Source organism: Hylemonella gracilis ATCC 19624 (genome assembly GCF_000211835.1).
GTDB lineage: Bacteria > Pseudomonadota > Gammaproteobacteria > Burkholderiales > Burkholderiaceae_C > Hylemonella > Hylemonella gracilis.
Genome location: NZ_AEGR01000052.1, coordinates 57,347 through 170,492 on the forward strand (window position 1 = coordinate 57,347; position 113,146 = coordinate 170,492).

At 66.3% G+C, this 113,146-nt stretch carries 101 protein-coding genes (2 of these 101 cut by a window edge); 56 read left to right on the forward strand and 45 right to left on the reverse strand.

Features of this window, described 5'->3' with window-relative positions; all coding sequences use genetic code 11:
* A protein-coding gene (gene hyi, locus HGR_RS07195) for a hydroxypyruvate isomerase (RefSeq protein ID WP_006297514.1) crosses the window boundary here: on the reverse strand, positions 1–286 show its beginning. It extends 494 nt beyond the left edge of the window; the window shows 286 of its 780 coding nt (coding positions 1–286); the start codon lies at positions 284–286; the stop codon falls past the left edge of the window.
* A 35-nt stretch (positions 287–321) separates the two neighbouring features.
* Positions 322–2,097: a glyoxylate carboligase gene (gene gcl, locus HGR_RS07200; RefSeq protein ID WP_006297515.1), complete on the reverse strand. Its 1,776-nt coding sequence runs from the start codon at positions 2,095–2,097 to the stop codon at positions 322–324.
* A gap of 160 nt (positions 2,098–2,257) precedes the next feature.
* Between gcl and HGR_RS07205 the strand changes: the two genes are divergently transcribed.
* Entirely contained in the window at positions 2,258–3,172 is a 915-nt protein-coding gene (locus HGR_RS07205; RefSeq protein ID WP_006297516.1) for a LysR family transcriptional regulator, read from the forward strand.
* Positions 3,173–3,267: 95 nt separating this feature from the next.
* The gene (locus tag HGR_RS07210) at positions 3,268–4,698 is read left to right on the forward strand and encodes a glycerate kinase type-2 family protein (protein WP_006297517.1); all 1,431 of its coding nucleotides are present in this window, start codon (positions 3,268–3,270) and stop codon (positions 4,696–4,698) included.
* 93 nt (positions 4,699–4,791) lie between these two features.
* Here the strand turns inward: HGR_RS07210 and HGR_RS07215 are convergent, their stop codons facing one another.
* From HGR_RS07215 to HGR_RS07240, 6 genes are all read right to left on the reverse strand, one after another.
* Complete coding sequence (locus HGR_RS07215; RefSeq protein ID WP_006297518.1) at positions 4,792–5,733, reverse strand: MBL fold metallo-hydrolase; 942 nt, start codon at positions 5,731–5,733, stop codon at positions 4,792–4,794.
* A gap of 166 nt (positions 5,734–5,899) precedes the next feature.
* Entirely contained in the window at positions 5,900–6,733 is an 834-nt protein-coding gene (locus tag HGR_RS07220) for a helix-turn-helix transcriptional regulator (RefSeq protein WP_006297519.1), read from the reverse strand.
* 95 nt (positions 6,734–6,828) lie between these two features.
* Complete coding sequence (locus HGR_RS07225; RefSeq protein ID WP_039852808.1) at positions 6,829–7,269, reverse strand: acyl-CoA thioesterase; 441 nt, start codon at positions 7,267–7,269, stop codon at positions 6,829–6,831.
* Between the two features lie 215 nt (positions 7,270–7,484).
* Positions 7,485–8,489 (reverse strand): Bug family tripartite tricarboxylate transporter substrate binding protein, encoded by a 1,005-nt coding sequence (locus HGR_RS07230; RefSeq protein WP_006297521.1) that lies wholly within the window; start codon positions 8,487–8,489, stop codon positions 7,485–7,487.
* 50 nt (positions 8,490–8,539) lie between these two features.
* On the reverse strand, positions 8,540–10,156 hold the full coding sequence (locus HGR_RS07235; protein WP_006297522.1) for an indolepyruvate oxidoreductase subunit beta family protein: 1,617 nt from the start codon (positions 10,154–10,156) through the stop codon (positions 8,540–8,542).
* 124 nt (positions 10,157–10,280) lie between these two features.
* Positions 10,281–12,446, reverse strand: coding sequence for a thiamine pyrophosphate-dependent enzyme (locus HGR_RS07240; protein WP_006297523.1), 2,166 nt, complete (start codon positions 12,444–12,446; stop codon positions 10,281–10,283).
* Positions 12,447–12,574: 128 nt separating this feature from the next.
* Between HGR_RS07240 and HGR_RS07245 the strand changes: the two genes are divergently transcribed.
* On the forward strand, positions 12,575–13,480 hold the full coding sequence (locus HGR_RS07245) for a LysR family transcriptional regulator (RefSeq protein WP_006297524.1): 906 nt from the start codon (positions 12,575–12,577) through the stop codon (positions 13,478–13,480).
* A gap of 42 nt (positions 13,481–13,522) precedes the next feature.
* Here HGR_RS07245 and HGR_RS07250 read toward each other — a convergent pair whose 3' ends face one another.
* A complete protein-coding gene (locus HGR_RS07250) occupies positions 13,523–15,736 on the reverse strand; it encodes a putative bifunctional diguanylate cyclase/phosphodiesterase (protein WP_039852812.1) in 2,214 nt (737 codons plus the stop codon).
* Positions 15,737–15,869: 133 nt separating this feature from the next.
* Here HGR_RS07250 and dcd point away from each other — a divergent pair, with 133 nt between their 5' ends.
* Both dcd and HGR_RS07260 read left to right on the forward strand, forming a co-directional pair.
* Entirely contained in the window at positions 15,870–16,439 is a 570-nt protein-coding gene (dcd, locus tag HGR_RS07255; RefSeq protein ID WP_006297526.1) for a dCTP deaminase, read from the forward strand.
* Positions 16,440–16,739: 300 nt separating this feature from the next.
* A complete protein-coding gene (locus HGR_RS07260; protein ID WP_006297527.1) occupies positions 16,740–17,483 on the forward strand; it encodes an OmpW/AlkL family protein in 744 nt (247 codons plus the stop codon).
* Positions 17,484–17,580: 97 nt separating this feature from the next.
* On the opposite strand, the gene HGR_RS16810 is transcribed toward HGR_RS07260, so the two are convergent.
* Entirely contained in the window at positions 17,581–18,894 is a 1,314-nt protein-coding gene (locus HGR_RS16810; protein WP_006297528.1) for a GGDEF domain-containing protein, read from the reverse strand.
* 116 nt (positions 18,895–19,010) lie between these two features.
* Between HGR_RS16810 and HGR_RS07270 the strand changes: the two genes are divergently transcribed.
* The gene (locus HGR_RS07270) at positions 19,011–20,531 is read left to right on the forward strand and encodes a DEAD/DEAH box helicase (RefSeq protein WP_006297529.1); all 1,521 of its coding nucleotides are present in this window, start codon (positions 19,011–19,013) and stop codon (positions 20,529–20,531) included.
* Positions 20,532–20,603: 72 nt separating this feature from the next.
* Here the strand turns inward: HGR_RS07270 and HGR_RS07275 are convergent, their stop codons facing one another.
* Positions 20,604–22,004 carry an aminotransferase-like domain-containing protein gene (locus HGR_RS07275; RefSeq protein WP_006297530.1) on the reverse strand — a complete coding sequence of 467 codons (1,401 nt, stop codon included), beginning with the start codon at positions 22,002–22,004 and terminating at the stop codon, positions 20,604–20,606.
* Between the two features lie 246 nt (positions 22,005–22,250).
* Here HGR_RS07275 and HGR_RS07280 point away from each other — a divergent pair, with 246 nt between their 5' ends.
* The 3 genes from HGR_RS07280 to HGR_RS07290 all read left to right on the forward strand — a co-directional run bounded on the left by HGR_RS07280 (position 22,251) and on the right by HGR_RS07290 (position 24,784).
* Complete coding sequence (locus tag HGR_RS07280) at positions 22,251–23,234, forward strand: DMT family transporter (protein WP_006297531.1); 984 nt, start codon at positions 22,251–22,253, stop codon at positions 23,232–23,234.
* 17 nt (positions 23,235–23,251) lie between these two features.
* On the forward strand, positions 23,252–23,890 hold the full coding sequence (locus HGR_RS07285; protein ID WP_006297532.1) for a LysE family translocator: 639 nt from the start codon (positions 23,252–23,254) through the stop codon (positions 23,888–23,890).
* Positions 23,891–23,989: 99 nt separating this feature from the next.
* Positions 23,990–24,784, forward strand: a complete 795-nt coding sequence (locus HGR_RS07290; protein WP_006297533.1) for a PhzF family phenazine biosynthesis protein — start codon at positions 23,990–23,992, stop codon at positions 24,782–24,784.
* Positions 24,785–24,877: 93 nt separating this feature from the next.
* On the opposite strand, the gene HGR_RS07295 is transcribed toward HGR_RS07290, so the two are convergent.
* A complete protein-coding gene (locus tag HGR_RS07295; RefSeq protein WP_006297534.1) occupies positions 24,878–25,744 on the reverse strand; it encodes a symmetrical bis(5'-nucleosyl)-tetraphosphatase in 867 nt (288 codons plus the stop codon).
* Positions 25,745–25,856: 112 nt separating this feature from the next.
* Here HGR_RS07295 and HGR_RS07300 point away from each other — a divergent pair, with 112 nt between their 5' ends.
* The 3 genes from HGR_RS07300 to ahpF all read left to right on the forward strand — a co-directional run bounded on the left by HGR_RS07300 (position 25,857) and on the right by ahpF (position 29,833).
* Positions 25,857–27,212: a hemolysin family protein gene (locus tag HGR_RS07300; RefSeq protein WP_006297535.1), complete on the forward strand. Its 1,356-nt coding sequence runs from the start codon at positions 25,857–25,859 to the stop codon at positions 27,210–27,212.
* Positions 27,213–27,482: 270 nt separating this feature from the next.
* Positions 27,483–28,046 (forward strand): alkyl hydroperoxide reductase subunit C, encoded by a 564-nt coding sequence (ahpC, locus tag HGR_RS07305; protein ID WP_006297536.1) that lies wholly within the window; start codon positions 27,483–27,485, stop codon positions 28,044–28,046.
* Positions 28,047–28,255: 209 nt separating this feature from the next.
* On the forward strand, positions 28,256–29,833 hold the full coding sequence (ahpF, locus tag HGR_RS07310) for an alkyl hydroperoxide reductase subunit F (protein ID WP_006297537.1): 1,578 nt from the start codon (positions 28,256–28,258) through the stop codon (positions 29,831–29,833).
* 49 nt (positions 29,834–29,882) lie between these two features.
* Here ahpF and HGR_RS07315 read toward each other — a convergent pair whose 3' ends face one another.
* Positions 29,883–30,083, reverse strand: coding sequence for a hypothetical protein (locus HGR_RS07315; protein ID WP_039852822.1), 201 nt, complete (start codon positions 30,081–30,083; stop codon positions 29,883–29,885).
* A gap of 16 nt (positions 30,084–30,099) precedes the next feature.
* On the opposite strand from HGR_RS07315, the gene HGR_RS07320 reads away from it, so the two are divergent.
* Entirely contained in the window at positions 30,100–31,518 is a 1,419-nt protein-coding gene (locus HGR_RS07320) for a phosphomannomutase/phosphoglucomutase (protein WP_006297539.1), read from the forward strand.
* Between the two features lie 38 nt (positions 31,519–31,556).
* Here the strand turns inward: HGR_RS07320 and HGR_RS07325 are convergent, their stop codons facing one another.
* The 6 genes from HGR_RS07325 to HGR_RS07350 form a co-directional block, all read right to left on the reverse strand.
* Positions 31,557–32,933 carry a TolC family outer membrane protein gene (locus tag HGR_RS07325; RefSeq protein ID WP_050797412.1) on the reverse strand — a complete coding sequence of 459 codons (1,377 nt, stop codon included), beginning with the start codon at positions 32,931–32,933 and terminating at the stop codon, positions 31,557–31,559.
* A gap of 173 nt (positions 32,934–33,106) precedes the next feature.
* The gene (locus HGR_RS07330; protein WP_006297541.1) at positions 33,107–33,496 is read right to left on the reverse strand and encodes a rhodanese-like domain-containing protein; all 390 of its coding nucleotides are present in this window, start codon (positions 33,494–33,496) and stop codon (positions 33,107–33,109) included.
* A 76-nt stretch (positions 33,497–33,572) separates the two neighbouring features.
* Positions 33,573–34,253 (reverse strand): protein-L-isoaspartate O-methyltransferase family protein, encoded by a 681-nt coding sequence (locus HGR_RS07335; RefSeq protein WP_006297542.1) that lies wholly within the window; start codon positions 34,251–34,253, stop codon positions 33,573–33,575.
* A gap of 110 nt (positions 34,254–34,363) precedes the next feature.
* Positions 34,364–37,657: an efflux RND transporter permease subunit gene (locus HGR_RS07340; protein ID WP_006297543.1), complete on the reverse strand. Its 3,294-nt coding sequence runs from the start codon at positions 37,655–37,657 to the stop codon at positions 34,364–34,366.
* 48 nt (positions 37,658–37,705) lie between these two features.
* A complete protein-coding gene (locus HGR_RS07345) occupies positions 37,706–38,956 on the reverse strand; it encodes an efflux RND transporter periplasmic adaptor subunit (protein WP_006297544.1) in 1,251 nt (416 codons plus the stop codon).
* A 22-nt stretch (positions 38,957–38,978) separates the two neighbouring features.
* Positions 38,979–39,689, reverse strand: coding sequence for a TetR/AcrR family transcriptional regulator (locus HGR_RS07350; RefSeq protein WP_039852829.1), 711 nt, complete (start codon positions 39,687–39,689; stop codon positions 38,979–38,981).
* Positions 39,690–40,011: 322 nt separating this feature from the next.
* On the opposite strand from HGR_RS07350, the gene msrA reads away from it, so the two are divergent.
* The 11 genes from msrA to HGR_RS07405 all read left to right on the forward strand — a co-directional run bounded on the left by msrA (position 40,012) and on the right by HGR_RS07405 (position 55,332).
* Positions 40,012–40,587 (forward strand): peptide-methionine (S)-S-oxide reductase MsrA, encoded by a 576-nt coding sequence (gene msrA, locus HGR_RS07355; protein ID WP_006297546.1) that lies wholly within the window; start codon positions 40,012–40,014, stop codon positions 40,585–40,587.
* A gap of 39 nt (positions 40,588–40,626) precedes the next feature.
* Positions 40,627–41,013, forward strand: a complete 387-nt coding sequence (locus HGR_RS07360) for a hypothetical protein (RefSeq protein WP_039852781.1) — start codon at positions 40,627–40,629, stop codon at positions 41,011–41,013.
* 139 nt (positions 41,014–41,152) lie between these two features.
* Positions 41,153–41,764, forward strand: a complete 612-nt coding sequence (locus HGR_RS07365) for a DUF3299 domain-containing protein (RefSeq protein WP_006297548.1) — start codon at positions 41,153–41,155, stop codon at positions 41,762–41,764.
* 50 nt (positions 41,765–41,814) lie between these two features.
* Complete coding sequence (locus HGR_RS07370) at positions 41,815–42,447, forward strand: DUF3299 domain-containing protein (protein ID WP_237701387.1); 633 nt, start codon at positions 41,815–41,817, stop codon at positions 42,445–42,447.
* Between the two features lie 94 nt (positions 42,448–42,541).
* Positions 42,542–42,913: a hypothetical protein gene (locus HGR_RS16815; RefSeq protein ID WP_050797413.1), complete on the forward strand. Its 372-nt coding sequence runs from the start codon at positions 42,542–42,544 to the stop codon at positions 42,911–42,913.
* Between the two features lie 87 nt (positions 42,914–43,000).
* Complete coding sequence (locus HGR_RS07380; protein ID WP_039852782.1) at positions 43,001–45,040, forward strand: TonB-dependent receptor; 2,040 nt, start codon at positions 43,001–43,003, stop codon at positions 45,038–45,040.
* A 264-nt stretch (positions 45,041–45,304) separates the two neighbouring features.
* Complete coding sequence (locus HGR_RS07385; protein WP_006297552.1) at positions 45,305–48,580, forward strand: hypothetical protein; 3,276 nt, start codon at positions 45,305–45,307, stop codon at positions 48,578–48,580.
* Positions 48,581–48,595: 15 nt separating this feature from the next.
* On the forward strand, positions 48,596–49,156 hold the full coding sequence (locus HGR_RS07390; protein WP_039852837.1) for a DUF1318 domain-containing protein: 561 nt from the start codon (positions 48,596–48,598) through the stop codon (positions 49,154–49,156).
* The gene (locus HGR_RS07395) at positions 49,150–52,947 is read left to right on the forward strand and encodes a TolB-like translocation protein (RefSeq protein WP_006297554.1); all 3,798 of its coding nucleotides are present in this window, start codon (positions 49,150–49,152) and stop codon (positions 52,945–52,947) included. Before HGR_RS07390 ends, HGR_RS07395 begins: the two co-directional genes overlap by 7 nt.
* A 34-nt stretch (positions 52,948–52,981) precedes the next feature.
* Positions 52,982–54,313: a TAXI family TRAP transporter solute-binding subunit gene (locus HGR_RS07400; protein ID WP_006297555.1), complete on the forward strand. Its 1,332-nt coding sequence runs from the start codon at positions 52,982–52,984 to the stop codon at positions 54,311–54,313.
* Positions 54,314–54,342: 29 nt separating this feature from the next.
* Positions 54,343–55,332 (forward strand): AEC family transporter, encoded by a 990-nt coding sequence (locus tag HGR_RS07405; protein WP_006297556.1) that lies wholly within the window; start codon positions 54,343–54,345, stop codon positions 55,330–55,332.
* 20 nt (positions 55,333–55,352) lie between these two features.
* Here the strand turns inward: HGR_RS07405 and HGR_RS07410 are convergent, their stop codons facing one another.
* The 5 genes from HGR_RS07410 to HGR_RS07430 all read right to left on the reverse strand — a co-directional run bounded on the left by HGR_RS07410 (position 55,353) and on the right by HGR_RS07430 (position 58,730).
* Entirely contained in the window at positions 55,353–55,979 is a 627-nt protein-coding gene (locus HGR_RS07410; protein WP_006297557.1) for a glutathione S-transferase family protein, read from the reverse strand.
* The gene (locus tag HGR_RS07415; RefSeq protein WP_006297559.1) at positions 55,976–56,455 is read right to left on the reverse strand and encodes an SRPBCC family protein; all 480 of its coding nucleotides are present in this window, start codon (positions 56,453–56,455) and stop codon (positions 55,976–55,978) included. Before HGR_RS07415 ends, HGR_RS07410 begins: the two co-directional genes overlap by 4 nt.
* Positions 56,439–56,789 (reverse strand): ArsR/SmtB family transcription factor, encoded by a 351-nt coding sequence (locus tag HGR_RS07420; protein ID WP_006297560.1) that lies wholly within the window; start codon positions 56,787–56,789, stop codon positions 56,439–56,441. Before HGR_RS07420 ends, HGR_RS07415 begins: the two co-directional genes overlap by 17 nt.
* 367 nt (positions 56,790–57,156) lie before the next feature.
* Positions 57,157–57,825 (reverse strand): pyridoxamine 5'-phosphate oxidase, encoded by a 669-nt coding sequence (pdxH, locus tag HGR_RS07425; RefSeq protein WP_039852783.1) that lies wholly within the window; start codon positions 57,823–57,825, stop codon positions 57,157–57,159.
* A complete protein-coding gene (locus HGR_RS07430) occupies positions 57,822–58,730 on the reverse strand; it encodes a LysR substrate-binding domain-containing protein (RefSeq protein WP_006297562.1) in 909 nt (302 codons plus the stop codon). Before HGR_RS07430 ends, pdxH begins: the two co-directional genes overlap by 4 nt.
* Before the next feature lie 168 nt (positions 58,731–58,898).
* Between HGR_RS07430 and HGR_RS07435 the strand changes: the two genes are divergently transcribed.
* From HGR_RS07435 to HGR_RS07450, 4 genes are read left to right on the forward strand one after another with little or no spacing between them, the layout of a single operon-like run.
* Positions 58,899–59,360, forward strand: coding sequence for a (2Fe-2S)-binding protein (locus HGR_RS07435; RefSeq protein WP_006297563.1), 462 nt, complete (start codon positions 58,899–58,901; stop codon positions 59,358–59,360).
* A gap of 18 nt (positions 59,361–59,378) precedes the next feature.
* The gene (locus HGR_RS07440) at positions 59,379–61,679 is read left to right on the forward strand and encodes a xanthine dehydrogenase family protein molybdopterin-binding subunit (RefSeq protein WP_006297564.1); all 2,301 of its coding nucleotides are present in this window, start codon (positions 59,379–59,381) and stop codon (positions 61,677–61,679) included.
* A 39-nt stretch (positions 61,680–61,718) separates the two neighbouring features.
* Positions 61,719–62,831, forward strand: coding sequence for an XdhC family protein (locus HGR_RS07445; protein ID WP_006297565.1), 1,113 nt, complete (start codon positions 61,719–61,721; stop codon positions 62,829–62,831).
* 13 nt (positions 62,832–62,844) lie between these two features.
* The gene (locus HGR_RS07450; RefSeq protein WP_006297566.1) at positions 62,845–63,399 is read left to right on the forward strand and encodes a nucleotidyltransferase family protein; all 555 of its coding nucleotides are present in this window, start codon (positions 62,845–62,847) and stop codon (positions 63,397–63,399) included.
* Positions 63,400–63,425: 26 nt separating this feature from the next.
* On the opposite strand, the gene HGR_RS07455 is transcribed toward HGR_RS07450, so the two are convergent.
* The 4 genes from HGR_RS07455 to HGR_RS07470 all read right to left on the reverse strand — a co-directional run bounded on the left by HGR_RS07455 (position 63,426) and on the right by HGR_RS07470 (position 67,741).
* Positions 63,426–64,049 (reverse strand): gamma-glutamylcyclotransferase, encoded by a 624-nt coding sequence (locus HGR_RS07455; protein WP_006297567.1) that lies wholly within the window; start codon positions 64,047–64,049, stop codon positions 63,426–63,428.
* A 17-nt stretch (positions 64,050–64,066) separates the two neighbouring features.
* Complete coding sequence (locus HGR_RS07460) at positions 64,067–66,040, reverse strand: putative bifunctional diguanylate cyclase/phosphodiesterase (protein ID WP_006297568.1); 1,974 nt, start codon at positions 66,038–66,040, stop codon at positions 64,067–64,069.
* Between the two features lie 133 nt (positions 66,041–66,173).
* Positions 66,174–66,587 (reverse strand): lactoylglutathione lyase, encoded by a 414-nt coding sequence (gene gloA / locus HGR_RS07465; protein WP_006297569.1) that lies wholly within the window; start codon positions 66,585–66,587, stop codon positions 66,174–66,176.
* 191 nt (positions 66,588–66,778) lie between these two features.
* Positions 66,779–67,741, reverse strand: a complete 963-nt coding sequence (locus HGR_RS07470) for a LysR family transcriptional regulator (protein WP_006297570.1) — start codon at positions 67,739–67,741, stop codon at positions 66,779–66,781.
* 126 nt (positions 67,742–67,867) lie between these two features.
* On the opposite strand from HGR_RS07470, the gene HGR_RS07475 reads away from it, so the two are divergent.
* The 5 genes from HGR_RS07475 to HGR_RS07495 are packed head-to-tail and all read left to right on the forward strand — an operon-like array spanning position 67,868 to position 72,879.
* Positions 67,868–68,719: an aldo/keto reductase gene (locus HGR_RS07475; RefSeq protein WP_006297571.1), complete on the forward strand. Its 852-nt coding sequence runs from the start codon at positions 67,868–67,870 to the stop codon at positions 68,717–68,719.
* An 8-nt stretch (positions 68,720–68,727) separates the two neighbouring features.
* Entirely contained in the window at positions 68,728–70,158 is a 1,431-nt protein-coding gene (locus tag HGR_RS07480; protein ID WP_039852850.1) for an MFS transporter, read from the forward strand.
* Entirely contained in the window at positions 70,155–71,351 is a 1,197-nt protein-coding gene (locus tag HGR_RS07485) for a (R)-mandelonitrile lyase (protein ID WP_039852786.1), read from the forward strand. Before HGR_RS07480 ends, HGR_RS07485 begins: the two co-directional genes overlap by 4 nt.
* Positions 71,352–71,353: 2 nt before the next feature.
* Complete coding sequence (locus HGR_RS07490; RefSeq protein ID WP_006297574.1) at positions 71,354–72,427, forward strand: alpha/beta hydrolase; 1,074 nt, start codon at positions 71,354–71,356, stop codon at positions 72,425–72,427.
* Positions 72,424–72,879, forward strand: coding sequence for an MAPEG family protein (locus HGR_RS07495; protein WP_237701388.1), 456 nt, complete (start codon positions 72,424–72,426; stop codon positions 72,877–72,879). The genes HGR_RS07490 and HGR_RS07495 overlap by 4 nt, the downstream gene beginning before the upstream one ends.
* Positions 72,880–72,903: 24 nt before the next feature.
* Here HGR_RS07495 and fabF read toward each other — a convergent pair whose 3' ends face one another.
* Together fabF and HGR_RS07505 are read right to left on the reverse strand one after the other, a co-directional pair.
* The gene (gene fabF / locus HGR_RS07500) at positions 72,904–74,160 is read right to left on the reverse strand and encodes a beta-ketoacyl-ACP synthase II (RefSeq protein WP_006297576.1); all 1,257 of its coding nucleotides are present in this window, start codon (positions 74,158–74,160) and stop codon (positions 72,904–72,906) included.
* Between the two features lie 22 nt (positions 74,161–74,182).
* Positions 74,183–74,740 carry a PaaI family thioesterase gene (locus HGR_RS07505; protein WP_006297577.1) on the reverse strand — a complete coding sequence of 186 codons (558 nt, stop codon included), beginning with the start codon at positions 74,738–74,740 and terminating at the stop codon, positions 74,183–74,185.
* A gap of 53 nt (positions 74,741–74,793) precedes the next feature.
* Between HGR_RS07505 and HGR_RS07510 the strand changes: the two genes are divergently transcribed.
* The 14 genes from HGR_RS07510 (at position 74,794) to HGR_RS07570 (ending at position 87,861) form a co-directional block, all read left to right on the forward strand.
* Entirely contained in the window at positions 74,794–75,273 is a 480-nt protein-coding gene (locus tag HGR_RS07510) for a MarR family winged helix-turn-helix transcriptional regulator (protein WP_006297578.1), read from the forward strand.
* Positions 75,274–75,382: 109 nt separating this feature from the next.
* The gene (locus HGR_RS07515) at positions 75,383–76,693 is read left to right on the forward strand and encodes an MFS transporter (protein WP_039852789.1); all 1,311 of its coding nucleotides are present in this window, start codon (positions 75,383–75,385) and stop codon (positions 76,691–76,693) included.
* A gap of 44 nt (positions 76,694–76,737) precedes the next feature.
* Positions 76,738–76,911 (forward strand): hypothetical protein, encoded by a 174-nt coding sequence (locus tag HGR_RS17540; RefSeq protein ID WP_169312685.1) that lies wholly within the window; start codon positions 76,738–76,740, stop codon positions 76,909–76,911.
* Positions 76,912–77,033: 122 nt separating this feature from the next.
* A complete protein-coding gene (locus HGR_RS07520; RefSeq protein ID WP_039852854.1) occupies positions 77,034–77,417 on the forward strand; it encodes a cupin domain-containing protein in 384 nt (127 codons plus the stop codon).
* Between the two features lie 80 nt (positions 77,418–77,497).
* Positions 77,498–78,283, forward strand: a complete 786-nt coding sequence (locus tag HGR_RS07525) for a 2OG-Fe dioxygenase family protein (RefSeq protein WP_006297582.1) — start codon at positions 77,498–77,500, stop codon at positions 78,281–78,283.
* 159 nt (positions 78,284–78,442) lie between these two features.
* The gene (locus HGR_RS07530) at positions 78,443–79,363 is read left to right on the forward strand and encodes a TauD/TfdA dioxygenase family protein (RefSeq protein ID WP_006297583.1); all 921 of its coding nucleotides are present in this window, start codon (positions 78,443–78,445) and stop codon (positions 79,361–79,363) included.
* A gap of 32 nt (positions 79,364–79,395) precedes the next feature.
* Positions 79,396–80,418 (forward strand): ABC transporter substrate-binding protein, encoded by a 1,023-nt coding sequence (locus HGR_RS07535; RefSeq protein WP_006297584.1) that lies wholly within the window; start codon positions 79,396–79,398, stop codon positions 80,416–80,418.
* A 27-nt stretch (positions 80,419–80,445) separates the two neighbouring features.
* The gene (locus HGR_RS07540) at positions 80,446–81,297 is read left to right on the forward strand and encodes an ABC transporter ATP-binding protein (RefSeq protein ID WP_006297585.1); all 852 of its coding nucleotides are present in this window, start codon (positions 80,446–80,448) and stop codon (positions 81,295–81,297) included.
* Positions 81,294–82,187 (forward strand): ABC transporter permease, encoded by an 894-nt coding sequence (locus HGR_RS07545; RefSeq protein WP_006297586.1) that lies wholly within the window; start codon positions 81,294–81,296, stop codon positions 82,185–82,187. Before HGR_RS07540 ends, HGR_RS07545 begins: the two co-directional genes overlap by 4 nt.
* Positions 82,188–82,291: 104 nt before the next feature.
* A complete protein-coding gene (locus tag HGR_RS07550; protein WP_006297587.1) occupies positions 82,292–82,756 on the forward strand; it encodes a rhodanese-like domain-containing protein in 465 nt (154 codons plus the stop codon).
* A 22-nt stretch (positions 82,757–82,778) separates the two neighbouring features.
* On the forward strand, positions 82,779–83,732 hold the full coding sequence (gene epsC, locus HGR_RS07555; RefSeq protein WP_006297588.1) for a serine O-acetyltransferase EpsC: 954 nt from the start codon (positions 82,779–82,781) through the stop codon (positions 83,730–83,732).
* A 46-nt stretch (positions 83,733–83,778) separates the two neighbouring features.
* Positions 83,779–84,711 (forward strand): family 2A encapsulin nanocompartment shell protein, encoded by a 933-nt coding sequence (locus HGR_RS07560; RefSeq protein WP_006297589.1) that lies wholly within the window; start codon positions 83,779–83,781, stop codon positions 84,709–84,711.
* Positions 84,712–84,723: 12 nt separating this feature from the next.
* Entirely contained in the window at positions 84,724–86,793 is a 2,070-nt protein-coding gene (locus tag HGR_RS07565) for a family 2A encapsulin nanocompartment cargo protein cysteine desulfurase (protein WP_006297590.1), read from the forward strand.
* Between the two features lie 102 nt (positions 86,794–86,895).
* On the forward strand, positions 86,896–87,861 hold the full coding sequence (locus tag HGR_RS07570) for a sulfonate ABC transporter substrate-binding protein (protein ID WP_006297591.1): 966 nt from the start codon (positions 86,896–86,898) through the stop codon (positions 87,859–87,861).
* A gap of 117 nt (positions 87,862–87,978) precedes the next feature.
* Here HGR_RS07570 and mmuM read toward each other — a convergent pair whose 3' ends face one another.
* From mmuM to HGR_RS07590, 4 genes are all read right to left on the reverse strand, one after another.
* Positions 87,979–88,947, reverse strand: a complete 969-nt coding sequence (gene mmuM, locus HGR_RS07575; RefSeq protein WP_006297592.1) for a homocysteine S-methyltransferase — start codon at positions 88,945–88,947, stop codon at positions 87,979–87,981.
* 40 nt (positions 88,948–88,987) lie between these two features.
* The gene (locus tag HGR_RS07580; protein WP_006297593.1) at positions 88,988–89,689 is read right to left on the reverse strand and encodes an ABC transporter permease; all 702 of its coding nucleotides are present in this window, start codon (positions 89,687–89,689) and stop codon (positions 88,988–88,990) included.
* The gene (locus HGR_RS07585) at positions 89,686–90,366 is read right to left on the reverse strand and encodes an ABC transporter permease (protein ID WP_006297594.1); all 681 of its coding nucleotides are present in this window, start codon (positions 90,364–90,366) and stop codon (positions 89,686–89,688) included. The genes HGR_RS07580 and HGR_RS07585 overlap by 4 nt, the downstream gene beginning before the upstream one ends.
* 69 nt (positions 90,367–90,435) lie before the next feature.
* A complete protein-coding gene (locus HGR_RS07590; RefSeq protein WP_039852790.1) occupies positions 90,436–91,221 on the reverse strand; it encodes a transporter substrate-binding domain-containing protein in 786 nt (261 codons plus the stop codon).
* A 350-nt stretch (positions 91,222–91,571) separates the two neighbouring features.
* On the opposite strand from HGR_RS07590, the gene HGR_RS07595 reads away from it, so the two are divergent.
* On the forward strand, positions 91,572–92,036 hold the full coding sequence (locus HGR_RS07595; RefSeq protein ID WP_006297596.1) for an Lrp/AsnC family transcriptional regulator: 465 nt from the start codon (positions 91,572–91,574) through the stop codon (positions 92,034–92,036).
* Positions 92,037–92,246: 210 nt separating this feature from the next.
* Positions 92,247–93,242: an ABC transporter substrate-binding protein gene (locus tag HGR_RS07600; RefSeq protein ID WP_006297597.1), complete on the forward strand. Its 996-nt coding sequence runs from the start codon at positions 92,247–92,249 to the stop codon at positions 93,240–93,242.
* A gap of 17 nt (positions 93,243–93,259) precedes the next feature.
* Here HGR_RS07600 and HGR_RS07605 read toward each other — a convergent pair whose 3' ends face one another.
* On the reverse strand, positions 93,260–94,681 hold the full coding sequence (locus HGR_RS07605; RefSeq protein ID WP_006297598.1) for an esterase-like activity of phytase family protein: 1,422 nt from the start codon (positions 94,679–94,681) through the stop codon (positions 93,260–93,262).
* Positions 94,682–94,862: 181 nt separating this feature from the next.
* Here HGR_RS07605 and kynB point away from each other — a divergent pair, with 181 nt between their 5' ends.
* The 3 genes from kynB to kynA all read left to right on the forward strand — a co-directional run bounded on the left by kynB (position 94,863) and on the right by kynA (position 97,845).
* The gene (gene kynB, locus HGR_RS07610; RefSeq protein ID WP_050797415.1) at positions 94,863–95,534 is read left to right on the forward strand and encodes an arylformamidase; all 672 of its coding nucleotides are present in this window, start codon (positions 94,863–94,865) and stop codon (positions 95,532–95,534) included.
* Between the two features lie 65 nt (positions 95,535–95,599).
* The gene (gene kynU, locus HGR_RS07615; protein WP_006297600.1) at positions 95,600–96,937 is read left to right on the forward strand and encodes a kynureninase; all 1,338 of its coding nucleotides are present in this window, start codon (positions 95,600–95,602) and stop codon (positions 96,935–96,937) included.
* Between the two features lie 2 nt (positions 96,938–96,939).
* On the forward strand, positions 96,940–97,845 hold the full coding sequence (kynA, locus tag HGR_RS07620; protein ID WP_006297601.1) for a tryptophan 2,3-dioxygenase: 906 nt from the start codon (positions 96,940–96,942) through the stop codon (positions 97,843–97,845).
* Between the two features lie 187 nt (positions 97,846–98,032).
* Here the strand turns inward: kynA and HGR_RS07625 are convergent, their stop codons facing one another.
* Entirely contained in the window at positions 98,033–99,730 is a 1,698-nt protein-coding gene (locus tag HGR_RS07625; protein WP_006297602.1) for a DEAD/DEAH box helicase, read from the reverse strand.
* Between the two features lie 359 nt (positions 99,731–100,089).
* Between HGR_RS07625 and HGR_RS07630 the strand changes: the two genes are divergently transcribed.
* Entirely contained in the window at positions 100,090–101,439 is a 1,350-nt protein-coding gene (locus HGR_RS07630) for a hypothetical protein (RefSeq protein ID WP_138922442.1), read from the forward strand.
* 92 nt (positions 101,440–101,531) lie between these two features.
* On the opposite strand, the gene HGR_RS07635 is transcribed toward HGR_RS07630, so the two are convergent.
* From HGR_RS07635 to HGR_RS07670, 8 genes are all read right to left on the reverse strand, one after another.
* Positions 101,532–102,296, reverse strand: a complete 765-nt coding sequence (locus HGR_RS07635) for an amino acid ABC transporter ATP-binding protein (protein WP_006297606.1) — start codon at positions 102,294–102,296, stop codon at positions 101,532–101,534.
* Positions 102,280–102,933, reverse strand: coding sequence for an amino acid ABC transporter permease (locus HGR_RS07640; protein ID WP_006297607.1), 654 nt, complete (start codon positions 102,931–102,933; stop codon positions 102,280–102,282). The genes HGR_RS07635 and HGR_RS07640 overlap by 17 nt, the downstream gene beginning before the upstream one ends.
* Before the next feature lie 122 nt (positions 102,934–103,055).
* A complete protein-coding gene (locus tag HGR_RS07645) occupies positions 103,056–103,727 on the reverse strand; it encodes an amino acid ABC transporter permease (RefSeq protein WP_006297608.1) in 672 nt (223 codons plus the stop codon).
* 45 nt (positions 103,728–103,772) lie between these two features.
* Positions 103,773–104,549, reverse strand: coding sequence for a transporter substrate-binding domain-containing protein (locus tag HGR_RS07650; RefSeq protein WP_237701390.1), 777 nt, complete (start codon positions 104,547–104,549; stop codon positions 103,773–103,775).
* A 118-nt stretch (positions 104,550–104,667) separates the two neighbouring features.
* Positions 104,668–105,159, reverse strand: coding sequence for a nucleoside deaminase (locus HGR_RS07655; protein WP_039852792.1), 492 nt, complete (start codon positions 105,157–105,159; stop codon positions 104,668–104,670).
* A 10-nt stretch (positions 105,160–105,169) separates the two neighbouring features.
* Positions 105,170–105,940 (reverse strand): ABC transporter permease, encoded by a 771-nt coding sequence (locus HGR_RS07660; protein WP_006297611.1) that lies wholly within the window; start codon positions 105,938–105,940, stop codon positions 105,170–105,172.
* On the reverse strand, positions 105,937–106,803 hold the full coding sequence (locus HGR_RS07665) for an ABC transporter ATP-binding protein (RefSeq protein ID WP_006297612.1): 867 nt from the start codon (positions 106,801–106,803) through the stop codon (positions 105,937–105,939). Before HGR_RS07665 ends, HGR_RS07660 begins: the two co-directional genes overlap by 4 nt.
* A gap of 81 nt (positions 106,804–106,884) precedes the next feature.
* Positions 106,885–107,910, reverse strand: coding sequence for an ABC transporter substrate-binding protein (locus HGR_RS07670; protein WP_006297613.1), 1,026 nt, complete (start codon positions 107,908–107,910; stop codon positions 106,885–106,887).
* Positions 107,911–108,249: 339 nt separating this feature from the next.
* Between HGR_RS07670 and HGR_RS07675 the strand changes: the two genes are divergently transcribed.
* Complete coding sequence (locus HGR_RS07675; protein WP_006297614.1) at positions 108,250–108,876, forward strand: hypothetical protein; 627 nt, start codon at positions 108,250–108,252, stop codon at positions 108,874–108,876.
* Between the two features lie 45 nt (positions 108,877–108,921).
* Here HGR_RS07675 and HGR_RS07680 read toward each other — a convergent pair whose 3' ends face one another.
* Positions 108,922–109,800, reverse strand: coding sequence for an NAD(P)-dependent oxidoreductase (locus tag HGR_RS07680; RefSeq protein WP_006297615.1), 879 nt, complete (start codon positions 109,798–109,800; stop codon positions 108,922–108,924).
* Positions 109,801–110,031: 231 nt separating this feature from the next.
* On the opposite strand from HGR_RS07680, the gene HGR_RS07685 reads away from it, so the two are divergent.
* Complete coding sequence (locus HGR_RS07685; RefSeq protein ID WP_039852865.1) at positions 110,032–112,509, forward strand: UvrD-helicase domain-containing protein; 2,478 nt, start codon at positions 110,032–110,034, stop codon at positions 112,507–112,509.
* 32 nt (positions 112,510–112,541) lie between these two features.
* Positions 112,542–113,146: the 5' portion of a hypothetical protein gene (locus tag HGR_RS07690; RefSeq protein WP_006297617.1), read on the forward strand. It continues 100 nt past the right edge of the window; the window shows 605 of its 705 coding nt (coding positions 1–605); its start codon is at positions 112,542–112,544; the stop codon falls past the right edge of the window.

Genomic DNA, 113,146 nt, shown 5'->3' on the forward strand with positions numbered 1-113,146 from the left:
CCGTGGCGTAGGCGATGGCCTGATCGACGCCGGCGCGGAACTCCTCGACGCGGTTCGGGTGGCAGGCGATGCCACGCTCGCCGGCCTCCCAGTTGCCCGCGGGCAGGTTGTGCAGCACCTGCTTCAGACCGTTCGTCTTCAGCAGGCTGGCCAGTTCATGTTTGTCATAGGCGTAAGGAAAGAGGTATTCCACCGCCGTGAAGCCCGCCGCCTTGGCTGCCGCGAAGCGCTCCAGAAAGGGCACTTCGTTGAACAGCATGGTCAGGTTGGCCGCGAATTGAGGCATTGATCGTCTCCGTCGTTTGGGGGGGGCGCGAGGGGTCAGGCCACGGCCGCGGGTGCGTCGGCGCGCTTCTCGGCCAGGTCCTCGAACTCGATGATATTGTCGATTTCCGTGCCCATGGCGATGTTGGTCACCCGTTCCAGGATCACCTCGATCACGACCGGCACCTGGTGCTCGGCCATCAGCTGCTCGGCCTTTTGGATCGCGGGCTTGAGGTCGTCCGGGCTGTGCACGCGGATGGCCTTGCAGCCCAGGCCCTCGACCACCTTCACGTGGTCCACGCCATACCCTTGCGCCACCGGATCGCCCTGGGTGTTGATGTTCTCGAAGGCCAGCTGCACGCAGTAGTCCATCTCGAAGTTGCGCTGGGCCTGGCGGATCAGCCCCAGGTAGCTGTTGTTCACCACGATGTGGATGTAGGGCAGCTTGAACTGCGCGCCCACGGCCAGCTCCTCGATCATGAACTGGAAGTCGTAGTCGCCCGAGAGCGCCACGATCTTGCGGCCCGGGTCGGCCGCGCGCACGCCCAGCGCGGCGGGCACGGTCCAGCCCAGCGGGCCGGCCTGGCCGCAGTTGATCCAGTGGCGCGGCTTGTAGACGTGCAGGAACTGCGCGCCCGCGATCTGCGACAGACCGATGGTGCTGACGTAGCAGACGTCGCGCCCGAAGGACTCCACCATGTCCTGGTAGACGCGTTGGGGCTTCATCGGCACCTGGTTGAAGTTGGTCTTGCGGCGCAGGGTCTTCTTGCGTTCCAGGCATTCGGTGGCCCAGGCGGCGCGCTTGGGCAGCTTGCCGGCGGCCTTCCATTCACCGGCCACCTCGACGAAGAGGCGCAGCGCGGCCTTGGCGTCGGAGGCGATGCCGAAGTCGGGTGAGAACACCCGGCCGATCTGCGTGGGCTCGATGTCCACGTGCACGAACTTGCGGCCCTTGGTGTAAGTCTCCACCGAGCCGGTGTGCCGGTTGGCCCAGCGGTTGCCGATGCCCAGCACGAAGTCGCTGGCCAGCATGGTCGCGTTGCCGTAGCGGTGGCTGGTTTGCAGGCCGCACATGCCGGCCATCAGCGGGTGGTCGTCGGGGATGGTGCCCCAGCCCATCAGGGTGGGGATCACGGGGACGCCGGTCAGCTCGGCGAACTCCACCAGCAAATCAGAGGCGTCGGCGTTGATGATGCCGCCGCCCGCGACGATCAGCGGGCGCTCGGCTTCGTTGAGCATGGCCAGCGCCTTCTCGATTTGCGCTCGGGTCGCGGCGGGCTTGTAGACCGGCAGCGGAGCGTAGGTCTCGGGGTCGAACTCGATTTCGGCCATCTGCACGTCAAAGGGCAAGTCGATCAGCACCGGGCCCGGTCGGCCCGAGCGCATCAGGTGGAAGGCCTGCTGGAAGGTGCGCGGCACCTGGGCCGGTTCACGCACGGTGACGGACCACTTGGTCACGGGCTTGGAAATCGATTCGATGTCCACCGCCTGGAAGTCCTCCTTGTAGAGCCGCGCGCGTGGCGCCTGCCCGGTGATGCAGAGGATGGGAATGGAGTCCGCCTGGGCCGAGTACAGACCGGTGATCATGTCGGTCCCCGCCGGGCCGCTGGTGCCGATGCACACGCCAATGTTGCCGGGGTTGGCGCGCGTGTAGCCCTCGGCCATGTGCGAGGCGCCCTCGACGTGGCGCGCCAGGATGTGGCCGATGCTGCCCTGCTTGCGCAGCGCGGCGTAGAGCGGGTTGATGGCCGCGCCGGGCACGCCGAAGGCCTGGGTGACACCTTCTTTTTCCAACACCCAGACTGCGGCTTCGATGGCTTTCATTTTGGCCATGAGGATCTCCTATTGAACAGATGGACGCACTGTAGGAACAGACGGCCGCTTGCGGAATACCGAGGGCGCCCATAACATCTATTCCCAGGAGGAATGAGCCGGACAGGCGCGATGGGCGCGAACCGTTCTACAGTCAAGCAGCCTTAGGAATCAAGCGAAGATGGACCGATTGCATGCCATGCAGGTGTTCGTGCGGGTGGTGGAAACTGGCAGTTTCTCCAAGACCGCGCGTGAATTCGCCACCACGCAGCCCACGGTGACCAAGCTGGTCGCGGCGCTCGAGGAGAGCTTGCGCGTGCGCCTGCTCAACCGCAACACGCGCGGCATCAGCGTGACCGAATCGGGCGCGCTCTACTACGAGAAGTGCAAGAACATCGTGCGCGACGCCGAGGAGGCCGACAACAGCGTGCGCCTGCAGCAGACGCAGGCGCAAGGCCTGCTGCGCATCGGCACCTCGGTCGCGTTTGGCCGACGCGTGATCACGCCGCTGGCGCTGGATTTCATGGCCAAGCACCCGCAGGTGCAGTTGGACCTGAGCTTCGAGGACCGTTACACCGACCTCGTGGCCCAGGGCATCGACGTGGCGGTGCGCATGGGCAAGCTCGCGGATTCGACCCTGGGCGCGCGTTTCCTCACCACCAACCCTTGGGTGCTGGTGGCCTCGCCCAAGTACCTGCGCAAGCAGGGCATGCCCAAGAAGGCCAGCGAATTGAGCGAGCACCCGGCCTTGATCTACAGCAGCGTGCTGGGCGACGATGTCTGGCGCATGACCAGTCCCAAAGGCGAGGCCGTCACCGTGCCCGTGGCCGGGCGGCTGCGCTCGAACAACCTGTCCGCCGTGCTCGCCGCCGCGCGCAACGGCTACGGCATCGCGGCCATGCCGCGCTACGTGGCCAGCGAGTCGCTCAAGAGCGGACACGTGGTCGAAGTGCTGCAAGGCCATGTGCTGCCCGAGCAGGAAATCCACGCCGTGTTCCCGAGCCCGAAGCTGGTGCCCGGCAAGGTGATGGCCTTCATCGCCTACCTGCAGTCGCGCCTCGGTGACCGCTGGTGGGACGATCTGCCAAAAGCCTGATGTGCGCCTGACGTGCGCCTGAAGCCCGAGGCGCAGCACCAAACCCCTGGCCTGCCTGCCGCACAATGCGCGCCGGAGACAAGACACGAGACACCATGCACCTGAAGACCCCGAACTCGGCCGCTGCTACCGCTGCTGCCGACACCCACCTTCCCGACCCGCGCACGCAACCGCGTGAATTCCTACGCCACCTCTACCAGACCGCCGTGCGCCGCGCCTTGCCGCTGCACACCATGGCGGCGCACCTGCCGCCGCCGCCCTCACGGGCGAGTGGCGGCCGCACCATCGTGATTGGCGCGGGCAAGGCCGCGGGCGCCATGGCCCAGGCCGTGGAAGCCCTCTGGCCCGCGCACGCGGGCGTCGACGCGCCGCTCTCGGGCCTTGTTGTCACGCGCTATGGCCACACGCCGCCGCGCCCCGCGGGCTTGCCGCAGCGCATCGAGGTGGTTGAAGCCGCGCACCCCGTGCCCGATGCCGCGGGCATGGCGGCCGCGCAACGCATCTTGCAGACCGTGCAGGGCCTGACGCCGGATGACCTGGTGCTGTGCCTGATTTCCGGCGGCGGGTCCGCCTTGCTGACCCTGCCGGCCGAGGGACTGACGCTGGCCGACAAGCAACGCATCAACCGCGAGTTGCTGGCCAGCGGCGCCAACATCGGCGAGATGAACTGCGTGCGCAAGCACCTCTCGCGCATCAAGGGCGGGCGGCTGGCCGCGGCCTGCGCGCCCGCGCGCGTGGTGACCCTGACCATCAGCGACGTGCCGGGCGACGACCCGTCCGTCATCGCCAGCGGCCCCACGGTGCCCGATGCCAGCACTTGCGCTGACGCGCTATCGATTTTGCAGCGTTACCGCATCGCCTTGCCGCCTACCGTGCAGGCCGCGCTGGAGCATGGTGCTTACGAAACGCCCAAGCCCGCCGACCCGGTGTTCGAGGGACAGACGGTGCGCCTCATCGCCACGCCCAAGGAATCGCTGCAGGCCGCCGCCGACGTCGCGCGCGAGTTGGGCCGGGCGATCGGCCTGAATGCCTACGTCCTGAGCGACGAGCTGGAAGGCGAATCGCGCGAGGTGGGCAAGGTGCATGCCGCGCTGGCGCGCTTCGCGGCGCGCGAAGGCCAGCCCTTCGCGCGGCCCTGCGTCATCCTCAGCGGTGGTGAGACCACGGTGACCGTGCGGCCTCAGCCCGCCGAGGCGCCGCGCGGACCCGATGGGAACCCGCAGGCCCGCTCCGGCCGGGGCGGGCGCGCGGGTGAGTTCTGCCTGGGTCTGGCGCTGGCCTTGCAGGGACAGCCGGAGGTCTGGGGCCTGGCGGCGGACACCGATGGCATCGACGGCATCGAAGACAACGCGGGCGCCTACGTCACGCCCGACACGCTGGCGCGCGCGGCGGCGCTGGGCCTGTCCGCTGCCGCGCACCTGGATCGCAACGACAGCTACGGCTACTTCCAGGCGCTGGGTGATCTGCTGGTGACCGGCCCCACCCACACCAACGTCAACGACTTCCGCGCCTTGCTGGTGTTGTGAGCCTGCCGTGAAGGTCGGCACGCGAGCCGCGTGTCGACCTTCATTCCTACGTGCTGCACGCCGCGTCTTGCTGGACCGCGCCGCGCCGTGGTTTCAGCGGTCGCTGCGGATCGGGCCGAATTCCACCGGAACCCAGGCGTAACCTTGCGGGTCCTTGCGCACATGGCCCAGACCAGGGAAGGGCAGGTGAGCGCCGGCGATGGTCCAGCCGGACTCGCTGGCGCGTTGGAACAGCGCCTTGCGCGTGGCGATGGCCTGCTGCTGGTTCACGTCGAACTCCAGCGACACTTCCGGGTGCTGGAACTGCACCGCGTGGCTGTGCACGATGTCACCCCAGACCAACAGCTTGTGCGCGCCCGAGCTGAAGAGGTAGGAGCTGTGACCCGGCGTGTGGCCCGGTGTGCCCACCACGCTCACCCCTGGCATCAGCGTGTCACCGGCCTTGAAGCTGCGCAGGCGTCCCGCGGTCTTGTAGGGGCGGACCGCGTCCATGGCCATGCGAAAGAACGGCTGGTTGTCTTTCGGGGCCGCGTTGGCCGTTGTTTCATCCAACCAGAAGTCGATGTCCTGTTGCGCGGCCCAGAGCGTGGCCTTGGGGAAGGCCGGTTGCCCGTTCTTGTCGAGCACGCCGCAGAGGTGGTCGGGGTGCAGGTGGGTCAGCAGCACGGCGTCCACCTGCTCCGGCTGGTAGCCTGCGGCGCGGATGTTGTCCTGCACCTGGCCCAGGCTGGGGCCGAAGCAGCTCGCCGCCCCGGCATCGACCAGCACCAACTGCTCGCCGGTGTTCACCAAATAGGCGTTGACCGCGGTCTGCACGCCCTTGCTGCTGTCGATGAACATGCGCGCCAGCAGGGTCTGGATCTGGTCGGCTCGCAGACCCTTGAGCAGGGGCGTGCCCAGGTCGACGTAGCCGTCGTACAGGGCGGTGACTTCGAAGCTGCCATTGGCATGCCGGTAATAACCTGGCACCTGGATTTTCTGCGCGGGCGGCGCGGCGTGCAGGCTCAGGGTGCTCAAGGCGAGGCCGAGGGCCATCAGGCTTCGGCGCAGGAGACGGGTAGGGGTGTGCGTGTGCATGTCGGGTCTCTCGGTCTGATCTCTGTGGGGGATGACGTGACAGCGCAAATGTCAGCGAGGGCTGTCGCAGACCAGTGTAGGCAGGGGCAATGGTGCGAAGCGCTCAGAATCGCACGCGAACCGTTCAAACGCTGCCCACGCGCGACGGTTCCACCCCATAGCGTTCGGCGAAGCGCTTGCTGAAGCTGGCGGTCGAGGCATAACCGACCCGCATGGCCACCGATTTCACGGGCAGCCGCGTGCTTTGCAGCAGGGTCAGCGCCTGGGCCAGGCGCGCGCCGGTGATCAGTTCGCGCAGCGAGGTTCCCGAAGCGGCGAGTTGGCGCCGCAAGGTAGCGCCGCTGAGTCCCAGGGCCTGTTCGATGTCGGAGGAACTCCAGTCGCGCGCCGGCTCGGCCACGACCATGGCGCGGATCTGATCGGCCAGGCTGGGGGTCACCGGCGCCAGCAGGCCGCCGTGGCCCAGTGCGTGCAGGCGCAGCACCACGCCGACCATCGCGTGGCAGGCGAAGACGGTTTCTCCCTGTTGCACAGTGTCCGCCCAGTGCAAGAGCGCCATCGCCACGTCGTCCAACGCAACGCTGGCCAAGTGGCCAGGCTCGCTGGATGCCTGGCCCTGCAGCAGTTGGCGGGCAGCCTCGAGGGTCGGTGTTTCGATGCCAATGGCGATGGCCGTGTAATCCCCGCCCTGAGCGTCCGGGATGTTTTCCATGTCGAGGTTGCGTGCACCGGGCACCAACAGCATGTGGCCGGGTTGGACTTGCATCCATGCGCCGCGCTCGCGGCAGCGCTTGGTGCCTTGCAACGGAATGATCAGCGTGGGACGCACCACCTCCACGGCCTTGATGTGATGGGCGTGCACGGCGCGCAGGCACAGGCAGGGCAGGGCGCTGCCCAGGCTGCTGAGCTCTTGCAAGCGGGCCAGCAGGAGCTGACCGGGCGTGGGGGCTGCGTTCATGGCGGGTCGGGTGGCGTGGAGGCGGACAGGCCATCCAAGATAGCACGATGCCCCCATCCCCGCGTGCCCCCGATCGCCTCAGGTACGCGGGTGCGTCAACTGCACAGCGCCCGGATCTCCGCTGGGATGGGCAATGCCCGGATGCCCGCGCCATCCTCGCGCCGCGCAGCGAAGATGCGGACCTCCTCGCATTCCATGATCAGCGTCATCTCATCGCCCGTCTTGTCGGGGTTCACGCGTTCGATGCGGTAGCGCTGCACGAAGCTCTTGTCGCGCCACTCGGCCACATGCACCCGGACGTGCAGCACATCGCCATAGCTGGCCGTCTTGACGAAGCGCGCGTGGGTATCGACCAGCGGGGTGCCGATGACGCCCGTGGTTTTCTCCGTCTCGTGCCAAGGCGGCACCCCGCATTCGATGAAGAAATGACGCGATGCGGCGTCGATCCAGCGAAAGAAATTGGGGAACCAGACGATGCCCGCCGGGTCGCAATCGCCGAACTCGACGCGTTGCAGGTAGGTGATGGTTTTCGACATGATGATGTTCACCGCTCGCCGCTGGGCCGCCCCAAGGCGAGCGACGGCCCCAAATCCAAGCAAAGCGCAGGACTGACCTGTGCTTGGGGGCAGCGACCCGTGCAACGGCGGAGGGTGGGGGTCAACACCCGCTCGCCGCCGGGCCGCCCCAAGGCGAGCGACGGCCCCCTCGGGGGGCAGCGACCCGTGCAACGGCGGAGCGTGGGGGTCAACATTCAATCGCCCTTGATGCCGCGTTCGCGGATCAGCTTGCCAAAGCGTTTCGAATCTTCATCCGCCTTGGCCGAGAACTGCTTGGGCGTCATGGGCGCGGCGGCGCCGCCCACGGCGTTGATGCGTTCCTTCACGGCGGTCGTGCCTAGGATTTTGTTGATCTCGGTGTTCAGGCGCGTGACCACGGCGGCCGGCGTGCCCGCGGGCGCGTAGAAGCCGAAGTAGCTGTCGGCGTCAAAGCCCTTGAGGCCGGTGGCTTCGTCCACGGTGGGCGTGTCGGGCACGATGGCCGCGCGGTGCGGGCTGCCCACGGCCAGCAGCTTGAGCTTGCCCGACTGCACGTGCGGCAGGGCGATGCCCGGATCGAAGGAGAAGTCGATCTGGCCGGCCAGCAGGTCGTTGAGCGCCGGAGCCGCGCCCTTGTAAGGCACGTGCAGGGCGTCGGTGCCGGTCATGCTCTTGAACATCTCCCCGGCCAGGTGGGGCGAGCTGCCGTTGCCCGGCGAGCCGTAGGAGAGCTTGCCCGGGTTGGCCTTGAGGTAGGCGATGAATTCCTGGGCGTTGTTGACCGGCAGGTCCTTGCGCACCACCAGGAACACGGCCACGCGCGCGACCGAAGCCACCGGCACGATGTCCTTGGCCGGGTTGAAGGGCATCTTGTCGTAGATGTGCGGGTTCACCGACACCAGGCCGCCCGAGCTCATCAGCAGGGTGTAGCCGTCGGCTGGCGACTTGGCCACCGCGTCACCCCCAATGTTGCCGCCCGAGCCGGCACGGTTTTCCACCACCACCGGCTGGCCCAGCACGTCCTGCAGCGGTGCCGTGACCAGTCGGCCCAGGGTGTCAGCCACGCCGCCGGGCGGGAAGGTCACGATGACCTTGACCGGCTTGTTCGGGTAGGCCTGGGCGGCCACCGGCAGGGGCAGCAAACCCAGGGCCAGGCCACCGATGGCGGCGCTGGTCGCCAGCAGTGCGCGGCGCAGGGGGGAGGTGGATGTCGATGTCATGGTGTTGTCTCCTCGTTGAAAGAATCAGGGGTCGGGCACGGGCGCCTTGATCATGGGGTTTTTCTGAGCGCTGGCTTGCGCACCCAGCGGATGGGCTGGGCTTTCAAGGGCCGCGCTGGGGCGCCGTGCTGCGCCAGGGTCTTGTCCAGGGCTTGGCCGGCGTCGTCGGTCAGGGCGGCTTGACGCGCGGCGGCGATGGCGGCCGCGCGCGCCGCGTCGTCGCTGAAGTGCGAGGCCGTGGCCAGGTGGCGCACGACGTGCAACAGATTGTCCTTGCCGCGCTCGTTGGTGCTGCCATAGCCCTTGATCAGACGGCCGCACTGGGCGATCTCGAAGCCACTGGCCCAGTGCCGCGCGGTCTGCTGCGTCACGGCCCCCAGCCATTCGTCGATCAGGGCTTGCTCGGTGACGAAACGGCTGCCATGCGGGCGCAGCCACTTGAGCCGGGCCAGCAGGCGCAGCGCCAACATGCCGCCCACGGTGTGCGTGCCGATCTTGAGCGGCAGCGCCCAGGGGGTCTTGCCCGCGAGCGAGCGCCTCCTGTCCCAGGCCAGGAGGCGTTGGGCCGAGCGCTGCGGCAGCAAGGCCGCGAACTCGGGCACACCGGGCTTGAAGTGGTCGTAAAGCTTGAGCAGGTCTTCGTCCTTGGCCTTGACTTCTCCGAGCACGCGTTGCCAGCGGGTGGCGCTGCTCTTGAGGTCGGCCACGCGCACGATGTCGTCGAAGGCCATCCACAACGCCAGCCAGCGCGCCATCTCGCGCGTGACGGCCCAGCCGCGTCGGCCCTGGGGATCACTAGAGCGCTCGGCCTCCAGCACCGTGTGCAGCCGTTCGATGTAGCGCCGCGCGTAGGCGGCGTTCTGGTACTCGTGCAGGCGTGCGCAGGCCAGTGCGATGAGATCGTGCAGCGTGGCGGGAAAACGCGCCGCCACCTCGGCCGGCAGAGCTGGCAACGCCTGAGAGGCGCTTGCCGCTGACGCCGACGGGGCAGTGGGCGGGCTCAGTACCGCGTCGATGTAGTGGGCCTGCTGACGCTGCGCGTTCACGGCCTCGAAGCCCAGAGCGAAGCCGCGCAGGCTGGCTTGGGCCATGCTGCCTTCGCCGCCGATGACCTGCTCGTAATCCTCGCGCTTCATGGGCAGTAGGCCGCTGGCCGCGATGCAGCCCAGCATCACGGCGCTCACCACGGTGCCGGCCTGGCGGGTCAGCTCGGCCATGTCGATCAAGTGGTGGGCGCGGCTGTGTGCCGCGACGAGTTGCGCGAGCTGGGCGCTGTCGCGTCGGCCGTCGCCCAGCTGCATCTTTTCCATCGTGGTCAGCGTGCGCGCGGTGGAGCTGAGCACCAGGGTGCGTTCACGGCTGGCATGGCCCAGGCTGAGTTGACGCGCCGTTTCCAGCAACTCGCTGGACACCAGCGCGTCCAGGCGGCCGGGCATGGGGTAGAGGCCGAGCACGGGGCGCAGGCCGTTCAGCTCGGACTGGGGCGTGGGAAAGACCTCGAGGTAATAGGTCGTCGCGCCCGTGCGCTGAGCCACACCGGGGATGGAGGTGGCCTGCACTGGGTAGCCCGCATGGCGCGCGGTCTCGACCAGCCATTCGGTCAGCACGCCGCCGCCTTCGCCGCCGAGGGCGCAGAGCAGGAGAGAAATCGGTTGTTGGGTACTCATGGTGGGTTTTGCCGCCGGGCCGCCCCAAGGCGAGACGCGGCCCCAAATTCAAGCAAAGCGCAGGACAAGCCTGTGCTTGAGGGCAGCGCAGCACACGAAGTGGCAAGCGTGGGGGCCATGTCTTTCAGGCGGGTTGCAAAGCTTTGATGAGGGGGCGGCGCAGGGCGTTGAACAGGCGTTCATGCCAGCGCGGGTTCTGCACGACCTCGGCGCGGTAGAAGGAGGGGCAGAGCGTGGCCGCGTGCGCGTTGGCGCCGCACAGGCCGCAGCCCACGCAGCCGTCGATCACGGTGGCCACCGGGTCCACTTTCAGCGGGTCGGGGTTGTCCTTGAGCGTGAGCGTGGGGCAGCCGGACAGGCGGATGCAGGCGTGGTCGCCGTTGCACACGTCTTCGTCGACGCCGTACTTCACACGCTCGACGCGCTTGCCTTTTTTGAGCAGGCTGGCGATCCAGGGCTTGATGCGGCGCTGGCGTTCGAGCTGGCATTCGCCCTCGGCCACGATGACCTTGAGCCCGTTGAAGTCCGAGGTGAAGGCCTCGACCAGGGTCTTGCGCACCTTCTCCACCTCGTAGGTGTGCACGGTGCGCAGCCATTGCACGCCCAGGCCCTTGAGCGTGCTCTCGATGGTCTGGTTGGTGTGCACCAGACTCTGGCGCTTGTCGGAGGCCAGGGCCTTGGCCGCGTCGCCGGGGGTGGAGATGATGTCCTGGGTGCCGGTGGCCGAGGTGTAGCCGTTCTTGAAGATCAGCAGCACGGCGTCGTCGCCGTTGAACAGCGCGCTCTGCACGCCGGTCAGCAAGCCGTTGTGCCAGAAGCCCCCGTCGCCCATCACCGAGAGCACGCGCCGGTTCATCACCGGTGAGACGCCTGCGCGGCTGGCCAGTGACATGCCGTAGCCCAGGATGGAGTGACCGAATGAGAAGGGCTCGAAGGTGGCGAGCGCGTGGCAGCCAATGTCGCCGGCCACGTGCACGTCGCCCACCTGCTGCTGCGCGATCTTGAGCGCCGAGAACACGGGTCGCTCGGGGCAGCCGATGCACATGCCCGGCGGACGACCTGGCAAGGCCTGGCCGCCGTCCTTCGCGATGTCTCGGGCGATGGCGGCGCGGCGCTCGCGGTTGCCGGTCAGCCATTCGGGCACGGCCGCGGGCAGCAGCTCATTGCGGTACTGTTTCAGGAATTTTTCCAGGCCGCTGGCCATGACCTCGGCCGAGTACTCGCCCGCCATGGAGAGCATGTCCTTGCCGTGCAGCGGGGTCTTGATGTCGGCGCGGCGCAGCATCGTGGCGAGCTCTTGCTCGATGTACTCGGGCTGGCCTTCCTCGACCATCAGCACGGCGCGCTTGCCCACGCAAAACTCGGTCAGCTCCTCGGGCACCAAGGGGTAAGTGACGTTGAGCACCAGCAGCGGGATGTCGGTTTGGCCGAAGGCATCGGCCAGGCCGAACTGCTGCAGCGTGCGGATCAGGGTGTTGTACAGGCCGCCTTGAACGACGATGCCGAGGTCGGCGTGCTTGCCGGGGAACAACTCATTGAGCTGGTGCTGGCGCACGTACGCGCGCGCGGCGGGCAGGCGCTGCTCGATCTTCAACTTCTCGTGGCGGAAGGTCACGGGCGGATGCGCTAGCCGGTCGTAATTGAAGGCCGCGGGCTCTTCCATCAGCGCGCGCGTGGAGATCTTGGGGGCGCGGTTGTCGCGCGCGGCGAAGCTGCCGCGCACATGGCAGGCGCGGATGCGCAGTTCCAGGATGGCGGGCATGTTGGACGCCTCGGACAGGGCGAAGCCGTGCTCCACCGTGTCCACCATGCATTGCAGGTCGGGGCGCGGGTCCAGGAGCACCATGCCGGACTTGAGCGCGTAGGCGTGCGTGCGTTCCTGGATCACGCTGGCGCCCTCGCCGTAGTCCTCGCCAACCACGATCAGCACCCCGCCCGTGACACCCGGCGAGGCCAGGTTGGACAGCGCGTCGGCCGCCACATTGGTGCCGACGATGGACTTCCAGGTCACGGCCCCGCGCAGCGGGTAGTGGATGGAAGCGCCCAGCATGGCCGCGGCCGAGGCCTCGTTCGAGCACGCCTCGACGTGCACGCCGAGTTCGTCCATGTAGCCCTTGGCCTGCACCATCACGTCCAGCAGGTGCGACACCGGCGCGCCCTGGTAACCGCCCACGTAGGACACGCCGGACTGCAGCAGGGCCTTGGTGATGGCGAGGATGCCCTCGCCATGGAAGGTCTGGCCCTCGCCCAGCGCCAGGGACTTGATCTCCTGGCTGAATGAAACTTCCACGCGTGTCTCCTCTTGCGTTCGTTGTTCTAGGGGCTGTCTTCCAGCCACGGGGGCCTGGAGGCTGCGGCAGTGTCCCGCGCGGCTCGACATTCTTCAATAGCATCTGCGAGATATGTAATATCAACGCCATGCATATCAACGAGCTGGACCTGAACCTGCTGCGCCTGTTCGACGCCACCTACCGCCTGGGCAGCGTCAGCCGCGCGGCCGAGGCCGTGGGCCTGACCCAGCCCGCGGCCAGCCATGGCCTGGGCCGCCTGCGCCTGCTGCTGGGCGACGCGCTGTTCGAACGCCGGGCCGGCGGCGTCAAGCCCACGGCGCGGGCGGACCGGCTCGCTGGCGCGGTGCGCCAAGCCCTGGGCACCTTGGAGGCAGCGCTCAACGAAAGCGCGGCCTTTGACCCGCGCCAATCCACCCGCACTTTCCGCCTGCACATGAGTGATATGGGTGAGAGCCGCTTCCTGCCCGATCTGATCACCACGCTGCGCGAGCGCGCGCCAGGCGTGCGGGTACAGACCCTGCCCTTGCCGCGCGATCAGATCGGCGCCGCGCTGGACGAGGGGCGGATCGACTTCGCCTTCGGTTTTCTGCCCATGGTGAAGGACACGCAACGCGTGCAACTGCTGCAAGACCGCTACATCGTCATGCTGCGCGCCGGCCATCCCTTCCTGGACGTGGCACGGCGCAAGCAGGGCCCCGCCTTGCTGGACGCGCTGCGCAGCTTGGAGTTTGTCGCCGGGCGCACCCACTCCGACACGCTGCGCATCTTGCAAGGCCTGCAGCTGGAAGACCGCATCCGCCTCACGGCCGAGCATTTCATGGCCCTGCCCGCCATCGTGGGCGTGACGGACCTGGCCTTGGTGATGCCGCGCAACATCGCCCGAGGCTTCGCCGCGAACGGTTATGCGCTGATCGAGCCGCCGTTTCCGCTGCGCGACTTCACGGTCTCCTTGCACTGGAGCCGTCGCTTCGAGGCGGACCCGGCCAACCGCTGGCTGCGCGAACTGATGGTGGGCTTGTTCGCGCCGCGCTGACCGCGAAGGTGCGCGACCGCTTCACCCTTGGCGGGCGTGATGTCATCCCCCGGCGCCGACCTGTGCGCTGGAGGCTTTCCGTGATGGGGCGCCGATGCCAAAGGCCGCGGCGAAGTCCTGCGCGGCCACTGGCCGACCGAAGAGATACCCTTGTCCTTCCTCGCAGCCAGAGTCCTTCAGGCGTCGGTGCTGGGCGGCCGTTTCGATGCCCTCGGCGATGGTGTCGAGACCGAAGCCGCGTGCCATGTCGAGGATGGCACGCACCACCGACGCATCGCGTTCTGAATCGACCAGGCCCTGCACGAAACTTCGGTCGATCTTGATGCGGCTCAAGGGGTAGCTCTTGAGCAGGCTGAGCGAGGCGTAGCCGGTGCCAAAGTCGTCAAAGGCGATGCCCACGCCCAGCGCTCTCAGGCGCTGCAGCGTGTCGAGCACGAGTTCGTCGTGGTCGAGCACGATGTCTTCCGTCACTTCCAGTTCCAGCGCTTCGGGGGGCAGGCCGTGACGTCGAAGCGCCTGCGTGACCTGCGTGACCAGGTCGTCAACGCGGAACTGTGCGCCGAAGAGGTTGATCCCGATGCGGAAGTCCGGCGCACCGCTTCGGCGCCACAGCGCGGCTTGTGCGCAGGCTTCATCCAGCACCCAGAAGCCGACGACCGCCGCCAGCGGCCCGCCCGCCAATGCGGGCAGGAAGGCAGCAGGGGACAAGAGGCCGCGCTGTGGGTGCCGCCAGCGTATCAGCGCCTCCGCGCCGACCAGTGCCCCATCGCTCAGACGAATCTGGGGCTGGTAATAGAGCACGAACTCGCCTTCGTCCACCGCGCGGTGTAGCTCGATGGCGTAGAGGCGGCGCGCCATGGCTTCCATGCGCAAGGCCTGAACGAAGACGAAGGTCTGCCCGCGGCCATGGCGCTTGGCCTGGAAGAGGGCGAGGTCGGCATCGCCGATCAATTCGAGCGCCTCTTGCGCGTGCATCGGCGCGAGGGCCAGGCCGCAGCTGGCCCCTACCCGCACGTGATGGCCGTGGAGCAAGACCGGTTCCGTGATCCGCGCAATGGCCTTGCGTGCGCAGACCGACGCCGTTCCAGGGTCCGTCACGCCGGGCAAGAGCAGGGCGAATTCGTCGCCCCCGATGCGCGCGACGGTTGCCTCGGGAGGCGCGATGTGCTCGAGGCGCCTGGCGGTTTCCCGCAGCACGGCATCGCCCACCTCGTGTCCCAGGGTGTCGTTGATGTCCTTGAGGCCACCGAGGTCCATCATCAGCACCGCCGCTTTGCCGTCGCGTGCCAGCGTGTCTTCGGTGCGCCGGTAGAGCTGCGCGCGGGTCGCCAGACCCGTGAGCGCGTCGGTGTGCGATGTGTCGCCCCGTTCATCGCCCTGGCGCCGGGTTCCGCTCATGTCGTGCAGGTGCGCGTTGAGCATCAGATGCCCGTTCTCACGCCAGCAGAAAAACGACAGGCCCAGCGGGAACTCCGAGCCGTCCTTGCGCACGCCGTGGATGCCTTCGGGCACCGACAAACCATCCACCGAGCCCGCTGCCGCCACCCGCGCGATCAAGGCATGCAGGCTCGCCCGATGCTCCGCTCTGACCAAGGTCTCGAAGGGGCGGCCTGAGCCCTCGTCCACCCGGTAGCCGTGGAGAGCCGCCGCCGCATCGTTCCATGCCAGCACCACGCCGTCTTCGTTGAACCAGACGACGGCGGTGGGCGAGCGCTGGGCGTATTCCTCGAACGAGCCCTTGGCCTGTTCCGCAGACATCTCGATGCGGCGCAATTCAAGCCGGTCCGCGGCCATCTTGGCGAGTTCGCGCAGGCGGGTTTGGTCCTCCAGGGAGAAATCGTGGCGCGGCCGTTTGTCGATGATGCAAAGCGCGCCGAGGGCGTGCCCATCGGGCGAGCGCAGGGGCGCCCCTGCGTAGAAACGCAGACCGATGGACCCGGTTACCAGGGGGTTGTCGTGAAAACGAACGTCCTCGGTGGCGTCGGGCACGACCATCACCTCGTCCTGGGTGATGGCGTGCGCGCAGAAGGAGGCGTCTCGTCGCATGTCCACGTCGCCATCAACGCCGGTGCTGGCGGCGAAGAACACATGATCACTGCCGATCATGTTCACTGCGGCGACGGGCATGTTGAACATCCGCGCGGCGATCCGGACCACCGGGTCCAAGCTGGGCAGCGGGCGTTCACCACGCAAGCCGTATTTGGACAGGGCCTTGAGCCGCTCCTGTTCTGTTTCCAGTACGGGTGGGCATCTCATGACCCGCATCGTCCCCGATTGCAAGCGGCCAGCCAAGGGAGCGCCGGGAATGTAAATCCATGGCACGTGGGACCGCGAAAGCTGGCCTCCGGTCATGAGTTCTTACAATCTCACGCATTCCCGGGAAAACGACATGACCATCAAGAGTGACAAATGGATCCGCCGCATGGCCGAGCAGCACGGCATGATCGAGCCCTTCGAGCCAGGACAGGTGCGTTACGCGGCGGACGGGCACAAGATCGTGAGCTACGGCACCAGCAGCTACGGCTATGACATCCGCTGCGCGCGCGAGTTCAAGGTGTTCACCAACATCCACAGCACCGTGGTCGACCCCAAGAACTTCGACGAGAAGAGCTTCGTGGACATCGAGAGCGACGTCTGCATCATCCCGCCCAACAGCTTCGCGTTGGCGCGCACGGTGGAGTACTTCCGCATCCCGCGCAATGTGCTGACCATCTGCCTGGGCAAGAGCACCTATGCGCGTTGCGGGATCATCGTCAACGTGACCCCCTTCGAGCCCGAGTGGGAGGGGTTCGTGACACTGGAGTTCTCCAACACCACCCCCCTGCCGGCCAAGATCTACGCGGGTGAGGGGTGCGCCCAGGTGCTGTTCTTTGAAAGCGACGAGGTCTGCGAGACCAGCTACAAGGATCGGGGCGGGAAGTACCAGGGACAAAGCGGCGTGACCTTGCCCAAGACCTGAGCTGTGCGGCTGATTTTTTGAAGGCGGGGTTGAGTGTTTCCGCGTTCTGTTTCGTCCCGATGGTGGAGCGTATCGGGCGTGGGTTGTTGTCTGCAAACGGTATGGACGGCGCTTGCTCCGGCTCGAGGATGAGGTTTCTAGATGGGTTTATTGGGCCGCAAGCGAGGGAAAATCCCAGCGCTTGCTGGGCGAAAATGCAAGAGATTCAACCCTAAACTGTGCACTGGCACGCAGGAGCGATGGAGACATGCCCCGGGTGTCGTATTCGATACAACAAAGATTTTTAGGAATTGGATTGAAATGACGAGCAAGTATTCCAAGGCCGCCGCGGTGATCGGCATGGCCATTCTGGCGGGTTCGGCTTATGCACAGAAGGCCGGCGATACCACCTTGTATGTGGGTGTTGCGTATATCAAGCAAGATGTTTCCGTGGGCGATCTGACGGCTTCTGCCGCCGCTGCTTATAAGCCGACTTATCAAGGCTTTGTGAACGGCGCGAGCGCCGAGGCCAGCGACGAAACCACGGTCAAGTTCAACGTGACGCACATGGTCACCAACAACATTGCCGTTGAACTGGCCGCCGGCATTGCGCCGCGAATCCAACTTGATATTGCCACGGACGCCACGGGCAACCACAAGAACGCCGCTGAGGCGGATGTGCAGACGCCGTCCCTGTTGGCCAAGTACTTCTTCTTTACGCCTGACGTCAAGCTCCGTCCTTATGTGGGCCTGGGCGCGACCTATGTGCGCTTCACGGACGTCAAGGTGCACGATGACGGCCCCACGGGGACGATCCACAGATTGGCTGGCTATTCGGCCAGCGTGGATTCCACCTGGGCGCCGGTCTATAACGTGGGCGTGTCCTACAAGCTCAACGAACAGTGGAGCATTGGCACGTCGTTCAGCTACATACCCATCGACACCAAGATGACCTTCAAGGGCCCAGGGGCGTCCAACGCCTCCAAGGTGGATGACGTCACGACCAAGGGTGATGTCACCTTCAATTCGATGATCTACGCTGTCAACGTGGGTTACACCTTCTAAGACCAGACACGCACCGGCCTAGGCCGGTTGCGGGTGGCCCAAGAAAAAAACCTGCCGCGTCAACGGCAGGTTTTTTTCTTGGGGAGGTCGAAGTTCTTCAAAGTGCTACGGCCAGGCGGTTGCGCCCCTGATGCTTGGCGTCATACAGCGCGGCATCCGCAAACTTGATGAATCTTTCCATGTCGGTCACTGCAGCCGATGGGCTGCCAGCGCCCTGCTTGACGGACGCGTCGGACTCACGGGGGCGTGCCAACTTCCCGGGCCGTTGGCTGGCCACTCCGATGCTCAAGGTGACGATGCCTTCCGGCAGGGGCGTGGCTGCGTGCGGTATGCGTTGCGCCCGCACGGCATCCAGTATTTTCTGGGCCAGCCTCTCAGCCCCGGCGCTGTCGGTGTCGGGCAAGATCAGCGCGAACTCTTCACCGCCATAGCGGGCCGCCAAGTCACCCGGGCGCTGCGCGGAGGAGCTCAGCACGCGCGCCACGCGCTCCAGGCAGCGGTCACCTTGGGGGTGGCCGTAGTGATCGTTGTAGAGCTTGAAGTGGTCGATGTCGATCATCAACAAGGCCAGTGGTTGCCCGCGCCGCATGGCGCGAGCCCATTCGGCGGCCAAGGTTTCGTTGAACTTGCGCCGGTTCGCCAGGTCTGTCAGCGCATCGGTTTCGCTGATCCAGCGCAACTGTTCCAGGCTGTTTTCCAGCGCGGTGGAACGGCTGCGCAGCTCCGCGTTCAGCGCCGCGGTGTGCATGTTCATGAACGCCGCGAACAAGCCGACATGCGCCGCCACCATGCCCAGCACCTGCAAGGCCAGGACGTTGTAGATCAACTGCTCGAACACCAGAAAGAGTTCCGTGAAGTTTTGCGCCAGCACCACGCGGGTCACCATCAGCACGATCAGCAGCGCCCAGAAGATGATCGGGTCACGTCGGCTGCGGCCGAATTTGTCGAGTTCCTTGGCTTGATCCCGCCCGCGGGCCAGCGCGGCCAATCCGAAGGCTGCGACCAGGCCGAGCATTGCCGAATGGACCTGCACCACCCGGTCCGCGTCGGAACGGGCAAGCCACATCGCCAGGGGCTGGATCACCGTCAGAGCGAAAGGCCAGCTCCAGCGCAGGGCGTCGCGTATGCGGCCTTGCAAATCCGGCCGGCGCAGCACGGCGCATTGCCCCGCGTGCAGCAAGGCCATTCCCAGGGTGACCAGGGTCCCGCTGGCGATGATCACGGACAACGGTGCCAGCGGCGTGTGGCGTAGGTTGACGAGCAGAAAACCGAGGGCACTGACGCCGAAACCCAAGCCCCACAGCAGGAGGTGAGGCTGTTTTTCTCGGCGCCATAGCAGGTAGAGGCTGATGCCTTGCATCAGGTCGATGACGCCAAAGAAGAAATACTGCGTGTAAAGATCCAGATTCAAGAGAGGGAGCTCCCGTGCTGCGCCGCCACTGTAGCGGCGAGGCCCACTCCTGTCGATAAGTGGCGCCGACCGTGTGTTTGAGGGCGGATCGGCCTGATAGGGGATAATTGAGGGCAATGAATGACGAAATTCGTGCTGAATCCCCAGAGCTCGCATCTCCGGCCCCCAAGCGCTACGCTGACCTGACCCTGGCCGAGCCGCTCAAACGCGCCGTGGCTGACATGGGCTACGAAACCATGACGCCCATCCAGGCGCAGGCCATCCCGGTGGTGCTGGCCGGTCAGGACGTGATGGGTGCGGCTCAGACTGGCACGGGCAAGACGGCGGCTTTCTCGCTGCCCCTGCTGCAGCGCCTGCTCAAGCACGAAAACGCCTCGACATCTCCCGCGCGCCATCCCGTGCGCGCCCTGGTGCTGCTGCCCACGCGCGAGCTGGCCGACCAAGTGGCGCAACAGGTCAAGATGTACGCCAAGTACACCCATTTGCGTAGCGCGGTGGTGTTCGGCGGCATGGACATGAAGCCCCAGACCCTGGAACTGAAAAAGGGCGTGGAAGTGCTGGTGGCCACCCCCGGCCGCTTGCTCGATCACATCGAGGCCAAGAACGCGGTGCTCAACCAGGTGGAGTACGTGGTGCTGGACGAGGCGGACCGCATGCTGGACATCGGCTTTCTGCCTGACCTGCAACGCATCCTCAGCCACCTGCCCAAGCAGCGCACCACGCTCCTGTTCAGCGCGACCTTCTCGCCCGAGATCAAACGCCTGGCCTCGAGCTACCTGCAGAACCCCATCACCATCGAGGTCGCGCGTTCCAACGCCACGGCCACGACGGTGGAGCAGCATTTCTACAGCGTGGGCGAGGACGACAAGCGCCACGCCCTGCGCCAAGTGCTGCGCGACAAGAACCTCAAGCAGGCTTTCGTCTTTGTCAACAGCAAGCTGGGGTGCGCCCGGCTGGCGCGCGCGCTGGAACGTGACGGTCTCAAGACCGCGGCCCTGCACGGGGACAAGAGCCAGGACGAACGCCTCAAGGCCTTGGACGCCTTCAAGAAGGGCGAGGTCGATCTGCTGGTCTGCACCGACGTGGCCGCGCGCGGCCTGGACATCAAGGACGTGCCGGCGGTGTTCAACATCGACATCCCCTTCAATGCCGAGGACTACGTGCACCGCATCGGCCGCACGGGCCGGGCCGGGGCCCTGGGCGTCGCGGTGAGCTTTGTGTCGCCGCGCGACGTCAAGTCGGTGGCCGAGATCGAGAAGCTGATCAAGACCAAGATCGAGATCGAACCCATCGAGTTCGAGGAAGACCGCCCAGATATCCGGCGTCAGGGCCGCTTCAACGAAGGCCATCGCCTCTACGACCAGGAGGGCCGCCGTGACGACGGGCGTGGCGTGGGAGTTGAACGCCCCCGTGAACGCGTTGAGGGGAATTCGGAGCGTCGCCGCGAGTCTCGCCCAGCGCCGCGTTCGGCGCCTGCGGACCCATTCTTCGACCGCCCTTATGAAGCCACCCCCCCCTCCGAAGCGGCCGAGCCCGCTCCCTGGGAAGCGGCGGCCAAGCCGGCCATCAACCGCGGCAACCTGTCGACCAATATCCGCCCCAAGCGCAAGCTGGCGGCGCTGTTCAAGCAGTCCTGAGGCCGGACCGCGACCTCACTTTTGCCCTGGTTTGGGGCGCGTCCAGTCCTCGACCGAGGTCCGTCGCCGCCCTCATTTGAGGGCTGCCAATTCCTTCCACACCGCTTCTTCGTCCACGATGGCGACCGAGATGCGCGCCATGCGGGATGGCGCTTGAGTGGGTGAGAACAGCGAGCCGGGCGGGATCAACAAACCACGCTCGGCGGCCTCGCGCGCCAATTGCTCGCTGTCGCGTCCGCAGTCGGTCCAGATGAAGATGCCAGCCTGGGGTTCGTACGGCACGGTGTAGCCGAGTTTGAGCAAGCGTTTCAAACACCGCGTGCGCGCTTCATCGACCCTCAGTCTGACCCGCTCGACATGGCGGCGGTAGGCCCCATCGGCCAGCACGCGGTGAACCACCCGTTCGCTGAGTTCGCTGGAGGTCAGACCGCCCAGCATCTTGATGTCGCTCAGGCGCTGCACCAAGTCCTCTTTCGCGGCGAGCCAGCCCACGCGCAGGCTGGCGGCCAGCGTCTTGGCGAAACCCCCGGCCAGGATCACGCGGTTGAGACGGTCCAGCTCGGCCAAGCGCGTCAGGCTGCTGCCGCTGTTCGGGTGGAACTCGGCGTAGGTCAGGTCTTCCACGATCATGAAGTCGTGCTTCTCTGCGACGCGCAGCATGTCGTAGGCCGACCCGGCGGACAGGCCGTAACCCGTCGGATTGTGGACTGTGCTGTTGGTGATGAAGAGCTTGGGCTTGTGCTGGGCGGCGGCCTGCTCCAGCCAGGCCATGTCGGGGCCGTTGGGGCCGCGCGGCACGCCGATCACCCGGGCACCGAAGGCCGCCAGCCGACCGAAGATGACGTACCACGCCGGGTCTTCCACCAGCACGGTGTCACCGGGTTGCACCAGCAGCCGTGCCACCAGGTCCAGACCGTGGGTGACGCCGCTGGTGGTCAGCAGATGCAGGTCTGGGTGGGCTGGCACGTTCTGGGTCTGCAGCAGTGCGGCGAGCTGTTGGCGCAAGGGCGCATAGCCTTGTGGATGACCGTAGCCCAGCAGTCGGGCTTGCGCCGTGCGCCCCACGCTGCGCAGCGCGCCTGCGACCAAATCGGCGTCCAGCCAGTCGGGCGGCAAACAGCCCGCGCTCGCCGGCATGGCGCCATCGATGGGGTTGGATCCGAACAGGCTGCGCAGCATCCAGCGGGTGTCGAGTTGCGCGGGCGCGTTCGGCTTGGTCACCTTGGCGTTCTGGTCGACCAGTGGTGCCCGGCGGGCCTGCACGAAAAACCCCGCGCCGCGGCGCGACTGCACCAGGCCCTGCGCAACCAAGCGTTCATACGCCTCGACCACGGTGAAACGGCTGACGCTGGCCTGCTCGGCCATCTGGCGGATCGAGGGCAGACGGGTGCCGGGGCGCAGGCCTTGGTCCTCAATGCGGCGGGCCAGGTCCTGGCTCAGTTGGGCGACCAGGGTCGCGTCGGCCGCGTGCACAAGCTGCGAGCCCGGCGTGAAAGGGGGGGGCGAGGCCGGTCGGCCGGGGCTGGAGGTGCTGGAGGGCGGGGCAACTGTCATGGTGTTTGGACCGGGCCAGTGTCTGAGGGAAACCATCCAACTGTACCGGTACTGTATTGGTCACTGGCCCTAGAGTGACAGGCCTACCGATGACTGTCAAGGCCCTCCATGCTGACCCGTTCCCCGACGATTTCCCCATCAGGCATCGCATCGCCGCGTGCGGCGATGCCGACCCCTGCCCCTGGCGCCATCTCCTCCGCTCAGCCCCAAACGGCCGCGGCCACGCCTTGGGAAGGGTATGGCCTGGGCTTGCTGGGCGTGCTGATTTTCAGCCTCACTCTGCCCATGACGCGCGTGGTCGTCGCTGAATGGCCGCCGCTGCTGGCCGGCCTGGGGCGTGCCTTGGTGGCCGCCTTGCCCGCCGCCGTGCTGTTGGCCGTGAACTGCAGCCGTCTGCCCACGCGGTCGGAATGGCCCGGCGTGCTGGGCGCGGCGCTGGGCATAGTGATCGGCTGGCCCTTGCTCTCCACCTTGGCGCTGCAAAGTGTTTCCGCCTCGCACGGCGCGGTCTTCAACGGCCTGTTGCCGCTGTCCACGGCCCTGTTCGCAACCTGGCGCAGCGGCGAAAAGCCAGCGCGTGCGTTCTGGGGCTGGGCGGCCGTGGGCGCGGTGCTGGTCACGGGGTACGGCCTGCGGCAAGGCCAGGGGGCCTTGCAAGCGGGCGATCTGTGGCTGCTGCTGGCCGTGGTGGCGGGGGGCATGGGCTACGCCGAGGGCGCGCGGGCCGCGCGCACCCTCGGCGGCGCGCGCACGATCTGCTGGGCGCTGGTGATCAGCGCGCCGCTGATCGCCGTGCCCGTGGCCTGGATGGTCGGCGACGCGGCGGAAGCGGCGCGGGCCAGCGGCAGCGTTACCTCCAACCGCGCCTTGCTCGCCTTTGCGTGGTTGTCATTCGGTTCGATGTTCCTGGGCTTTTTTGCCTGGTACCGTGGCCTGGCCGTGGGGGGCATCGCCCGGGTGGGGCAGGTGCAGCTGCTGCAGCCCTTCCTGACGGTGATGGCCTGCGCGTTGCTGTTTGGCGAACCGGTCAGCGGCGAGACCTGGGTGTTCGCGATCGCGGTGATCGGCGTCATCGTGGGCGGGCGGCGATCCTTGCGCGGTGCGACCGCGCAACCGCAACCGCAACCGGCCGCTAGAACACAATCTTGATCACGCAAAGGAAGACCATGGACACGGTTTCGACGCACGCTCTTGCCTGGATGCAGCCCGCCCTGCTGGGGCCGCTGGCGCTGTTCACCTTCATCAGTTCCATCACGCCGGGGCCCAACAACACCATGCTGGCCGCGTCGGGGCTGAACTTCGGTCTGCGCCGCACCTGGCCCCATGTCTGGGGCGTGAACATGGGTTTCGTCGCCATGCTGGTGCTGATTGGGCTGGGCATGGGCGCGGTGTTCACGCGCTACCCCTGGCTGCATCCCTTGCTGAAATACGTGAGCGCGGCTTACCTGTTGGTCCTGGCCTGGAAGATCGCGCATGCCGCGCCGCCTTTGCATCCACAAGAGGCGGGCGGACAGGGGCAGCCCATGACGTTTTGGCAGGCGGCCCTGTTCCAATGGGTCAATCCCAAGGCCTGGGTCATGACCACGGGCATGGTGTCGGCCTATGTGCCTTCGGGCGAGGCCTTCTGGGGGCATTTGGGCCTGGCCGCACTCATCGCCATCACGGTGGGCATGCCTTGCATCATCCTCTGGGCCGCCTTTGGCAGCGCCTTGCGCCGCTGGCTGCACCGTCCGCGCATGATCCGGGCTTTCAACTGGACCATGGCCGCGCTGCTGGTGCTGTCGATCGGCTTGTCCTTGGTCTAGGGTCCAGGCCCAAGTCCCATCCAAGCCCCATCCAATGCCCACCTCATCTTCGGGTTGCACTGAACGTCACGTTGACGATCCCCAGAAAGGCCAAGCAACATGAAACTCACCCAATACGTCGTCGACGCCTTCACGTCCGAACGCTTCAAGGGCAACTCAGCCGCCGTGGTGCCTTTGCGGGACTGGCTACCGCCAGCGCTGATGCAGGCGATTGCGATGGAGAACAACCTGTCCGAGACGGCCTTCTTCGTCCAAGCGGCGGATGGCCGTTACGACATCCGCTGGTTCTCGCCTTACAAGGAAATCGACTTCTGCGGTCACGCCACCCTGGCCAGTGCCTTCGTGCTTTTCCAGTCCGGCGCGCCTTCTCCAATCACCTTCCGCGCGCCCGCGGTGGGTGAAGTGCCCGTCGTGAAACTGCCAGACGGGCGCATGGAAATGAGTTTTCCGAACCGCCGTCCCGTACCCGTGCCCGTGGCCGAGGTGCCCGCGGCCTTGCGCGACGGGCTGCCCGTGGCACCGGTCGCCGTGCTGCGCAACGCCCAGGCCTGGTTCGCGGTCTACGAGAACGAGGCCCAGGTGCGCGCCTTGCGTCCGGACTTCAAGCGGCTGGCCGAACTTGGGCCGCTGGACGTGACGGTGACCGCGCCCGGCGCGGACTGCGATTTCGTGTCGCGTTACTTCTGGCCGGCCAACGGCGGCGAGGAGGACCCGGTGACTGGCTCCATCCACGCGGGCCTCGCGCCTTACTGGGTGGACCGTTTGGCGAAGAACACGCTGGTCGCGGTGCAGCTGTCCTCTCGCACGGGCACCTTGCATTGCCGGGTCGAGGGTGAGCGGGTGCATGTTTCCGGCTCAGCCGTCCAGTTCCTGCGGGGCGAGATCGATGTCTGATGCGCGCGCCGCCGGCTAGGGCCTCTACACACCTCATTCGCACTCGGGAAATGAGTGTGAACAGGCCCTAGGCACGGGTGGATTCCGTCGCACTCAGAAAGGCTTGCGCACCGGCTCGCAGTCTTCCTGCACCAGGACGTGCGCCGTCGCGCCCGGCATGACCCGCAGCGCGCTCAGTTGCCCGCCCCAGATGCAGCCGGAGTCCAGGGCCCACAGGCGGACACGGCGCAACACGTTCTGCGGCTCGGCCAAGCCCAGGGTGGACCAGTGGCCGAAGGCGATGGTCACGTCCTCGCTGGCCGTGCGTCGCCCCGGCACCTCGAACCAGGGCAGGTAACCCGGCGGCGCGGTGTCCAATCCTTCCTTCGCATTGAACTCCATGGCGCCCTCGGGCGTGCAAAAGCGCAGGCGCGTCAAGGCGTTGACGATCACCCGCAGGCGGTCATCACCGCGCAGATCGTCTCGCCAAGCGCTCGGCTCGTTGCCATACATCTGGTGGATGAAGCCGATCCAGTCGGGGCCGGCCAGCACGTCCTGCACTTCGGCGGCCAGCGCGAGCGTTTGCGCCGTGCTCCATTGCGGCAGCACCCCGGCGTGCACCATCAGGAAGTCATGGCCCTCCAGCCTCGCGCCCAGGGCCAGGGGCTGACGGCGTACCCAATCCAGCAACGCCGCGCGGTCGGGTGCCTCAAGGACGTCGTCCACGGTGTCGCCACGGTGGGCGCGGCGCACGCCCAGCGAGACAGCGAGAAGGTGCAGGTCGTGGTTGCCCAGCAGGCAGCGCGCCGCGTCCGCGTAGCCCATGAGGCGGCGCAGCACGGCGGCCGATGAGGGGCCACGGTTGACGAGGTCACCCATCAGCCACAGGGTGTCGCGGCTGGGGGAGTAATCGACGGTGTCGAGCAGGCGGCCGAGCGCGGCATCACAGCCTTGCACGTCGCCAATCAGGTAATGGGCCATGCGGCGTTTTCGTTGCGGAATTGGAAACGGGACTGGCGCTGGATTATCCGGCCCGTCGGTGTGCGTCCGCGCAGCGCGCAAGGTGAAAAGCCCACGCGGTACAGTTCTGGGCATGGACTTTTTGCTGATTGCCTTGCTGATCGTGCTCAATGGCGCCTTCGCCATGTCGGAAATGGCCCTGGCCTCCAGCCGCCGGGCGCGCCTGATGGCCGTCGCGGAGGCAGGCGACGGCGGCGCCAAGAAGGCGCTGGAGTTGATGGACAACCCCAATCAGTTCCTGTCCACCGTTCAGATTGGCATCACCTCGATCGGCGTGCTCAACGGCATCGTGGGCGAGGCTGCCTTCAGCGATGACCTGGCGGCGCTGCTCCAAACGCTGGGTGTGAGCGAGGGTGCCTCGGGCGTCACCGCCACGGCGCTGGTCGTCACCCTGATCACGTTCCTGACCATCATCTTCGGTGAGTTGGTGCCCAAGCGCGTCGGGCAGCTCTATCCCGAGCTGGTGGCGCGCTGGGTGTCGCGGCCCATGGGCGGCTTGGCCATGGGGGCCAAGCCTTTCGTCAAGCTGCTGTCGGCCAGCACCCAGGCGGTTCTGAAGCTGTTGCGCGTGCCCGACGTCGCGCGCAGCGTGACGGAAGAGGAAATCCGCCACAGCCTGGAGGAGGGCGTGGACGCGGGCCTGATCGAGGAGCACGAGCACCAGATGGTGCGCAACGTCTTCCGCCTCGACGACCGGCCACTGATTTCCATGATGGCGCCGCGCGCTGACATTGCCTGGCTGGACGCCGGACTGAACGCGTTGCAATGCCTGGAGCAGCTCGCGCTGAGCAGCCAGACCGAGCAGGATGCCCAGCAGGGCGAGCAGGAAAGTGGCAGCGTGCATTCCTGGTACCCCGTGTGCCGCGGCTCCTTGGACGATGTCGTGGGGCAGATCAGCGTGGGGGCGCTGCTGGCCCTGGCGCGTGATCCGGCCCGTGCCCAGGATCCGGTCGAGCGCCATGCCCAATCGGCCGTTTTCGTGCCCGAAACGCTGTCCGGCATGGAACTGGTGGAGCAGTTCCGCGCCCGTTCCCTGCGCATGATGTTCGTGGTCGACGAGTACGGGGCGATCCAGGGCTTGCTCACGCCCGCCGACTTGCTGGAAGCCATCACGGGCGAACTGCAGTCGGCTCCGGTGGATGCCTGGGCCACGCAGCGCGACGATGGGTCCTGGCTGCTCGACGGCGTGATGCCAGTGGACGAGCTGAAGGCCCGCTTCGAAATCCGCGAGTTGCCGGACGAAGACCGGGGTCGTTACAACACGGTGGCTGGCCTGCTGCTGGCCGTCAGCGGACGCTTGCTCAAGACGGGTGAGCGCGTCAGTTGCGCGGGTTGGGATTTTGAGGTCGTCGATCTCGATGGCCGGCGCATCGACAAGGTGCTGGCGCGGCCTGTGCCGCTGACCACGTCTGACACCGCCACGGCCTGACGCGCGCCGTTCCTGCTCCTGGTCCGCGAACCAGTTCCCAGCCACACTTGGGCCTCGGTGGGGGCCTCGGAGCTGGTCGGGCGTCTCCCGTGTCTCCCGTGTCCGCGACAGGCTCATATAGCCTGCCTATCCCCGCAATAGATACGCCGAGCGCGTAAGTCAATCCTGGAAAGCTAAACTTTGCCCTATCGGTTTTCCCAGGGGTGTTTCCCCTGAACCGGTTGCAAAGCAAGCTAGCTTCCTTTCCACCTTTCACTACAGGAGATTTCCATGTCCCTTATCAACACCCAGGTTCCGGCGTTCAAGACCGAGGCCTTCCACAACGGCAAGTTCATCACCGTGAGCGATGCCACGCTGAAGGGCAAGTGGTCCGTGCTGATCTTCATGCCGGCCGCTTTCACCTTCAACTGCCCGACCGAAGTGGAAGACGCCGCCGACAACTACGCCGAGTTCCAGAAGCTGGGTGCCGAGGTGTACATCGTCACGACCGACACGCATTTCTCGCACAAGGTGTGGCATGAGACCTCCCCCGCCGTGGGCAAGGCCAAGTTCCCGCTGGTGGGTGACCCGACCCACACGCTGACGCGCGCCCTGGGCGTGCACATCGAGGAAGAAGGCCTGGCCCTGCGCGGTACTTTCGTGATCAATCCCGATGGCGTGATCAAGACGGCCGAAGTGCACTCCAACGAGATTGCGCGCGACGTGAAGGAAACCCTGCGCAAGCTCAAGGCCGCTCAGTACACCGCCGCGCACCCGGGCCAAGTCTGCCCCGCCAAGTGGAACGAAGGCGCCAAGACGCTGACGCCCTCGCTGGATCTGGTCGGCAAGATCTGATTTCGCCACGGGCGCGGACCGCGTGATACGCGGTCCCTGCGCAAGCAGTGCCGCGGCCGGATGGGCTGCGTATGCCTGGAATCTCCAGGAAAGCGCGGCCCATCTCACGGCGGTAGACCTCGGCGGCAGAGCGCGGTCATAGACCGGCTCGGTATTTCCAGGTTCGCACCCATCTATCTGTCACCCATCACGCTTCCCAGGAGAACCCCATGCTCGACGACGCCATGAAGTCCCAGTTGCAGGCTTACCTGACCAAGCTGCAACGCCCTATTCGCCTGATCGCATCCCTCGATGGCGGCGAGAGGTCGGCCGAACTGCGCGAGTTGCTGCAGGAGATCGCTGGCCTGTCCGACCAGGTCCGCTACGACGAGAGTGGCAACGACGCGCGCAAGCCCTCCTTCGTGATCGCGCGTGAAGGAGAAACCACGGGTGTTCGCTTCGCGGCCATTCCACTGGGCCACGAGTTCACTTCCCTGGTGCTCGCCTTGCTGTGGACCGGCGGCCATCCGCCCAAGGTCGAGCCCGAGGTGATCGAGCAGATTCGCAACCTCGAGGGTGAATTCAAGTTCGAGGTCTACATGTCCTTGACCTGCCACAACTGCCCTGACGTGGTCCAGGCCGTGAGCTTGATGAGCATCGTCAACCCACGCGTGCAAGCCACCATCGTGGACGGCGGCCTCTACCAATCCGAAGTGGACGAGCGGCAGATCATGGCCGTGCCCGCCACCTGGCTCAACGGCAAGATGTTCGCGTCCGGCCGCATGACGGTGGAGGAAATTGTCGCCAAGCTGGACGTCAAGAGCGAGCAGCGCGAAGCGGCTAAGTTGTCCGCGAAGGATCCGTATGACGTGCTGATCGTGGGCGGTGGTCCCGCGGGTGCCGCCGCGGCGGTCTACGCCGCGCGCAAGGGCATCCGAGTCGGCGTCGCGGCGGAGCGTTTCGGTGGCCAGGTCAACGACACCTTGGCGATCGAGAATTACATCTCCGTGCTGGAGACTGAAGGACCGAAGTTCGCGGCTGCGCTGGAAGCCCAGGTGCGCCACTACGAGGTGGACATCATGAACCTGCAGCGCGCCGACAAGCTGGTGCCGGCCGCGCAGCCTGGCGGGCTGACCGAGGTGCACATGGCCAATGGCGGCGTGCTCAAGGCGCGCAGTGTCATCCTGTCGACCGGCGCGCGCTGGCGCAACGTGAATGTGCCGGGCGAGCAGGAGTACAAAAACAAGGGCGTGGCCTATTGCCCGCACTGTGATGGCCCCTTGTTCAAGGGCAAGAAGGTCGCCGTGATCGGCGGCGGCAACTCGGGCGTCGAGGCCGCCATCGACCTGGCTGGCATCGTCGAGCACGTGACCCTCTTGGAGTTCGGTGATCAACTCAAGGCCGATGCCGTGCTGGTGAGCAAGCTCAAGAGTCTGCCGAATGTGCAGATCATCACGCAGGCGCAAACCACCGAGTTCTCCGGCGCGGGCGGCAAGCTCGCCGGCATGGACTACCTGGACCGGACCACGGGCGAGAAGAAGCACGTGGACGTGGAAGGCGTGTTCGTGCAGATCGGCCTGGTGCCCAACACCGAATGGCTCAAGGGCACGCTGGAGCTGTCGAAGTTCGGCGAGATCGTGGTCGATGCCAAGGGGCACACCAGCCTTCCCGGCGTGTTCGCCGCGGGCGATTGCACGACGGTGCCCTACAAGCAGATCGTGATCGCCGCCGGCGAAGGCGCGAAAGCCGCCTTGAGCGCCTTTGACCACTTGATTCGCACCCCGGCCCACGAAACCGTGACAGCCTGAAGCGTTGGCTTGCCGGACCGTCAAGGGGCTGCTTGCGCAGCCCCTTTTTTCATCGCATTTGCTGCAGTGACTGCCTTAGCGCCTGTCTCAGCGCTTGCCGACCCGCTTGGCGCTCGCTCTTGGCCGTTTTGCGGTGCGCGCCGGCCTTGCGCTTAAGCGCCGGCGACACCAAAGGGTTGCGCGGCGCGGGCAGCGTGAGGGGCTTGAGCCTGAGTGCGAGTCGGCGCTTGGCGAGTCGTGCGGAGTTCATGGTGTAATTCTTGCCCATGAAAGTTACTGCTTCGATCTTCAAGGCCTATGACATTCGCGGCGTGGTGCCGTCAACACTGGATGAATCCGTTGCCGAGAGCCTGGGGCGCGCCTTTGGACTGGCCGCGCGCGCGGAAGGGGAGGGCTGGGTCGCCGTGGGCCGGGACGGCCGACTCAGCGGCCCCGCGCTGAGTGCCGCCCTGATCCGTGGCCTGCGCACCGTGGGCATGGATGTGATCGATCTGGGCATGGTCACCACGCCCATGCTGTACTACGCGGCCAGCACGGTGTGCAAGAGCGGCATCCAGGTGACGGGCAGCCACAATCCCGCGGACTACAACGGCTTCAAGATGGTGCTGGCCGGCCGCGCGATCTATGGCGATGAAATCCAGGCTTTGCGCAAGGCGATGGAAGCGGATCAGACTCCCTTGCTCGGCGAGACCGGTGCCTTGCCCACCAAGGCCGGCAAGCTGACCAAGCTCGACATCCAGTCGTCTTACAGTGACCGCATTGTCGGCGACGTGCACCTGCACCGCCGCATGAAGATCGTCGTCGATTCCGGCAACGGCGTGGCCGGTGGCTCCGCGCCGGGCATCTTGCGCGCCCTGGGCTGCGACGTGCGCGAGCTGTACAGCACCGTCGACGGCACCTTCCCCAATCACCACCCCGACCCAAGCAAACCCGAGAATCTGCGCGACTTGGTCAAGATCCTGCGCGAGACCGATGCCGAGATCGGCCTGGCCTTCGATGGCGACGGCGACCGTCTCGGCGTCGTGACCAAGGACGGGCAGATCATCTATCCAGATCGGCAACTGATGCTCTTCGCGCGCGACGTGCTCAAGCGCGCGCCCAACAGCTTCATCCTGTTCGATGTGAAGTGCACGCAGCGTCTGGCGCCTGCCATCAAGGAAGCCGGTGGCAAGCCACTCATGTACAAGACGGGGCACTCCCTGATCAAGGCGCGCATGAAGGAGATTGACGCACCCTTGGGCGGCGAAATGAGCGGCCACGTCTTTTTCAAGGAACGCTGGTACGGTTTCGACGATGGCACCTACGCCGCCGCCCGCCTGCTGGAAATCCTGAGCCGTTCCCCCGACGCGAGCGCCGTGCTGAACGCCTTGCCGACGAGTCATTCCACTCCGGAGTTGAACGTGGCCTGCGCCGAGGGCGAGCCACACCGGATCGTGGCCGAGCTGCAGAAGAAGGCCCTGGCCAGTGGCACCTTTCCCAAGCCCGCCGAAGTCAGCACCATCGATGGCGTGCGCGTCGATTGGCCCGATGGTTTCGGCCTGGTTCGGGCTTCCAACACCACCCCGGTGCTGGTGCTGCGCTTCGAGGGACACACATCGCAGGCCCTCCAGCGCATCGAGGGCGAGATGCTCGCCCTGCTCAAGAGCGTCAAGCCGGACGCCGCCCTGGGCGCCGCCGCGCACTGAGCGGCCGCCCAAGGCACGGTGCCAGGGCTGCGCCGGACTTACTTGGACTGCGCGGGCTTGCTCGCTGGCGCGGTCGCGCTGTTCGCGAGCAGCGCGTTGATGTTCTGCAGGTCGTTGCTGTTCAGGTCACCACTGGCCTGACGCAGGCGCAGGGTTGCCAGCAGCACGTTGTAGCGGGCTTGGGACAGATCCCGCTTGGTCTGATACAGCTGACTCTGCGAGTTCAACACATCGATGTTGATGCGCACACCCACGCGGTAGCCCAGTTGGTTGGCGTCCAGCGCGCTCTGGCTCGAGGTTTCGGCCGCTTCCAGCGCCTTCACCTGGCTCAGGCCCGACAGCACGCCCAGGTAGGCCGTGCGCGCGCCCTGTGAGACCGAGCGCTCAGCGCCTTGCAGCTGGGCCTGGGCCTGGTCTTCCAAGGCCAAGGTTTCGCGCAGGCGGTTCTGCGTCGCGAATCCGGCGAACAGCGGCAGGGTCAATTGCACGCCGACGGTGGTGACATTCGCCGAATCCGTCTGGCCAGTGGAGCCGCCATTGGTGTATTTGTTGAGGCTGCGACTGGCCGTCAAATCCACCGTGGGCAAATGGCCCGAGATGGCCTTGGTGCTTTCCAGCTCGGCGTTGCGCAGTGCCACGCGGGCCTGCCGCACCGACGGGTGCTGGGCTTTGGCCAGATCGACCCAGTAGTTGATGTCTTGCGGCGCGACCGCGGGCAGCGCGACCGCGGGCGCCAGTGGCAAGGGTCGAACGTCTTGCAGGCCCACAAGCTGGTCCAGCGCCAGTTTCTTGATGCGCAGGTCATTGTCGGCCGCGATCTCCTGGGCGACCACGAGGTCGAATCGCGCCTGGGCTTCACGGGTGTCGGTGATGGTGGCCGCGCCAACTTCGAAGTTGCGTTGCGCGGCGGCCAGCTGCTCGCGCACGGCGGTCTTCTGCGCTTGCACGAAGGTGAGGCTGTCTTGCGCGCTCAGCACATCGAAGTAGGCCTGGCTGACCCGCAGGATCAGGTCCTGCTCCGAGGCCAGCCATTGGGCCTCCGCCAATTCCTCCTGCTGCGCGCCCTGACGGAAGGTCGCGAAATTGGCGGGGCGGAACAAAGGTTGGCTCAGATTGATGCTGGTGCTGCGGGTCTGGTAGTCCAGGTTGCTGCTGCCGCCACTGGACAGCTCGGCATCCTGGTCCGTGCGGTTCACGCTCGCGCTCAGGGTGACGGTCGGCAGCAGGGCGGCCTTGGCCTGATCGGCGCGTTGCTGCCCGGCCTCGTACTGAGCGCGTGCAGCCTGGTAGGTGGCGTCGTGGCCGCGCGCGGCTTGGTACAGGTCCAGCAGGCTCTGGGCCTGCGCGACGGGGGCGAACAGAGTGGCGACGGCCAGAGCCAGGGTGGCGCGCGGGAACAAGCGTTGCAGTTTCATAGGACGAAGGGGCAGAAGGTGGGCGTTTTCTCTCTCAGATGCATTCCCAGAGAGGCGGGCCAAACATATAGTAAGCAATGCTTATTATATGTCTTGCTTGCAATCTGGGGGCAAAGGTGCATGGTGCAAGAGGGCAAAGGGCAGCAAGCGCTTCGTGGCGCGGAAATCGGCGATCAGTACCGCGGAATGCTCGGGTCGCGCTGCGCGGCCCAGGCCTCGATGCCGCCGCTGATGTTCACGACGCGTTCGAAACCTTGGTGTCTCAGGTACTCGGCGACCCGTAGGCTGCGGCCCCCGTGGTGGCACAGGCAGGCGATCGGGCGCTGGGATGGACGGCCCGCCGCGTCGAGCCGATCCAGCGCGCCCGGCACGGTGTTCATGGGGATGTGCAGCAATTCATAGCCGGCATCCGCTGCGGGGCGCAGCGCGGCCAACTGCAATTCATGCGCCTCGCGGACGTCCAGCACCAGCGGGCCAGGCGCGTCCGGGCCCTGGGCCTGCGTGGCTGCTTGCGCTTGCCGCAGCCAAGTGTCGAAATCGCCAGGGTGGATGTGCTGGATCATGCCGATGCCTTCAAACGCGAGTGGGGTCAGCGCACACGGCCGGGGGCGCCGCGTGCAGTCTGGTGTGATGGAGGGGTCAGAAACTGAAACGCGCCGCTTCGGGGAAATTGCGCAGCCGTGGCGCCACCGTGTCCCACCCCTGGTTGCTGTGGTAGGTCTGGTCCTCGGCGCGCGTGATGAGGGTGGCGCGCATCGTGGGCGCGTTCGGTTCGCCCACGATCGCGAACAGCCGCCCGCCCGCGGCGAGCTGCGCCAGCAGGGCGGCGGGCACTTCGGCCACCGAACCGGCCAGCACGATCACGTCGAACGGCGCTTCGGCGGGCGCGCCCTGGCTCCCATCAGCCTGTTGAACCTGGGCGTTGGTGATCCCTGCTTTCTGCAGGTTGGCGCGGGCCAGCGCGGCCAGTTCGGCGTCGATCTCCAGCGCGATCACCTGCTTCGAGCGCTTGGCCAGCAGGGCAGCCAGATAACCGGAACCCGCGCCGACCAGCAGCACCTTGTCCTGCGGCTGGGCGGCGACATCCTGAACGATGCGTGCCTGCACGCGGGGCGCGAGCATCACGGGCGCATCTTCGCCACTCTTCAAGGGCAGTTCAGTGTCCGTGAAGGCCAGGGCTCGCAGGCCCGCGGGCACGAAGTCCTCCCGCTTGATCTCGGACAGCAGGGCGAGCACGTCCGCGTCGAGCACGTTCCAGGGGCGGATCTGCTGCTCGATCATGTTGAAGCGGGCTTTTTCGGTGTTCATGAAGGTGTTCATGGCGTCGGTTCCGTGGGAGTTGGAAGGTAAGTCGTTGGGAGGCGGTCAAAAATTTTAGTGAGTTCCTGAATCGTTGCGATATCGCAGCAATAAATCCTGTTCGTGTGCGTTCAAGGAGTCTGCTCTGGGGTGGCCTGCCTTCCATGCCAGAGCCGGCGCAGCCACTGTGCGAAGTCGTCCAGGTAGCAGTAGGCCACGGGCACGACCACCAAGGTGAGCAGCGAGGAGGTGATGATGCCGCCGATCACGGCCTGCCCCATCGGCGCGCGCTGCTCCGAGCCTTCGGACAAGGCGAAGGCCAGCGGCACCATGCCGAAGATCATGGCCAGCGTGGTCATCAGGATGGGCCGCAGCCGAACTTGTGCGGCGGTCAGCAGGGCTTGCTCGCGCGCCATGCCCGGCACCGGGCGACCCTCCGTGTCCAGCCCGCCTTCGCGGGCGCGGATGGCGAAATCCAGCAGCAGGATGGCGTTCTTGGTCACCAAGCCCATGAGCATCACGACGCCGATGATCGAGAACATGGACAGAGAGGAGCCGAACAGCATCAGCGCCAGCACCACGCCGATCAAGGTCAGTGGCAGCGAGGTCATCAGCGCCAGGGGCTGGAAGAAGCTCTTGAATTGGCTGGCCAGGATCATGTAGATGAAGATGATGGCCATGGCCAGGGCGGAGATCGCATAGCCAAAACTTTCTTCCATGTTCTTGGTGGCGCCGCCAAAACGGTAGCGGTAGCCGGGCGGGAAGCTGGTGCTTGCCAAGGCCTGGCGGATGTCGGCCGACACCTCGCCCAGCGACCGGCCATGCACATTGGCCGTGATGGTGACTTCTCGCATCAGGTCGCGCCGGTTGATCTGACTGGACCCTGTGCCTTGCACCAAGGTGGCGGCCTGGTTCAGGCGGATCACGCGCGCGCTGCCATCCGAAGCCTGGCCCAGGGCGAAGGGCAGGCGCTCCAGGTTGCCCATGTCCTCGCGTGCTTCAGGGGCCAGGCGCACGTTCACGTCGTAGGTCTGGTCGTCGCTGGCGCGCCAGTTGCCCACCGTGTTGCCGGCGACCAGGGCGCGCAGGGCGGCGGCGATCTGGTTGACGTTCAGGCCCAGGTCGGCGGCGGCTTCGCGGTTGACTTGCACGGAGATGGTCGGGCGGCCGGGCTTGGCGCTGCTGTCCAGGTCCACCAAGCCTGGAATGGGCGCGATCTTCTCCAGCACCGTCTGGGTCAGTCGCTCCAGCTCGCGCAAGTCTTGGCCCTGGAGCGAGAATTCCAGCTGCTTCTGACCGCCCACGGCGTCCATCAGGCCCACGTGCGTGACGGTGATGCCCGGCACGACGCGCAGCCGTTCGCGCAGCTGGGCGGAGATCTGGTTCACGTTACGCTGACGTTGCACCCGGTCCACGAGGCGCACGTAGATGCTGACGTAGTTCTTGCCTTGCGCATTGCCCGTGTTGAGGGTGGCGAGGGAGTAACGCACCTCCGGAAACTCCCGTTGCAGCAGGTCCTGCACCTGCCGCGCCCTGGCCTCGGTCGCCTCGATGGACGTGCCTTCGGGGGTGCGGAAATTGACCGTGGTCTCGGAGAAGTCGGCGGTGGGCACGAACTCCGAGCCCAGCAAGGGCACGAGCAGGATGCTGGCCACGAAGATGGCGAAGGCCACGATCAACGTGGTGAGCTTGTGACCCAGCGACCAGCTCAGCAGGCGCTGGTAGACCTGGGCCAGGCGGTCGGTGGCGCGGTCGAACCAGCCGGTGACCCGGCCCACCGTCCGGTCGTAGAAGTTGCGGGGCGCGAGGGGGCTCGCGCCGTGTTGGTGGATGTTCGGGTCAGGCCAGACGGACGACAGCATGGGGTCCAGCGTGAAGCTCACGAACATGGAGATCAGCACCGCCGCCACGATGGTGATGCCGAACTGGTGGAAGAACTTCCCGATGATGCCGCCCATGAAACCGATGGGCAGGAACACCGCCACGATGGACAGCGTGGTCGCCAGCACCGCGAGGCCGATTTCTTCGGTGCCCTCGAGCGCGGCCTGGTAGTGGCCCTTGCCCATCTGCACGTGGCGCACGATGTTCTCGCGCACCACGATGGCATCGTCGATCAGCAGGCCCACGCAGAGCGACAGCGCCATCAGCGTGATCATGTTGATCGTGAAACCGAAGGCCTGCATGAAAAGAAAGGTGCCGATCAGCGCGATCGGCAGCGTCAGCCCCGTGATCACGGTGGAACGCCAGGAGTTCAGGAACAGGAAGACGATCAGCACCGTGAGCATCGCGCCTTCGAACAGGGTCTGGCGCACGTTATGGACCGCAACACGGATGGGGCGCGAGCCGTCTTGAATGGGTTCCAGCCGCACGCCCGCGGGCAGCAGGCCCTGGGTCTTCAACTCGGCCACGGCCTTGGTCAGGCCGTCGATCACGGCGATGGTGTTCTCGTCCTGAGACTTCTGAACGGTCAGCAAGAGGGTGCGTTGGCCGTTGTAAAGCGCCAGGCTCTCCAGCTCCTGCGCGCCATCGCGGATGGTGGCCACTTGGCCCAGGCGCACGGGAGTGTCCACGCCGCTCGTGCCGCCCTTGCGTGCGACGATGATGCGCGCGAAATCCTCCGGGCGCTGCATGCGTGCGTCGATCTGCACCGCGATTTCGCGCGTGCTGGAGCGCACCGCGCCCAGGGGCAGTTCCTGGTTCTCGCCGCGCACCGCCTCGACGATCTGGGTGGGCGTGAGTCCGTAGGCCTCCAGCGCCTCGGGGCGCAGGTAGATGTTGATTTCGCGTTTGGTGCCGCCCACCAGGTTGACGGCGCCCACGCCGCGCACATTCTCCAGGCGCTTTTTCAGTACCTGGTCGGCCCAATTCGTGAGTTCCACCGGCGACCAACTCTGGGCCCCCGCGCTGGCCGCCGCGCCTGCCGCGCTGCCTCCCGGAGGAACGCTCACACCTTGCGACGGCCCAGCGCTGGAGTCTTGGCCCGACGCATCGCCGAGCACGGCCAGCGACCAGATGGCGCGGCTCGACGGGTCAAAGCGCAGCACGCGCGGCTCTTCCACCTCGTCACGCAGGGAGGGGCGCAGCGCGGCGACCTTCTCGCGCACGTCTTCGGCGGCCTTGCGACCGTCGACGGTGAGCTGGAACTCGATGATGACGACCGACTGGTTCTCGTAGCTGCGCGAGGTCAGGGTGTTGATGCCCGCGATCGAGTTGACGCCTTCCTCGATCTTCTTGCTCACCTCGCTCTCGACGATCTCGGGCGAAGCCCCGGGGTAAGCCGTGCTGACCACCACCACCGGGAACTCGATGTTTGGAAACTGGTCGACCTGCAGACGCTGGTACGAGAACAGGCCCAGCACCACCAGCGCCATCATCATCATGGTGGCGAACACGGGGTTCTTCAGGCTGACTCGGGTGAACCACATGGCGGGTTATGGGGTCGTTGACGGCGGGGCTTGTGGCGGCGCCAAGTTTCAGTGGCCTGGCGCGGCGGCGCCGGTCGTCGCATTGACGGGGGTGACGACCGCTTCGCGCACCGGTGTGCCTTCGCGCAGCGCGCCGACCACGCCCTGCAGCACCTTGCGCCCTTCCAGGGGGCTGCCGTCCACGGCCCGCACGGCAATCAGTTCACCTTCGTTGCCCTGGTCTGATCTGTTGGCATCGAGGCCGCGCAGGCCCAGCGTCACGCTGACGTGCCGCACTTGATCTTGGTCCAGTAGCTGCAGATAGGGTTGCGGTTTGTCATAGCGCACGGCGGATGCCGGTGCCGCCACCGCGCGCGCGGTTTCGGTGGCCAGCGCGCCCTGGGCGAACAGGCCCTGGCGCAGTCCCGCCTTGACGATGTCTTGGGAGTCCAATTTGAGATAGACCAGCACGCTGCGGCTGCCCGTCTGCGCGCTGGGGTTGATGCGCGCCACGTGCGCGGTCAGCGCCTCGGGCACGCCCTCCACCTGCAAGCGCGCCTGTTGGCCCACGCGCACGCTGACCGAATCCGCGGCGCTGATCGCGGCCTCGATTTCCATGTGCGACAGGTCGACGATCTCGACGATGCGCGCGTCGATGGCCACCCGTTCGCCAGGCTGCGTCAGCCGCTGGGCGATCTGTCCGCCCATGGGGGCACGCAGCACCGTGTCGTCCGCGCTTTTCTGGGCCACGTCGGCCGCGGCCAGCGCGGCCTGGTAGTTGGCGCGCGCGGCGTTGAGCTGGGCCAGGGAGGCGTCCAGCGCGGTCGATGAAATGAAGCCTTGCTGAACGAGCGCCTCGTTGTTCTGGTATTGGCGCAGATTGATGTCGAGCTGGGCCTTGGCCGCGTCGGCTTGCAGCCGCGCCTGACGCAGCCGCGCCGTGTACTCGGCGGGGTCGATGCGAGCGACGACTTGACCGGCCTGCACGGTATCCCCCTCACGCAGCGTGAGGTCCTGCAACTCCCCGGACACGCGGGCCTTGACCAGCGCGGAACGGACGGCCCGCAGCGTGCCCGACACGGGCAAGCTCCGTTGCAGGGTGCGTTGCCGCAGCGTCGTGTGGTCTTGCGCCTGGAGTTCGATCACCGGGCCCGCCTTGTCGGCGGCAGCCTGGGGCGGCACGGCCGGCGACGCAGGTGCGCGAGAGCGCAGCAGCATGAATGTGATCCCGCCGGCGACCAGCAGCACCAACGCACCGATCAGGAAGCGGGAGCGCCAAGCGCGCGAGGCTGCAGCAGGACGTCGTTGCAGTGGGATCATGGCGTTTGAGGAATGGGCCGGGTCAAGCGGTGCTGGCCGCTCTCATGGCGGGGGACGTCGTGGCCGTGGGCGCGCACAGCCCGTGCAGCAGGATGCGCGCCTGTTGTTCCAAGTAGCGCACGGGGTCGATGGCTTCGGTGGGTGCGGCGCAGGCGCCAAAGGAGTGCTTCCAAGACATCAGGAACAGCATGGGCGCCAGCACCGCGTAGACCGCATGCCGCATGTCAGCCGGGGCGATGAGCCGGAATTCCCCCCGGTCCACGCCGCGTTGCAAAATGCGTTGCACCAGCGAGCGGCCAGGCGCCATGACCTCGCTCTCATAGAAGGACGCGAGCTCGGGGAAGTTGGCGGCTTCGCTCATCATGAGTTTGGTGATGCCCGCCACGGGTGTGCTGCCGACCCGCTCCCACCATTCCCGCAAAGCATATTGAAGCAGCTCCGAGGTGTTGCCGGACCAGACATCGAACTCGGCATTCCATTCGGGAAAATGGCCGGCCAAGTTCTCGCGCACCACGGCCTTGAAGAGTTCTTCCTTGTTGGCGAAGTACAGGAACAGCGTGCCCTTGGACACGCCAGCGAGTTGGGCCACCTCTTCGACACGGGTCGCGGCATAGCCTTTTTCGACGAACAGCGTCAGCGCCGCGGCCAGCAACTCGCCGGGCCGGGCTTCCTTGCGCCGCGCGCGCTTGGCCGGTGTGCTCGTGTCCTCGCCGCCCTTGCGCCGTGAACTCAGCGCCGAGACAAGGGTGGCCGCCACAGGGCATGCTTTTCTGATCATCTTTTGATTTTAATGACTGGCCGGTCATTAGGCAAGTTCAAGGGCTGTTTCCACCCCCTCGACGGCGTGTGCGATTCGCCCCATCGGACAATGGCGCATTCGCTGGTGGATTCGCTGGCGCAAGCCAAGGCGCGAGTCAGGTTCATCGATAAGCCTTTTGGCGATTGGGCGAGCGTCCAGACTTCCATCATGGCAGACTCGCCCCGAACTGCCTTGCGGGCCCCCAGTCCCTCAAGTGCGTGCGCAAACCATGAAACCCTTGGCGGACCCTATACAGATGCAAGACACCCAGACTTCGGACACTCCGGTAACCGCGACCGAGACCCTGGTGCTCGGCGGTGGCTGCTTCTGGTGCACCGAGGCCATCTTCACCCGCGTGCGCGGCGTGATCGATGTCGAGAACGGCTACAGCAATGGCCATGTGAAGCAACCCAGTTACGAGGATGTGTGCACCGGCGATACCGGCCATGCCGAAGTGGTGCGCGTTGTCTACGACCCGGCCGAGATCAGCCTGCAGCAGTTGCTTGGGATTTTCTTTTCCATCCACGACCCAACCACGCTCAATCGGCAGGGCAATGACGTGGGGCCTCAATACCGCAGTGGCATCTACACGAGATCGGCCGAGCAGGCGCGCGTGGCTCGGGAAATGATCGCCGACCTCGAGCAGGGCCGCATCTTCAGCTCGCCCATCGTGACCGAGGTGCAGCCGCTGAGCAATTACTGGCCCGCCGAGGACTACCACCAGGATTACTTCGAGCACCACCCCGAACAAAGCTACTGCGCCTTTGTCGTCGGTCCCAAGGTGGAAAAGTTTCGCAAGCATTTCGTCGAATTGCTCAAGCCCGGGGCTTGACGCGCCGCCTAAAATGGCGGGGTGACGCTTGACCTTGCCGTGAACCCGCTCCAACGTCTGGGCCCTGCCTGGCGCAGGGTCTTGCTCGGGCTGGTCCTGCTGCTGCCGCTGGCGCAATGGGGCGCCGTGCTGCACGGGCTGGAACACGACGTCCAAGCGTCGGCGCATCTGACCGATTCAGCGGACCCGTTTGACCCGGCCAACCCGGCCAATGGTGCGGACTCCCATGGGCCGGACTCCTCCGCAGCGCATGCCTGCGGGACCTGCCTGGCCTATGCCTCCCTCGGCGTGTTGGGCTTGCATGGCCTGCTGGCCGCGCCCTTGATCAGCGGCCTCGCCTTTGGGCTCGCCGTGCTGGTTCCGTGCCTGATCCCACGTCTGGCCGTGGTTCGAGCACGCAACCGGGGCCCGCCCGCGTTGGGCTGAGTGCCGTTGCTCTGGGGCGAGCGAGTCCGTCTTGGCGGACGCAGTCCCCCATTCAGCCGATTCCTGCGACTCCGCCCCGCGCTGGGGGCCCGTCTCGCGCCGTGGGCTCACCGTGGCCACGCACCTTCCTCTTCAGGGCATGCTCATGAAATCCGGTGGTTTCAAATTTCTTCCCGCCTTCCTGGCGCTGGCCGTGTTGGTGCTGCTGCCCATCGCGACGCGCAAGCTGATGGGCGGGCGTGATTTCAGCGAAGACCGCCCGGCGGCCACCGCAGGACCTGCTGCAGACCCCGTGTTCCGCGAGCTTGCTTGGCGCGAGCTCGAGCCTGAGAACTGGAATCCTGAGTCGGTCCTCAAGCAGGTGCGGCAAGGCGCGCCCTCCTTGGACGACAACGATCCCCGCATGCGCGAGCGCATGCAGCTGATGACCATGCTCTGGGCCAACGCACCCACGAACGCGCGCATGGACGAGTCTTCGGTGCGGCTGTCGGGCTATGTCGTTCCCCTGGAAAAAAACGAGGAGGGCATCACGGAATTCCTGCTGGTGCCGTATTACGGCGCCTGCATCCACGTGCCGCCGCCGCCCGCCAACCAGATCGTCCGCGTCGTTGCCCGTCCCGCCGTGCGCGACCTGCGCACCATGGACCCCGTGCGGGTCAGCGGGGTGCTGCGCATCGAGCGCAACAACTCCGAGCTCGGTCACAGCGGCTATGCGATGGTGGCCGCACGCGTCGAGCCCTACACCCCCTGAGCGCCCGCTTGCGCAAGGACAAGGACAAGGACAAGGACAAGGACATGACCATGCCATTCCTTCTTGATGCCGTGCCACGGGGCTCCCTCGTGCGGTGCCTGCTGCGTCGTGCCAGGACGGCCCTGGTGCTGATGCCCTTCGTCCTTCCCTTGGTGTTGCCGGTCGTGCACGCTTACCAGGGCAATCCTCCGCCGGTCGTGCCGCCATTCCAGGGCGACTACAAGGTGACCCGCTGGGGCGAACTGGTGCCCAAGGATTGGGACCCTTACGCCTCCCTGGGCGCCTTGAATCCGCAAGGTTCAGCGGCCCTGCCGTTCAACGACGCCTCGCCCGAGGCCATGGAGTTGAATGCCAAGTTGCGCGAAGTCTGGGACCACGCCCCGACCAACCGAGCCCTCGATGGCGCGCTCACGCGTCTGCCCGGTTACGTCGTTCCCCTGGAGGAAAGCCGGCAGGGCTTGAAGGAGTTCCTGCTCGTGCCTTACTTCGGCGCCTGCATCCACACCCCGCCACCGCCCGCCAACCAAATCGTCCACGTGGTGCTGGACAAGCCCATGCAAGGCGTGCGTTCCATGGACGCGGTCTGGGTCGTGGGCACGCTCAAGACCGTGCGCCGCGGCAGTGACATGGGCGTGAGCGGCTACCAGCTGCGCGCCACGGCGCTCGCGCCCTACCAGCGCTGAACGCGGCATGCCCATGCGCCCCAGACTCCAGCACGACCTTGGCGTCACAGCGCGTGCGCGGCGCTGTGCGCGTCAATGTGCACGTGCGCGGGCGATGCCCGCCTGGGTTGCGATGCTGCTGGTACTGGCCCTGCTCTGGGCGCAGGTGCTGGGGCTGGCGCACGGGGTGCGCCATGTCCACGCGCCGCAGGCCCACGTGCAGCACAGCCCGAAGGCTGGCGACGCGCACATGGACCCTGCCCATGTCGAACCACAAAGTCTCTTGGAGCACTTGGCCGCGCCCGATGGCGAGGTCCAGGACTGCCGTCTGTATGACCAACTCGGTCATGGCGGCCCGGTCGCGGTGCCGCTCATCGCCGCGCTGACGCATGCCTCACCGCTGACACCCGCCTGGGTCGTGCTGCAGGCCTTGCAGCCCCGACCCTGCGTCGCTTTCGCGGCGCGCGCCCCGCCCACGTCTCGCTGATTCCCTCTTCTTCTTGGCCAGGCCATGCAGTCCCCGTCGGACCGCGTGGTGGCCTGTTTTTGACTTGAAAATGATCGAGACGCTTTCATGAACCGAATGTCATCTTCCCGGCCCGTGCGGCACGGGGTTTTCGCGCTGGCGCCCGTCGCCGCGCTGGTCCTGATCAGCTGCCAGGCTTGGGCGCAGGACGCCGCCACCTTGCCCTCCGTCGTGGTGACGGGCAACCCGCTGGGCACGGCCGAGCAAATCGCTCCTGCTGAACAGCTGTCGGGCACCGCATTGCTGGAGCGCGGGCAGTCCACCCTGGGCGAAACGCTCAAGGGCTTGCCCGGCGTCAGCAGCACCTGGTTCGGCCCCAATGCCAGCCGCCCGGTGATCCGCGGGCAAGACGGCGACCGCATCGCCATCCTCAACAACGGCGGCGCCAGCCTCGACCTCTCCGCGCTGAGTTATGACCATGCCGTCACCTTGGATCCGCTGTTGACCGAACGCGTCGAGGTCCTGCGCGGTCCGGGCGTGCTGCAGTACGGCGGCAGCGCCGTGGGGGGGGTGGTCAACGTGATCGACAACCGCATTCCCCGCACGGCCGAATTTGGCGAGGAGGGCGGCGTCGCGGGCCGACTCGGCGCCTACTACGCCACGGGCGGCGACGAACGCGGCGGGGTCCTCTCCTTGGACGGGGGCAACAACCGCTATGCCTTGCATGTGGACGCGATGGCGCGCAAGTCCGACGACGTGGACATTCCGGTGTCGCGTGAGTGCACGCCCGACGGCGTGACACGCAGCGCCAAGCGCATCTGCAACTCGGCCAGCGAGTCCAGCGGCGGCGCCGTGGGCGGCACCCTGTTCTTCGACCGCGGTTACCTCGGGGCCTCGGTCTCCACCTACGACAAGGACTATGGCGCCGTGGCCGAGGACGAGGTCACGATCCAGATGCGCTCCAACCGCGTGGCGCTCGAAGGTGAACTGCGCGACCTGGGGCCCGTGCTGCGCAGCGTGAAGGCCCAGTTCAGCCAGACCGATTACCAGCACACCGAGTACGAGGGCGATGAAGTCGGCACACGCTTCAAGACCGATGGCCAGGACCTGCGCCTGGAGGCGCGCCATGTGCCCGTCGATGCCTTCGGCGGCGCGCTGGACGGCGTCGTGGGCTTGCAGTTCGACCGCACCGACTTCTCGGCCGATGGGGATGAGGCCTATGCCCCCAGCAGCCGCACGCGCCAGAGCGCCATCTTTGCCTACGAGGAACTTGGCCTGGGCTGGGGCAAGCTCAGCGCGGGCGCGCGGGTGGAGTCGGTCAAGGTCGAGTCCCTCGGCGCGGACGGCAATCCGGCCTTCACCACGGGCTCGCGCAGCTTCACGCCCACCAGCTACGCCCTGGGCGCCTTGTGGAACGTGGCGACGGAGTGGAAGCTGACTTCCAACCTCTCGCTCAACGAGCGCGCGCCGCGGCACTACGAGCTGTACGCCAACGGCGAGCATGTTGCAACGAACGCGGAAGAAATTGGCGACCCGGACCTGGACCTGGAGCGTTCCGTCAACGTGGACGTGGGCACGCAATGGCAACGTGGCGCGCACAAGGCGCAGTTGCAGTTGTTCCAGCACCGCTTCAGCAACTACATCTCGCTGGAAAGCACCGATCCGGCCAGCGATCCGCCGCAGTACACCTACACCGGGCTGCGCGCGCGCTTCACCGGCCTGGAAGCGAGCGGCAATGTGCGCTTGCTGGATGAACGCAATAAGCTGGACCTGGGCCTGAGCGCCGACCGCGTGAAAGCCGAGAACACCAGCACGGGGGAACCCCTGCCGCGCATCGCGCCGATGCGCGTCGGCGCCACGCTGCGCTGGAGCCGTGCCGCCTGGAAAGCGGGCGTGGGCGTGGACCGTTACGCCGAGCAGGACCGCGTGCCCGACGGCCAGGAAACCACCGACGGCTACATGCTGTGGAACGCCTCGCTCAACTACAGCGACAAGCTCGGTGGCCTGCCCGCGCTGTGGTACGCGCGCGTGGACAACATCGGTGACGTGGAGGCGTACTCGGCCTCGTCCATCCTGACGCAGACCGCGCCGGGCAAGTCACCGTTGCCGGGACGCAGCCTCAAGGTGGGCATGCAGCTGAGCTTCTGAGCTGCGTTTCACTGCGCAGGGCAGGCCGCCGCCGTGACCGTGATGCCCACCCGGGGCGGCGGCGGCGGTCGGCCCTGCCCATGGCGTGGCCAGACCTGCGCCGCCGTCCCGCGGTCCGTTCTGCCCGCAGGGGCCTCGGGTACGATCACCGTCGTGAATCAACTGGCTCTGACTCCGCTCCCTGGGCAAGGCGGGTATCGCGCTTGCGTGCCACCCGCCACGGCGGCACTTCCCCTACGCATGCAGAGGCAAACGGAGGCTTGAATGTCCATGCCCCGATGGACCCGGGTCGTCGCTGGCGTGCTGCTGGCCTTGGTGGTGGCGGCGGTCGCGGTGTTGGCCATGGCGGCGCTGCTGTTGCGGCAGCTGGACCATCCCTGGATCAAGCCGCGCATCGTCGCGGCGGTCGAAGCGGCCTCGGGCCTGCGCGTCGACTACCAGCGGGCCAGCGCATCACTCACCTCCGGCCTGCGGCTCGAACAACTGGTCGTGTACACGCCCGCGCCCTTCAATGGCGTCGCGCCCGAACTGCTGCGCGTGGGCCGCTTGGAAGCGGATTGGTCGCTGCGTTCGCTCGCGCTCGGCCCTGCACGGGTGGCGCGCGTGGCCGTGCACGATCTGTCCCTGACCTGGGTCGCCGATGAGGCGGGTGCCAACTCGCTGTCGGCGCTCACTTCCGAGCCGTCCGAGCCGCATGCGAATAACGACGACGCCTCGAGTGGGGCGTCGCGGCAACTCGCCAACATCTTCTCCGCGCTGGCGCCAGTCGCCCAGCTGGAGGTGACCGGGGTGGTGCTCGAGCACGTGCGCGTGCGCGGTGGCGCTGTCGTGGATCGCTGGTCTTTGCGTGGACTGGCCCTGGTGGCAAGGGCCCTGCAACAGAAGAACCCGGAAGGAGCGGCAGAAGTACCGGCGAGCGGCTGGGCGCTGCAGGCGGAGATGGGGCGGCCCGATGCGCCGCTGGCCCTGACCCTGTCGCGCACCGTGCCCTCGCAGGGCGCGAGCCCCAAGCATGAGAACACCGCCCTTGCAGGGCAGGGGCCAGCGGTGGCCGAGTTGATGCTGTCGTGGGGCATCCAAGCCGATGCCGCGGGGGCCCAAACGCAGATCGGTGTGGCGGTGACACGCCAGAACTTCGATGCGCGCATCCCCGCCGCCGTGCCCTTGCTAAGCGGCGCGGCGTCTGCGAAGGTCGATGCAAGTCGGCGCGGACTGGACATCGAGCTGCACCCCACCCGATTGGCCGACAGCGCCGAGGCGCAAGCCCAGCTGTTCCTGCCCGACGATGCCCAGGCCTCGCTGGTCCTGTCGCAGGCCCGGGTCGATGCCGATTTGGCCCGGCTGCTGCGGCTCATTCCCGCCGATCTGCGCCCCCTCACACTGGAGCGCGGCATGCTGCACCTGGAGTTGGCGGGACTGACGCTGGAGCCGGGCAACCCGCAGCCTTCGGTGCTGCGCTCTCCCGCGCGTTTGCGCTTGAACGTGCAAGCCGACGCCGCCCAGGCCCAGCTGGAGGCGGACAAGGCCGGCGACACGGTGAGTTGGAAGGCTGCTATTCATGCGCCCGATCTGGCCCTGGTCCGCCCCTTCGTGTCCCCAGCCGTCCTGGCCCGTCTGCCTTGGCAGCGCATGGGCGTGGACTTGTCCTCCCAAGGCCGGGCGGAGGCGCTCTTGTCATCCGCGCCGCGCATCACCCAGCGCACCGAGCTGCGCGTGCGTCAACCGGCGTGGGACCCCGTCGTGTCGGCCCGCGAGGTGGTCGCCGTGCTGGACTCGCGAGGCGACGCCTGGCGGCATCAGGGCGAATTGCACCTCGAGGCCGAGGGCTTGCGTGTCCATGAGCAAGACGCGGGCGCGCAGCGCTACACGCTGGCGTTCGACGTGAATCGCCCCTCGTCCGCGCCCAAGGACCAGACATTCGAAGCGCGGGTGCGGCTGTCCAGCCAGGCCGGGGTGAGGCTCGCGCTCGAGGCCGCGCTGGCCTTCGATCCGCGGGCCCGTGCCCTGCGCGGCAGCGTGAAAGCGAATCTGCCCGCCCAGCCTGTGCCTGCGGCCTTGCAGGCCTGGCTGCCCGCGCAACTCGATGCCGAGCGCTTGGCGCTGGACGTGGACGCGCAGGGGGTGCTGACGGGCGTGATCACCGGCGTCGGGGACGACGGCCTGCCCCAGTTCGCCCCCGACCCCCTGGCCAGCGCGGCACTGAACGGACAGGCCATGATCGAGGCGCGCGGCATCGACTGGCAGCAAGACGGTCTGATGGTGCAGGTGCCTGCGCTGCGCTGGCACCTGGTGTCGCATGCCGCCCCCGCGGCCCTGGCGCCAGCCCAGGCGCGTCGCACGCTGACCGGGACCTTGACCATGGAACGTGCGCGCGTCACCTTGGCCGAGCGCGGCCTGATCTTGACTGGTCTCTCGGCCAGCACGGGGGCCAGCTTTGGCGCGCAGCTGGGCGATGAACCCGAGTTCTCGCTGCAGCTCAAGATCGACGCCCTGGAGCAGCAACCCGCCTTGCCTTATGCCGTGCGCGGCCTGGTCTGGCAGCTGCGCGCCCGTCGCGACGCCGAGGGCGCATTCCTCCTGCCCGAGTTCAAGCTCACGCATGCGGCCACCCGCACCAGCCTCGCGGCCCAAGGGCGGCTCGACCTCGCGCCCGGGCGGCGGCGCTTCGCGCTGCAGGGCGCCGTGTCGCAAGACGTGGCGGGCTTGAACCTGCCCGGCGTGATGGAGGGGCGTGGACGCGCCAGCGTGGATTTCGAACTGGCCTCACCCGACCTCGCCACCTTCCGCACCCAAGCCAGCTTGCGGCTGGACGGCGTGAACCTGAGCCTGCCCGCGCAGGGCATCGTGGTCGAGGGGCTCGACGGCGACATCCCCGTGTACGAAGACCTCCACGTGGCGCAAGGCCGCGTGCGGCTGCTGGACACGCTCGCGTTCAACCCCTACGCCATGCTGCGCTTCACCGACCAATCACCGCTGCTGTCGCGCGGTGGCTATGTGTCGGCCGTGAGCATCACGACGCCATTAGTCCGCATCGCGCCGCTCGCGGGCAACTTGACGGTGCGGCAGAACGTGTTCGCCATGTCCCAGCTCGAAATGGGGGTGCGCGGAGGCCGCGTCACTGGCCAGAGCCGCTTGGACTGGCGCGGGCGGGATTCCTTGCTCGAGCTGCGCGTGCGCGCCACTGGGCTGCGCTCGTCGCGTGGTGAACCGTTCGACGGCCATGCCGCCGTGGTGATCGCCGCCCGGGACCGCAGCGTGAACGGGCGCGCGGAGATCCTGCGCATTGGCAACCGCCATCTCTTGGACTTGCTGGACTTGGCCGATCCCCGCGCCACCGACCCTGCGATCAACCAAGTCCGCCTCGCCCTGGGCCTGGGCTACCCCGATCACGTCCGGTTGCGATTCGACCAAGGCTTTGGCCGGCTGCTGGTCAAACTGGGTGGCGGGGCTGAACTGGTCCGCATCGACGAGGTCCGCGGCATTCCGCTGGGGCCGCTCGTGGACCGGGCCCTGCACGCCATGCAAATTTCGACAGACTGAGCCATGACGCATTCGATGAAGTATTCCACCCTGAACCCGCTGGTCTGTGCCCTGGCCTTGACGCTCGGCGGCTGCATCAGCGCCCCCGACGTGGTGCTGGTGGACCGCGCGACGGCGCTGGAAGAGCAGGCCGCCGGTTCGTTCGAGGAGTTGGAGCTGCGCTTGGCGCGCGCGGGCATGAATCCCACGCCTGTTCCCCTCACGCCCAACCAGCTCGAAGATCTGGGCATGCAGGCGCCGCCGCTGGTGGACCGGCTGAACAAGACACCCGCTGACCGGGTGGACGAGCTGCTGCGCCGCCACTGCATTGGCGAAGGCAACGATGGCTTGCTGGCCGACACACGCCGCGATTGCAAGGCCGGGCGCATGACGGCGGAGGACACCGCGCTGGTGCAGCGCGTCAACAGCGCGCGCCAGCAGTTGTGGGCGTGGATGCGCGAGCAAAAATCACGCACCGTGCCACAGGTCAGCGCGGACGACCTCCGCATGCGCTGGCAGCGCGTGCATGCCCAGGGCGTGGTGTGCGGCGCGCTGGTGCAGGCCGCGGACGGCAGCTGGGGCGAGAAGACATGCTGAGGCGGCTCGCGCGCCGCAGTGCATCGCTTGCGCTGTGCGTGTTCGCCGCCAGCGCCGGTCTGGCGCAGGCGCAGGATGCCGGGGGCCTGCGCGAGGGCGTGCTCGAGAGCGTGCTCGAGGGGGGCGACGGTGGCGATGGTGGCGACGGTTTGCGCGTTCCCGCGCGGCTGACCGTGGGCCTGGGCGACCAGTTCCTGGGGCAATTGGCGCCCCCCGACTCCCCCCTGAGCAGCACCTTGCTCTTCGTCTCGAATCGCAGCGTCGTGACCGAGCTGTACGCGCAGGACCTGGAGCAGGGGCGCGAGCGCCGATTGTTCGACGAAGGCGCCGACGTGACCTGGCCGCGCCTCAGCCCTGACGGACGGTGGCTGCTCTACATCTCCTTCCGCCGCGAGGCGGGCGGTCAGCTGTGCGTGCGTGAGATGCCCCGCGAGAATGGCCAGGACGACGAGGTGGGGAACCGCCGTTGCCTCGGCGCCGAGGTGCTGGCTTTGCAGGCCGAGTGGAAGGACAACACGCAGATCGTGCTGCTGCACCGCACGACCATCCAGGATGACCTGCAGTTGTCGCTGGTGACTGTGGTTCCTCCGAAGGAAGGCGGGGAGGGCGCCGCGTTCCAGCTTCACCCCCTGCCGAGTCGCAATCTCAGCAGCCCCGCTGTTTCGCCCGATGGGCGCTGGCTGGTGTATGTGCCGGTGCAGCGTTCAGCCAAGCCCGTGGGGCCGGGCTTCGCGGCGCGCGCCAGTGCCCGGCTGGAAGCGTTACGCCTGGACCAGCCCGGCGCCACCCCGGTGCCGCTGCCGCTGGACTTGCCCGGGCAAAGTGGCCAACCAGCGTTCTCGCGTGATGGACGCTGGCTGTATGTCACGCAGTTCTTCACCGACTCCAACGCCGACGGCGTGATCGATGCCGATGACCGCGGCGTGCTGTTTCGCCTGCCCTTTGACAGCGGCCGTGACGACGCCGTGGAACGGGCCGTCGCCGCCAGTCCCGACCAACTCAGCAGCCAGGCGTGGAACTGCCAGTACCCGGCCCCGGCGGCCACGGTGCTGGTGGCGACCTGTGAGCGTCATGGCGCGCTGGATGTCTACCAGTTGCCGCTCGACGGTCAGGTGCCCACGGCCTGGGACCTCCCGCGCCTGCGCGCTGAACTGCGCATGGTGGACCGCAAGGAAGACGAACTCCTGCTGTACCGCCAGCGCACCCAGCGCGAGACCCAGCCCGGCCCGCGACGCTTGTTGCTGATGCGCATGGCCCGCTTGCACCTGGGCTTGGAGGACTTTGACGCCGCGGCCCACTACGCGCGCCGCATGCGCGCGGTCGACGACCCCGCCACCGCGGGCCTGGAAGCGCCGCTCCTGGCCTTGATCGAACATCGGCAGGGGCTCAAGCTGGCCGAGCAGGGGCGCACGTTGGTCGCGGCGGCGCGCATGACGCAGGCCGAGCAGCGCGTCGCGCTCGACATCGCCGCCGCGCCCAGTCCGTCATCGGGCGCCTTGCGCCGCATCGTTCGCAGCGAGTTGGCGCAAGCCGCGGGCGACTACCCCCAGGCCCGCCAAGAGTTGGAGGCTGCCACCGCGATTCTGCGGGGCGCTGTCTCGGACACCATCCCGCGCGCGCTGCTGGAAATTTGGTACGAACGCGCCGACGCGCTCTACCGCTTGCTCGGCGAGCGCGATGCCTTGGTGGAGGCGGGCCGGTGGCTGTCGCACCATCCGGCGCTCAGCGACGAAGACCGCTTCGATTACGCCCGCGCCGGCGTTCGTGCCCTCTACCGCGGACGTCCCCAGGCTGAGGCCGACGCCGTGCTGGCCGGTGCATTGGCCCAGACGAATGTGAGTGCGAATGTGAGTGCAAAGGCGAGTGGACAGGCGAAGGCAGAGCGGCAGCCCCCGTCCTCTGCAGCGCAGGCGGCGCCGCAGCTGGATTCCACGTGGATCTTTGCCTTGGAACTCGGCCGCCACATCCTGGCGCTGCGCGAGGAGCGCGTGCCCCGCGCCCAGCGCGAAGCCTTGCTGGCCTTCTATCGCCAGCAGGACGGCCTGCCCAATGCCTCATGGGTTGCGCTGCGTCGGCGCGCCCTGGTGCAAGACGCGGTGGAACGCGCCGCGGAACTGGGCGCCGACAGCGTGATTGAGCTGCTGGCCCCGGTGTATCTGGACGACACGCCAGCCGGGACTCAGGAACACCGCCAAGCCGAGCGCCTCTACAGCCGCGCGCTCATGGGCCGCGCCTACCGGCGCCTTGCCAACCAGCGCCATGACGAAGCCCGCGCCGATTTCGACAGCGTGACGCGGCGCACCGGTTCCCTGGAAGCCGCGGTCGAATCCATCAGCCTGCGCTTAAGGGCCAACGTGGATTCCGAGGTGATCGAGCAGGAAGTCACGACCACCGCGCCCGGCATGGCCGAGCCCTTGCGGCGTTTCGTCAAGGCCTACGTGCTCACACGCCAGCTGGGCCGGATCAGGGACGGGCAAGAACACGAGAAAGCCGCGGCGGCGGCATGGGCCGAACTGCGCGCCGCCTGGCCCGTCTTGAAAGACCGCCCCGAGGCGCACGCGCTGCAGGGCGCCATCAAGCACGAAGATTTTTTGCGCAACCGCGAAGCGGCTTCGGCCGAGCGCGCCAACCGCAGTTACCGGGTGGCGCTCGACCTGGAGAGAGACAACCTGCGCCACCGGGCCATGCTGCTGGGTGCCTTGGGTTTGCTGCACACCCAGGCTGGCAACTACGCCATCGCCCTGGGGTATCTGGACCAGCGTGACCAGCTGCCCTACACCGACGACGCGGCGGGTTTGGCGGTGTCGCTGGCACGCGCCCGTGCGCTGCTGCACACCGGCCGCGACGCCGATGCAGCGCAGGCGGCGGACGAGGCCTTGGCGATGGTGGATGCCGCGTCCCGGACGTCCACATCGCCCGCATCGCCCGCATCACGTTTGGCCGAGCGCTACGGCGCGCTGGTGCAAGATCGCGCCGCGCTCTACAACCTGTCGGCGGGGCGCTTTGACCGTTCCCTGGCGCTGTACGACCGCCTCCTCGCGCCCTCGGACGCCCGCGCTGAAACCTCAGCGCCCTCGCTGCCCACCCGCAACGCGCTGGTGCAGCGCCTGGCCCGCAGCGCCGCGGCGCTGGGCGCGCAGCAGCCAGTGCGGGCGCTGGTGGACCTGACGCGGCTCGAGCGTGAACTGGCCCATCCCGCGACGCCGGCCGTGTTGCCTGCACCCGGTTCGCGCGCCACGCCGACGCAGGCCTTGCGCGCGCAGCGCATCGTGGCGTCAGGGCTGCAGGCCCAGGCGCATGCGCGCTTGGGCCACTTCGAGGAGGCGGCCCTGGCGCTGGAAGAACGGCGCGGCCTGTTCGTCGCGCAGTTCAGCGAAACGGACCGCGACGAAGACCTGCGTGCGCTCATGCTGACGGAACTGCAGCTGGCCGAGAACGCGGTGGACCGCAGCGATGCGCCGAAGGTTGCACGCTGGCTGGGGCAAGCCCTGCGCCGTGCCGATGCCTTGGCGCGCCGCGCCGGCGTTCCGCTGGACGTGGGGCAGCTCAACACGCTCTGGTTCGCGGCGCAATGGCAGGAGGGGCTGGCCGGGCAGGCAGGCCGCGCTGACTCCGTACCCGCAACCGCGCGGCCCTCCCTGCCCTTCGATCTGCCGGCGCGCCTTGAACAGGCGCGCCGGGGGCTTGCTGAACGAGCCGACCGGGACGCGGTCTGGCGTGTCTGGCAGGCCTGGTTCGAGGTCTATCTCGCGCTTGGCGACAACGATCTCCGAGTGACCGGCCCGCGCTGAATCGCTGGGGCCACGGCTATACTGATTCGATCCTATGAAATTGCTCAAGCGACTGCTGACCATGGGCGGTGCCGTTCCCTTGATCGGCATGACCCTCTTGGCCTTGTTGGTGCTGGTGGTCGCCGTGCTGGGCTTCGGTTTCAGCCCCGCGCCCGGCGATACCCTCACCATCGCCGCCGGGCCAGAAGGCAGCAACTTTGCGCGGACCGCGGCGCGCTACCAGAAGATCCTGGAGCAGCAGGGCGTCAAGCTCAACATCCTGACCACCGGCGGCTCTCGCGACAACCTGCGCCGGCTGATGGACCCCCAGCAGAAGGTCGACGTGGCCTTGGTGCTGGGCGGCCAAGCTGGCGAGGCGGAGGTGGAAAAGCTGGTGTCGCTGGGCAGCGTGTCGTACCAGCCGCTGATGCTCTTCTACCACGGGCAACCGAAGAAACTGCTGTCGGAATTCAAGGGCTTGCGCCTGGACATTGGCGAGGAGGGCAGTGGCTCTCGCACGCTGGCCTTGGCGCTCCTGGCCGCCAACGGCATCAAGCCTGGCACGGATGGAGCGCAAGGGGGTGACAATACGGTGCTGGTCAACACCCCCGACCAGGACATTGCCAAGGCGCTGGTGAGCGGGCAAGTGCATGCCTTCTTCGCCATGAACGAATCCACGCCCACCGCCCTGATCCGCGAGCTGCTGCGCAGCGGCAAGGTGCACCTGTTCGATTTCGCGCAGGCCGAGGCCTACACGCGGCGCTTCTCCTACCTGAACAAGCTGACCTTGCCGCGCGGCGCCATCAACCTGGGTGAGGACATCCCTGCCACCGACGTGCGGCTGATTGGCCCCACCGTGCAACTGGTGGCGCGGGAGGGCTTGCACCCGGCCTTGTCGGACCTGTTGCTGGAGGCAGCGCGTGCCGTGCATGCACGTCCCGGCATGTATGCCAAGCCCGGCGAGTTTCCATCGCCGATCGAGCGCGAGTTCCGCATCAGCGAGGACGCGCAGCGCTACTACAGCTCGGGCCGCAACGTCCTCTACCGAACTTTCCCCTTCTGGGTGGCGAGCCTGATCGCACGGGTGGCGGCCATCCTGGTGCCGGTCCTCATCGTGCTGATCCCGGGCATGCGCGTTCTGCCCGTGGTCTACCGATGGAGCATGACCCGCCGCATCTACCGCTATTACGGCGAATTGCAGAAGCTGGAGAAGGAATGGCCAGATGCGGACACGGCGCGGCGTGCGGAATTGCTGCAGCGTTTGGACCGCATTGACGCCGCGGTGTTCAACACCCGCGTGCCCTCGGCCTTCGGCGACCTGTTCTATGACCTGCGCGGGCACATCGCCCAGGTGCGTCTGCAGTTGCAGCAGAAACCCACGGCGTGACAAACGCCGGCGCGTTCTTTCATTTATCCATGAATTCCAACGTCATCGCCGCACTGCTTCCCGTCGTGCTCCTCGTGGTCCTGGGTTATGTCGCGGGCCGCTTGCGCTGGCTGCGTCCCGAATCCGCCAAGGACCTGTCCAACCTTGTTTTCCTCGTGCTCATGCCGGCGCTGATGTTCCGCACCATGAGCAAGGTGGACATCGCGCACCTCGACCCGCTGCCGCTGCTGGGCTACTTCAGCGCCGCCTTGCTGCTCTTCGCGTTGACGCTGGCCTACCACGGCATGCACCGGCTGTCGCTGGTCAAGGGGGCCGTGCTGGGCGTGGCCGCCACCTTCAGCAACCTCGTGATGATTGGCATCGCCTTCATGAGCCTGGTCTACGGCGAAGCGGGACTGGTGGTGCTGCTGTCCATCGTCTCCGTCAACGCCCTGGTGCTGCTGACCACGGGCTCCGTCGTGCTGGAGCTGGCCGTGGCGCACGAGGCGCTTCAAGCGCCGCACCCGTCTGGGGCCGCGCCAGCGAGGCCGTCGGGTGGTCGCGTGCTGGGCCGCACGGTGGCGCAGGCGGTGAAAAAATCACTGCTGCACCCCGTGCCCATTCCCATCGTTGCGGGCTTGCTGTTTGGCCAGACCGGCTGGGTCATTCCCGAGGTGATCGACAAGCCTCTGCAATGGCTGGGCAACGCGATGGGGCCGCTGGCCCTGCTGCTGGTGGGCGTCACGTTGGCGGGTGCCCGTGCGCGTGAACACCTGCGCGGCGCCTTGGCCCTGACCTTGGTGAAGAACCTCGTGCTGCCCGCGCTGGTGGCGTGTTTTGGCCTGCTCTACGGCGTCTCGGGCCTGCCCCTGGTGGTGATGGTGGTCGCCGCCTCCTTGCCCGCGGGCGCCAATTCCTTCCTGTTCGCCCAGCGCTACAAGGTGGCGGAGGATCTGGTCACGGCCGGCATCACCGCGTCCACCTTCGCCGGGCTGTTGACGGTGCCGCTGGTGATGGCGCTGGCGGCGCGCTTGGGCTGAATCCCGGAAGCCCTCCGCAATCAACTCCGCGCCGGCGTGGTCACCGGAAAAGGTTCCCGCCACGCCGCAAGCTCATTCAGCCGTTCGTGCCAGCGTCGGATCGCGGGGAATTCCTGCAGCGGAATCCGGGCGCGCTCGGCGTAGGGCAGCGTCACGGCCACGGCGAAGTCGGCCACGCTCAAGGTTTCACCGACCAGGAAGCTGCGCGTGCGCAGATGCGCGTCAAGCACCTGCGCGCTGGTCTCGAAGAACGCGGTGGCGCTGTGCACTGCTGCCGCGTCTGGCGCGCCCAGGCCCAGCGCCGGCTTGATCAGGTACTCGAAGTACAGCGTGCCACCATGGCGCGTGAAGTGCGCCATGTCCCAACTGAGCCAGCGCAGCACCTCGATCTGCCGCGCATCGTGCGGCCAGAGGCCGGCACCGGTCAGGTCGGATAGGTGGCACATGATGGCGTTGGATTCCCACAGCGTGCCGCTGGCGTGCTGCAACACCGGCACCTTGCCATTCGGATTCAGCGCCAGGAAGTCGGGCTGTTTGTGCTCGCCCCGGGCGAGGTCGACGTGCACGAATTCCACCGGCGCCTGCATGTGTCTGGCCGCCGCGCAGGCTTTGCGCGGGTTCAGCGTTTCGGCGTAAAAGAGCTTCATGCGTCTTGCTCAGTGGCCAGCAGTTCAACCAGTTGCTCGAAGCTGCTGGTCCAGCCCTCGTTGTGGCCATCGCGCGAGGCCACGGAAGTGAAGCCGGTCTGCAGGAAATTCATCCGCGTCCTGCGTGGTCCGAGTGCCTCGAAGGTCACGGTGACCAGTGTCATGGGGCCGGGCTGGCCCTGATCGTCGAGCCAGCCGTGCGTCATGACCAGGCGTTCGGGTTCCACGATTTCCCGGTACACGCCATGCACCCAGTGGTCTTGCCCTTCGGGCGAGCGGATGCAGGCGCGGTAGGCGCCGCCCACCCGCACGTCGGAGCTGGCTTCACCGCGGGTGAAGCCGCGCGGAGCAGCCCAGCGGGCCATCTGCTCGGGGTCGGTCCAGGCGCGGAACACCAGGGCACGCGGGGCGTCGAAGATGCGCGTGAGGATGAGTTCGCTGTCGGCAGAGGTGAGGGCCTCAGTCCTTGCGTTCATGGGATTGCTCCTGCTGTTGAAGTTCATCAAGGTGGGCGGCGAGCTGGTCGAAGCTCCGTTCCCAGTAGCTGCGGTAGTGGGTCACCCAGTCGGCCGCAGCCTTCAGCGGCACCGCTTCCAGGCGGCAGGGCCGTGCCTGCTTGGCGCGCGAGCGGGTGATGAGCCCGGCGCGCTCCAGCACCTTCAGGTGCTTGGAGATGGCGGGCTGGCTCATGGCAAAGGGCTCGGCCAGTTCCGTGACGTTGGCTTCTCCGGTGGCCAGGCGGGCCAGGATCGCGCGGCGCGTCGGGTCCGCCAGGGCGGCGAAGGTGGCACTCAAGGGGTCCATGTGCATTTAAATAACCAATTGGTTTTATAACTGATTGGATTTTTAATGGGTAATGGCGCCGTGTCAAGCGTGTTGCTTGAATGGCCACTGGCGAAAAGGGGGGGCGGCTGGTCGCTGCGGGCCCGCGCGGCAAGTGACGCCCTGGCGATCGCGGGCGGATGTGGGATGTGGTGCGGCAGCTCGGTGCTGACGTTTGAAGAAGCTGATCGCGCAAGGGCAGCGAGCGCGAATTTCAACAGCCGTTCAGGGCTGCGCCGAACCGGTTCGTTCGCGTTGTGCCTGTCGAAACGCGCCCTGGCCCATCCACGGTGGGCAGAGGCTCAGCAGTCCGAACGGGGGGCCTTTTTCAGCATGTCCCTGGCTGGATTCAACCTCAGGGGGCCAGTCGCTCGCGCACCCAGTTTGTGCCTTCCAGCCGGTAGCGCAGCCTATCGTGCAGCCGGCTCGGCCGGCCCTGCCAAAACTCCCAACGGTCCGGCACCAAACGGAACCCGCCCCAATGTGGCGGGCGGGGCGGGTTCAGCAAGTATTGCGCGCCGTAACGGGCCGCGTTGGCAACGAGCACGCCGCGCCCTGCGATGACCTGGCTTTGCGGGCTGGCCCAGGCGCCGATGCGTGAGTCCAGCGGGCGGCTCTGGTAGTAGGCGTCGCTTTCTTGCGCGCTGACCTTCTCCACGCGGCCTTCGATGCGCACCACGCGTTCCAGCTCGACCCAGTGGAATTGCAGCGCCGCATAGGGGTTGCCCGCGAGTTCGCGGCCCTTACGGCTGTCGTAGTTGCTGTACCAAACGACGCCGCGTTCGTCGTAGCCTTTGATCAGCACGACCCGGGACGAGGGCCGCAGGTCGCTGCCCACGGTGGCCAGCGTCATCGCGTTGGGTTCGGGCAGCTCGGCCTGCAAGGCCTCGTTCAGCCATTGTGCGAACTGCCGCAGCGGGTCCGCGTGCGAGGCATCTTCGCTGAGTTCGGCGCGTCCGTAGGTCTTGCGCAGCGCCGCCAGTTCGGTGGCGTTCAAGGGCGTCGCGGGTGGGGTAGGGCTCATGGCGCGATTGTAGGTAGCCGCTCTCGCAGGAAGTCCAGGAACACCCGCGTCTTGACCGGCAGGTGGGCCTGCTGCGGGTGGTAGGCGTACAAGCCCGGAAATCCGGCGCTGTACTCCGGCAGCACCTCGACCAGCGCGCCCGTGCGCAGGGGCTCGGCCAAGGTCAGGTCCCAGCCCATGGCGATGCCCAGGCCCGCCACCGCCGCGTTCAGGCTGGTCTGCCAATGGGTGATGACCAGGGGGCCGCGCACCGCGTATTCGACGATGACGCCATCCACCAGAAACTCCCATTTGTAGATCGCGCCGCTGCTGCGCATGCGGTAGTTGATGCAGCGGTGCGCCGCCAGCTCGTCAGGGTGCCGCGGCGTGCCGAACTCGCGCAGGTAAGCGGGCGAGGCCACGCAGCGCATGCGGAACTCGCGTGTCAGCGGCACGGCCACCATGTCGCGTTCCAGCGATTCACCGATGCGCATGCCCAGGTCCAGGCCATCGCGCACGATGTCCACGAACCCATCGTCGTACATCAGTTCCAGGCCGATGTGGGGGTGTCGCGCGAAGAACTCGGGCAGCAGCGGCTCGATCAGGAACTGGCCCGCCATGTAGCTCAGCGTCAGCCGCAGGGTGCCGCCCTCGACGCCCGCGCTCGATTGCAGGTCCTCGGTGGCGGCCTTGAGACTGGCCAGCGCGGGCGCGACGCGGGCCAGGTAGGCGTGGCCGGCTTCACTGAGGTTCACACTGCGGGTGGTGCGTTCGAACAAGCGGACACCCAACCGGGTTTCCAGCTTTTTGATGGTCTGGGACAGCGCGGCGGGTGTCACGCCCAGGGCGTGGGCCGCCTGCGTGAGGCTGCGGTGGGCCGCTACCTGCTCAAAAGCCGCCAGTGCGGCCAGAACGTCGGATTGCATGGGGGCGATTGTTAAGTGGAAGTTGATAACCTAGATAGACACTTGGTATTTCTCTTTATGTCGCACTGCGGCACACTGCCGCGGTTTGTTGCGTCCATGACCCGTTCCCCGCTCGGACGTGGCGCCTGATCCGCTTTCCCGCAGACCCCTTCAGCCCAAGGAGACTCCATGGCAGTTTCATTCACCCTCAACGGCAAACCTGCTTCGGTCAATGTTGACCCGGGCACGCCCATCCTCTGGACGCTGCGCGACACGCTGGGCATGACTGGCACCAAGTTCGGCTGCGGCATGGCCATGTGCGGTGCTTGCACCGTGCACCTCAATGGCGCGGCCATCCGTTCCTGCGTCACCCCGGTGGCCTCGGCCGAAGGCCAGCGCATCACCACCATCGAATCGCTGGCGACCGACAAAGTTGGGCGCGCGGTCGAGGACGCCTGGGTCAAGCACGACGTGGCCCAGTGCGGCTACTGCCAAAGCGGCCAGATCATGAGCGCCACCGCGCTGCTGGCCAGCAACAAGAAGCCGAGCGATGCCGACATCGACGCCGCCATGGCCGGCAATGTCTGCCGCTGCGGCACCTACGCGCGCATCCGCGCCGCCATCCATGACGCGGCCCGCGCCTTGGCCTGAGAACGAAGGGAGAACCTCATGACCACCACCACACCCTTCCATTCCCGACTGATCGACGCCCAACTGATCGGCGCCTTGCCCAAAGGCCTGCAGGCCTTGGCCCAGCGCCAGAGCGGCACGGCACTCGACGCCGGTGACGGCCTGCCGCGACGCTCCTTCCTCAAGCTCGCCGCGGGCTCGGGCTTCGCGCTCGGCGCCTTCCCGCTCGTCGCCTCGGCGCAAGGCGCGGGCGGCGCGGCGGCCGGCGGCCTCAAACCCACGCAACAACCCGCGGCCTTCGTGCGCATCACCCGCGACGGCGTCGTCACCGTCACGGTCAACCGACTGGAGTTCGGCCAGGGCTCTCACACGGGCTTGGCCATGGTGCTGGCCGAGGAACTGGACGCCGATTGGGCCCAGGTGCGTGCCGTGCACGGCAACGCCGACGCGGCCTATGTGGACCCGGCCTTCGGCATCCACATCACGGGGGGCTCCAACGCGCTCAAGAATTCCTACACCCAGTACCGCGAGCTGGGCGCGCGCACCCGCGCCATGCTGTTGGCCGCGGCCGCCCAGCAATGGAAGGTCGCACCGTCCGCGCTGCGCACCCAGGCTGGCGTGGTGATTGGCCCCGGCGGCGCCAAGCTGAGCTACGGCGAACTGGCCGAGGCCGCGATGCAGCTGCCCGTGCCGGAACAAGTGACGCTCAAGGACCCGAAACAATTCCGCCTGATCGGCCAGCCCACGGGGCGGCTGGACGCGCGCGCCAAGTCCAGCGGCGGCCAGGCTTTCGGCATCGACGTGCGCTTGCCCGGCCTGCTGACGGCCGTGGTCGCCTACCCGCCTGTCTTTGGTGCCAAGCTGCAGTCGGTGGACGACGCGGCGGCCAAGGCCGTACAAGGCGTGCGTGCCGTGCTGCGCGTGCCCCTGGAACGCGGCGCCGAGGGTGTGGCCGTGATCGCCGAGGGCTATTGGGCCGCCAAGCAGGGGCGCGACGCGCTCAAGGTCGAATGGAACACCAGTGGCGTCGAGAAGGTGGACAGCGCGCGCCAGCTCGCCGCCTACCGTGAACTGGCGACCAAGCCGGGCGCCTTGAAGTACGACGCCGACCTGTCCAAGCTGGCTGGCGCGCCCCGCAAGATCAGCGCGGAGTTCGTGTTCCCCTACCTGGCCCATGCGCCCATGGAGCCGCTCAATTGCACCGTGCAACTCACGGGTCAGGGTGCGAATGCGAAGGCCGAACTGTGGACCGGCACGCAGATGCCCGGTCTCGACGCTCTGGCTGCCGCGAACACGCTGGGCGTGACGCCGCAGAACCTCAAGATGAACGTGCAGATGGCCGGTGGTGGCTTCGGCCGCCGCGCCGTGCCCAGCAGCGAGTACGTGGTTCATGCCTGCGCGGTGGCCAAGGCCGCGCGCACGGCGGGACTGGACGCCCCGGTGCGCACGCTCTGGAGCCGCGAGGACGACATCAAGGGCGGCTATTACCGTCCCATGCACCTGCACCGCGCCGAGATCGGCTTCGATGCCAAGGGCGAGATCCTGGGCTGGAACCACGTGATCGTGGGCCAGTCCATCCTCAAGGGCTCGCCCTTCGAGGCCTTCATGGTCCAGAACGGCGTGGACGCCACGATGGTCGAGGGCATGAAGGAGCCCTACGACGTGCCGATGAAGCTCACGGTGCACCACCCGCAGCAGAATGTGCCCGTGCTCTGGTGGCGCAGCGTGGGCTCCACCCACACGGCCTACGTGATGGAGACCCTGGTGGACGAGATTGCTCGCGCCACGAAGCAAGACCCGGTGGCCTACCGCCTGAAGCTGATCGAAGGCAAGCACCCGCGCCACGAAGCCGCGCTGAAGCTCGCGGTCGAGAAATCTGGCTACGGCAAGAAGAAGCTCGCCGCCGGGCGCGCCTGGGGCGTGGCCGTGCACGAGTCCTTCAACACCGTGGTCGCCTACGTGGTCGAGGCCTCGGTGAAGGACGGCATGCCCAAGTTACACACCGTGACCGTGGGCGTGCACTGCAACCTGGCCGTCAATCCCAAGAGCGTGGAAGCCCAGGTGCAGGGCGCGGCCCTGATGGGCCTGGGCATGTGCCTGCCGGGCGCGGCCATCACGCTCAAGGACGGCGTGGTGGAGCAAAGCAACTTCCACGACTACACGGTGGCCCGCATCACCGACATGCCTAAGATTGCCGTGCACATCGTGCCCAGCGCCGATGCGCCCACGGGCATGGGCGAACCGGGCTTGCCGCCCCTGGCGCCGGCCTTCGCCAACGCCATCGCGCGGTTGACGGGCAAGACACCGCGCCAGCTCCCCTTCAAGCTGGACGCGGCCTGAGACGCGGGCACGCGCTGACGCAACGACGAGGAGCGCCCCATGGACAGTCTGGACTTGCGCGTGCTGGCCGATGCGCTGGCGTGGAAGCGGGCCGGCCACGCCGTGTCCCTGGTCACGGTGGTGCAGACCTGGGGTAGCGCGCCGCGCCCGCCGGGCGCGCTGCTGGCCGTGCGCGGGGACGGGCTGGTGAGCGGCTCGGTCTCGGGCGGCTGCGTCGAGGATGACTTGATCGCCCGCGCCAAGGCCGCCTTGGCGGCCGCAGCCTCAACGGCCGACGCCGCGACAGAAGCAAGGTCCCGTCCCGAACTCATCGTCTACGGTGTGGACAAGGACGAGGCGGCGCGCTTTGGCCTGCCCTGCGGTGGCACGCTGCGCTTGGTGCATGAGCCGCTGCAGTCGGTGTCCTGGATCGAGGACGTGTTGACCCGCACGGCGGCGCACCAGTTGGTGGCTCGCACGCTGGACCTGGCCACGGGCGCGGTCACGCTGGCCCCGGCCGTGCGTGGGCAGGAGCTGGTGTTCGATGGCCAGCAACTGACCACGCTCTTTGGCCCGCGCTGGCGCCTGCTGCTGATCGGCGCGGGGCAGCTCTCGCAGGCCGTGGCGCAGATGGCGAAGCTGCTGGATTTCGAGGTGCTGGTTTGCGACCCGCGCGAGGAATACGCCGGCAGCTTCGATGGCGCTTCGGGGGCAGGCCCGCACGCCATGCCGGACAGTGTTCAGAGGATCGCCGGCATGCCAGACGATGTGGTGCGTGAGCTGATGCCCGATGCCCACACCGCCATCGTCGCGCTCACGCACGACCCCAAGCTCGACGACATGGCGCTGCTCGAAGCCCTCAAGTCCGCCGCCTTCTACGTGGGCGCGTTGGGTTCTCGGCGCAACCAAGGCGCGCGCAAGCAGCGCCTGGCCGAGCACTTTGACCTCAGTGCCGAGGAACTGGCGCGCCTGCATGGCCCGGTCGGCCTGGACCTGGGCGCGCGCACGCCGGCCGAGATCGCCGTGTCCATCCTTGCCGAGATCGTGCAAGTGCGCAACGCGACCTATCTGCGCGCGCGGCGCGAAGCCGCCGCGGCATCGGATGCCGCGTTGGACGACGTGACGACTGCCATGGCAGGCATCGCTGCTTCCACCTGCGCGGTCGCGCGCTGAACCCGGCCGCGCGATGAGCTTTGTCGTCCTGCTGCTCGCCTCGGGACGGGGTGAGCGTTTCCTGGCCTCGGGCGGCGCGGCGTTGGCGCCGCACAAACTGCAAGCCCCCCTCGAGGGGCAGACCGTGTTGCAGCGCACGCTGGACGCCGTGCGCGCCAGTGGCCTGCCCTGGCATTTGGAGCAGGCCGGTCATCCTGGCATGGGCGACAGCATCGCCGCGGCCGTGCGCGCGGCATCGCTCACTTATCCAAATGCGCGGGGCTGGCTCATCCTGCCCGCGGACCTGCCGCTGATCCTGCCCGACACCTTGCGCCGCGTGGCCAACGCGCCCCCTGCGTGGCGGGTCGTGCGGCCCGTGTACCAGGGCGAGGCAGGGCACCCGGTGCGCTTCACCCAGGACTGCACGCCCGACCTTCTGGAGCTGCGCGGGGATGTGGGGGCTGCGGCGGTGGCGCGCCGTCATGGCCCGCCGCAAGCGATCGAGGTGGACGATGTCGGCTGCGTCACCGACATCGACACGGTGGAGGATTGGGTCCGCGCCCAGGCCTTGTGGCGCGCGCGCGTCTGAACCGTCAGGCCGCCCTGCGCCAAGTTTCAGGGTGTGTTTCTCGGCGCGTGTTTCAGCAACGCCTCCAACGCCCGGTCTCGTATGCCGTGGGCGCGCAGGCTCTCCAGTGTCTGCAAGGCGTAGTCCTGGGTGCTGCCGTAGATGCCGCGCGCGTTCTTGAAGATGTGTTCGTACTGTTGCGCGCTCAGGTTGCCGGTGTAGTTGGGGCTGCGCCGTGACAAGGTGAAGGCCAGGGCCTGTACGGGGCCATGCGGCGTCTCGCAGTGCATCCAGCGTGGGTCGTAGACGCCTGTGGGCATCTCGCGTTGCCAGAGTTGAGTCAAGGTGGCGGGGGCTTGCTTGCGCGCGATTCGGTAGACCACGCCCTGGCAGCTGCCGCCGGACAGCAGGGCGAAGACCAGGCCCGGCAACTCGACCGTGCCGCGGTTGATGCGGCTCCACATCTTGAGCGCGCGGTGCCAGCCGCGCACCCGGGCCATGCGGCGCTCGGTGTAGTCGAAGTCCGGCCGCCAGATCAGTGAGCCATAGCCGAACAGCCAGAAATCGCCTTGGTGGGGACCGTGCTCGGGGTGGTGCTCCGACCATTCGCGCAGCGCGCGCGCGAGCAAGGGAGCCGGGTCACGCAAGGGGCGGGGCCAGGTGGCGGTCATGCGCGGGAAATTCTGGTTCAGGTCGGACCGAGTCGGCCCCCATGGGCCAGCCAGCGGTCCAGCGGTTGTGGCTTGGCGTGCAGGTAGCCTTGCTGCGCCGTGCAGCCGTGAGAGGAAAGGAAGTCCGACTGGGCGCGTGTTTCCACGCCCTCGGCGACCACCTTGAGTTCAAGGTGGCGTGCCATGGACAGGATCATCTCGACGATGGCCGTGTCGCCCGGATCGTGCGGCGTGTCGGTGATGAAGCTGCGGTCGATCTTCAGCTCGTGCAAGGGCAAGCGCTTGAGGTAGGCCAGGCTGGAGTAACCGGTGCCGAAGTCGTCGATCGAAAAGCGGATGCCGCGTTCGGCCAGCGCTTCCATGCGCTCGATGGTCTGCTCCAGATCGTCCAGCAGCAGCCCTTCGGTGACTTCAAAGATCAGTTGCGTGGGGTCGGCGTGCTGCCGGTCCAGCAAGGCCAAGGCATGTTCCACGAAATCAGGTTGGTGGAATTGCTGCGGGCTGACGTTGATGGACACCGGCACCGGATGGCCCGCCTCACGCAACTGACGCTGGATGCGGCAGCCTTGTTCCAGCACCCAGTCCCCCAGGTTGAGGATCAGATTGCTTTCCTCGGCGATGGGGATGAAGCGCGAGGGCGGGATGGCGCCCAGCGTGGGGTGGGTCCAGCGCAGCAGGAGTTCGACGCCCACGATCGCGCCCACCGCGTCGACCTGGGATTGCAGGTGCAGCGCCAGTTGGTCCTGCGTGATCGCATGCATCAGGTCGTGCTCGAGCTTGAGCTTGTCTTCCACCTCTTGTTGCATGCCCGCCTCGAAATACGCGACGCGGTTGCGGCCCGCGGACTTGGCGCGGTACATGGCCGTGTCCGCGTCGCGCAGCAGTTCCTCGGCACCCTGGGCCATGCCGCCCAACACCACCACGCCGATGCTGGCGTGGGTGCTGTAGGGCTGCCCATCGAGCATGAAGGGCTGTCCGAAGGACTCCCGCACCTTGTCCGCCACCACGCGCGCGGCGCGGGCCTCGCCTTGCGCGTCCATCGGGCTGTGCGGCGAGAGGATCACGAATTCATCGCCGCCCAGGCGCGCCACCGTGTCTTCCTCGCGCAGCAGCCCGCTCAGGCGCTTCGCCACCGCGACCAGCAGGGCGTCGCCGGCGGCGTGGCCGCGCGCGTCATTGATGTTCTTGAATCGGTCCAAGTCCAGGTAGAGCAGGGTGCCCCCCTGGGTGCCGCGCCGCGCGCTGGCCTGGGCCTGGTTGAGACGGTCGATCAAGAGGCGGCGGTTGGGCAGGCCCGTGAGCTCGTCGTAGTAGGCCAGCCGGTTCAGGGCCTGGGCCGTGTGCTGCAGCTCGGTGTTCACGCGCCGCAGATCGTCCTGTCCCTCTTTCAGCGACAAGGCGAAATCCCGCTGGCGCTCCAGCGAGCGTTCCAGTTGCTGCAGCAGCACCGCGCAGGACAGGGTGATGACGGCGTTGATGAACAGGAAGTTGACGGTGATGACCACCCACTCGACGAAGGGACGTTCGTCAAAGCCAGCGACGTGCAAGTCGGTGTTGCCCAAGTAGCCGATGGTCATCAACGTGACGGCGTTCACCGCCAGCGCGAACAAGGCCGGGCGTAGGCCCAGCAGCAGCGCCGCCATGACCGGAAAGGCGATCAGGTAGATCTGACTGACGGGGCCGACGTAGAACAGGAACCAGACGCCGATCAGGTAGATCAGGGCCAGCAGGTTCCAGGTGCGTGCCAGGTAACTCAGGCGCTGGGACCGCCACAGCACCAGCACCCAGACGAGGGCGATCAAGTCCACCCACGCGATGCCCCACAGGCCTTGCTGCGCGGCCAGCCAAATGCCAGGCGCCGCCGTCAGCACGCCCAGTACTGCGACGAAGGCCAGGATGGTGGAGAGAATGCGTGCGCGCCAGTCGTGCAGCACCTCGGGCTCGGACGCGGTCGAGGCCAGGGCGTGCTGAAGCAGGGTGGTTGCTTTCAAGGGGCGGAACCTCGCAGGGGGCTGGCCGGCGCAAGCCGCTGGCCAGCCCTCATCCTAGCGTGAGTCGGGCAGGGCGGGTAGCGTGCGCGTGCACTCCGAAGCGGGCCAACGCGGCTGACCCGGCGGGTGCCACTCAGCGCAGCCCGGCGCCCGCGGCGTATTCGGCGCGCTGGATCAGTTCCACCTTGTAGCCGTCCGGGTCCGTCACGAAGGCGATCACCGTCGTGCCGCCCTTGACCGGGCCCGGCTCACGCGTGACATTGCCTCCCGCCGCCTTGATCTTCTCGCAGGCCGCGTAGGCGTCTGGCACGCCGATGGCGATGTGCCCGTAGGCTCCGCCCATTTCATACTTTTCAACACCCCAGTTGTAGGTCAGCTCGATCTCGGCCTGGTCCGGATTGCCGTTGCCGTAGCCGATGAACGCCAGCGAGTACTTGTACTCCGGGTTCTCGGACCGGCGCAGCAAGTTCATGCCGAGGACCTTCGTGTAGAAATCGATGGAGCGCTGCAGGTCGCCGACGCGCAGCATGGTGTGGAGGAGGCGCATGAGAGGAATTCCCTGGATTGGAAGCCTAAAAACAGGCGCGCAGCATAGCGCGTAGGGGGAAAGCGGGTGGGGTTACCGGGAAATATTTCGGCGCCGACGAAGCGCGAAGTGGCACCAACTGCAAAAGGACCTCGCGAAGTGCGTGCCCATCTACGCCACGGAGCATCAAGGCGCCCAGCAGGCAAGTTGTGTCACTTACCGGAGCGACGGCGTGGTTGGGCCGTGCGTAGCTCCTTCTCGCTAAGCACGTATTCCGATTTGTCGTGGAGTCGTTGAACCGCCAAATCGATGAACGCACGGGTACGAGCCGGCTGCGACGACCTGTTGCCGAAATAGACGAAGTAGTTCGCGTAGTTGGGCATGTGGTCGACGAGGATGGGAACCAACTGGCCTGAACGGATATAGGGTGCCGCCGTCACGCCGGCGAGTTGCCCGAGAACCTTGCCGGCCAGGACGGCCTGCAATTCAAACAGCTCGTCGTTGCTGCAAATCGCCGGCACGACAGGTTGATCCGCCGCCTGGTCGCCGAGCTTCACGCGCCACGGAAGAACCTTGCCCGTGCTCGGGTGCCGATAAGCGCTGCAGCGATGCGAGGCAAGGTCGGCCAGGGAATCGGGTACTCCATGCCGCTGGAAATACGAGGGCGCGCCGCAAATCGGCATCTGCACCGGAAACAGCCGCCGGGCGATGACGCCTTCATGGGGTGAGGGCCCGAGGCGAAAACCGACATCCACCCGATCCTCCACCCAGTTGCCGATCCGATCATCCAGCAGCACATCCGGCTGTATGCCTGGATGCAGGTCGCAAAACTCCTCCACCAACCGCCAGACAATGGGCTGGAACGTCGTGCGCGGCCCCGTGATGCGCAGGGGGCCAGCAAACTCGTCCTTGGCCGACCTGGCCGCCTGCAGCGCTCGCTGCATCCCCAGCACGGACGGCTGCACGTCTTCGAGCAGGCGATGCCCCGCATCGGTCAGCGACATCACGCGGGTCGTGCGATGGAACAAGCGGGCGTCCAGATGCGTCTCCAACTGGGCCAGCGCCTTGCTTGCCGCCTGGGGACTGATGCCCAGCTCCAGGGCTGCTTTGCGCAGGCTGCCCAACTCTGCTGCCTTGATGAAGGTCGTGACGGACCGAAGTTCGTTGATTGCCATGGAGCGCCTCCTGCTCTGACTCTATTGTCATCAATTTAATGCGAATAAATCAACCTTTATGTCACTATTCAGATGTCAGTGGCGCGCCTAAAGTTCGATCCAACGAACCACCAAAGGCAGCGAGCTATGCAACACGTCATCCTGAACAACGGCCTCCAGATGCCTATCGTTGGCTACGGCGTCTTCCAGATTGCGGACTCCAACGAATGCCAGCGCAGCGTCGTCGACGCTATCGAGGTTGGCTATCGGCTGATCGACACTGCCGCCTCGTACATGAACGAAGAGGCGGTTGGCAAAGGCCTGCGGTCCAGTGGCATGGCGCGTGAGCAGCTCTTCGTCACCAGCAAGCTCTGGGTGCAGGAGACCGGCTACGAGAGCACGCAACAGGCCATCGAGAAGTCCCTGCGCCGATTGCAGCTCGACTATCTGGATCTTTACTTGATCCACCAACCCTTCGGTGATGTCCATGGCTCCTGGCGCGCGATGGAAGACGCACACCGTGCCGGCAAGCTGCGTGCCATCGGCGTGAGCAACTTCCATCCGGATCGCTTGATGGACATCAAGGCATTCAACGAGATTGCGCCGATGGTCAATCAGGTCGAAGTCAACCCCTTTCAGCAGCAGTTGGAGAGCGTCCCCTTCATGAATGAAATCGGCGTGCAGGCCGAAGCCTGGGCGCCTTTTGCGGAGGGGCGCAACGGGCTCTTCCAGAACGAAGCGCTGCTGGCCATCGCTAAACGCCATGGCAAGTCAGTCGGACAGGTCGTGCTGCGCTGGCTGGTGCAAAGAGGGATCGTCGCCCTGGCGAAGTCGGTGCGCAAGGAGCGCATGGCCGAGAACATCGCGATCTTCGACTTCGCGCTCGACGATGCCGACATGGCCCGCATCGCGACGCTCGACACCAACACGAGCAGCTTCTTCTCGCACCGTGATCCGGCCATCGTCAAGTGGATGTCCGAACGTAAGCTGGATATCTGAGAGTGATCATGACTGTCTCCGGAACACAGCTGCCGTCACGCAGCGCCAACACTGTCCTGGCCATCATCGTCGCCAGTTACCTGATGATCGTGGTGGACATTTCCATCGTCATCACGGGTTTGCCACGCATCCAGGCAGCCCTGGGGTTCACTTCGGCCCAGCTGTCCTGGGTGACCAATGCCTACACATTGGCCTTTGGTGGGTTGCTGCTGTTGGGCGCCCGCGCAGGAGACATCCTGGGCAGGCGGCGGATGTTCATCGTGGGCCTGTCGCTGTTCACTGCGGCTTCGGTGGCGATTGGCTTCGCACCCTCGGTGAGTTGGCTGCTCATAGCACGCGCCATCCAGGGCGTCGGCGCCGCTGTGCTGGCGCCGTCAACGCTGGCGCTGCTCTCCACCCATTTTGCCGAAGGTCCGGCGCGTACCCGCGCACTCTCCCTGTATGCCGCTGCGGCGGGAGTGGGGGCCACGTTGGGATTGGTGCTGGGCGGTCTGTTCGCTGATTTGTTGTCCTGGCGCGCGGGCTTCTTCATCAATTTGCCCATCGGTCTGCTGCTGATCGTGACCGCCAGGCGGCACATCGATGAGACTCCGAGGCATTCGGGGCGGTTCGACGTAACCGGCGCCGTCACCTCGACACTCGGCATGACGGCGCTGGTCTACGGCCTGGTGCGCGCGGCCGACTCGGGCTGGAACGATGCCCCCGCGCAGGCCGCCCTGGCTGGCGGTGTGTTGATGACTGCCGCCTTCGTCTGGATCGAGCGCCGCGTCAGCCAGCCCATCTTGCCGCTGCGTCTTCTGGCCAGCCGCGAGCGCGCGGGTGCTTACCTGGCTCGCATGCTCTTCCTCGGCGGCTCCGTGGGGTTTTGGTTTTTCTCCACGCAGTTCTTGCAGGGCGTGCTCCATCTGAGGCCCCTGCAAGCAGGTCTGGCCTTCTTGCCCGTCACCTTGCCCAACTTCGCCTCCGCGATGGTCGTGCCCAAGCTGGCCCGTCGCTTTGGCAACGAGCGCTTGCTCCTCGTCGGTCTGCTGCTCGGCGTTGTGGGCCTGTTCTGGCTGGGCCAGGCCGACGCCCACTCAAGCTACTGGACGGGCATCGCACCGCCCATGGTTCTCATCGGTCTGGGCCAGGGTCTGCTCTTGGGTCCGCTGACTGCGGCAGGCGTGATGGGGGTCGCGCGCGAAGACGCCGGTGCCGCCTCGGGTCTCGTCAATGTCGCGCACCAACTGGGCGGCGCCTTGGGGCTCGGTGTGCTCGTGCTTGTCTTCGCCAGTGCCGCACCTGTCGGCGCTCATGACAGCGCGACCCTCGCTCACCAAATCGCGGCGGTCATGGATGTCGCCGCCGTTCTGCTCGGCCTGGCACTGATGGTGTCCTGGTGCTTCATCGTCCTGCCGCAACGGCGCAGTCAAACCCAACAACAGGAAGCGCTTTCGTGAAAACAGCTCTCTGCATGGCCCTGAGTGGCGCTGCAACAGCCGCCGTTGCGCAGTCCCCTACAGCAACCACCGTTGCGCCCATCGTCGAGGTGCGCTCCGCATCTTCACAGCCTGTCGCCACGGGCTCCGCAGAGACCTTTACCGGTAGCGTCAGCATCAGCTCGCCATTTCAGGCCTTGCCGCCAGGCAAAGCGGGTGGTGCTACCGTGACCTTCGCGCCCGGAGCACGGACAGCATGGCACACCCATCCCCTGGGCCAAACCTTGATCGTCACCGCCGGACTGGGCCTGGTCCAGCAGCAAGGACATCCGGCTCAAGTCATCCGTCCAGGCGACGTCGTCACCATTCCCGCCAATGTGCGTCATTGGCATGGCGCGGGAGCCGACAGTTCGATGACGCATGTCGCCATCGCCGAGAAGGAAAACGGTGTCTCTGTCACCTGGGAGGTCAAGGTCAGCGATCAGGACTACCAAACCGCCTTGGACAGTACCGGGCTTGCAACCCAGGCCGGCGAGAGGTTGAAAGCAGCGCTACGCTCGCAAGCTTCGTCCGAGGTTCTGAGCGCCAGGCAACAAGCCATTCCGCTGATTGCTGCCTTCGTGGCGATCAGTGATATGCCCAGGCTGAACACCGCGCTGAACCGGGGACTGGATGCGGGATTGACCGTCGGTGAGGCCAAGGAAATCCTGGTGCAACTCTACGCATATGCCGGATTCCCACGCAGCCTCAACGCAATTGGTGAATTGCTGAAGGTCGTGGAGGCTCGCAAGCAGCGAGGCATCCAGGACGCACCAGGCCGTGAACCCAGTCGAGCCATTGCCACTGGCCACGAACTGGTCGTGGCCGGCAGGGCGAACCAGACAGAGATTTCCGGCGGTCCGGTTCAAGGCCCGGTGTTCGACTTCGTGCCCGTCATCAACCAGTTCCTGCAGACTCATCTGTTCGGTGACATCTTCGAGCGCGACAACCTCGACTGGCAAAGCCGCGAGCTGGCCACGGTCGGCGCGCTCGCCGCCACCCCGGGCGCGGAGGCGCAGTTGCGCTCGCACATGCGCGCCAGCCTGCGCGTCGGCTTGAGTGCCTCCCAACTGCGACAGCTGGCACAGGCGCTGGCCGACGGCGTTGGTCCAGAAGCCGCCGACCGCGCGAGAGAAGCACTCACACTAGCTCTTGCTGCCGCATCGAAAGGTTGAACATGAACACCACCCCCATCCTGTTCAGCGCTGCCATGGCCATGGCGAGCCTGCTGAGCGGCTGTGCGATGAGTTCCAGCAACTCAGGTCCTTTGATGATCAAGGCCCAAGGCAGCTTCGCTGCGGGTGGCACGGTTCAGGTAACCCCTGGCAACTATGACAACAACAAGCCCACGACTGCGGGGCAGAGTTTCCACGGCGATCATCTCTACGCCTTCTATCAGGTCCCGCAGAACCCGAAACCCCTGCCCATCGTGATGCTGCATGGCGCCTTCCAATCGGCACGCAGTTGGGAGACAACGTCGGACGGTCGAGAGGGCTTCCAGACCTTGTTCCTGCGTCGCGGCTTCCCGGTCTATCTGGTTGATCAGCCGCGCCGCGGACGTGCCGGCAATAGCACCATCGCCACAACGACCGAGCCAACGCCTTACGACCAGCTCTTCTTTGACCAATTCCGGCTCGGCAAGTGGCCCAGCTACTTCGACAACGTGCAGTTTGACCGCACGCCAGAGACGCTGGAGCAATTCTTCCGCTCGGTTACGCCCAACACCGGTCCCTACAACGCAGACGTGATCTCTGATGCCATGTCGGCACTGTTCGCCAAGACCGGCCCGGCGATTCTGTTCACTCACTCCCAGGGCGGTGGTCCGGGCTGGCTGACGGCGATCAAGAGTCCCAACGTCAAGGCCATCGTCGCCTTTGAGCCGGGCAGCGGCTTCATCTTCCCTCAAGGCGAAATGCCATCGGCGATGCCGAGTGCCGCCGGCACGCTGTCGCCCGAGGCGGTGCCATTGTCGGACTTCCAGAAACTCACCCGGATTCCCATCGTCATCTACTACGGCGACAACTTTCCGGTCGAGCCAACCACGGAGCGTGGCCAGGACAACTGGCGTGTGCGTCTCGCCATGGCGCGCCTCTGGGTGGATGCCATCAACAGGCACGGCGGTGACGCGCGCCTGGTGCACCTTCCGCAAATCGGCATCCGTGGCAACACGCACTTCCTGATGTCCGACCTGAACAATGTCCAGATTGCCGACCTTGTATCCAAATTTCTTTCGGAGAAGAAGCTTGATTGACCTTTGCTACCGGTCGCTCGCTCGGCTCGGTGGGGAAACCCAAGAAACTTCAACTTGGAGCTGACATGACGATTCCCGCGACGGTCTTTTTCATCGGCCTCTTCGCACTCATCCAGGTGCCGCTCACGGTCAGGGTTGGTTATCGCAGGGTGCAGACCAACATTCAGTTCCTGGATGGGGGCGATCAAACGCTGTTGCGCAGGATGCGCGCCCATGCCAACTACACGGAAAACGTGCCCATCGTGCTTCTCGCGATGGCCGGGGCGGAGCTGGCACAGGCGCCGCAGTGGCTGCTTTTGGCAGGTGGCATCGGCCTGCTGGTGGGGCGACTGATGCACGCCGCCATTCTGGTCTTGAAAGGCTGGGGCTTGCCCCGGGCCGTGGGCATGATCTTGACCTTTCTGCCCATGCTGGCCTTCGGGGGCTGGTGCGTCGCCCGGGCGTTCAGGTAGGGAGCGTCCGCACGGCCTGCTTCGTCACACCCGCCGCAGCACCAGCGTGCCGTTGGTGCCCCCAAATCCGAAGTTGTTCTTCACGGCCACGTCGATCTTCATCGCGCGCGCCTGGTGGGCGTTGTAGTCCAGGTCGCATTCCGGGTCGGGGTGGTCCAGGTTGATGGTGGGCGGCGCGATCTGGTGGTGCAGCGCCAGCACGGTGAAGACGGTTTCCACGCCGCCCGCGCTGCCGAGCAGGTGGCCGGTCATGGACTTGGTGGAGCTGACGACGAGCCGGTGCGCGTGTTCGCCAAAGGCCTGCTTGATGGCCCGCGTTTCGTTGAGGTCGCCCGGCGGGGTGGAGGTGCCGTGGGCGTTGAGGTACTGCACCTCGTCGGGGTTGAGGCCCGCGTTGCGCAGTGCGGCCTTCATGGAGCGGGCCGGGCCGGAGACGTTGGGCAGGGTGATGTGGTACGCGTCGCTGGACATGCCGAAGCCGGCCAGTTCAGCGTAGATTTTTGCGCCGCGCTTCTTGGCGTGTTCGTATTCCTCCAGCACCACCACGCCCGCGCCTTCACCGAGCACGAAGCCGTCGCGGTCCCGGTCCCAGGGGCGGGAGGCGGCGGCGGGGTCGTCGTTGCGGGTGGACAGGGCCTTGGCCGAGGCGAAGCCGCCCAGGCCCAGGGGCGTGATCTGGCTTTCGGAACCGCCCGCGACCATCACGTCCACGTCGCCGTACTCGATCAGGCGGCCTGCCTCGCCGATGCAGTGCAGGCCGGTGGTGCAGGCGGTCACGATGGCCAGGTTGGGGCCGGTGAAGCCGTAGCGGATGGAGACGTGGCCCGAGATCATGTTGATGATGGAGGTGGGCACGAAGAAGGGCGAGATGCGGCGTGGCCCGCGCTCCATGTATTCGAGGTGCGCGTCCTCGATGGTGGGCAGGCCGCCGATGCCGGAGCCGATCAGGGTGCCGATGCGTTCGGCGGCTTCCTCGCTCAGGGCATCGCCGGTGGGCAGGCCCGCGTCCTGCACGGCCTGGACGGCCGCCGCCAGGCCGTAGTGGATGAAGCGGTCCATGTGGCGCGCTTCCTTGGCCGGGATGTAGGGCGCGACGTCGAAGTCCTTCACCTCGCCGGCGAAGCGCGTGCTGAAGCCCGAGGCGTCGAAGCGGGTGATGGGCGCGATGCCCGAGCGGCCGGCGATCACGTTGGCCCAGGCTTGGTCCACCGTGTTGCCCACGGGGCTGACGATGCCGAGGCCGGTGATGACGACGCGGCGACGTGACGAGTGCGGATGCATGGTTCTTCCTTGTGTGTCGGTTTCAACCCGCGCGGTGTTCGAACACCAGGCAGGTCGTGGTGGCGTGCGCGTACAGCGTGCCGTCGGGGCCGTAGAGTCGGGCTTGCGCCGTGGCGAGTTGGCGGCCGCAATGCAGCACGGTGGCTTCGGCGCGCACGCGCGGGGTTTTGGCCGGGTTGATGGCCTTGACGATGTTCAGGCCCAGCTCGGCCGTGGTGTAGGCCTGGCCGGTCGGCAGCCGGGTCTGCACGGCGCAGCCCAGGGCCGAGTCCAGCAGGGTGGCGTACCAGCCGCCGTGGATGGTGCCCATGGGGTTGAGGTGGGCCGCGCCCGGCGCGCCCTGGAACAGCGCGCGGTCGGCCTCTGCTTCCAGCAACAGAAAACTCAGCGTTTGCGCGATGGGCGGGTAAGGCAGTTCGCCGCGCAGCATGGCGTGTAGCAGCTCCAGGCCGCTCTTGCCCGCGATCTGGTCTGGCCGCGCGACGCCGGGGCCGCTGCGTTCCAGCAGGGCCTGGGTGGCGCGTTCTTGCGCCAGCCACTTTTCCAGCGTCTGGGCGGGGGATGGCTCGGTCGAAGTCATGGGTATTCCGGTTGATGGTTGCATATGCAATGGTTGCATCTACAATAATCCGCATGAATGACCTTGTCAAACCTCAGGGCTGCACCAGCCTGAAGCTGCGTGAGCTGCAGCGCGTGGTCGCGCAGCGCTACGACGCCGAGGTGGGCAAGAGCGGGCTCAAGACCACGCAGTACTCGCTGCTCTCGCACATCCAGTCCCTGGGGCCGGTGCGCCCGGGCGAGCTGGCGCGCGTGATGCACATGGACGCATCCACGCTCACGCGCAATCTGCGCCCGCTGCAGGAGCAGGGCTGGGTCGTGGTCAGCGAGGGCGAGGACGCGCGCAGCCGCAGCGTGAGCCTGACGCCCGAGGGCCTGGCCAAGCGGCAGGAGGCGCGCCGTCATTGGCGGGCCGCGCAGGAGGCGCTGAACGAGCGCCTGGGGCCAGATCGGGTTGCGGCCTTGCATGCGCTGATCGACGAATCCTTGGCCATGCTGGACGAGGATGGGTCCGATGAGGCGGCGCCCGAGTCCGAGCCTGGCCCGCCCGGTTGAGGGCTTGAGCTGCTGGGCTACTGATTAATCAGCGCGGTACGGCCCCGTAGTCACCGACGTTTTTCTTCATGGCTTTCCCATCCATTCTTTTCACAACAGGGGTGTTTGCATGATTTCCAACCGTGTCGCGGCCGCTATGCGTTCGCGGGGCATCCACTACGGCTGGCTGGTGGCCGGCGTGACTTTCCTCACCATGCTGACCATGTCGGCGGCGCTGGGCCTACCCGGCGCCATGCTGCTGCCGTTGGCGCACGAGTTCGGCTGGACCACGCAGCAGGTCTCGTCCGCGCTGGCCATCCGCTTCGCGCTCTACGGCCTGCTCGGCCCCTTCGCCGCCGTGCTGATGGAACGCTGGGGCCTGCGCACGGTGATGTGCCTGGGCCTGGCCTTGGTGGGCGGCGCGATGGCGCTGGTGACCTTCACCTCGCAGCTGTGGCAGCTCTTCCTGCTCTGGAGCTTGATGCTGGGTCTGGGTACCGGTCTCACGGCGCTGGTGCTGGGCGCGGTGGTGGCCACGCGCTGGTTCGCGGCACGTCGTGGCCTGGTGGTGGGCCTGCTCACGGCCAGCGCCGCGACGGGGCAACTGGCTTTTCTGCCGCTGGCGGCTTGGATGATCGAGCACTGGGGTTGGCGCAGCGCGGTCTGGCCCGTGGTTGCGGCCAGCGTGCTGTTCGGCCTGATCGCCTTCCTGCTGGTGCGCGACCGTCCGTCGGATCTGGGCTTGCGCCCATACGGTGAATCGCCGGAGGAGGGCGCAAAGAACCAAGCCGCCAAGGCAACTGCCCCCGCCATGACCATGAACTTCGCCACGCCCTTCAAGGTGCTGGCCGAGGCCTCGCGCAGCGGCACCTTCTGGGTGCTGGCCGCCACCTTCTTCATCTGCGGCCTGTCCACCAACGGGCTGATCCAGACGCACTTCATCTCGCTGTGCAGCGACTTCGGCTTGGGTCCGGTGCCGGCTGCCTCGGTGCTGGCCATGATGGGGGCATTCGATTTCGTGGGCACCGTGGCCTCGGGCTGGCTCTCGGACCGTTACGACAGCCGCAAGCTGCTGTTCTGGTACTACGGCCTGCGGGGGCTGTCGCTGATCTGGCTGCCGCATTCGGGTTTCACGCTCGTGGGCCTGGGCCTGTTCGCGATGTTCTACGGCCTGGACTGGATTGCCACCGTGCCGCCCACGGTCAAGCTCACGGGCGCGGCCTTCGGGCCGCAGAAGGCGGGCATGGTGTTCGGCTGGGTGTTCGCGGCCCACCAGCTCGGCGCCGCCACGGCGGCCTGGGGCGGTGGACTGTCGCGCACGGTGATGGCCAGCTACACGCCCGCTCTTTACGTCGCGGGCGGCGCCTGCCTCGTGGCGGCATTGCTGGCCTTGGCCGTGCGCCGCAGCGTGCCGGTGAAGGTTCAGGCCGCCAGCGCCTGAAGACCGGGACAAGACACGGGACCAGGACCAGGAGTGAATCCCGCGTGAAAGCAGTCATGACAGCCCATGTGCTTGTAACCGACGGCCCCGGGCGTTCGCTGCAAGTGGTCGACTTGCCTGAGCCCGCCTTGCATGACGATGAACGGCTCGAGGAAGTCCACGCGGCGGCGCGGGTGCCGGTCGGGCAGTTCGCCGGCGATTTGGATTCCTGGGCCTGAGTCGTGCGGTGCTTTCGACACGGCGGCGCCTAGGCGCGGATGCTCAACAAAAGCGCCCCGCCTGTGCTGGCGATAATCGTGGACTGTTGTCCCTGTACACCGGCCCCTGGCCCCACAACCGCATGTCCACCTTCACCAAGACCATCCTCTTTACCGACACCGACGGCCGCGCGCGTTTCCGCGAGGAAAGCGTGCCGCTCACCCAGGGCACGCCGCAGTCCATGCTGTCGGAGGTCTACGCCAGCGGCGGCTACCAGCTGCGCATGAGCCCCGTGGGCTTTCGCAGCAGCTTCCACTGCACGGGCGCGCCGCAGTGGTGCTTCATCCTCGGCGGGCAGATGGAGATCGGCCTGCAAGACGGTAGCTCGCGCATCTTCAAGCCGGGCGAGCATTTCTATTCTGCGGACCTGCTGCCCGAGGGCGCGACCTTCGACGCCAAAGTGCATGGTCATTGGAGCCGCCAGGTGGGCGACCAGCCGCTGTACACGCTGTTCGTGCGGGGATGATGGACTCGGAACCCGCCGCGTCGGCACTCTCGCTGGTGCCTCCAATCGTGCCTCCACTTGCGCCCTCATTGGCGCGTCCAATGACGCCACCGGGTGCCGCCGCTGGTGCTGCTGACACGCGACTCCTCGCCGAGGCGCGTGCGGCCCTCACGCGCGACGGTTGTGTCTTCTGGCCCGCAGCGCACACCGCCCCGCTGTTGGCGGGCCTCACGGGTTTCACCGACCGCGAATGGACGGCGTTCCAGGACAGTTGGAATCGCCTGGAGCGCGACCGCTACATGGCCGATGGCGGCCGCTACCGCGAGCGACGGCACGCGACCTTCAGCGCCTCGGCCTCGGGGCCCGTGCGCCAAGAGCCGCACCGCCCGCATTACCAAAGCCGCGCCTACAACCCGCTCAACGGCGGCATTGCCCGCCACTTCGCGCCGGTGGAGCCCAGCATCGCGCAAGGCCCGGTGCTCGGCGCGGTGCTGTCCTGCTGCCGTGACTTGTTTGGCGGGCTCGCGCCCGCGCGGGCCTGGCACATCGAAGTGCACCAGTTCCGCATTGACGCGGCCCGCAGCGGCGCCACGCCCACGCCCGAAGGGGTGCACCGCGACGGCGTGGATTTCGTTTGGATGATGTTGGTCCAGCGGCGCAACATCCAGGGCGGTGAGACCCGCATCCGTGATCAGGCGGGCGAGACCCTGGCGCGCTTCACGCTGGCCGATCCTTTCGACGCGGCCCTCGTCGACGACGCGCGAGTGCTCCACGGCGTGACCCCCGTGACACCCCTGGACCCCAGCCAGCCAGCCTGGCGCGACGTGCTGGTGGTCACCTTCGCGGCCAACCCGCCGGAGCAGGGGCCTGACCCGAGCGCCAGCTGAGCCAGAACCTGAGCCAGAACCTGAGCCCAGCGGGCGGGCCTGGGCCGGGGAGCTTGGGCTTCTAAGGATGATTTCGTCATAAACAAGCAATTTTTAATTCGTTCCCAATGGGATTGAGCATGCCTACAGTGCGAGCCTTCATCGCATTGCAGTCACGCCATGAGTCTCTCCGCCGCCGTGGACCGGCCCGCACCGGCCCCCACGCCTGTCCGCCAGAACATCGACATTCGCCCGCTTCACGCGCAGGCCGGGCGCAGCCGCCTGGGCGCCGAGGTGCTGGGCCTGGACTTGTCGAAGCCGCTGGCCGATGCGGATTTCCGCCGCATCCACCAGGCGCATCTGGACCACCATGTGCTGGTCTTTCGCGATCTGCGCATCACGCCAGCGCAGCAGGTGGAGTTCAGCCGCCGCTTCGGGCCTTTGCAAATCCATGTGCTGAGCCAGTTCGCCTTGGCTGGACATCCGGAAATCCTGATCGTCTCCAACATCAAGGAAAACGGCCAGCCCATCGGCCTGGGTGACGCCGGGCACTACTGGCACTCGGACCTCTCTTACGTCGAAAAGCCAAGCCTGGGTTCCATGCTGCACGCGCAGGAACTGCCAGCCGAGGGGGGCGATACGCTGTTCGCCGACCAGCACGCGGCCTATGAAGCGCTGCCGGAAAAGACCAAGCAGCGCATCGCGCATCTGCGGGCCGAGCATTCCTACCTCTGCAAGTACGAGGAACTGCGCGCGCGCAGCCCTTGGCGGCCCAAGCTCACCCCCGAGCAGATCGCCAAGGTGCCGCCGCATGTTCACCCCGTGGTGCGCACGCACCCCGAGACCGGCCGCCAGGCGCTGTTCGTCAGCGAGCATTTCACGACCCGCATCGTCGGCCTGCCCGAGGATGAAAGCCGCGCGCTGCTGGACGAGCTGTTCACGCACAGCACCCGCGACGAGTTCGTCTACCGCCACCGCTGGCAAGCGCACGACATGGTGTTCTGGGACAACCGTTCCGTCATGCACCTGGCGGCAGGCACGCCCGAGCACCTGCGCCGCAAGCTCTACCGCACCACCATCGAAGGTGACATCGTTTTCTGACCCTCACGATTTCTGATTCCGCAAACAAGACCATGAAGCAGTTTTTTCGCACCCCCATTTCCCTCCTGGCTGGCCTGGGCCTGCTGCTCGGCGCGACGGCCGCGCAGGCCGAGGGCAAGATCCGCGTCGCCCAGCAGTTCGGCATCGCCTACCTGATTCTGGACGTGGTGCAGGACCAGAAGCTGATCGAGAAGCACGGCAAGGCCCAGGGCTTGGACATCGAGGTCGAGTGGGCGCAGATTTCGGGCGCCACCGCCATGAACGAGGCCCTGCTGGCGGGTTCGCTGGACGTGGTGTCGGCTGGCGTGCCGCCCATGCTCACGCTGTGGGACCGCACCAAGGGCAAACAGAACGTCAAGGCCGTGGCCGCGCTGGGTGCCTTGCCCAATTACCTGATCACGACCAACCCGAACATCAAGTCCCTGAAGGACTTCAGCGACAAGGACCGCATCGCCGTGCCCGCGGCGGGCACCGGCTTTCAGTCGCGCACCTTGCAGATTGAAACGGCCAAGCTCTTCGGCAAGGAGAACGCCAAGAAGTACGACGCCATCTCGGTCAGCTTGCCCCACCCGGACGCGACGGCCGCGCTGATCGCGGGCGGCACGGAAATCAATTCGCACTTCTCCAGCGCGCCTTTCTATTACCAAGCGCTGGCGGGCAACCCCAAGGTGCGCAAGGTGCTGTCCAGCTACGACATCTTGGGCGGGCCGGCCACCTTCAACGTGCTCTACAGCACGCAGAAGTTCCACGACGAGAACCCCAAGACCTACAAAGCCTTCTACGCCGCGCTGCGCGAGGCGGCTGAGTTCGTCCGCAAGGACAAGGCCGCTGGGACGGGTAAAGCAGCGGATGTTTTCATCCGCGTGCAGAAGTCCAAGCTGGACCCGGCCCTGGTGAAGAAAATCATCGAGGACCCGGAGAACGACTTCACCGTCAACCCGCAAAACACTTACATCTATGCCGACAAGCTGCACGCCATCGACGTGCTGAAGAACAAGGCGGCTTCCTGGAAGGACTATTTCTTCGAGGAAGCCTGGGCCCACCCGGGCAGCTGAGCCCGCGCTCGAACCAAGGTTGTGGACATGACTGGCGTGACACCTTTGCACCCTTCTCCCCTGCTCGCGGTCGATGGCGTGAGCCTCGAGTACCGCACGCCTGGCCGCGTGGTGCGCGCCACCCACCGCGTGAGTTTCGACGTGCATGCGGCGGACCGTTTCGTGCTGCTGGGCGCCTCGGGCTGCGGCAAGTCCACGCTGCTCAAGGCCGTGGCGGGTTTCATCGCGCCGGTGGAGGGCGAGATACGCCTGGATGGCGAGGTCGTGCAAGGGCCGGGTCCCGACCGCATCGTCGTCTTTCAGGAGTTTGACCAGCTGCCGCCCTGGAAGACCGTGCGGCAGAACGTGATGTTCCCTTTGCGCGCGACGCGCAAGCTGGGCCGCAAGGAAGCTGCCGAGCGGGCCGACCATTTTCTGGACAAGGTGGGCCTGTCGGCCTTCGCCGACGCCTACCCGCACCAGCTCTCCGGCGGCATGAAGCAGCGCGTGGCGATCGCCCGCGCGCTGGCCATGCAGCCTCGCGTGCTGCTGATGGACGAACCGTTCGCGGCGCTGGATGCACTGACGCGCCGCAAGATGCAGGAGGAACTGCTGGCGCTGTGGGAGGGAGATGAAGCCGACGGGGGGCGCTTCACCTTGCTGTTCGTGACGCACTCGATCGAGGAGGCGCTGGTCGTGGGCAGCCGCATCGGCCTGCTGTCGCCGCACCCGGGCCGGGTGCGCGCCGAGATCAACAGCCATCAGTTCGACCTGCACAGCGCGGGCAGCCCGGAATTCCAGGCCGCGGCGCAGCGCATTCATGGCCTGCTGTTCGAGGCTCCGCAGCAATCCGCGGCGGAGCCCGCGTCCGCCGGTGCCCCGGCGCGGAGGTACGCATGAGCACGCTCCCCGCTCCGTCCTCGCCTCCCGTGCGTCCCGAATACGAGCGCGCGCTGGAGCCCTTGACCTCGGTCACGGTTGAGCGCGTGCTGTCCTGGCCGCGCCGCCTGTGGGAAGAGGATTGGTTGCGCAAGGGGCTGATTCTTGCCCTGCTGGCGGCGCTGTGGGAGACCATCGCGCGCTGGCAAGACAACGAGCTGCTGCTGCCCACCTTCTTGCAGACCGCGCGCGCGCTGGTCGAGGGACTGGCCAGTGGCGAGCTGCTGGTGAAGCTGCGCATTTCGCTGGCGGTGTTGTTGCAGGGTTACGCCATCGGTGTGCTGGCCGCGCTGGCCCTGACCACCTTGGCCGTGTCCACGCGCATCGGGCGCGACCTGCTGAGCACGCTGACCTCGATGTTCAACCCGCTGCCCGCCATCGCGCTCTTGCCGCTGGCCTTGTTGTGGTTCGGCCTGGGGCAGGGCAGTCTGGTCTTTGTGTTGGTGCACTCCGTGCTCTGGCCGTTGGCGCTCAACACCTACGCCGGGTTTCAAGGCGTGCCTGACACCTTGCGCATGGCGGGGCGCAACTACGGGCTGCACCAGCAATGGTTCGGTCTGCGCTACGTGCTGCACATCCTGCTGCCCGCGGCCCTGCCCGCCATCTTGTCGGGCTTGAAGATCGGCTGGGCCTTCGCCTGGCGCACGCTCATCGCCGCGGAGCTGGTGTTCGGCGCGTCCTCGGGCAAGGGCGGCCTGGGCTGGTACATCTTCCAGAACCGCAACGAGCTCTACACCGACAAGGTGTTCGCGGGCTTGGCCATGGTGATCCTGATCGGCCTGCTGGTGGAAGGTTTGGGCTTTCAGACGCTCGAGCGTTTGACGGTGCGCCGCTGGGGCATGCAGCGCTGACCCTTGCAAATAGCGGCGCCGAATAAGAAACCAACTAAACAGTCGTTGGTGCCGCAGCCTTGAACTCATAGAGTGACGGCCATCCCTCACCACCAGGAAACAACATGACGGTAGCTGAAGCGAGCAAGCTGGATGAACTGCTGGACGCCGCGCAGTCCGAGGCCCGGGCCGCGGGCTTGGGCTATGCCGGGGGCGTCAGCCCCCAGGAGGCTTGGGCCTTGCACCAAGCGGGCCTGGCGCGCATCGTGGACGTGCGAACGGCGGAAGAGCGCAAGTTCGTCGGTCACCCCCCGGGCACCGACCATGTGGCCTGGGCCACCGGCACCAGCATGACGCGCAACCCGCGCTTCGTGCGCGAGCTGGAAGCGAAGGTGGGCAAGGAGGCCAAGGTGCTGTTGCTGTGCCGCAGTGGCAAGCGTTCCGTGCTGGCCGCCGAGGCCGCGACGCAGGCCGGTTTCCCGCACGCTTTCAATATCCTGGAGGGCTTCGAAGGCGAGCTCGACCCGCTGGGGCATCGCGGCGCGGCGGATGGCTGGCGCTTTCACGGCCTGCCCTGGGTTCAGGACTGAGCCAGCATCGAGGCGAACCACCATGAGCGCGCTTTTCGATACACGGCACATCGTCCAGGAGTTGGCCTCCGCGCGCCAGCGCTGGCGCGAGGCGCAGCGCCGTTCCACCGAACCCGGTGGGCGGGAGCTGCCGTCGCGCGAGGAGCTCAACCGCATTGTTTCCGGTCTGCGCGGCGTGCTGTTCCCGATGCGTCTGGGCCCCGCCGACCTGCGGCAGGAGAGCGAGGATTACTACGTCGGCCACACGCTCGACAGCCTCTTGCATGCCTTGCTGGCGCAGGTGCGTCTCGAGCTGCGCTTCGCCGCGCGCTTGCAGGCCGAGGTGAAGACCGAGCAGCTGGACGAACAGGCGCTGGACATCGTGCGCCAGTTCGCGCGCGCGCTGCCAGAAATCCGCCGCCTGTTGGACACCGACGTGCTGGCCGCGCATGCGGGCGACCCCGCGGCACGCAGCGTGGACGAGGTGCTGCTGTGCTACCCCGGCATCCTGGCCATGATCCACCACCGCCTGGCGCACCAGTTCTACCGCTTGGGCGTGCCGCTGCTGGCACGCATCGTGGCCGAGCAGGCGCACAGCGAAACAGGCATCGACATCCACCCCGGCGCCCGCATCGGCGAGAGCTTCTTCATCGATCACGGCACCGGCGTCGTGATCGGCGAGACCGCGGTCATCGGACGCAACGTCAAGGTCTACCAGGCGGTGACCCTGGGCGCCAAGAGTTTTCCCACCGACGCCCAGGGTGCTCCCATCAAGGGGCAGCCACGCCATCCCATCGTCGAGGACGACGTGGCCATCTACGCGGGCGCGACCGTGTTGGGCCGCGTGACCCTTGGCCGGGGGGCCGTCATCGGCGGCAATGTGTGGATCACGCACGACGTGCCGCCAGGCGCCAGCGTGACCCAGGCCCGCGTGCGCGACGCGCAGCGCGAGGAGGTGAGCGCGGGCTCCAGGCAGCCGACGCCGCTGCCCCATTGAACGAATCACACACGGACTTTTTCACCCACTCAACGGAGTTTTCCTGATGGCAAGTAACACGACATCCCAACTGGCGCTGGGCGACCAAGGCGCACGCCAGCTGGCCAACGCGACCAAGACCGCGCCCACGCTGGAAACCGTCAGCCCACGTTGGCTGACCCACCTGCTGCAATGGACGCCGGTGGAAGCGGGCATCTACCGCCTGAACAAGGTGAAGAACGCCGACGAGGTGCGCGTCTCCTGCGCCAAGCGCGATGAGTCCGAGCTGCCCAGCACCTTCGTCGACTACGACGCGCCGGCGCGCGAGTATTTCCTCAACGCGGTGACCACGGTGCTGGATGTGCACACCCGCGTGTCCGACCTCTACAGCAGCCCGCATGACCAGATCAAGGAACAGCTGCGCCTGACGATCGAGATCATCAAGGAAAAGCAGGAAAGCGAACTCATCAACAACCCCGACTACGGGCTGCTGGCCAGCGTTGCGCCGCAGCAGATCGTCTACCCGCTGACGGGCGCGCCGACGCCGGACGATCTGGACGAGCTGCTGACCAAGGTCTGGAAGGAGCCCGCCTTCTTCCTGACGCATCCGCTCGCGATCGCCGCCTTTGGCCGCGAATGCACGCGCCGTGGCGTGCCGCCGCCGACCGTGAGCCTGTTCGGTTCGCAGTTCCTGACCTGGCGCGGCATTCCGCTGATCCCGAGCGACAAGGTGCCCGTCGCCGATGGCAAGACCAAGATCCTGCTGCTGCGGGTGGGCGAGAAGCGCCAGGGCGTGGTGGGGCTGTACCAGCCCGGCTTGGCGGGCGAGCAAAGCCCGGGCCTGTCGGTGCGCTTCATGGGCATCAACCGCAACGCGATCGCCTCGTACCTGATCTCGCTGTACTGCTCGCTGGTCGTGCAGACCGACGACGCCCTGGCGGTGCTGGAGGACGTGGAAGTCGGCAAGTACCACGAGTACCCCGACACCTACAAGCGATAAGGCGGCGCGCAGATGAACGCGACCCGCACGCCTGCTCCCAGCCTGTCCGGCGCGAGTTTGCCGCCAGGCTTGCCCGACCCCGCTGCCTTCACGCACACCTTGACGCAGTGGGCGGGTGAGTTGTTCGCGGCCTTGCCCACGGCCGCGGGCAGCGCAGCGCCCACGCCCCCCACGGGGGGGGTGCCCGTGGCCGGTACGCCGCAGCCCGCGGGGCTGTCGCTGCCTTCGGTGCTCACCTCCGGCCCTTCGACGCCCACGGCCACCGCCGAGCCGGGTCCGCCGCCAGGCCTGAACGTGGCGCCGCAGTCGCCCCAGGCCCTCGCCAGCGGTTTGGCCTCGGCGCCCGCGCTGGTCCCGCATGCACAGGCGGGTCATGGCGTGCCCGACCACGCCGTGCAGGCGGCGCCCGGCTATGACGGGCGCCTCGGCTCGGGCGTGCTGAGCGTTCCCCAGGCCCCCGCTGCCTACAGCGCTGACATTCCTCACGTCGCGCCCAGTCAAGCGGGTGGTGGTTCGCCCGTGCATGGCATTGCCTCTGGTTATTACTTCCTGGGTGAGTCGCAAGACCGCGCACCGGCGCCTGCGGTGCCCTCGGGGACCGCGGACGACCGTGTGAGTGCCCGCAGCTGGGGCTTGCCGGGGGACGAGGCCCTGCGCGCGCTGCTGGCCGACCCGGGGCGCCGCGATGGCGTTCCAGGCGGCGCCAACGCCCCTGCACCGGGTTTCTATTTTCTCGACCATGCTTTCCCGGACGCAGCCTCGGCGCGCAATGCACCGCATTCCGCCGCCGGACCGCAAACCGACAGCGAGGCTTCCCTTGCGCAGCGCAACGCGGTGGCGCATCCGCCCTTTGACGTGCACGCCGTGCGGCGCGACTTTCCCATCCTGCAAGAGCGGGTGAACGGCAAGCAGATCGTCTGGTTCGACAACGCGGCCACGACGCAGAAGCCCCAGGCCGTGATTGATCGGCTGGCGTACTTCTACGCGCACGAGAACTCCAACATCCACCGGGCCGCGCATGCGCTGGCGGCCCGCGCGACGGATGCCTACGAAGACGCGCGCGAAACTGTTCGCCGTTTCCTGAACGCCAGTTCGACCGAGGAAATCATCTTTGTGCGCGGCACGACCGAGGCCATCAACCTCGTGGCGAAGAGCTGGGGGGCGAAGCACATCGGTCCGGGTGACGAAATCATCGTCAGCCACCTAGAGCACCACGCCAACATCGTGCCTTGGCAGCAATTGGCCAGCGAGAAGGGCGCGAGGCTGCGCGTCATTCCAGTGGACGAAGACGGGCAGGTGCTGCTGGGCGAGTACCAGAAGCTGCTCAGCGACAAGACGAAGATCGTCGCCGTCACGCAGGTCAGCAATGCGCTGGGGACGGTGACGCCGATCAAGGAGATCGTGGAGCTTGCCCACCGCGCGGGCGCGAAAGCCCTGGTCGACGGCGCGCAGTCCGTCAGCCACATGAAGGTGGACGTGCAGGCGCTCGACGCGGACTTCCTCGTCTTCTCCGGGCACAAGATCTTCGGCCCCACGGGCATCGGCGTGGTCTACGGCAAGCGCGCGATCCTGGAGGACACGCCGCCTTGGCAAGGCGGCGGCAACATGATCGCCGACGTGACCTTCGAGCGCACGGTCTTCCAGCCGCCGCCGGCGAAGTTCGAGGCGGGCACCGGCAACATCGCCGACGCCGTGGGCCTGGGCGCCGCGCTTGAGTACGTGGAGCGCATCGGCATCGAGAACATCGGCCGTTACGAACATGCCCTGCTGGAATACGCCACCCAACATCTGCGCCCCATCCCCGGGGTTCGGCTGGTGGGCACGGCCAGGGACAAGGCCAGTGTGCTGTCCTTCGTGCTCGAGGGCTACAGCACCGAGGAAGTGGGCAAGGCGCTCAACGCCGAAGGCATCGCCGTGCGCACGGGTCACCATTGCGCGCAGCCCATCCTGCGGCGCTTCGGGCTGGAGACCACGGTGCGACCCTCGCTGGCCTTCTACAACACCTGCGAGGAAGTGGACCGCTTCATCGCCGTGATCCGCCGCCTGGCGGCGGCCCGGCCCACGCAGGCGCGAGGCCGATGAAGACCTGAGATGTTTTGCGCATGAGCAAGTGAGAATTCGGTCGTTCACTTGCGCCGTGTTGCTCCGCAGAATTCCTGACCATCATCACAGGAGTGCTCGCACATGGTCTCGAACCAACATCTTTCGCGTCGTACCGTTTTGTCGGGCGTGGGTGCCGGCCTGGGCTTGGCCCTGGCCGGCGCCCCAGTCAGCCTGAGCGCCCAGCCGAAACGCGTGCTGCGCATTGGCAACCAGAAGGGTCTGCTGTCCTTGCTCAAGGGGCGACGCACGCTGGAGCAGCGCCTGGCGCCGCTAGGCGTCGAAGTCACCTGGACGGAGTTCACGGCCGGGCCGGTGCAGCTGGAGGCGCTGAACGTGGGCTCCATCGACTTTGGCGACGTGGGCGAGGCGCCGCCCATCTTCGCGCAGTCCGCGGGCGCGCCCCTGACCTATGTCGCCGCTACCTTGCCGCGCCTCGCCTCCGAGGCGGTGCTGGTGCCAAGGGCTTCGGCCATCCAGACCGTCGCCGACCTCAAGGGCAAGAAAGTGGCCTACAACAAGGGCTCGAACGTGCATTACTTCCTGGTGAAGTTGCTCGAGAAGCACGGCCTGAAATACGAGGACGTGCAGTCGGTGTTCCTGCCGCCCTCGGACGCGCGCGCCGCCTTCGACAAAGGCGCCGTCGACGCCTGGGTGATCTGGGACCCCTTCCTCGCCGCCGCCGAGGTGGCGTCGAACGGTCGTATCCTGGCCGATGCCCAGGGGGTGGTGAACAACCGCGCCTACTATTTCTCCTCGCACGACTTCACCACCAAGAACCCGGATGTCATCAAGGTGCTGATCGAGGAAATCAACCGCGTGGATCAGTGGGGCACGGCCCACCGCGACGCGCTGGCCGCGGAGTTCTCGCAGCTGTGGGGACTGCCCAAGCCCGTCGTCGACCGCGCCGTCGCGCGCTCGGTTTATGGGACCGGCCCGATCACCCAGGCCATCCTGGCCGAGCAACAGGTCATTGCCGACACCTTTCTGAATCTCAAGCTGATTCCGAAGAAGCTGGACATCCAGCAGGCTGCGCCGTCCTGGCTCTGATGGGTCACCCCGGGGTTCCGACATGGCACAACGACAGATGCACCTGGGCGCTTTCTTGCAAAGCGTGGACCCACGGGCGCTGGAACGCGGCCTGAACCGCGCCAGCACGTTGCGCGGTCAGCGAGGGCCGATCGCGCCGCAGGCCAGCGCCGCTTGCCGCAAGGCGCGGATGTCGTCCGGCCCGGTGCGGCAGCAGCCGCCGATGAGTCGGGCTCCGCGGTTGTGCCAGCGCATGGCCTGGGCGGCAAAGTCATGGGCCTGGCCTTCGCCTTGCCACACCTTGCCCACCGCGTCGTAGTGTTCGCCGGAGTTGGGGTAGACCACGATGGGCTTGCTTGTGCGCGCCCGCGCGCGTTCGACCAGCGAGGGCACGAACTCGGGCGCCGTGCAGTTCACCCCCACCGCCGCCACCTGGGGCACGGGGTCCAGCGCGGCCACGCAATCCGCCAGCGGTTCGCCTTGGCTGTTGTGCTCGCCATCGCGGCACGAGAAGCTGATCCAGGCCTGCACCCCCGGGAACTCGGGCAGCAGATCCGTGATGGCCAGCGCTTCGGCGAGGCAGGGCAGGGTTTCGCAGGCCAGCAGGTCGGCGCCCGAGTGGGCCAGCACCTGCAACCGGGGGCGGTGGAAGGCGGCCAGGGCTGCGCGGGACACACCGGGGTAGCCGCGGTACTCCGAGCCGTCGGCCAGCATCGCTCCGTAAGGCCCCACCGAAGCGGCCACCAGGGGTTTGCGCCGGCCTGCGCGGTGCTTCGGGTCCGACCAGAAGGCGTCGCGGGCTTCGCAGGCCAGCTGGACCGAACGGCGCATCAAGTCCGCCGCTTCGTCATGGCCGAGGCCGCGCCGCGCGAACGCTTCAAAGGTGGCCTGGTAGCTGGCCGTGGTGGACACGTCGGCGCCCGCGACAAAATAGTCCAGGTGCACTTGCCGGATCAGGTCGGGCTGCTCGATCAACAGCTTGGCCGACCACAGCGGGTCTTTGAGGTCGGCGCCGCGCCGCTCCAGTTCGGTGGCCAGGGCGCCGTCGAGAACGAAGAGACCTTGTTCGTCCAGGGCTTGCTGCAAGGGGTGGGTGGGTGTGTTCATGTCGTTGTTGGCGTTCAGGGGTGACCCGTGAGCGGGCGGTCTAGCTTCGGCCGGCAGGCCCGAATCTTCTTTCGATGAGCCGCACCGCCAGCACGATCAGCAGGGTGAGGGCGCCGTACACCACACCGGCCATGACCAGTGCATCGGTGGTGTAGGCGGCCGTGGACAGGCGACGGGCCACGCCGGTGAGGTCCAGCACGGTGATGGTGCTGACCAGGGCGGTGGCCTTGAGCTGGGCGATCACCTCGTTGCCCAGGGCGGGCGTGGCGATGCGCCATGCAGTCGGCAGCACGATCCAGCGGTTGACCTGGTGCACGCTCATGCCCAGGGCCAGGGCGGCCTCTTTCTGGCCGATGGGCACCGCCAGGATGCCAGCGCGCAGGTCTTCGGCCATGTAGGCGGCCAGGTTCAGGCTCAGCGCCAGCAGGCCGCAATAGAACGCGTCTTCCAGCAACCACCACAGGGCTGAGCTGCGCACCGCTTCAAACTGACTGACACCGTAATACAGAAGGAAGAGCTGCACCAGCAGCGGGGTGCCACGGAATGCGGCGCCGTAGCCGCGCGACAGTCGGGCCAGCCACGGGCTGCGGGAGGTGGCCGCCAGCGCCAGGGGAACCGCCAGCGACAAGGCCAGCACCACCGACCCCGCGAGCAGTTGCACGGTGATGACCAGACCTTCCCAGACCTCCAGGGCGCTGTCGGCAGGCAAGCCCAGCCAGGATTCCAGCGGTTCGAGGTTCATGCGGCTGCGGGTCCGAAGCCCGCGCCCGCCCGCTGCTCCAGCCAGCGCTGAACGGGTTGGGACGCGTGAAGAAAGACGAAGTACACCGCGGCGGCGGCCAGGAGGAAGACAAAGGGCTGGTGGGTGGCCTGCCCGGCCATGTTGGCTTTCTTGAGCAGGTCTTCCAGCCCGACCACGGACACCAGCGAGGTGTCTTTCAGCAGCGACTGCCACAGGTTGCCCAGGCTGGGCAGGGCGATGCGCCAGGCCTGCGGCAGGCGCACCGCGAAGAAGGTCTGCGCGGGCCGCAGGCCCAGAGATTGCGCTGCTTCGATCTGCCCCTTGGGGATGGCCGCGAAACTGCCGCGGAACACCTCGGCGGCATAGGCGGAGAACACGAGGGCCAGCGCGAACACGCCGGCCGCGAACGGACTGAGGTCGATGGCGCCATCGAAGTGGGTGTTGATCACGTTGGACAGCCCGAAGTAGCAAACCAGCACGATCAGAAATTCTGGGATACCGCGCAGCACCGCGGTCCACAGCATCACACCCCGGCGCAGCAGCGGCCGCTGGCTCAGACTGCCGGCCGCCAGCAGCAGGCCCAGCACCATGCCCAGCGCCAGCGAACAGACCGCCAGCTGCACGGTGATCCATGCCCCCTGCAGCAGCTGATTGGCATACAGCCCCAAATGATCCATGCGTTCCCACTCGAACAAAAGAAAAACCAGGCCATCGAAACGGATGGCCTGGTCTCGTCACCGGCCCGCTTACTTGGCGGTCGGCGCGATGCTGAAGGGGAACACCTTCTTGTTCTCGGCGGCGAAGCTGCCATCGCTCAGCACCTGCTTGATCGCGCCGTTCAGGCGCGTGCGCAGCGGGTCACCCTTGCGCACCGCGATGCCGGTGCCTTCACCGAAGATGGCCAGGTCGTTCAGCGGCTTGCCCGCCAGCGCGAAGCCCTTGGCCTTGCCCGTTTTTTCCAGCCATTCATGGGCCACCGTGGTGTCGCTGAGCGCCGCCTGAATCCGCCCGGCCTCGAGGTCAAGCCAGATCGGGTCTTGCGAGGGGTAGGACTTGGTGGCGATGCCCGACGTGCTCTTGGGCAGGCGCTTCTTGAGGTAGGTCTCGTGGGTCGAACCGCTGTACACGCCCACCGTCTTGCCCTTGAGCGTGGCGGGATCGTCGGAGATGCCCGAGCCCGTCTTGGCCACGTACTGAACCGGTGCCAGCGTGAACAGGTCGGTGAAATCCACCTCCTTCTTGCGTTCGTCGGTGATCGACATCTGGGCCACCACCGCGTCGATCTTTTTCGCCTTCAGGGCGGGGATCAGGGCGTCGAAGTCGATCGTCACGAATTCGCACTTGGCCTGGATGTGCTTGCACATGATCTTGGCCAGCTCGATTTCCATGCCCTTGAGCTCACCCTTGGCATCGCGGTATTCGAACGGCGCGTAGTCCGACAGGGTGCCGATGCGGACCACGTCCTGTGCGTGTGCGAAACCACTGACCGACATCACGCTGGCCACCAAGCAACCCAATAAAGTACGACTCACTGTGTGATCTCCAAAAAAAGACGTCAAAAAGAGATGTCAAAAACTCGACGACAACACCCGGCCCGCGAGGCTGGACGTTCAGGTTTTGATGGCCTTGGACGGCACCGCATTCATCGTCGCTCGTCATGGCCCTCCCCGCGGTGCGGGGGTCCGCAGCGACGGACAAAGTGCGGGTTGTGAGCGCCCAAAGCTGGACAAGTATCCGTGCCGGGATCGCTGCGTGGCGGCAAAAAGGCGCTCCTGCATGCGGCCTGACGGCGTTTCAGATGTGATCCGAGCGCGACGGCGGCGATGGTGCGTTGAGGCGGCGCGCTGGTGCGGCGTGTTGAGGCGCTGCCTAGAATCCTCGCATGGACAGCGAACTGGATGTTTTTGACCGCAAGATCCTGGACCTGGTCCAGAAGGATTGCCAACTCAATGCCGAGCTGATTGCCGACGCCGTGGGGCTGTCGGCGTCTGCCGTCCAACGCCGCTTGCGGCGCATGCGCCAGGACAAGACCATCAGCGCCGAGGTCGCGGTGATCAATCCGCAAGCGGTGGGCAAGGCCATGTGCTTTCTCTCGGGTTTGGAGATCAAGGACAACTACGAGGCCCTTCCACGCATTCGACAGTGGGCCTTGGGTGAGCCGGCGGTTCAGCAGGTCTATTACGTCACGGGCAGTTTCGACATCATGATGGTGGTCGTGGCGCGTGACGTGAAGGCCTACGACGCCTTGTCGGCCCGTCTGATGGCGGACATTCCCCAGGTGGTCCGCATGACCACGCACGTCGTCATCGATACCCTGAAGCAAGGCCTTTTCGTGCCGGTTGAGTAGGGCCCGCACGCGTTCCGGCTCCGTGTTCGAGCCGCGCATGCCCGTGCATCACCTGCTCGCGGTGCGTGACCCGCACACCACGTCGGCCGCGCAGGTGGCGGGCAGCGCCAGTTTCGTCATGAGCTCAGGACGATTTATTCGTTGGTTCATGAGAAGTTGCATTCCAAAATCCTCCGCTTCTCGCGTTGAAGCCATGAATTGGAGGACTCCATGACGTTTCGTTTCTTGACACTGGCGGTGACGGCCCTCGCGCTGCTGACGGGCACGGCCCGGGCCGAGGAGGGGCGCCTGCGCATCGCGCAGCAGTTCGGTGTCGTTTATCTGCTGCTCAACGTTGCGCAGGACCAGCAACTGATCGAAAAGCACGGCAAGCAGCAGGGCGTGGACATCAAAGTCGAATTCGTCCAACTGTCGGGCGGCAGCGCCGTGAATGACGCCTTGCTCGCGGGCAGCATCGACATCGCGGGGGCAGGCGTCGGCCCGCTCTTCACCATCTGGGACCGCACGCGCGGCAAGCAGAACGTCAAGGGCGTGGCCTCGCTCGGCAACTTTCCCTACTACCTCGTGAGCAACAACCCGGCAGTCAAGACCATCGCTGACTTCACGGACAAGGACCGCATCGCGCTGCCGTCGGTGGGTGTCTCGGTGCAATCGCGCGTGCTGCAATTCGCGTCGGCCAAGCTCTGGGGCGACAAGGAGTTCAACCGCCTGGACAAGCTGCAGGTGGCGCTGCCCCATCCGGAGGCCGCGGCGGCCATCATCTCGGGCGGCACCGAGATCACCGCGCATTTCGGCAATCCGCCGTTCCAGGAACAGGAGCTGGCGGGCAACCCGAAGGCCCGCATCGTGCTCAACAGCTATGACGTGCTCGGCGGTCCGGCCTCGGCCACTCTGCTGTACGCCACCGAGAAGTTCCGCGCGGAGAGCCCCAAGACCTACCGCGCCTTCGTGAACGCCTTGGATGAAGCCGCTCAGTTCATCGCCCGCAACCCCGAGCAGGCGGCGGACATCTACCTCAAGACCAACAAGGTCGACCGGGCCCTGCTGCTCAAGATCGTCCGCAACCCCGAGGTGCAGTTCAAGACCACGCCGCAGAACACCCTGGGCCTCGGCCAGTTCCTGTACCGCGTGGGCGCGATCAAGAACGAGCCCAAGACCATCACCGATTACTTCTTCGACGATGCCCACGTCAAGGGCGGGAACTAGGGCCCGCTCGCACTGGATCACTTCGCGTCGACCAAGGCCTGGATGTCGAGCAGGGTCAGTTCGTCGTCGTCCGGCTTGCCGAGCTGGCGGCCCGAGGAGCCCGGGTAGTTGTTGTCGTTGACCACGATGATGTGATGCGCGTCGACGATGGCCAGCCCTTCGGGGCCCAGGTGCGGCAGGCTGAACACCTCTTCGTTGGGGCCGCGCTTGGCGAGACGCTGGGGGTTGGCGATCTTGAGCAGGTCGATGTAGGCCACCTTGCGCACGAAGCCGTTGGCATCGGTGCTGGACAGGTCGATCTTGTAGACACGCTTGAACTTCGCGGGGCGCGCGAAGCAGTCCGGCCGCTCTTCGCCGGCGCAGGCGGGCGCCATGCCCTCGGACGCATCGTCACGCTCGATCACCAGGCCGGTGGTGGCGTTCAGCAGCTGGAAGTCGGCCATCACGTTGCCGCTTTCCTCGAAGGCGTATTTCCATTGCTTGCCGGTGTAGCGTCGGGCGGCCACGTCGAATTCGAGGATGTGGGTGTAGATGCGGTCGTTGCTCTTCTCGAACGTCTTGGTCTGCGCGTCGTACAGCGGCCACTCGAAGGCGGGGTACAGCGTCTTGCCATCGGGCGACTGGGCCATGGGCTCGAAGCCGCCCGAGCGCCGCACTTCCCATTGCGGCATGGCGTCGGCGGGCAGGTTGGGCAAGCGGCTGTTCAGGTAATGGTCGGGCGAGCGGAAATTCTTGCCGTCCACCACGGTCTCGGTCACGCCCAGTACCTTGCCGTTCAGGTCGGTTTGCAGGAGGTAGGGGCCGAACTCATCGCCGATCCACAAGGTGTTGCCAATCTTCTGGATGGACTCGACGTCGAAATCCGCGCCCGTGAGGTAACGCTTTTCAGTCGCCTCGTTCTGGATGGCGAAGGGCACCTTGCGGTCCGGGTCGTGCAGGAAGGTGGTCTTGCGCAGCGTGACCTTGCCGCTCTTCCAGTCCACCTGCGCGGTGTGCACCATCAGCAGCGCGTCCTGCGAGTTGATCTTGCTGCCGAAACCGTTGTCGGTCAGCACCAGGTAGTGGTCGCGGTCCAGGGCGACGATGCCGGAGAAGCCTTGCACGGCCTGGCCTTTGACGGGCAAGGCGCCGCCGGTGGCGCGCGGCTTGGAGCCGCCCGCCGTGGTGTAGGAGGGCTCGCTGCCCAGCTTCTCGTTGCGCACGCGTGCGCCGTTGGCGAACTTGCCCGAGGTCGCGAAGAAGGCCCCCGCGTCACGCGGGGCTGGGGTGGTGGTGTCGGCCGGCAGCGCGGCATGGCCGGCGAGTGTCGCGGTCACAGCGGGGGCGGCCTGTTGGGCTTGAGCGGCAGAGGTGCCGCTCAGCAAGGCCAAGGCGAGCAGCAGGGGGCTGAGCGACAGTGGGGTGAGCAGCGAGTGCGGACGAACGCGGCGCGATGGCATGGAAGGACTCCGTGAAGCAGAAAGTCAGGCAGGCTACGCAGGGACGATGACAAGTCCGTGAAGGCCGGGTTCGCGGGGCGAGGGAGAGGCGCGCGGCCCCTGGGGCTCGAGTCAAAAAAATCTGCTGCCTGTTGGAAATAACCGACACCATGAGTTTTCCGGGACATGCAAACTTTCTCCCATGCCTGCCCAACCCACACGTGCCCAACCCTCACCTGCCATATCCCGGCTCTGGGACATTTCTCCGCCCGTGCACGCGGGCAGCCCTGTCTTTCCGGGTGACACCGCGTACCGCCAGCAATGGAGCGCCACCCTCGGTCCCGGATGCCCGGTGAACGTGAGCGCCATCACCCTGTCACCGCACGTGGGCGCGCACGCCGACGCGCCGCTGCACTATGACGCGGCCGGTGCCCCCATTGGTGATTTGTCGCTGGAGCCCTTCCTCGGTCCTTGCCGTGTCATCCACGCGATCGGGCGCGGACCCTTGATCGAGTGGGACCACGTGGCCCACGCGATCGATGCCCGCTTGCCGCCTCGTGTGTTGGTACGCACCTACGAGCGCATGCCGGTGGACCGCTGGGACGGGGCGCTGGCCGCCTACGCACCGTCCACCATCACGCGCCTGGCCGATCTGGGCGTGCTGCTGATCGGCATCGACACCGCCAGCATCGACCCCGCCGACAGCAAGACGCTGGACAGCCACCAAGTCATCCGCCAGCGCGGTTTGCGCGTGCTCGAAAACCTGGTGCTTGATGACGTGCCCGAAGGCGATTACGAGCTGATTGCCCTGCCGCTGAAGCTCACCACGGCCGATGCCTCGCCCGTGCGCGCCGTGCTGCGCGCGCTGGCTTGAGTGGCCCCACGCCCTTGCACCTGCTCCATGATCTGCAAGCGTTAACTTTTCCTGCGACTTCCCTCATGACCACCCAACAAGATTGCCGCGCGCTCGACGCGCAAGACCCCTTGGCCCCGCTGCGCGGGCATTTCAACCTGCCGCCTGGCGTGATCTATCTGGACGGCAACTCCCTGGGCGTGCTGCCCAAGGCCACCGCCGCCCGCGTGGCCGACGTGGTCGTGCGCGAATGGGGGCAAGACCTCATCCGCTCGTGGAACACCGCGAGCTGGTTTGACCTGCCGCAGCGCCTGGGCAACCAGCTTGCTCCGCTCATTGGCGCGGGCCGGGACGAGGTGGTGTGCACCGACAGCACCTCGGTCAACCTCTACAAGGTGCTGAGCGCCGCGCTCAACATCGCGCGCGAGGACAGCCCGGTACGCCGTCGTGTGGTGAGTGAGCGCAGTAACTTCCCGACCGACCTCTACATCGCCGAGGGTCTGTGCAAGGAACGCGGCTTGGAGTTGGTGTTGGTGGAGCCCGAGGAGATCAACGTGGCCCTGACGCAGGACGTGGCGGTGCTGATGCTCACGCATGTGAACTACCGCACCGGGGCCATGCACGACATGGCCGCGCTCACGGCCGCGGCTCACGCGGCGGGCGCGCTCACCGTGTGGGACCTGGCGCACAGCGCGGGCGCCGTGCCGGTGGATCTGAACGGCGCGGGGGCCGATTTCTCCATCGGCTGTGGCTACAAGTACCTCAATGGCGGCCCTGGCGCGCCGGCTTTCGTCTGGGTGCACCCGCGCCACGCCGACCGCTTCTGGCAACCGCTGTCCGGCTGGTGGGGCCATGCCGCGCCCTTCCAGTTCACGCCCGATTACCAGCCCGCGCCGGGCATCCAACGGTACCTCTGCGGCACGCAGCCCATCATCAGCTTGTCGGCCTTGCAGTGCGGCCTCGACGTGTTCACCGCCGCCGAGGCGCTGGGCGGCATGGCCGCGCTGCGCGACAAGTCGCTGGCGCTGACGGACCTCTTCATCCGCCTGGTGGAGGAACGCTGCGCGGGCCACGGTCTGGGCCTGGCCACGCCGCGCGACCACGCCCGGCGCGGTTCGCAGGTGTGCCTGACGCGCGAGGAAGGCCTGGGCGTGCGGGGGCAGGGCAGCGGCGCCTACGCCATCGTGCAGGCGTTGATCGCGCGCGGCGTGATCGGGGACTACCGCGCCGGGTCCGGTGCGGCTTCTCATGCGGGCAAAGGGGATGGCGGGCCAAGGCTGCACAAGGACATCCTGCGCTTCGGCTTCACGCCGCTCTACATCGGCTACGAGGATGTCTGGAACGCGGTGGAGCACCTGCGCCAGGTGCTCGACACGGGGGAGTGGCAACGCCCTGAGTTCAATCAAATCCACGCGGTGACCTGAGCATGTGCCCCCATAAGCAGACCCCCTCGGCCAACAGCGTCGGACCCGCCTCCGAGGCTGCGCGCGCCGCGGGCACGCCCGAGTCCATCGTGCACGAGGAGCACGCGCAACTCGACTTCAGCCGCAGCATGAGCTATGGCGACTACCTGCGGCTCGACGCCATCCTCACCGCGCAGCAGCCGCTGTCGGTGGCGCACGACGAGATGCTCTTCATCGTGCAGCACCAGACCAGCGAGTTGTGGATGAAGCTCATGCTGCACGAGCTGCACGCCGCCATCGGCCACGTCGCGCGGGATGAACTGCCGATGGCTTTCAAGATGCTGGCGCGCGTCTCCAAGATCATGGAACAGCTGGTGCATGCCTGGGACGTGCTCGCCACCATGACGCCGCCCGAGTACAGCGCGATGCGGGCCTCCTTGGGCAATTCCAGCGGTTTTCAGAGCTACCAGTACCGCTGCATCGAGTTCGCGCTGGGCAACAAGAACCGCGCCATGTTGCGACCCCACGAGCACCGCGCCGATCTGCTGGCGCAGGTGCAAGCGGCGTTCGAGGCGCCCTCACTGTATGACGAGGCGCTGCGCCTGCTGGCGCGCCGGGGCCTGCCCGTGCCGGCCAGCCATGTCGAGCGGGATTGGACTCAGCCCTACGTGGAGAGTGACGACGTGACGCAGGCCTGGCTCACCGTGTACCGCGCCCCGGAAACGCATTGGGATCTTTACCAGTTGGGCGAGGAGCTCACCGACTTGGAAGACGCCTTCCGACTTTGGCGTTTCCGCCACGTGACCACGGTGGAACGCGTGATTGGGTTCAAGCGGGGCACGGGGGGCACCGGCGGCGTGAGCTACCTGCGCAAGATGCTGGATGTGGTGCTGTTCCCCGAGATCTGGAAACTGCGCACCGACCTGTGAGTCCTTGACTGCGCCTGGGGCGGTCGTTTGTCGTTCTGACAGCGCCGATCACGAGGCCCGCCATCCGCACGCGGGCGTCGCAGACCGGCCAGGGCCAGTTGGAACGCGCCACGGTGCGGACCGCCATGCGTTGGAGGGATAAAAAAAACGGCCCGGGGAATTCCGGGCCGTTTTTTGTGTGTCGATGTCAGTGGCTGATGCGACCGAAGTTCGTGCGCAGCGGGTCCACGCCGCCGCCGCCCTGGCCCTTGCCGCCACCTTGGCCACCTCGGTTACCACCACCGCCGCCACCACGACGGCGATTGCCCTGGCTCAGCGCGTCGGTGCGGGTGCGCAGCGGGTCGGGCTGGCCACCGCCGCCACCACCACCACCGTAACCGCCGCCATTGCCGCCACCTTGGCCGCGGCCACCGCCGCCGCCGTTGGCGCGGCGTTGTTCGTTGTTGCGGTTGCCGCCCTGGCCACCGCCTTGCGGTTTGCCCTGGCGTTGGCCTTGGCCTTCAGGACGGTCCTGGCGATTCTGAGTACGGCCCGGGCCATTGCCACGGTTGCCACCCCCACCGCCGTTGCCGCTCGCGCCGCGCTCACCTTGGCCGGCCTTGTTCTCGCGGATGCGTTGGACCATCTCCTGGCGCGCGGCCTTGGCGGCAGCCGCCATCACCTCACGGCTCGGCGGCTTGCCCAGACCGCCCCACAGGGTCTGGCGGCCCATGGCGATGGGTTCGGCGCGTTCGTCGGCGTCGGGGGCGAATTCGGCGGGCGTTTCCACCACGGCGATCTGCTGCTTGGTGAAGCGCTCGATCTCGGCCATGAAGCCTTGCTCGTCCAGGCAGACGAGGTTGACGGCCTGGCCTTCGCGACCCGCACGGCCCGTGCGGCCGATGCGGTGCACGTAGTCTTCGGGGATGTTGGGGATTTCGTAGTTCACGACGTGCGGCAGCTCGTCGATGTCGATGCCGCGTGCCGCGATGTCGGTGGCCACCAGGGCGCGGATCTCACCGCTCTTGAAGCCGGCCAGCGCCTGGGTGCGCGCGCCCTGGCTCTTGTTGCCGTGCAGGGCCATGGCGGTGACGCCGTTCTTGTTCAGGTATTCGGCCACGTGGTTGGCGCCGAACTTGGTGCGCGTGAACACCAGCACCTGGCTCCAATCCTGCGCATTGATGATGTGCGCGAGCAGGGCCTTCTTCTTGCTGCGGCCCACGGTGTGCACGCTCTGCGTGATGCGCTGCACCGTGGTGTTGCGCGGCGTGACCTGCACGCTCTGCGGGTTCTTGAGCAGGCCTTCGGCCAGGGCGCGGATTTCATCGCTGAAGGTTGCGCTGAACAACAGGCTCTGCTTATCTTTGGGCAGTAGGGCCAGCACTTTCTTCACGTCATGGATGAAGCCCATGTCCAGCATGCGGTCGGCCTCGTCCAGCACCAGCATCTGCACCTGGGACAGGTCCATGAAGCCTTGCTGCTGCAGGTCCAGCAAGCGGCCCGGCGTGGCGACCAGGATGTCCACGCCTTTCTTGACGCGGGCGATCTGCGGGTTCATGCCCACGCCGCCGAAGATCACGGTGGATTCGAGCTGCAGGTACTTGCCGTAGTTGCGCACGGACTCCTCGACCTGAGCGGCCAGTTCGCGCGTGGGCGTGAGCACCAGGGCGCGGATGCCGTTGCCGCCCCACTTGTTCTGCGCGCTGCGACGCATGGTCAGGTTGTGCAGCAGGGGCAGGGTGAAGGCCGCGGTCTTGCCGGTGCCGGTTTGCGCGCCGCCCAGCAGGTCGTTGCCCTGCAGGATCAGGGGGATGGCCTGTTCCTGGATCGCGGTGGGCGTTTCATAGCCTTGCTCACGGACAGCCTTCAGGATGGCCGGGGCCAGTTTCAGTTCTTCAAAGTTCATTGGGATGATCGCGCCCGGTCCGGGGCGCAGGGATATCGGCCTGTACGGTGGCCGGAAAAACATTCCGGTCGCCGGTCAGTCAAAGGCAGACATGGGTTCACAAGAGCGGGCGGGTCAGCCTGTGTGGTGACAGCCCCCAGCGGATTGCTGGTGTCGCGGCCAACTGAAGAGCGCAACGGGCCGTATTGTCGCATGTTTCCTGAGGTGGGCGGAAAGCCTTTGAAACCGCGCTTGACGTCCTGGTGAGACTGAGACGCTGTCAGAAGCCTCTGATGTCCATCCCCTGTTCATGTGATGGAGGGAGCAATGGTTCGCCACTAGATTGGGCAATCTTCCTCAAGAGCACAGGGCGGTTCATCATGGCATTCATCCCTTTTTCGAGATCAGCATCACGGTTTCTGTTCGCTGCGATGGCGATTTTCTTGGTCGGTTGTGCGCCCATGCCCTTGCAAGTGGGACTGACTGAGTTGGGAACGGTCAGCAATTCCGAATACGGGGCGTATGGCACTCGTTTGATGCGGTCGATCAATATCAGCGGCACGGGTGCTGAAGACGTTGTCGGCATGGTCAGCTATGACCTCGACAAGTGGTCACTGTCAGAACAATTGCGGCGGCTTTGGCCCATCAGGCAAGACTTTCCGGACATCACGTCTCCTCGGCTGATTCCTGGTTCGTCAAGCATCGTGGAGCGTGAGTTCTGCAAAACCGAGAAAAAAGACTCAGAGCAAAAAGACTCAAAGCAAAAAGACTCAAAGCAAAAAGACTCAAACACTCATTGCAGTGACTCGTCGAACGCATCCTTGGGCGACTTGACCAAACTGCGGGACGCGCTATTAGCCTCCCAAGCTCAGGCCGACGAAGTGGCCCGTCTGAAAATCAAGCTTGCCGTACTGCAACTGGCGCAGGCCAGCTTGAAGCCGGTCAACGCCTTGAAAGACGGCGACCCGGAAAAAGAGGAGAAACTCAATCGAGTTCTGAATCCTTTGCGCCTTTTGTATCCTGCGGACGAGATATCCAAGGACCTGGAGCCGGTGATCGACAGCGTCAAGAAAGAACTGAAAGACAATGGCTTGGGCGACAGTCTCACTGCCATCAGAGAGGTGACGCAAAAAGCTGGCGTCATCGTCACGCGTTGGACGGGGCGGTCGCAAGGCGCGGCCAATGCCCAAGGTGCTGGCATGGCATCGGCAGCTGTCGCTGCTAGCCAGGGAGTGAATGGGTACCTTATTCTGGGTTCGCCTCGCATCACATCCTTGCAGTTGGGCGAGGATTTTTTCAAGCGCCCCAAGGATCTGGATCTGCACATCTTCGGAAAATCAAACCGCAGATACCTGACTTACTATCAATTGCGCGCACGGTACGTCTTGTACGCGGAGAACCGTGCTTCCGAGTTCAGTGCTTCGCTTCAAACCAATATCAGTCAGACGCTTGAACAGATCAAGGCGATCACGCAAGGCGGTAAGGATGAAGAGGCGTTGAAGAACTTGTTGAACATTGAAGTCAATGCTGTCTATGCCTTGGTCAATTCAAGCGCCAGTTCGGGGACGCTGGATGCGGCACAAGGCAAGGCAAAACGAATCGATTGCAAGTTCTCTTCAGTACAAGAATGGTCTGACTGTTTGAAGCAAGAGCTGGTACGTTCAGAAGGTACTTTGCCTGTGATCAGTGTTCGTGCAACCTTGGAAGAATTTGCTCGCGATTCAGAATGAGGGAGTTTTAAACGCCAGAAATGAACTCGCACCGCCTTCGGCAATGAGTCCCCGGGGAATGCGAATGCCGCAGCCCCGGCACTGCGCTACGGCTAACCGTGCAGTGAGGACAGGAACTGCTGGAGTTCAGGCGTTTGCGGCTGGCCAAAGATCTGCGCGGGCGGGCCGGATTCGTGCACGCGGCCCTGGTGCATGAAGATCACGCGGTCACTGACCTTGCGCGCGAAGTTCATCTCGTGCGTGACCATGAGCAGCGTCATGCCCTCCTGCGCCAGTGACTCGACCACGCGCAGCACTTCGCCGACCAGTTCCGGGTCCAGCGCGGAGGTGATTTCGTCGCAGAGCAGCACGGCCGGTTCCATGGCCAGCGCGCGGGCGATGGCCACGCGCTGCTGCTGGCCGCCGGAGAGCTGGTCGGGCATGGCGTCGAACTTCTCGGCCAGGCCCACGCGCGCGAGCAGGGCGCGCGCCTGCTCCGCGGCTTCGGTCTTGTTCTTCTCTTTCACGAGCGTGGGCGCGAGCATGATGTTGCGGCCCACCGTGAGGTGCGGGAAGAGGTTGAAGCTCTGGAAGATCATGCCCACCCGCTGGCGCAGTGCGCGCATGGCCATGGCACTGTCGTGCAGCAGCTGCTTGCCGTCGACGCTGAGCGAGCCTTCCTGGAATTCCTCCAGCCCGTTGATGCAGCGCAACAGCGTGCTCTTGCCCGAACCGCTCTTGCCGATGATGGCGATGACCTCGCCACGGCGCACATCGAGGTCGATGCCTTTGAGCACTTCGTTGTCGCCGTAGCTCTTCCTCAGAGCGGTAATCCTCACGATGGGATCGGCGTGCAGGGTTTCAGCGGCGGCTTGCATGGAGCTTTCTTTCGAGGGTTTGGGCGTAGAGGCTGATCGGCCAGCAGAGGGCGAAGTACAGCAGGGCCACGCAGGCGAACACGGTGAAGGGCTGGTAGGTCACGTTCGAGATCATGTTGCCCGCGCGTGTGAGCTCGACGAAGCCGATCACCGAAGCCAGTGCCGTGCCCTTGACCACCTGCACCAGGAAGCCCACCGTGGGCGGGATCGCGATGCGCAGGGCCTGCGGCAAGATGACATGGCGCAACTGTTCCGTGAAGCTCATGGCCAGGCTCTGCGCGGCTTCCCACTGCCCTTTGGGAATCGCGGCCACGCAGCCGCGCCAGATCTCGGTCAGGAAGGCGCTGGTGTAGAGCGTGAGCGCCAGGCCCGCCGCCGTCCAGGGCGAAGTCTGCAGGCCCAGCAGCGCGAAGCCGAAATAGGTGAGGAACAGCTGCATCAGCAAGGGCGTGCCTTGAAAGACTTGCACGTAGACGGCGACGGCCCGGTCCACGCCTCGCAGACGCGTCAGGCGCAGCACCAGCAACAGCCCGCCCACCAGACCCCCGCCGATGAAGGCGATCAGCGACAGCACCACCGTCCAGCGCGCGGCCAGCAGCAGATTGCGCAGGATGTCCCAGAGACTGAATTCAGGCATGACGTTGTCCTTGCCGCGCGACGACCGAGACCAGGGCACACGCGGAACCGGCTTCGCCGGGCCGCTGGGTGCGCCCCCCTGCAGGGGGGAGGCGCCGCAGGCGCTTCGGGGGGTGCTTCATATCAACGTCCAAAGATGAAGCGCGGTCCGACCCAGTGGAGCAGACGACGCAAGGCGATGGCCAGCAGCAGGTAGACCGCCGTGACCACGATGTAGGACTCGAAGGTGCGAAAGCTCGCCGCCGAGATGACGTTGGCCGCGTAGCTCAACTCCTCGGTGGAGATCTGACCGCACACGGCGGAACCCAGCATCACGATGATGATTTGGCTGACCAGGGCGGGCCAGACGCGCTTGAGCGCGGGGGGCAGCACCACGCGGGTGTAGACCTGCCAGCGGTTCAGCGCCAGGCTCAGCGCGGCTTCGATCTGCCCGCGCGGCGTGGCTTGCACACCGGCGCGGATGATCTCGGCGGAATAGGCGCCAAGGTTGAGCACCATCGCGAGGATGGACGCCGCCTCGGGCGAGAGCCGCAGCCCCACCGAAGGCAGACCGAAGAAGATGAAGAAGAGCTGGACGATGAAGGGCGTGTTGCGGATCAGTTCCACGTAGGCGCCCGTGACGGCCCGCAGCCACAGCAGGCCGCGGGCGCTTGTCGTCCGGGCCCAGGCACAGGCGACACCGACCACCAGGCCCAGGGCCATGGCGATCGCGGTCAGACCCAGTGTCCAGGCCACGCCTCGCAGCAGGAAGGGCCACTGCGCCAGCAGCAGGCTGAAATCGAGGGTGGTGGCCATGGTGCGGTGCTGTGCGGTGAACGTGGGGGATTGACCTTGGGGGCCTTACTCGGACAGCGGCAGATCGCCCGCCGGGCGGCCCAGCCACTGCTGAGCCAGCTTGTCGAGAGTGCCGTCCTTGCGCGCGGCCAGCAGGATGTCATTGACCTTGGCACGCAATGCGTCTTGCCCCTTGGCGACGCCGATGAAGTTGGGGCTGTCCTTGATCAGCAGCTTGAACTCGGCGCCGAGCTGAGGGTTCTTCTGCATCATCAGCCCGGCGTTGGACACGCTGGTGGCGATGACCTGGGTCTGGCCAGCGACGAACGCGGCGGTGCTGGCGGCTTGGTCTTCGTAACGTTTGAACACCATGCTGGCCGGGCCGGACTTGACCAGTTCCTGCTCTTCCATCGCGCCCTTGGCAACGGCGATGGTCTTGCCGCCCAGGTCGGCGAAGCTCTTGATCGCGAGGCTCTTGGGCGCGTAGACGGCCTGGAAGAAGGGCGAGTAGGCATGCGTGAAGTCGATCACTTTCATGCGATCAGGGTTCTTGCCCAGGGTGGAGATGACGAGCTGCACCTGCCCGGTCTGCAGGTAGGGGATGCGGTTGGCGCTGGTGACGGGCACCAGTTCCACGCTCACGCCCAGCTTGTTGGCGATGAGCTTGGCGACTTCGATGTCCAGGCCCTGGGGTTGCAGGTCCAGGCCCACGAACCCATAAGGCGGGTAGTCGGTGGGCACGGCGATCTTGATCTTCTTGGTCTGCATGACCTGGCTGAGCGCGTCCTGCGCTTGCGCGGGCGTGCACAGCAGGGCGAGGGTTGTCGCGGCGGCGCCAAGCATGGCGTGGAGGAAGGGACGTCGGTTCATCGTGGGGCTCCTGTGTCAGAAGGGGGGTTGCAATCTAGGGTCGTGAAATCCATGCCCTGCGTCAACGGCGCAAGGGCCTGGGTGCAGGTGCTCAGTTCTCTTTGGGTGGGGCGTGCCAGAAGTCGCGGTGGAGGGCGGCGATCTCGTCTTCCATCTCGGTCACGGGACCGAGAACCTCGATGGGCTTCTGCCCGGCCGCGAACACGGTGCGGCAGGGCAGGTCCATGGTGGGGTTCTCCTCGTGGCTGCCGGTGAGCGCGAGCAATCGCCGTTCGCTCAGGCCGTAGACCAGGCGGCCGATGTTGGCCCAGTACTGCGTGCCGGCGCACATGGCGCAGGGCTCGACCGTTGTGACCAAGGTGCAGCGGCCCAGGTATTCGCCGGGGTAGTTCAGTGCCGCCGTGCGAGCCAAGACGGACTCCGCATGGTTCACCGTGTCGACATTGCCCTGCTCGGCCAGCACGGTCTCGCCGTCGGGCGCCACGAGGATGGCGCCAAAGGGATGGCGGCCAAGCTCGTCGCGCGCGCGCCGAGCCACGTCGTTGGCGCGCTTCAGGTGGCGGAGCAATTGTCCTGGGGTCACGCGTTTTCTTTCACTGGTTCTGCGAACCGCGATGCGCCCAGGCCGTCGTGTGCTTCTCGATGAAGCTGAACAGCTCGTACATCAACATGGCCATCGCGCCCACGACCAGCAGGCCGCTGAAGGCCAGGCCCATCTTCATGGCTGATCCGGCGGAGATCAGCAGGTAGCCGATGCCTTCGTTGGCTGCAGTCATCTCCGACACTGTGGTGCCGACGAAAGCCAGGGTGATGGCCACCTTGAGCGAGCCGAAGAAGTAGGGCAGGCTGCGTGGCAAGCCCACCTTGATCAGCACGTCCCAGCGGCGCGCGCCCAGCACGCGCAGCACGTCTTCCAACTCGGGCTCCAGCGTGGCCAGGCCGGTGGCGATGTTGACCATGATGGGAAAGAAACTGATCAGGAAGGCCGTGAGAATGGCCGGGCCGATACCAATGCCAAACCAGACCACCAGCACCGGCACGAAGGCTGCCTTGGGCAGGGCGTTGAAGGCGGTCATCAGCGGGTAGACGGCGGCGTAGGCCAGGCGCGAGCTGCCGATCAGGAAGCCCAACAGCACACCCACGACGATGGCGATGCCGAAGCCTGCCATGGTGACCCAGAAGGTGCGCCAGGCGTGGGCCGCGATGGTGGCCTTGTGTTCCAGCGTTTGTTCCCAGATACGCAGCGGGCTGGGGAAGATGAATTCCGAGACGTTGAGGGCTGAGCAGATGATCTGCCAGAAGATGACGATGAAGGCCAGCAGCAGCAGCGGGGCCCAGCGTTCGACGGCTTTGCGATGGTTCATGGGGCGGTTCCTGCTGACGGGTGAATGGCCGTACCGGTCTTGCCCGTGTTGCCACGGATGGCGCCGATGTGGCCTCGCAGTTCCTGCACGATGTGGGTGAACTCCGGCGTGTAGGTGACGTCGAGTTCACGCGGACGCGGCAGATCAATCTCCCTTTGCACGATGAAGCGGCCCGGGCTTTTGCTCATCACGTACACCGTGTCGGCCAGGAACACGCTTTCGCGCAGGTCGTGCGTGACGAGGATGACGTTGAACTTCTGGGCCGCGTGCAGGTCGCGCAGCGTGCACCAAAGTTCCTCGCGGGTGAAGGCGTCGAGCGCGCCGAAGGGCTCGTCCAGCAGCAGCATCTTGGGTTCGTGGATCAGCGCGCGGCAGATGCTGGCGCGCTGCTGCATGCCGCCGGACAACTCCCACGGGAACTTCTTTTCATAGCCGGCCAGGCCCACCGTCGCCAGCAGTCCTCGGGCACGCTCCTCGTACTGCTTGCGGTTCTTCTTGAGCAGGGAGCGATGGGGTTCCACGATCTCCAGCGGCAGCAGCACGTTGTCCAGCGTGGTGCGCCAGGGCAGCAGCGAAGGGGCCTGGAAGGCCATGCCCGAAATCTTGAGCGGACCCGTCACAGGCTGTCCATCAACGCGGATGCGGCCCATGCTGGGCATCTTCAGGCCCGTGGTCAGCTTCATGAAGGTGGACTTGCCGCAACCCGAGGGGCCGACGATGGCGATGAACTCGCCTTGGCGAACCTTCAGGTTGATCGCTTCAACGGCGAACTGATTCTGCGCCAGCAACTCGTCGTTGTAGGCGAGCCAGACATCGCTGAATTCGACGAAGGGCGCGGCGTTGGGGGAAGCTTCGTGGGGCATGACAGGTGAGCTGCTTGAAAAAGCGGCCAGCAGTCCGGGGAACTGGCTGGCCGCAAGATCAGGAGAGAAAACCAGGGCTCTTTACTTCTTGGGCAGGATGTCCAGATCGGCCTTGGAGGGCAGGAAAGCGCCGTTCCAGATCACCTTGGCATCGACCGGCGTCTTGGTCTTGAAGGCCTCGGACACCTGGGTGGCCATCATCGCCAGACGCTTGGCGTCGACCTGGCCGAAGCCTTCCTTGTAGGTGTCGGGCGTGGCGATGGTGGAGTCGATCGCCATCTTGAGACGGCGGGTCTCCAGCGCCACGTCGATGATGCCGTCACGCTCCTTGATGTAGGCCACGGAAGCAGCCGGGTCGGCGATGACCTCTTTGGCGCCCTTGGCGAAAGCCTTCAGGAAGGCCTTCACGGCCTCGGGCTTCTCCTGTAGGAACTTGGGCGAGACGATGATGGCGTTGGCGTAGAGCTTCACGCCGTATTCGGGGTAGGGCAGGATGACCACGTCCTCGGTCTTGACGCCGCGGGCTTCGAGGTTGAGCAGCGAGGTGAAGGAAAAGCCCGTGATGGCGTCGACGTCACCGCGTGCCAGCATGGTTTCGCGCAGCGGCGGATCCATCGCCGTCCAAGTCACACCGGTGATCTTGTTGGCGGCTTCGAAGATCGGGAAGGCTTTGCGGCCGGCGTCGAAGACGGGCGCGCCCAGCTTCTTGCCCGACAGGTCGGCCGGCTTGCTGATGCCAGACTTCTTCAGTGCCAGCACGGCAGCGGGCGTGCTGTTGTAGACCATCATCACGGCCACGGGCTTGTTGGGCGCATCGGGGTTGTTGGCGTGGAACTCCATCAGCGAGGCCATGTCGGCGAAGCCCATGTCGTAGGCGCCCGAGGCCACGCGCGTGACCGTGCCCCCCGAGCCGTTGCCCGCGTCCACGGCGACGTCCAGTCCGGCGGCCTTGAAGTGGCCCTTGGCCACGGGCTGCAGGAAGAGGGCCGAGGGGCCTTCAAAACGCCAGTCGAGTTGGAACTTGACCGGGGTCTGGGCTTGGGCCAGGCTAAAAGTCAGCGTGGCGGCCAGGGCGGCGGACGCTTGCAGGAAGGAACGCTTGCGCATGATGAGGGAGCTCCTGAGTGACGGGCTGCGCGGCTGGCCGCGCGGGAATGAAGGCGGCGCGTCGAACGACGGCAGGATTCAGCAAGGTCATTCAGCAAAAACGATGCCAGTTCGGGGGCAAATCGAAAACCTCACTGAAAACACCAATGTATACAAAGTGAGGCCGGAACGGTGTGTCCGGCGGGTCGGGTTTTCGCGGGGGCGAACGACCGAGTCCCATGGCATGTGCACGCCCCGAAGTGGTGCGTGCCTTGCGATCAGGCGCTTGTCCGCGGTGCGTGGCTGACGCAGCCCCCGTCCATCGCCCCCGTCTCGCACGCATCGTTATGATGCCGGCCGATGTTGTCCGACTTGTTCCGCTCTTGGCGTCGCCGCCTCGCTGCCACCTCGTCCAGCCGGTGGCTGCTGCGCATCACAAGCCTGGTGCTGCTCGTGCTGTGCGGCCTGCACATCGGGTACACGCTGCGTGCGCAAGGGCTCAACCCGGCGCCCGAATCCGCCGCGGACGTCGCGCGCTGGCCCATCGTGCCGATCGAGGTGCTGCATGTGCTTGAGGGCCTGGACGCTCCGGTCGCGGGGTTGGCGAGTGCCCAGCCGGCCCTGAACGTTCGATTGGCCGACGACACTCAGCAAAGCATGGAGTTTCCGGTTCCATTGACCTGGCCGGGGCGTCGCGCCACCGTGCTGGATGACGCCGCTCTGCGCAAGTTGCCCGGCTGCATGGGGTATGTGCGGGGCGAGTTTCTGCGAGGGCTGGGTTCAGCGCCGCGCTTCCGCATCTGGGAACTGCACTGCGGACCGGTGCACCACTCCTACGAAGATTTCAGGTCCGCCTACGATGCGGCTCGCTCCGAAGGTCCGACACCCGCGCGCTGGCAGTGGGGCGTCTTGGCCGCGCTGTTGCTCGTGGCCTTGTTGGCGTGGGTGCCTTGGCCCTCCCGCCGGCCGCATTCGGCGGACGTTTGAGCGAGGCGCGCGCGGGCCGCGTGCGCCCCAATCTCACGCGAAGTTTCACGCCATGCGGTTGCGCTGTGCGAGCGCGAGGTGCAAGGCCGAGTGGTCGTGATCACTGAGGCCCGCCCTGACCCCGCTGGCGTAGAGCTGTTCCAGCAGGCTGGTGATGGGGGTTTCCAGTTCCAGGTCTTGGGCGGTCGACAGCGCGTTGCGCAAGTCCTTGAGCTGCACGCTCATGCGCGCGCCTGGCTGGTAGCTGTGCTCCACCATGCGTTGCCCATGCACCTGCAGCACGCGGCTGTCGGCGAAGCCGCCGGTGATGGCTTCTCGCACCTTGGCCGGGTTGGCGCCGCCCTTTTCACACAGCAGCAGTGCTTCGGCCACGGCGCCGATGGTGATGCCCACGATCATCTGGTTGGCCAGCTTCGTGAGTTGTCCCGCGCCACTGCCACCGACCAGGGTGGCGCGGCCCAGTGGCGCGAAGACGGGCCGCGCGCGCTCAAAGGTGGTCGCTTTGCCCCCGACCATGATGGCCAGCGTGCCGGCCGCCGCGCCCAGCGTGCCGCCTGAGACGGGTGCGTCCATGTGCACGATGCCCATGGTGCCCAGACGCTCCGCGTGGGCCCGCGCTTGCGCGGGCTGGATGGAGGACATGTCCAGCAGCACTGAACCCGGACGCATGGCCCGGGCCACTCCCTGGGAGAACAGCAGATCCTCGACCGCCGCGCCATCCGTCAGCATGGTGATCACGAACTCGGCGTCCCGCGCCGCCTCAGCAGCGCTGTCGTGCACTTGCGCGCCCAGCGCCGCCAGGCTGTCTGCCTTGGCGCGTGTACGGTTCCAAACGCTGACCGAATGTCCGGCCTTGCAGAGGCCGCAAAGGCGCTCCGCCATCGGGTAGCCCATCAGGCCAGTGCCCAGCAGGGCGATGTTCATCAGTTTCCCCTCGAATCTAGGCCGCGTGGGCACCTTCACGTCGTGGTGGGCGCGGGCGGCGGTTGTCGGCATGCATGCGCTGCCATGCCGACGATTGTGATGGATTTGCATTGAATTTCTACAACTGTTACGCCGCAGACGGGGCGCGCAGGGGATGCACGCGCATCTTTGGGCTGGGTCCGTGTCACCGGCGCCACGGTCGGGTGCTGGCTGGCTTTCTACAATCCCAGCATGTCCCTTGATTTGCCTGGCACCGGCCCGCGTCCGACCTTTCCCTCTTCTTCCGATATGCCCCTGTTGGCGGGCCTCAACACCGAGCAACGCGCCGCCGTCACGTTGCCCGCGGAACCCGCGCTGATCCTCGCGGGCGCGGGCTCGGGCAAGACGCGGGTGCTCACCACGCGCATCGCCTGGTTGCTGCAGACGGGGCAGATTTCCCCCGGTGGACTGCTGGCCGTGACCTTCACCAACAAAGCCGCGCGCGAGATGATGACCCGTTTGCAGTCCATGCTGCCGGTGAATGTGCGCGGCATGTGGATCGGTACTTTCCACGGCTTGTGCAACCGTCTGCTGCGCGCCCACCACAAAACGGCGGGTTTGCCGCAGACCTTCCAAATCCTGGACACCCAGGACCAGCAAAGCGCCATCAAACGCTTGTGCAAGCAGTTCAATGTGGACGAGGAGCGATTCCCTCCGAAGCAATTGCAATGGTTCATCGGCGGCTGCAAGGAGGACGGCCTGCGGCCTGGTGACGTGCAGGCGCACGACCCCGACACCCGCAAGAAAGTGGAGCTTTACCAGCTCTATGAAGAGCAATGCCAGCGCGAGGGCGTGGTGGATTTTGGCGAACTGCTGCTGCGCAGCTACGAGCTGTTGCGCGACCATGCGCCGGTGCGTGAGCACTACCAGCGGCGCTTTCGCCACATCCTGATCGACGAGTTCCAGGACACCAACAAGCTGCAGTACGCCTGGATCAAGCTGCTTGCGGGGCAGGGGGCGAGCCATGAGAACGCGGTCTTCGCCGTGGGCGACGACGACCAGAGCATTTACGCCTTTCGCGGTGCGCGCGTGGGCAACATGGCCGACTTCGTGCGCGAGTTCCACGTTCAGCACCAAATCAAGCTGGAGCAAAACTACCGTAGCTACAGCAACATCCTGGACAGCGCTAACGCGCTGATCAGCCACAACAAGCACCGCCTGGGCAAGAACCTGCGCACCGAGCAGGGTGCGGGCGAACCCGTGCGCGTGGTCGAGTCCAGCAGCGATTTCGCCGAGGCGCAGTGGCTGATCGACGAGATCAAGCAGCTGATACGTGATGACTCGAGCGCCGCGCCGGGCCGTCTCAAGCAAGCGAGCGCCCCCTTGGGGGGCAGCGAGGACACGCCTGTGCCGAGCGTGGGGGCCAACATTGCGCGCAAGGAGATGGCGGTGCTGTACCGCAGCAACGCCCAGAGCCGCGTGATCGAAACCGCGCTGTTCAACAGCGGCATCCCCTACAAGGTCTATGGCGGCTTGCGCTTCTTCGAGCGCGCCGAGATCAAGCACGCGCTGGCCTACCTGCGCCTGCTGGAGAACCCGAACGACGACACCAGTTTCCTGCGCGTGGTGAACTTCCCGCCGCGCGGCATCGGCGCGCGCAGCATCGAGCAGCTCCAAGACGCGGCGCGGGCCGCGAACCAGGGCGCTGGGTCGTCACTGCACGCCGCGGTCAACGCCATGAGCGGCAAGGCGGGTGCCAATCTCTCGGCCTTCGTCGCCAAGATCGACGTGCTGCGCGAGCAGACCCAGGGTTTGACCCTGCGCGAGATCATCGAACTCGTGCTCGAGCACAGCGGCCTGGTTGAGCATTACCGTGCCGAGCGCGAAGGCGCGGACCGCATCGAGAACCTGGAGGAACTGGTGACGGCCGCCGAGAGCTTCGTCAGCATCGAGGGTTTTGGCCGCGACGCGGAGGCGACGGCCGCGGCGGAGAATGCGGCCCCCGACGCGGATGGCGAAGTGCTGTCGCCGCTGGCGGCCTTCCTCACGCACGCTGCCTTGGAGGCCGGCGACAACCAGGCCCAGGACGGCCAAGATGCCGTGCAACTCATGACCGTGCACGCCAGCAAGGGCCTGGAGTTCGACGTGGTGTTCATCACCGGCCTGGAAGAAGGCCTGTTCCCGCACGAAAACTCCTTGAGCGACTTCGATGGTCTCGAGGAAGAGCGCCGCCTGATGTACGTGGCCATCACGCGCGCAAGAAAACGCCTCTACCTCAGCCTGGCCCAGACCCGCATGCTGCACGGCCAGACGAGATATCACATCCGCAGTCGTTTTCTCGACGAACTGCCCGAGGAAACGCTGAAATGGGTGACGCCTCGGAACCAGGGCTTTGGCAGCGGCTTCACGCCGCAGAACAGCTACGGGCCGGGACGTGGCAATGGGGCTGGCGGTGGTGCCTGGAACAGCGGCTGGGCGAACGCGAGCCGCTCGGACAGTGCTTACGGGCGAGACACGGGCTCATCCCTGTCCAGCAGCAAGGTTGTCGAGCAAGCCCAGGAAGCAGCGACGGGTCTGCGCATCGGCATGAGTGTCTTCCACAACAAGTTCGGCGAAGGCAAGGTGCTCACGCTCGAAGGCTCGGGCGACGATGCCCGTGCGCAGATCAACTTTCCGCGACATGGGGTCAAGTGGCTGGCGCTGTCGGTGGCGAAATTGACGGTGGTGTAGCCTGACAGATTCTGAAAAAAGGGAGTGCAAGGATGCGTGTTGTGTTTGCTTGCGTTGTGCTGGGTTTGTGGGTGACCTTGACAGGCTGCGCAACGACGCAATTGTTCAATCCAGAAACTACCTATGAGGAACAAGCGAGGGAGTTGCGAATCTCGGACGACGATTTACGCTTGGTATTGGTCGGCGAGGATTACCACTATCTCCTTGACGTTCCCGAATCCCTGCGGCCAATCTTTCACGCTTCCTATCAGCCGTTGATTCAATGGAGATTTGAATCTATGGAGGTGCTCAAGGACCAGACGGTGACGCTGAAATACTATGGGTCTCTGGACGGACGGCTTGCTTCTCAGGAAGACAAGGACGCCGCCGTGATGAACGGGTTCATGGCTGACAAAAATGGGAAGGTCTACATTTCTGGATCATTGTCCGGTCGGCGTGAGGATGAGATTGTCTTGCCTCCAACGAGGATCTTAGCTTGGTCAGGACAGCCCAGAAATCCGTCGTCGCGCATCGGCGTCACGGAAGAGAGGACAACGACAAAGCGGGTGTTTTTGATGGCTATGACGCCGGTGGCATTGGTGTTGGATGGCGCAGTTGTCGTGACCGTCGTTCCGTATGTCGCGAGTATTTTCGGCGT

What these genes read in the sequence shown, in the direction of transcription:
- gcl (WP_006297515.1), bottom strand. Translation starts at nt 2,097, where the DNA reads ATGGCCAAAATGAAAGCCATCGAAGCCGCAGTCTGGGTGTTGGAAAAA.
- HGR_RS07205 (WP_006297516.1), top strand. Translation starts at nt 2,258, where the DNA reads ATGGACCGATTGCATGCCATGCAGGTGTTCGTGCGGGTGGTGGAAACT.
- HGR_RS07210 (WP_006297517.1), top strand. Translation starts at nt 3,268, where the DNA reads ATGCACCTGAAGACCCCGAACTCGGCCGCTGCTACCGCTGCTGCCGAC.
- HGR_RS07215 (WP_006297518.1), bottom strand. Translation starts at nt 5,733, where the DNA reads ATGGCCCTCGGCCTCGCCTTGAGCACCCTGAGCCTGCACGCCGCGCCG.
- HGR_RS07220 (WP_006297519.1), bottom strand. Translation starts at nt 6,733, where the DNA reads ATGAACGCAGCCCCCACGCCCGGTCAGCTCCTGCTGGCCCGCTTGCAA.
- HGR_RS07225 (WP_039852808.1), bottom strand. Translation starts at nt 7,269, where the DNA reads ATGTCGAAAACCATCACCTACCTGCAACGCGTCGAGTTCGGCGATTGC.
- HGR_RS07230 (WP_006297521.1), bottom strand. Translation starts at nt 8,489, where the DNA reads ATGACATCGACATCCACCTCCCCCCTGCGCCGCGCACTGCTGGCGACC.
- HGR_RS07235 (WP_006297522.1), bottom strand. Translation starts at nt 10,156, where the DNA reads ATGAGTACCCAACAACCGATTTCTCTCCTGCTCTGCGCCCTCGGCGGC.
- HGR_RS07245 (WP_006297524.1), top strand. Translation starts at nt 12,575, where the DNA reads ATGCATATCAACGAGCTGGACCTGAACCTGCTGCGCCTGTTCGACGCC.
- HGR_RS07250 (WP_039852812.1), bottom strand. Translation starts at nt 15,736, where the DNA reads ATGAGATGCCCACCCGTACTGGAAACAGAACAGGAGCGGCTCAAGGCC.
- dcd (WP_006297526.1), top strand. Translation starts at nt 15,870, where the DNA reads ATGACCATCAAGAGTGACAAATGGATCCGCCGCATGGCCGAGCAGCAC.
- HGR_RS07260 (WP_006297527.1), top strand. Translation starts at nt 16,740, where the DNA reads ATGACGAGCAAGTATTCCAAGGCCGCCGCGGTGATCGGCATGGCCATT.
- HGR_RS07270 (WP_006297529.1), top strand. Translation starts at nt 19,011, where the DNA reads ATGAATGACGAAATTCGTGCTGAATCCCCAGAGCTCGCATCTCCGGCC.
- HGR_RS07280 (WP_006297531.1), top strand. Translation starts at nt 22,251, where the DNA reads ATGCCGACCCCTGCCCCTGGCGCCATCTCCTCCGCTCAGCCCCAAACG.
- HGR_RS07285 (WP_006297532.1), top strand. Translation starts at nt 23,252, where the DNA reads ATGGACACGGTTTCGACGCACGCTCTTGCCTGGATGCAGCCCGCCCTG.
- HGR_RS07290 (WP_006297533.1), top strand. Translation starts at nt 23,990, where the DNA reads ATGAAACTCACCCAATACGTCGTCGACGCCTTCACGTCCGAACGCTTC.
- HGR_RS07295 (WP_006297534.1), bottom strand. Translation starts at nt 25,744, where the DNA reads ATGGCCCATTACCTGATTGGCGACGTGCAAGGCTGTGATGCCGCGCTC.
- HGR_RS07300 (WP_006297535.1), top strand. Translation starts at nt 25,857, where the DNA reads ATGGACTTTTTGCTGATTGCCTTGCTGATCGTGCTCAATGGCGCCTTC.
- ahpC (WP_006297536.1), top strand. Translation starts at nt 27,483, where the DNA reads ATGTCCCTTATCAACACCCAGGTTCCGGCGTTCAAGACCGAGGCCTTC.
- ahpF (WP_006297537.1), top strand. Translation starts at nt 28,256, where the DNA reads ATGCTCGACGACGCCATGAAGTCCCAGTTGCAGGCTTACCTGACCAAG.
- HGR_RS07315 (WP_039852822.1), bottom strand. Translation starts at nt 30,083, where the DNA reads ATGAACTCCGCACGACTCGCCAAGCGCCGACTCGCACTCAGGCTCAAG.
- HGR_RS07320 (WP_006297539.1), top strand. Translation starts at nt 30,100, where the DNA reads ATGAAAGTTACTGCTTCGATCTTCAAGGCCTATGACATTCGCGGCGTG.
- HGR_RS07325 (WP_050797412.1), bottom strand. Translation starts at nt 32,933, where the DNA reads ATGAAACTGCAACGCTTGTTCCCGCGCGCCACCCTGGCTCTGGCCGTC.
- HGR_RS07330 (WP_006297541.1), bottom strand. Translation starts at nt 33,496, where the DNA reads ATGATCCAGCACATCCACCCTGGCGATTTCGACACTTGGCTGCGGCAA.
- HGR_RS07335 (WP_006297542.1), bottom strand. Translation starts at nt 34,253, where the DNA reads ATGAACACCTTCATGAACACCGAAAAAGCCCGCTTCAACATGATCGAG.
- HGR_RS07340 (WP_006297543.1), bottom strand. Translation starts at nt 37,657, where the DNA reads ATGTGGTTCACCCGAGTCAGCCTGAAGAACCCCGTGTTCGCCACCATG.
- HGR_RS07345 (WP_006297544.1), bottom strand. Translation starts at nt 38,956, where the DNA reads ATGATCCCACTGCAACGACGTCCTGCTGCAGCCTCGCGCGCTTGGCGC.
- msrA (WP_006297546.1), top strand. Translation starts at nt 40,012, where the DNA reads ATGCAAGACACCCAGACTTCGGACACTCCGGTAACCGCGACCGAGACC.
- HGR_RS07365 (WP_006297548.1), top strand. Translation starts at nt 41,153, where the DNA reads ATGCTCATGAAATCCGGTGGTTTCAAATTTCTTCCCGCCTTCCTGGCG.
- HGR_RS07370 (WP_237701387.1), top strand. Translation starts at nt 41,815, where the DNA reads ATGCCATTCCTTCTTGATGCCGTGCCACGGGGCTCCCTCGTGCGGTGC.
- HGR_RS16815 (WP_050797413.1), top strand. Translation starts at nt 42,542, where the DNA reads ATGCCCGCCTGGGTTGCGATGCTGCTGGTACTGGCCCTGCTCTGGGCG.
- HGR_RS07380 (WP_039852782.1), top strand. Translation starts at nt 43,001, where the DNA reads ATGAACCGAATGTCATCTTCCCGGCCCGTGCGGCACGGGGTTTTCGCG.
- HGR_RS07385 (WP_006297552.1), top strand. Translation starts at nt 45,305, where the DNA reads ATGTCCATGCCCCGATGGACCCGGGTCGTCGCTGGCGTGCTGCTGGCC.
- HGR_RS07390 (WP_039852837.1), top strand. Translation starts at nt 48,596, where the DNA reads ATGAAGTATTCCACCCTGAACCCGCTGGTCTGTGCCCTGGCCTTGACG.
- HGR_RS07395 (WP_006297554.1), top strand. Translation starts at nt 49,150, where the DNA reads ATGCTGAGGCGGCTCGCGCGCCGCAGTGCATCGCTTGCGCTGTGCGTG.
- HGR_RS07400 (WP_006297555.1), top strand. Translation starts at nt 52,982, where the DNA reads ATGAAATTGCTCAAGCGACTGCTGACCATGGGCGGTGCCGTTCCCTTG.
- HGR_RS07405 (WP_006297556.1), top strand. Translation starts at nt 54,343, where the DNA reads ATGAATTCCAACGTCATCGCCGCACTGCTTCCCGTCGTGCTCCTCGTG.
- HGR_RS07410 (WP_006297557.1), bottom strand. Translation starts at nt 55,979, where the DNA reads ATGAAGCTCTTTTACGCCGAAACGCTGAACCCGCGCAAAGCCTGCGCG.
- HGR_RS07415 (WP_006297559.1), bottom strand. Translation starts at nt 56,455, where the DNA reads ATGAACGCAAGGACTGAGGCCCTCACCTCTGCCGACAGCGAACTCATC.
- HGR_RS07420 (WP_006297560.1), bottom strand. Translation starts at nt 56,789, where the DNA reads ATGCACATGGACCCCTTGAGTGCCACCTTCGCCGCCCTGGCGGACCCG.
- pdxH (WP_039852783.1), bottom strand. Translation starts at nt 57,825, where the DNA reads ATGAGCCCTACCCCACCCGCGACGCCCTTGAACGCCACCGAACTGGCG.
- HGR_RS07430 (WP_006297562.1), bottom strand. Translation starts at nt 58,730, where the DNA reads ATGCAATCCGACGTTCTGGCCGCACTGGCGGCTTTTGAGCAGGTAGCG.
- HGR_RS07435 (WP_006297563.1), top strand. Translation starts at nt 58,899, where the DNA reads ATGGCAGTTTCATTCACCCTCAACGGCAAACCTGCTTCGGTCAATGTT.
- HGR_RS07440 (WP_006297564.1), top strand. Translation starts at nt 59,379, where the DNA reads ATGACCACCACCACACCCTTCCATTCCCGACTGATCGACGCCCAACTG.
- HGR_RS07445 (WP_006297565.1), top strand. Translation starts at nt 61,719, where the DNA reads ATGGACAGTCTGGACTTGCGCGTGCTGGCCGATGCGCTGGCGTGGAAG.
- HGR_RS07450 (WP_006297566.1), top strand. Translation starts at nt 62,845, where the DNA reads ATGAGCTTTGTCGTCCTGCTGCTCGCCTCGGGACGGGGTGAGCGTTTC.
- HGR_RS07455 (WP_006297567.1), bottom strand. Translation starts at nt 64,049, where the DNA reads ATGACCGCCACCTGGCCCCGCCCCTTGCGTGACCCGGCTCCCTTGCTC.
- gloA (WP_006297569.1), bottom strand. Translation starts at nt 66,587, where the DNA reads ATGCGCCTCCTCCACACCATGCTGCGCGTCGGCGACCTGCAGCGCTCC.
- HGR_RS07470 (WP_006297570.1), bottom strand. Translation starts at nt 67,741, where the DNA reads ATGGCAATCAACGAACTTCGGTCCGTCACGACCTTCATCAAGGCAGCA.
- HGR_RS07475 (WP_006297571.1), top strand. Translation starts at nt 67,868, where the DNA reads ATGCAACACGTCATCCTGAACAACGGCCTCCAGATGCCTATCGTTGGC.
- HGR_RS07480 (WP_039852850.1), top strand. Translation starts at nt 68,728, where the DNA reads ATGACTGTCTCCGGAACACAGCTGCCGTCACGCAGCGCCAACACTGTC.
- HGR_RS07490 (WP_006297574.1), top strand. Translation starts at nt 71,354, where the DNA reads ATGAACACCACCCCCATCCTGTTCAGCGCTGCCATGGCCATGGCGAGC.
- fabF (WP_006297576.1), bottom strand. Translation starts at nt 74,160, where the DNA reads ATGCATCCGCACTCGTCACGTCGCCGCGTCGTCATCACCGGCCTCGGC.
- HGR_RS07505 (WP_006297577.1), bottom strand. Translation starts at nt 74,740, where the DNA reads ATGACTTCGACCGAGCCATCCCCCGCCCAGACGCTGGAAAAGTGGCTG.
- HGR_RS07510 (WP_006297578.1), top strand. Translation starts at nt 74,794, where the DNA reads ATGAATGACCTTGTCAAACCTCAGGGCTGCACCAGCCTGAAGCTGCGT.
- HGR_RS07515 (WP_039852789.1), top strand. Translation starts at nt 75,383, where the DNA reads ATGATTTCCAACCGTGTCGCGGCCGCTATGCGTTCGCGGGGCATCCAC.
- HGR_RS07520 (WP_039852854.1), top strand. Translation starts at nt 77,034, where the DNA reads ATGTCCACCTTCACCAAGACCATCCTCTTTACCGACACCGACGGCCGC.
- HGR_RS07525 (WP_006297582.1), top strand. Translation starts at nt 77,498, where the DNA reads ATGACGCCACCGGGTGCCGCCGCTGGTGCTGCTGACACGCGACTCCTC.
- HGR_RS07530 (WP_006297583.1), top strand. Translation starts at nt 78,443, where the DNA reads ATGAGTCTCTCCGCCGCCGTGGACCGGCCCGCACCGGCCCCCACGCCT.
- HGR_RS07535 (WP_006297584.1), top strand. Translation starts at nt 79,396, where the DNA reads ATGAAGCAGTTTTTTCGCACCCCCATTTCCCTCCTGGCTGGCCTGGGC.
- HGR_RS07540 (WP_006297585.1), top strand. Translation starts at nt 80,446, where the DNA reads ATGACTGGCGTGACACCTTTGCACCCTTCTCCCCTGCTCGCGGTCGAT.
- HGR_RS07545 (WP_006297586.1), top strand. Translation starts at nt 81,294, where the DNA reads ATGAGCACGCTCCCCGCTCCGTCCTCGCCTCCCGTGCGTCCCGAATAC.
- HGR_RS07550 (WP_006297587.1), top strand. Translation starts at nt 82,292, where the DNA reads ATGACGGTAGCTGAAGCGAGCAAGCTGGATGAACTGCTGGACGCCGCG.
- epsC (WP_006297588.1), top strand. Translation starts at nt 82,779, where the DNA reads ATGAGCGCGCTTTTCGATACACGGCACATCGTCCAGGAGTTGGCCTCC.
- HGR_RS07560 (WP_006297589.1), top strand. Translation starts at nt 83,779, where the DNA reads ATGGCAAGTAACACGACATCCCAACTGGCGCTGGGCGACCAAGGCGCA.
- HGR_RS07565 (WP_006297590.1), top strand. Translation starts at nt 84,724, where the DNA reads ATGAACGCGACCCGCACGCCTGCTCCCAGCCTGTCCGGCGCGAGTTTG.
- HGR_RS07570 (WP_006297591.1), top strand. Translation starts at nt 86,896, where the DNA reads ATGGTCTCGAACCAACATCTTTCGCGTCGTACCGTTTTGTCGGGCGTG.
- mmuM (WP_006297592.1), bottom strand. Translation starts at nt 88,947, where the DNA reads ATGAACACACCCACCCACCCCTTGCAGCAAGCCCTGGACGAACAAGGT.
- HGR_RS07580 (WP_006297593.1), bottom strand. Translation starts at nt 89,689, where the DNA reads ATGAACCTCGAACCGCTGGAATCCTGGCTGGGCTTGCCTGCCGACAGC.
- HGR_RS07585 (WP_006297594.1), bottom strand. Translation starts at nt 90,366, where the DNA reads ATGGATCATTTGGGGCTGTATGCCAATCAGCTGCTGCAGGGGGCATGG.
- HGR_RS07595 (WP_006297596.1), top strand. Translation starts at nt 91,572, where the DNA reads ATGGACAGCGAACTGGATGTTTTTGACCGCAAGATCCTGGACCTGGTC.
- HGR_RS07600 (WP_006297597.1), top strand. Translation starts at nt 92,247, where the DNA reads ATGACGTTTCGTTTCTTGACACTGGCGGTGACGGCCCTCGCGCTGCTG.
- HGR_RS07605 (WP_006297598.1), bottom strand. Translation starts at nt 94,681, where the DNA reads ATGCCATCGCGCCGCGTTCGTCCGCACTCGCTGCTCACCCCACTGTCG.
- kynB (WP_050797415.1), top strand. Translation starts at nt 94,863, where the DNA reads ATGCCTGCCCAACCCACACGTGCCCAACCCTCACCTGCCATATCCCGG.
- kynU (WP_006297600.1), top strand. Translation starts at nt 95,600, where the DNA reads ATGACCACCCAACAAGATTGCCGCGCGCTCGACGCGCAAGACCCCTTG.
- kynA (WP_006297601.1), top strand. Translation starts at nt 96,940, where the DNA reads ATGTGCCCCCATAAGCAGACCCCCTCGGCCAACAGCGTCGGACCCGCC.
- HGR_RS07625 (WP_006297602.1), bottom strand. Translation starts at nt 99,730, where the DNA reads ATGAACTTTGAAGAACTGAAACTGGCCCCGGCCATCCTGAAGGCTGTC.
- HGR_RS07630 (WP_138922442.1), top strand. Translation starts at nt 100,090, where the DNA reads ATGGCATTCATCCCTTTTTCGAGATCAGCATCACGGTTTCTGTTCGCT.
- HGR_RS07635 (WP_006297606.1), bottom strand. Translation starts at nt 102,296, where the DNA reads ATGCAAGCCGCCGCTGAAACCCTGCACGCCGATCCCATCGTGAGGATT.
- HGR_RS07640 (WP_006297607.1), bottom strand. Translation starts at nt 102,933, where the DNA reads ATGCCTGAATTCAGTCTCTGGGACATCCTGCGCAATCTGCTGCTGGCC.
- HGR_RS07645 (WP_006297608.1), bottom strand. Translation starts at nt 103,727, where the DNA reads ATGGCCACCACCCTCGATTTCAGCCTGCTGCTGGCGCAGTGGCCCTTC.
- HGR_RS07650 (WP_237701390.1), bottom strand. Translation starts at nt 104,549, where the DNA reads ATGCTTGGCGCCGCCGCGACAACCCTCGCCCTGCTGTGCACGCCCGCG.
- HGR_RS07660 (WP_006297611.1), bottom strand. Translation starts at nt 105,940, where the DNA reads ATGAACCATCGCAAAGCCGTCGAACGCTGGGCCCCGCTGCTGCTGCTG.
- HGR_RS07665 (WP_006297612.1), bottom strand. Translation starts at nt 106,803, where the DNA reads ATGCCCCACGAAGCTTCCCCCAACGCCGCGCCCTTCGTCGAATTCAGC.
- HGR_RS07670 (WP_006297613.1), bottom strand. Translation starts at nt 107,910, where the DNA reads ATGCGCAAGCGTTCCTTCCTGCAAGCGTCCGCCGCCCTGGCCGCCACG.
- HGR_RS07675 (WP_006297614.1), top strand. Translation starts at nt 108,250, where the DNA reads ATGTTGTCCGACTTGTTCCGCTCTTGGCGTCGCCGCCTCGCTGCCACC.
- HGR_RS07680 (WP_006297615.1), bottom strand. Translation starts at nt 109,800, where the DNA reads ATGAACATCGCCCTGCTGGGCACTGGCCTGATGGGCTACCCGATGGCG.
- HGR_RS07685 (WP_039852865.1), top strand. Translation starts at nt 110,032, where the DNA reads ATGTCCCTTGATTTGCCTGGCACCGGCCCGCGTCCGACCTTTCCCTCT.